We start from the raw sequence: 115343 nt of genomic DNA, 5'->3' as shown, positions 1-115343 counted from the left end.
TTGCTTCGACTACCTGTTCCGGCGTGAGGTCCGGCAGGATCGATGGAAGCCTCTCTGCCAGCATGGATTTGCCAGAGCCGGGTGAGCCGATCATGAGCATGTGGTGTGCACCCGCTGCCGCGATTTCCATGGCGCGGCGCTCATTGGGCTGGCCGATGATGTCACGGAAATCTGGTGTGTGCACTGGCTCCACCGTGTGGTTGACGGTTTCCAGGCCGGGGAGCTCACACTCCCCCGTCACCCACCGCCAGGCTTCAGTGAGACTGCGTGCGATCCGCACCGCTGGGTGGCCAATGAGTGCGGCCTCCCGGGCATTGCTCGCGGGAATGATCACATGCTCGATATCGCTGTGGAGTGCCTCCAAGATGATCTGCAGGATGCCATCCACCCGGCGCAACTCCCCGGACAATGCCAACTCCCCCACGATGAGTGAGCGCTTGAGTTTGCGCTCCGCCCGCGGATCCATGCTGGCAAGCACTGCCAACGCGATAGGCAGATCAAAATGGGAACCGGACTTAGGTAAGTTCGCCGGTGATAAGGACACCATGATCTTTGTCCGTGGCCACGGCAACACTGAGTTTGCTACCGCGGTGCGGATTCGATCACGCGATTCCCCCACCGCTTTATCCCCCAGACCAACGATGTGGATTCCCGGCAAACCCGGCCCCACGTTGGCTTCCACCGTGACAAAATGAGCGGTGACGCCCTCAACCGCAGCGCTATAGGTACTAGCAAGCGCCATCTTCCACCCCCTGGTACAAGCGGTGGAAGAACTCGTGGCCGTCGTACAGCACCTCGACCACGTCGAAACGCACGGGCGTATACGGCTGATCCATCAACCACTCACTAGCGGCGGCGCGGATGCGTTTGAGTTTTCTTTCGGTGACTGCCTCCGCGGCACCGAAGCTACGCCCCCGACGTGTTTTCACCTCAACGAAAACGATCGTGCCGTCCTGCGCACGAGCAATCACATCGATTTCGCCCCGCTTGGTTCTGTACCCAAGCTGGACAATCTCATAACCCATTTCCTCGTACCAGGCAGCCGCACTTGATTCGCCGAGCGTGCCCAGCACCCACTGGTCTTTATCAAAGTCAGCGGTAGATGTACTTCTCCCCATCGTGTTCTCCGATCTTGTGTGTCAACATTCACCGCATAAAAAGGCGGTCTACTTCTTTGGACGACACAAAAGACCAAAAAGATCCCTCGGCGAGAAAATTGGCCAAAAATAAACAAAGCACCCTGTGGATAACGCTTCTTTATCCACAGGGTGCGCACACAACGAGCTATTCCGGGATGACCATCTCCGGTTTATCCAGCTCCTCAATATTGACGTCCTTGTACGTGATCACGCGCACGTAGCGCACAAAACGCACTGCACGGTACATGTCCCACACCCAGGCGTCAGACAAACGCACCTCGTAGTACACATCCTTGCCCTCCGTGTGTGGGATCAATTCCACGCCGTTGGCCAAGTAGAAGCGGCGGTCTGTCTCCACCACATAAGAAAACTGGCTGACCACGTCGCGGTATTCGCGGTACAGAGAGAGCTCAACCTCTGCCTCGTAGTTATCCAATTCCTCAGCGCTCATGGCTTGGTGCTCCTCACATACGTCTGGTGGGCTGCTGCAACGTTGGCATAAGTGTAGCGATGCTCAGGGCTTGCACCGTGGCGGCGCACCGCATCCATATGCGCCTGCGTGCCATAACCTTTGTGCCCTTCCAGGCCGTACTCCGGAAACTCTTCGGCCATCTGTGTGACCAGGCGGTCGCGGCTCACTTTGGCCAGGATGCTCGCTGCCGCGATGCAGCGTGCTGTGTAGTCACCGCCCACGATGGGTAGTTGGGGGATGGTGAGGCCGGGCACCCGGAAGGCGTCCACGAGCACGAAGCCTGGTTCAACAGCCAACTCGGAAATCGCGCGGCGCGCACCGTCGAGGTTCGCGTTCTGGATTCCGCGGCGATCAATCTCCCCCGCGCTGATGTGCACGACGGAGTAGGCGGTGGCGGAAGACACCACTTCGTCGAAAAGCAAATCACGCTTCTTTGGCGTCAACTTCTTGGAGTCCGTGAGCTCCTCAAGCCCCCGTAGCGGGCGTGAGGGCAGAATGCACGCGGCGATGGTGATGGGGCCGAAGCATGCGCCACGGCCCGCCTCATCGATACCCGCAACGGGGCCGAGGCCGGCCTTATCCAACGCCACCTCGTACGTGCGGAGCTGCTTCAGCCTGCGCATTTACTGTGGCAGCAACTCCACATCGCCATTCTTCACGGGCCCGATGCGGGTCAACGGCAAGATGATGAACGAGACTTTGCCGCGGATGTTCTCCTCCGGGATCGTTCCCTGGAACTCATCCCCCATGTGGTAGCGCGAGTCCAGCGAGTTCGTGCGGTTATCGCCCATGACAAAGACATTGCCTTCCGGCACAGTCAGCGGCCCAAAGTACTGGCCACCGCACGCCTCAGAGCCGTCCTCCGTCATCACCGGGTTGTCCGGCGGCTGCAGAGTAAACGTCTGATCCGTGGGCTGGCCGTCCACCATCACGGACGGGTCACCAGCCTGGCATGACACGGTTTGACCGCCAGTAGCAATCACGCGCTTCACCAGATTGTTCTCATCCGGCGCAACGAGGCCCACGTAGGAACCAAGCTGCTGCAATCCCGCCACGAACGGGTTGTCCGAACGGTTGGATTGGTAGGAAGTGTTCCAGGACGGAGTGCCTTCAAACACCACGACATCGCCCGGCTCTGGGTCGGTGAAATAGTAGGACACCTTCTGCACGAAGATGCGGTCACCATTACATCCCTCACACCCGTGAAGCGTGGGCTCCATGGAGGCAGAAGGGATCAGGTACACGCGCCCAACGAATGTCTGCAGCAAGAAGATAAGGCCGAGGGTGAGAAGAACCACCACGGGGATCTCCACATACCACGGCATCGTGCGGTCTTCTTTGTCGCGAACAGGACGCTGGCGGGGAGTATTAGTCACGGTCAAACACTCTAACACCGCGCATACACAACGCCCCCTTCCCCACAGCAAGAATGAGTGGGAAAGGGGGCGTTGAAGCGCTGAAGCTTAGCGGCGCTCCTTGATGCGGGCAGCCTTGCCACGCAGGTCGCGCATGTAGTACAGCTTCGCACGGCGGACACGGCCGCGACGCAGAACCTCAATGCGGTCAATGTTCGGGGAGTGAACCGGGAAGGTACGCTCCACACCGATGCCGAAGGAGATCTTGCGGACGGTGAAGGTCTCACGGATGCCGGAGCCCTGACGACGGACAACGAAGCCCTCGAAGAGCTGGGTACGGGTGACGCTACCCTCGATCACCTTGACGTGAACGCCCAGGGTGTCACCAGGACGGAAGTCCGGGATGTCGTCGCGCAGCTGGCCTGCGTCGACCTTATCGATGATGCCGTTAGACATACGAATTCCTTTTCAGATTTGGACAGAGGAACCTAGCGGCTCTTCCCCTCCTGGGGCGCTCGACTGGTTCATGTCGGCTACAAGACCCGACTATTCTTGCATAGCCCCGGGTCACTTCCCAAATCCGGCACGCTTCAACGCATCCGCCATCGAGCCCTGCGCAGGCTTCGCACTTTTCGCTTGTCGACGTCCCCCGTTCCCCGCCCCATTCTTCTTCCCTGCGGGTTTGTTGGGCTTCCCAGGCTCGTCATCAAGCCGCAGCGACAGCCCGATGCGATTGCGCGCGACATCGACATCCATGACCTTCACCTTGACCACCTGGCCGGAGCGCACCACATCGTGTGGGTCGGAGACGAACTTGTTGCTCATCGCAGACACATGCACGAGGCCATCCTGGTGCACACCCACATCAACGAAGGCACCGAAGGCAGCCACATTGGTCACCGTGCCCTCCAGGATCATGCCGGGTGTGAGGTCCTTGACCTCGTTGACACCTTCCTTGAAGGTGGCGGTGGTGAATTCCGGACGAGGGTCACGGCCGGGCTTATCCAGCTCAGCGATGATGTCCGTCACCGTGGGCACACCAAAGGTCTCATCGGCGAAGTCTGCCGGCGCGAGTTTGGTCAACACTGCGGTGTTGCCGATGAGCTGCGTGGTATCCATCCCTGTCGCAGCAGCAATGCGCTCCACCACGGGGTACGCCTCCGGGTGAACAGCCGATGCGTCCAGCGGATCCGTGCCACCCTGGATGCGCAGGAACCCTGCCGCCTGCTCAAAAGCCTTGGGCCCCAGGCGCGGCACTTTGCCCAGCTGCTTGCGGGTAGTGAAGCTGCCGTTCTCATCGCGGTAGGCCACGATGTTCTTGGCCACCGTGTTAGACAAACCTGCCACTCGTTCCAGCAGTGGTGCGGACGCGGTGTTCACGTCCACACCGACGGAGTTCACCGCATCTTCCACCACCGCATCCAGTGTTTGCGCCAGCGCAACCTGGTTCACGTCATGCTGGTACTGGCCAACACCAATGGACTTCGGATCCACCTTGACCAGCTCTGCCAACGGGTCCTGCAGGCGCCGCGCGATAGACACCGCGGAACGCAGCGAGACATCCATATCCGGGAATTCTTCTGCTGCGATGGCACTCGCGGAATAAATCGACGCACCAGACTCACTCACCATCACCGGCGTTGGGCGCTTACCGCCGGCCTGCGCGATGAGGTCTGCTACCTCACCGGCAAGCTTCTCGGACTCGCGCGATGCCGTACCGTTGCCCACCGCGATGAGCTCCACGCCATGTTCCGCCACCAAGGAGGCAAGCTCCGTGCGCGCCGCATCCCAGCGATTCTGCGGTTGGTGCGGGTACACAATGCTGGTGGCCAAAACCTTGCCGGTGCCATCCACCACGGCACACTTCACACCATTGCGGTACCCCGGATCCAGCGCCAGGGTTGCTCGCTGTCCAGCAGGTGCTGCCAACAGCACATCGCGCAGATTAGTTTTGAAGACCTCGAGTGCCCCCTCGTCCGCTTTTTCTTTCAGGCGCATACGGGCGTCCACGTTCGCGGAGATCTGCAGCTTGGTGCGCCAGCCCCAGCGCACTGCCTTGGCCAACCACTCAGACTCCTGCACGGGCAGGTCGAAGCGCTCGGCGATCATGCCTTCATAAACAGCCTCATCACCCGGATCAAAGCTCAGGGTGAGCACGCCTTCCGCTTCGCCACGGAATAGCGCCAGGATGCGGTGGGACGGTAGCTTGGTCAGGTCCTCAGCGAACTCGAAGTAGTCCGCGAATTTCGCGCCCTCTTGTTCTTTGCCTTCCACAACGGCAGAACGCATCGCTCCCTCGGCATACACACGGTCACGCACGGCGCCCACCAAGTCCGCATCAGTGGCAAAGCGATCCACCAGGATTGCGCGCGCACCATCAAGAACAGCTTTGGTGTCCGGGAAGCCTTCGCAGATGAACTTTTCGGCGGCGGTCTCGGGGTTGGCGCTGGGCTCGTCGATAAGCAATTGCTCCAGCTCCTCAAGCCCAGCTTCACGCGCGATATCTGCCTTGGTCTTGCGGCGCTTCTTGTATGGCAGGTACAAGTCCTCAACGCGGGCCTTCGTGTCGGCGGCGAGGATCTCGCGCTTCAGCTCATCGGTGAGCTTGCCCTGCTCCTCGATGCTGGCCAGCACAGCTTCCTTGCGCTCCGCCAGTTCCAGCAGGTACGTGTTGCGCTCCTCGATGTGGCGCAGCTGCGCATCGTCCAACCCACCCGTGACTTCCTTGCGGTAACGGGCGATGAAGGGCACGGTGTTGCCCTCCGCGAGAAGGGTAAGCGCTGCCTGAACTTGGGTCGCGCGGACGTGAATTTCTTTCGCGATAACCTCTGCGATAGTCATTCGGGGAAGTCTAGTCGGCGGACGTTATAGGGCTACACCTCGCGGGTCGTCCCGTACCAATCCGTGCCCTTCGGCAACGCTGCAACCACGGCTTGCGTGGCGTCAGTGAGGCTCAAAGCAGTGCGGCCACGGACCGTGAGCCGGACTAACGGATCGAGGCTCGGCCGCCCCTCGCGGCGCTCAAACTCTGTCTCCAGCATCGACGGCCCAAAGCACCGATCGGTTCCGCGTTCTTTTGTACTTATCTGCGCATCGCGGTACCCCGCCTTCTTCAACACCCTACGCATGTTCTTTTCCAAACCGGGCTTCCAGCCGAGGACATCCAGCTCTGTCACCACGTCGCGGGCGTCGAGCATGAACCGGTCTTCTTCGGTGAGCTCCGCGGCGTCGATGAGCTCCGGGCGCACTTCACGCGTGCGCTTGAGGGACTGCTCGCGGCGCCACTGCTCCACCTTGGCGTGATCACCCGACGTCAGCACCGGCGGGGCTTCGATTCCTCGCCACACGCGCGGCTTGGTGTAGCTCGGGCCTTCCAACAGTCCGTCGGAAAAGCTGTCATCCTCATGGCTTTCGGTATTACCCAGCACTCCAGGGATCAGGCGCGTGACGGCCTCCACGATGACGAGCACCGCCACTTCCCCACCGATGAGCACGTAGTCACCGATGGACACCTCGCGCACGCGATACCGCTGCGCGGCGTCCTCGAAGACTCGCTGGTCAATTCCCTCGTAGCGGCCGCAGGCAAAAACAATGTGGTTCTCCCGCGACCACACTTGCGCATCAGCTTGTGTGAAAGGTTTGCCGGCCGGCGTGGGCACCAAGAGCAATGGCGCGTCCGGGTCCTCCCCTTCGCGTACATCACTGGGAACGGCGTACGGGCGTGCGGCAACCTCAGCCACATCATCGTGGCGTGCTTTGTCATTGCGGTGTGCAGCCGCGGTGTCCAGGTCAAGACCTTTCCGCCCCGCGTGCACCTCATCGAGCGCTGGACCCCACACGTCCGGCTTCATCACCATGCCCGGGCCACCACCCAGCGGTGAATCATCCACCGCCTTGTGTCCGCCCGTGGCCCAATCCCGCAGATCATGCACACCGACTGCCAGGATGCCCTGCTCAATCGCTTTGCCCAGCAGCGCGTGGCGCATGGGCTCAAGGTAATCCGGGAAGATCGTGATCGCGTCAATCCGCAATGCTGGTGTACCCGTCATAGGTCCAGCAACCCTTCCGGCGGAGTGATTTCCAGGAAGCCTTCCTCCAGATCCACCTCCGGGACAATGTCCATAACGAAGGGAACCAGCACTTCCCTGCCGTGGTAGGCAACCTCCAAGATCTTCCGGTTCGGGGCATTCATCACACCGGTGACCTCCCCGATTTCCTCACCGTCGTGCACGACCTTCAGGCCGATAAGTTCATGGTCGTAGAACTCATCCGAGTCCTCATCGCGCTCCAAGGGTTCCGCAAAGAACTGCATCCCCCGCAGCGAGTCCGCGGCGGTACGGTCCGGGATCTCCTCAAACGTGACCAATAGGCGTTTCTGGTGCGGGCGCACCGAGGCGATGGTCAGGTCTTGTTCCTTCCCCGCCTGCTTGCCGTGGAGTACTTCTCCCACTGCGTATCGGATCTCCGGCTCGTCAGTCAACACCTCCACGGCGACCTCCCCTTTAACGCCATGGGACTTCACTACTTTGCCGATGAGCAACTTCATGGGAGCTAAGGCTACCAGCACCCATCAACACAAAAACTGCCCGCGCACCAAGTGGTACACGGGCAGTCGCTTTAACCGCTTTAACGCTGGAGGGAGTTTAGTTCTCCTCGGACTCCTCAGCCTTCTCTTCTTCAGCCGGAGCCTCTTCAGCCGGAGCTTCCTCAGCCTCTTCAGCTGCAGCCTCAGCCTCTGCAGCAGCCTTTGCCTCAGCCTCGGCCTCAGCAGCTGCCTTAGCCTCTGCCTCTTCCTTAGCCTTCTTGCGCTTCTCGGTGATGGCCTCAGCGGTCGGGCCGTTGGAGGCCTCCTCCAGAGCCTGGTTGAACAGGTCGAGCTTGGACGGCTTCTCCTCAGCAACCTTGAGGGTGCCCTCAGCACCGTCGAGGCCCTTGTACTTCTGCCAGTCGCCGGTCACCTTCAGCAGTGCGAGCACCGGTTCGGTCGGCTGAGCGCCAACGCCGAGCCAGTACTGAGCGCGCTCGGAATCAATCTTGATGAGCGACGGCTCTTCCTTCGGGTGGTAGATACCAATGTTCTCAATGACAGCACCGTCACGACGGGTGCGGGCATCAGCGATAACAACGCGGTACTGAGCATTACGGATCTTGCCCAGACGCTGCAGCTTGATCTTGACAGCCATGGTGTAAAAGTCCTTTACTTCGGTCACTGGGCAGTTCAGACACCCGCCACGTTTTTGGCGGGCCGGTTCAGCCCTTGGTTTTCGTCTGCGTGTGACTAGGGCCGGTCGAAGGGGAACCCAGAGACTCCCATCGGGTCCGGCGCTAACGCAGGGTGTTGCTAGGCAACCTGCAATACCTTACCCGCGCACCACTGCTTACACCAAAAACGGCACGCTCCCAGTGTTTGGTTCCCAGCCGCGCCCTTGACAGGGGTAGGGTCACCAAAAGACCTAGATTTCTATTCACGGTTCAAGAACGGGTTTAATAACCAGGGTTAAGAACACACCCTTATTTTATTTTTTGAGTTTCTCACCCACACAAGCACGATGACAGCACCAGTAGGCACCCCACAGCAATCGGCCGCCCAGCCGGTTCCGTCATCGCCCTACCGTTATGACCTTGATGGTTTGCGTGGTTTTTCCATCATGCTTGTGGTTGTGTTCCACGTCTTCGTGGGCAAGGTATCCGGCGGCGTGGATGTGTTCCTGCTGCTGTCGGGCTACTTCTTCATGGGCACGCAGTTGCGTTATGCCATGCGCCCGAATCCTTCCCTGAATCCGTGGTGGCCTTTCTGGCGTACTGCACGCAGGCTTCTTCCTGCACTAGCCGTGGTACTCGCTGCTATCTATGCCGGCATCCAGTACTTCACGCCGCAGATCATGAGCCATGAGATTGCTCGCCAGTTCAAGGCCTCGGTGCTCTACTACCAAAACTATGAGCTGAGCATCCAGGATGCGGCGTATGCTGCTGCGGGTTCGCAGACCTCCCCCTTGCAGCACCTGTGGTCCATGAGTGTGCAGGGCCAGTTCTACCTCTTTGCCATCACCGCTGGCATTCTGGTGGCCTTTTTGGTCTCCCGCGTCCACGTGGGTGTTCAGCGCGTGCGCCGCTGGATCGTGGTCATCCTCGCGCTGATCACCATCGCTTCTTTCGCCTACGCTTCACGTTTTGGTTTCGTAGGCACGGCCGCGAATTACTACTCTTTCCCCTCCCGTTTGTGGGAGTTGAGCTTTGGCGCGCTGCTCGCCATGTTGCCAGCAAAGGTGGCTGTCCCAGCACGGTTCCAAGCACCTGCCGCCGGCCTGGGCGTCACGATGATCGCCGCCACCGGCTTCATCATCCCCACCTCGCTCGCCTTCCCTGGCCCGGCCGCGCTGATTCCGTTGCTCGGCGCCGCGCTCGTTGTGCTCAGCGGGCCCCAGCACGTCGTGGCAAAGCTGCTGTCGTCTTCCACGATGACCTGGCTAGGCAAGGTCGCATACTCCCTGTATCTGTGGCACTGGCCGTTGCTCATCTTGCTCACCGTGTACCTGGGCAAGGACAAACCGTCCGTCCTGCTGGGCTTCGCCGTCATTGCCGTATCACTCGCGTTGGCGCACCTCACGTACACCTTCGTGGAAGATCCTTTGCGCCAGCACGCCAAGCGCCCGAAGGCCACAGATACGCCAGTGCGTAATGCGCTTGATAGCTTGTCGACGTTCACCGGCCGCGCCCACGCCGTCGGCGGCGCCGCCATCGCTGTTCTGCTCGTGGGCATGCTGGCAATCTTGCCCATATTCAACCGCCAGGTGGCCCAGGCCAGCGGCGAGCTCGACCCAGCGACGTACCCGGGTGCCATGGCCCAGTTCGGCGCGGATGTGCCGCGCGCATTGGCCGCACCTGATCCACACTTCATCGCGGACATGTGGCCACCCACAGTTGACCGTGGCTGCATGATCTTCATGGACCAGCCGGGCGACCTGCTCCCCCACGAAGGCTGTGTCTTCGGTGACCCGGAAGCCGATGTCACCGTGGTTCTGTTCGGCGGCTCCCACGCTGAGCCGTGGGTCATTCCCCTGGACCAGATTGGCCGTGAACGTGGCTTCAAGGTGGTCACATACGTCCGCCAGGAATGCCCGCTGGTGCTGGATGACCTGGACACGGTGTCTGAGGTGTGCGCTGAATGGTCCCGCAATGCTTTCGCTGAGATCATTGCTCTGCAGCCCGACCTGGCTATCTCTAATGCCACCCGCCCTGCCGGCCGCGCTGGCGCTGGCGGTGTAGGCCCTGACATCGTGCCGGGAGCCTACTCCACGGTGTGGGACAAGCTACGCCTCAACGGCATCCCGTTCGTGGGCCTGCGCGACAATCCATGGGTGTTCTCCCGCGAGGGTGATCACATGGACCCGAACGAATGCCTCCTCGCCCATAACACCATGAAGGATTGCTCTACCCTGCGTTCCACTGTGTACGCGCCGAAGAACCCGGCTGAGCAATACCTGTTCCCGGCGAACAAGCAGTGGACGATTGATACGGCTAACTGGTTCTGCGACGACACCTACTGCCCACCGATCATCGGCAATATTTACGTCTACCGCGATCAGAACCACATTTCGAATGCCTACGCGGCTTCCACTGCCCCGGTGATGTGGAATAGCCTCCAGCCCATCTTTGATGCGCTGGAGCTCCCCTACCGCAATGATGAAACCCTCGACGATCTAAGGATCATGGAGGACTAAGGAGGGTGACGAGGGTTGCCCTCGGTCGCTTTCCTTCGCCGGGCGTGTGTAAGAATTTACATCGCAAAAAATCGGCCCGAACAAAGCCCCTGGTAGAAAATTTCTACCATTTGATAGTTACCGGAGCAATGTAAAATTTTACACCGGGAGTGACCGCTCAGGGCTAATCGCTAGAACTTCTTCTTCCCCATGCGCTTCATCGCGCTACCGAAGTCCAGGTTGTTCAAGTCCAGACCTTCCATTCCCGGCGGCATCTGCTGCTGCATCTGCTGCAACTGATCCATGCTTGGCATGCCCGGCATCCCCGGCATTCCCGGCATCTTCGGTGCGCCCTGACGCTTCACGGGCTTACGCTTACCGTTCTTGCCCTTGCGGCCCTTCGGCTTCTTCTTGGTTGCGGAACGGCCCATGCCTGGCATGCCCGGCATACCACCCATGCCGAACTGGTTGGCCATCTTGCCCATCATCTTCTTCGCTTCGAAGAAGCGCTCGACGAGCTTGTTTACCTCAGCGACAGAGACACCAGAACCATTCGCGATGCGCTTGCGGCGCGATGCGTTAAGAATCTTCGGATCCTCACGCTCAGCCGGGGTCATACCGCGGATGATGGCCTGGATGCGGTCGAGCTGCTTCTCGTCCACCATGTCTGCCATCTGGTTCATCTGCTTGCCGCCCGGCATCATCTTCAGCAGATTGCCAATGGGGCCCATGCGGCGAATCATGAGCAGCTGATCAAGGAAGTCCTCGAGGGTCAGCTCACCCGTGCCCAGCTTGCGGGCGGCTTCTTCCGCCTTCTGCTGGTCCATCATGGTTTCGGCCTGCTCAATCAGGGAGAGCAGGTCACCCATGCCGAGGATGCGGCTGGACATGCGGTCCGGGTGGAAGACGTCAAAGTCTTCGAGCTTCTCACCGGTGGAAGCAAACAGAATCGGTTTGCCGGTGACCTCACGGATGGACAGCGCCGCACCACCACGTGCGTCACCGTCAAGCTTGGTCAGAACAACACCGGTGAAGTCCACACCATCAGCGAAGGCCTGAGCGGTGTTCACCGCGTCCTGGCCGATCATCGCATCGATGACGAACAAGACCTCATCCGGATTCACCGCATCACGGATGTTGCGGGCCTGAGTCATCAGCGTCTCATCAATACCCAAACGACCAGCGGTATCGATGATCACCACATCTGCATTGGTACGGCGTGCTTCCTCAATAGAAGCCAGAGCAACCTCAACCGGATCACCGTGGGACGTGCCCATCTCATGATCATTGGAATCCAAGGACGTACCCGGATCCGGCGCGAAAGTCTTCACACCGGCACGCTCACCAACGATCTGGAGCTGCTGCACAGCACCCGGGCGCTGCAGGTCACATGCCACCAGCATCGGGGCATGCCCCTGCTTGGACAGGTGAAGCGCCAACTTACCGGCCAACGTCGTCTTACCAGCACCCTGCAAACCAGCCAGCATGATCACTGTCGGCGGGTTCTTCGCCAGGTTCAGGCGACGCGTTTCGCCGCCGAGGATATTGGTCAGTTCCTCATCGACGATCTTGATTACTTGCTGCGCCGGATTCAGTGCCTCAGACACAGCCGCGCCAAGCGCGCGTTCCTTCACACGCTGGATGAAGGCGCGAACAACGGTGAGCGAGACATCGGCCTCGAGCAGGGCGATGCGGATCTCACGGGCAGTGGCGTTGATGTCCTCTTCCGTGAGTTTGCCCTTGCCCCGCAGCCCGGTGAGTGCTGATTGAAGGCGATCGGACAATGACTCGAACACGTAAAAGCTCCCTTGAAGTCTTTGAGTAAATGTCTCTAGCCCGGTGGCTAAAAAGATTAAGTGGTGGGTTACAGCCTAACTGCAACCCACCACCAAAATCACATACGGTTCAGCTCAGCTGAGTGATTCCGTCGATAGCCGGGGCTAAATAGCCGCGTCGTCTGTCTCTCCGGTACGTACACGCACGACGCGAGTTACTTCTGTGACCCAGATTTTTCCATCGCCTACCTCTCCGGTACGAGCAGCTTCCAGGATTGCATTGACGGCCGCATCTTCCTGAGCATCAGTGACAAGCACCTCAATCTTGACCTTTTGCACAAAATTGGAGCTGTACCGCGCACCGCGGTAGTACTCCACACTGGCCATCTGCCGGCCAGCGCCCTGGGCCTCAGTGACGGTAATACCTTTCACCCCGGCCTCGCTGAGAGCCTGACGGATGTCAGCGAGCGTGAACGGTTGTACAACTGCTGTCACGAGCTTCATGTCTTTCACCTTCCCTCTGCTGTTTCTTCTTACTGATTATCCATTGGCTTTGAACGGTCAGCGTGCTCATGGTGCTGCCGCCCCTCATTCAGCCCTAACTCAGCAGCTGACTTGTTGCCCGCTGGGACTCCACCAGGCCGAAGTCCTGGTCCGCCCAAGTCATAGCCCGTCTCACGGTGAACGGAGTAGTCCACGCCAGCAAATTCCTGCGCGCGAGTCACACGCCAGCCCATCGTATGCTTCACGACGATTGCGATGAGGAACGTCAACGCCCCCGAGAACACCATGGCCACAACAGCAACCACTGTCTGGACAACAAGAAGCTTCCAGCCGTCTGCTCCCCCGCCGGTAAAGACCCCTTCACCTTGTGCGAAGAATGCAAGGCCGATCGTTCCCCAGGTAGCTGCGACGAGGTGAACGCCCACGACATCCAGGGAGTCGTCGTAATTGAAGCGGTACTTCAGGCTCACACCGAAGCAGGAGAACACTCCGCCACCGAGACCAAGCAGAATAGACGTCACTGGGGTAAGCGTCCCGGCAGCCGGCGTGATGGCAACAAGTCCTGCGACAAGCCCGGAGGAAGCACCAAGCGATGTTGCGTAACCATCCCGGAGTTTCTCAACTGCTAACCAGCCCAACATTGCGGCAGCTGTTGCCGCGGCGGTGTTTAGCCACGCCAGACCCGCCAACCCATCAGCCGCAAGAGCCGAACCGCCGTTGAAGCCACACCACCCAAACCACAAAAGTGCGGCGCCAAGCATGACGAAGGGAAGGTTGTGGGGACGCGAATTAGATTGCGGAAATCCTTCACGTTGCCCGATGACCAAGACGAGAACCAATGCAGCCACGCCCGCTGAAATGTGAACGACAGTGCCGCCTGCAAAGTCGATGGGCGCGATGTGGGCTTCACCGTTTTCACTCCCGAACATCCACGCCGCGACCGAGCGAGTTCCTTCGCCGAGCAGACCGCCACCCCACACCATGTGGGCAAGCGGGAAATACACCAGAGTGGCCCACACGCCGGCGAATACCATCCACGCGCCGATCTTCACTCGGCTGGCAATCGCACCCGAAATAATCGCCACTGAGATCACGGCGAATGTCAGCTGAAAAGCAATATCAATGACATTGGCGTAGCCATTGCCTCCGGCGATGTAGGCGCCTCCCCCATTGGTGATCGAATTGCGCAGCCCGAAAAACTCAAACGGATTTGCAAACAATCCACCAACGGATTGCGTCCCGTAGGACATCGACCATCCCCACAGCACGTACACGACCGACACAACCCCCATCGCCGTGAACGACATCATCATCATGTTCAGGACACTTCGGCGTGATGTCATACCCCCGTAGAAAAATGCCAGGCCCGGTGTCATGAGCAACACGAGCGAAGCGGAGACAAGCATCCACCCCGCGTTCCCAGACGCCAATGCAACTTGATCTGCAGTCATAACTATCACCTCGATTCTCATTGTTCCTAATACCTATCGATTGACCGATTTGTACCGAGAAAAAACCTATAGAGCGATAGATACCACGGTCAACGGTATGACTTTTTCTGTAACCGAAATCACAAAAACCCGGCACCACATCACTGTGGTACCGGGTTCGCGAGTATCCGACGAAAAATCCTGCTAGGAGCCCAGCAACGCGTCGACGAAGCCTTCCACCTCAAACGGGGCAAGGTCATCAGCACCCTCACCGAGACCGACGAGCTTCACCGGCACTCCGAGTTCCTCCTGAACCTGGAAGACAATGCCACCCTTCGCGGTGCCATCAAGCTTGGTCAGGACAACACCGGTGATCTCCACAACGTCCTTGAACACACGCGCCTGGGTCAGACCGTTCTGCCCCACCGTGGCATCAAGGACGAGCAGAACCTCATCCACCTGAGACTTCTTCTCCACCACGCGCTTGACCTTGCCCAGCTGATCCATCAGGCCTGTGGAGGTGTGCAAGCGCCCAGCAGTATCGACGATGACCACATCCGCCTGCTGCTCCACTCCTGTCTTCACGGCGTCAAAAGCAACCGCGGCTGAGTCTGCTCCTTCGTTGCCACGAACGGTGGTTGCACCAACGCGTCGACCCCACGTTTCCAACTGATCCGCGGCCGCGGCACGGAACGTGTCCGCTGCACCCAAGACCACGCTGTGCCCCATAGAGACAAGCACGCGGGCGAGCTTGCCCGTCGTAGTGGTCTTACCGGTGCCGTTCACACCGACAACAAGGATGACCGCCGGCTTACCGTCATTCGGCATCGCCTTGATCGAGCGGTCCAGCTCCGGCTTGCCGGCCTCAATGAGAGTCTCACGCAGCATCGCGCGAGCCTCTTCCTCCGAAGACACACCGCGCTCCGCGATCTTCTCACGCAGCGTCTCGGTGATCTTCATCGTCAGCGGCGCGCCGAGGTCCGCCATGATGAGGGTGTCCTCGATCTCCTCCCAAGCATCCTCATCCAGATCACCAGCACTCAGAATGCCCAGCAGTCCCTGGCCAATCGCGTTCTGGGAGCGCGACAAACGCCCACGCAGACGTCCAAGACGACCCGTCGCCGGGGCAATATCGTCCAACGGCTCCGGAGCGGGTGCTGGCTCCTCCTCCGGAACCGGAGTCTGCTCAAGCGCTTCATCCGCCGCATCAACAGTCGTGCGGGCAGCCTCAGCTGCTTCCTCCGCTTCCTCAACCACCGCGGGTTCAGGTTCGGGTTCAGGTTCCACGGCGACTGGTTCTACCGGTTCTTCAACCTCGACCGGTTCAACCACCACGGTTTCTTCCTCCGAAATCTCCTCAGAAATCTCCTCGGGGATCTCCGCAGGGATGTCCTCGGCTACTTCGGGTTCAACTGCAGGTTCAACGACAAGCTCTTCTACCGGCTCTTTTACCGGCTCGGGCACGACGGGTGCCACGGGTTCATCGCTAAACTTCTGCTCTTCGCGCAGGACTGGCTCCTTCTCAGCAACCGGTGCTGCGGCGGGAGCGAAATTAAAGCCACCCTGGGCTTGGTAATTTCCGGATTTCTCCTGCTGGGTGAGTTCTTTCTGTGCAGTCAGATCCTTCTTTTCAAAGGACACTGCCTTTGATTTCTTCCGCTTATTGCCGGCAATGATGATGCCCAGAATGATGAGCAGCACCACCACAACGGCGACAATGATCCACAAAACAGTTGAATTCATCATGCGAACCAGTGTGCCACCGATGGAGTTGTTCGTGTTCTTTCGGCCCCGCAAGCCGGACTAGGCTGCAGTTTATGAACCATATGAACATGGATGTGTTGAAGAACCCGGTGATTGCCACAGCACTGTCAGTGATCACCGCACTGATCATCGCCATCAGCGCCGCAGCTGGATTCGGAGCCTTTGGTTCAAGTGCACCCACCCCACCCACAGGAGAATCGGATGCACTCGTGGTCACGCTCCCCGCGAATGCGCACAAGGCCACGCCGGAGCAGGTGGAAGAGATCCTCAACGGCGAGTGGAAGACCGCATCGCACCCGCTTGGACGCAACATCACCTTCTGGCGCGGTGACGAGGCTCCGGAGAACACCGCCCTTGTCCAGGGCGGGGCGTGCAATGGCTTTGGTGTCGCCCTCGTGGTGGATAAGAGCACCGCGACGTACAGCTACGAGGACCGGCCGGTGACAATGATGGGCTGTGACGCCGAACGCCACCTCTACGATGGCGCGGTGCGCAATGCCCTCATTAAAGGCAACACGATCTTCTACGACGGCACGAACGCGTACCTGGGCAAAGACGGCACGGGCTTGAAACTCAGCCCGGCGCGCTAATCACGCGGCGCGGGGCTCATGCGCTGGGAGATCACGCGAGTGACACCATCGCCGCGCATAGTCACGCCATAGAGCACGTTTGCTACATCCATCGTGGGCTTCTGGTGAGTAATCACGATGAGCTGTGAGTCCTCGCGGAGCTCTTCAAGCAGCGCGATGAGACGGCGCAGGTTCACGTCATCCAGTGCCGCTTCCACCTCATCGAGGACATAGAACGGGGATGGGCGCGCACGGAAGATAGCCACGAGCATGGCCAGTGCGGTGAGGGATTTCTCACCACCAGACAGCAGTGACAAACGCTTGACGCGCTTGCCGGGCGGGCGGGCTTCAATCTCAATACCCGTGGTGAGCATGTCCGACGGATCGGTGAGCACCAAACGTGCCTCACCCCCCGGGAACAGCGTGTTGAAGACTTTGGGGAATTCCTTCTCCACGTCATGCCACGCATCAGTGAACAGCTGCAGAATCTGCGCATCCACATCATCGATCACGCCGGCAAGGTCCTTGCGCGCCTGAATCACATCCGCGAGCTGCGTGGACAGGAAGCTGTAGCGCTCCTCCAGCGCCTTGTACTCCTCCAAAGCAAGCGGGTTCACCTTACCCAAGGAAGCCAGGTCACGCTCGGCCTGCTTGAGCCTCTTTGTCTCCGCGGCCTTGTCAAAGTCTTCGCCGGGTGTGTAATCGGCCAACAGGTCGTCGATAGCAATGCCAAGCTTATCGACGATCCCCGCTTCCGCCTCATCAATCCTCACCTGCGCCTGCTCGCGCGCGATATCCGCTGCATGAGCGGTATCCCCCAGTCGGCTGAGCTGTTGGCGTAGCGCACTGACCGTGTCGCGCACCTGTGACTGGCGCGCAGTGAGCTGTTTGAGATGGTCAGCAAGTTCATCACGTTGCTGCGTGGCACGCTCGAGCGAAACCTGAATTCGCGACGCCAACACCTGCGCGTGCTGAGCCACAGCTTCCGCGAGTTCCGCTTCGGCACGCTTGCGGGCCATCGCGGCGTGGTGGCGCGCTTTCGCTTCGCGCTCATGTTCAGCTTGACGGCGCAATGCCGCACCACGGCCAGCAATCTGCTCAACCGCCTGTTGTGTGGAGCGTGCCAGAAGCGTTGCTTCCATCTCACGTGCGCGGGCACGTGCCAGTGCCTCATTCGCCTCGTCCCGGAAGGAAGAATCCACGTCTTCTTCTGTGTCATCGTGTTCCACACGCGCGAGACGGTCGCGTGTTTCTTCGAGGTTCTTCATCCGGTCGCTGAGGCGAATCTCTGCATCCGTGGCCTGCTTCGCTGCACGCTCGTGTTGTTGCTTCGCGTTCTCTGCCTGCCCCAGGACGCGCTGGTGATCACGCTTCCAGGACTCAGCATGAGCGTCGTGTTCATTCAACGCAGCCTTAGCTGCCGCTGCCGCCACGCGTGCTTCCTCCGCCGTGATCTTGGCGCCTTCGAGGGTGCCGGAAAGCTCCTCAAGCTGGGCCTGTGCTTTTTCCAGATCAGCGGTTGCCTGTTCAATCTGTGCAGCAACCTCCACGCTGGACGCCCCACCAGAACCAGCTGCGATCCACCCTTCGCCAACAATGGTCCCGTCAGCGATGACCGCACGCAGGCGCGGATCATCCGCGACAGCTGCGCGGGCGTGGGTGATGTCGGTGGCCACCACGACGTCGACAAGCACTCGCGTCACTGGACCTGCGATCTCCGGCGCAAGAGTGACGTGGTCCAACAGCCACGTCGTGCCCGCCGGCGGGGTGCCGTCCAGGCGCCACTGCCGGCCCCCTGCTGCCGTATCCACCACCACTGTGCGCGAAGCACCTGACAGATCCGTGGCGGTGGAATCCTTCACCTTTCCGGCGAGGGCTTCTGCGTGCGCACCGAGTGCGGCGACCAACGCCTTTTCTAAGCCAGACTCGGCCTTCACCCAGTCCGCCAACGAGTTAAACCCAGAGCCCAGCACGTCGGCTGCTTCCGCCACGGGCGCAGTCTCAGACAACGTAGCAATGCGCGAGCTCAGCGAATACACCGTTTTCTCGCGTGCCTTTTGCTCATCACGTAGCTGCTCAAGACGCTTCTCCGCCGCATCGGCTTCCGCAGCAGCCCGCACGTGCGCCTGAGTCAGTGGCTCCCGATCAGTGGTGAGCTCATCCATTTTCTGCGCAGTTTCTTCTGCCTGCGCCTCGGCTTCACGGGCTTGTTCGCGGGTTTCCTCAGCGGCCGCGGCTAGACGTTCTACCTCCTGCTTCGCGGCATCCACCGCTGCAGCTTGGCTTTCTTCTTGCGCCAGCAAACGCACAACGCCTTCGCGACGGTCGGCGATCGCACGTACCTGCGCCATGTGCTCAGCTTCCGCTGCCTTGGCTCGCTGCTCTAGTTCCGCGGTTTCAGCAGCTGCTTCTTCGAGTGCCTCCGCGGCGTCCTCGTAGGCTTCCTGCGCAGCCTCATATTCCTCTTCCGCTCGCTCGGCACGCGCTAGAAGCTCATCTGGATCTTGGCCTCTGAATTCAGGTATCGCCATAGCGTTTTTCGCGCGCTCCCCCGCGATGCGCAACGTCGCCGATGTGCGCTCAGCCAAGGAGGACAAACCAAACCACAGACGCTGTGCTTCTTGGGAAGCTTCGCTGACACGCGCTTGGTTCTCCTCCACAGCCAGCTGGTTCTTCTCAGCTTCTTCCAACTCGCGCGTCACCGCAGCGACTTTCTCGGCGTGGAGTTCGGCGGCCCGTGCGGCGTCGATAAGCGATGTGCGCAGTGTGACCACCTGATGGCCTGCCAATTTCAGGCGCGCATCACGCAAATCGGCCTGCACAGTCGCAGCGCGCTTCGCTGCTTCCGCTTGGCGTGCGAGTGGCTTGAGCTGCTTGCCTAGCTCATCCGTGAGGTCAGTGAGGCGATCCAGATTCGCCTGCATGCCGTTGAGCTTGCGCTGCGCTTTCTCCTTGCGGCGGCGGTGCTTGAGCACACCTGCTGCTTCCTCGATGAACGCGCGACGATCTTCCGGGCGGGATTCCAGAATCTCACTGAGCTTGCCCTGGCCGACGATGATGTGCATCTCACGGCCGATACCTGAATCACTGAGCAGCTCCTGAATATCCATGAGGCGCGCTTTGGAGCCATTAATCTCATACTCACTGGCACCATCGCGGAACATGCGGCGCGTGATGGCAACCTCGGAGTAATCAATCGGCAAACGCCCATCCGTGTTGTCGAATGTCAGAGTGACTTCCGCACGGCCAAGCTGCTTTCGCTCCCCCGCTCCGGCGAAGATGACGTCTTCCATCTTCCCGCCACGCAGGTTCTTCGCACCCTGCTCCCCCATCACCCAGGCAAGCGCGTCCACCACATTGGACTTGCCCGAGCCATTCGGCCCGACAACGGCACAAATGCCGGGCTCGAATTTCATCGTCGTCGCAGACGCAAAGGACTTGAATCCTTTCAGCGTCAGCGATGTTAAGTGCATTGGAAAAGTTTAACCCAGAGGATTAGCGCTCAACACTGGGTGCACTTGTTACTCTCAATCGCCGGGTGCCCCCGTGCACCATTGAAAGCCTGATCGTTCCCGTAACATAAGCGAATCTTGTAAAAACAATTCCGGATAAGGATGAGTCCTGACAATGTCTCTTTCTCCAGAACTGGTTATCTACCTTATGGATAACGGCTACCGCCAGGTTGACATCGCACGCGAGTACGGGGTGTCTCGCCAGTACGTCTACCAACTGGCAAAGCGAGCCGGGTACACGTCGCCGATCACTACGGTTCAGGAAAACCTGCCGTGGGATGTTGACCCTGAGTTCGCTAGAAACTCCACGTTCATCGCCTTCCGCCTAGTTGGGCACGAGGCGGTAGCACCTGGAAATTTAACAAAAGAGTCACACGAACGAGCTCACGGGCTTCTAAGAAGGCTTCGCCAGCACAACGTTGTTGTTGACTACAACCCGACGTACCCTCCGGTGATTGGATTGACCAGCTTGCCGGGGTTTGCGTACCTACCCCGTACGGAAGAGGACGAAGACTTCATTATGAAGATCCGGCCTGGCGTAAAGGTCACCCCTTTGGGCAACAAAATTTGGCGCTTACCCTCAGAAAAGTAGACATTTTAACCTCGGAAGGCCGAGCCGCGGAAGTTCCGCTTAGCGCTCAACGAACCCCTGGGCGCCCCGTGCCTCGCTGTACTGCGGGACAACGAGGGTCACGGTGCCAGGGCGCTTCATCGTGGAGGGGTCTTCTTGAAGGAGGGCGAGAAGCTTATCGACGTCGCCTCGCTCCCCTTCCGCCACCACCTCAACACGGCCGTCCTTGAGGTTCTTGGCATAACCAGCCAAACCCAGTTCCAGGGCGCGGCTGCGGGTCCACCAGCGGAACCCCACGCCCTGAACGTGGCCAGTGACAAAGGCTGTCATCCGAATCGTGTTCATACGCATTAGATGCGGGTGAGGCCACCCTCGTCGTTGTTGCCGTCAATGTCCCCATCACGGCGAACTTCCTCGACCGTCACGCGGTCTTCGATCCTGCGGCGCGTCACCGGGTCCGAGCCATCCCAGAACTCAACGTTCTTGACCTCAGGCATCATGTCACGGTGGAAGACTGGGTCCATGTTCTGGCGGCGCTGCTCGTTGAAGTTCTTCAGCAGCTTGAAGGCAATACCACCCAGCGGGATGATCGCAATGATGTTCATGATGGCCAGCAGACCAGCCATCGTGTCGCCCAGTGCCCAGACCAGCGGAACCGAACCGAAGCAACCAAAGACAACGAAGCCAATGACCACGGTGCGGTAGATGTTCAGCGCCGCCTTGCTCTTCGTCAAATACTCGATATTTGCCTGGCCAAGGTAGTAATTGCCCAGCACGGAGGAGAATGCGAGGAAGAACAAGATGAAGGTGATGAAGTGGGCACCCCACGGGCCAACCGAGTCAGCGAGAGCGGACTGAGTGAGAGCAGCACCCTGAATATCATCACGGCCATAGGTCACTGCCGGGCCCAGCAGCACGATGAAGGCAGTGATGGAGCAGACCACGAGGGTGTCAAAGTACACGCCGAGCGTCTGAACAAGACCCTGCTTCACCGGGTGGGACACGGTTGCGGTTGCCGCTGCGTTCGGGGCAGAACCCATACCGGCCTCATTGGAGAACAGACCACGGCGCATACCCTGCATGAAGGCAACACCCACGGCGGCACCTGCCACCTGCTTGAGGCCAAGTGCGTGGCCGACGATAAGGGAAATCATGTTGGGCACTTCGCTGATATTCAGCACCACGACGATGATGCCAACGATGATGTAGGCACCCGCCATGAACGGAACGATGACCTGGGTCCAGCTAGCCACACGCGTGACACCGCCGAAAATGACCAATGCGGTCAAGCTTGCCAGCACCACAGCAGCGATGCCCTTCAGCACATTGGAGTCATTGCCCAAGGAACCACCAACAGCTTCAACGATGGAGTTGGACTGAACGGCGTTGTACACAAAACCGTAGGTGAAGGCGAGGAAGACGGAGAACACAGCCGCCATGTGCTTCCAGCCCAAACCACGGGTCATGTAGTAGGCCGGACCACCGTGGTAGTTCCCGTCCTCATCCTTGGTCTTCCACAGCTGTGCCAGAGTGGACTCCACGAATGCGGTTGCGCCACCCAGGATGGCCAACATCCACATCCAGAACACCGAGCCTGGGCCACCGATGGAGATAGCCAGGGCGACACCGGCAACGTTGCCGGTGCCCACACGGGAGGCAGCGGAAATGGTGAAGGACTTGAAGGCGGATAGACCGCCGTATTCCTCATCCAGGTCACGGCCCTCACGGTCCTTCCCCTTCGGGCTTTCCGCGATAGCGCGGAACATATCCGGCACTGCGCGGACCTGAACAAAGATCGTTCGCAGCCCGAAATATATGCCTGCTGCCAGCAGGAACCAGGGCACGATACGCCAGATGACACCATTCAGGGTGTCATCTACAAAAAGAAAAGCAGCTTCCATGAATGGAAGTTTATAGCTTCTGGCACTCCGGGCAGTAATAAGAAGACCGTTGATTCACCATCGTCCGATGAATCGGCGTGCCACAACGCAGGCACGGTTCATCTTCCCGCCCATACGCGTTGAGTGAGCGAGCGAAATAACCGCTGGCACCATTCACGTTGACGTACAACGAATCAAAGCTCGTACCACCGGCTCTAAGCGCTCGGGCCATGACGGCACGGGATTCTTCCAGCAGCGCAACGGCATCACGTTGGCGCAACGCCTTCCCCTTGCGGGTGGGTTTTACCCCCACAGTCCACATGGCCTCGTCAGCGTAAATAGAACCGATTCCACTCACAACGGACTGGTTGAGCAAGAGCGTTTTCACTGCCACGTTCTTTCGGCGCATCGTGCGAGCCACCTCAACAACATCAAAGGAATCCTCAAAGGGATCCGGAGCAATGTGGGAGATCCCTTCCGGAACGAGCGCCCCGTGATCCACTGTCATGGGCACCCACTGCCAGGAACCAAAGATGCGCTGATCAATGAAGGCGAGCTCGATTTCCTCACCGTCCCGCTCCAACACGGAACGGATGCGCATGTGGCGGCTGTTTGCCATGCCTGGCTTGCCCACGATCATCTGTCCGGACATGCGAAGATGCACCAGCAACGCATGGCCGTCCGAAAGCTCTAACCACATGAACTTCCCCCGCCGTCCAGTTCCCGTGACTGTTAGTCCCGGCAGCACCTCAGCGAGGTCCACGTCATTGCCTCGCGCGGCGCGTGGATGAAGCACCTCGACGGATGTGAATGTGTAGCCCACCACGTGATCCTCTAGGCCACGGCGAACCACTTCGACTTCAGGCAATTCAGGCATGAGGCATCACCCAAGGATTAGTCGATGACAGCCACCGCACCCGGGTGGTCGTGCAGGAAGATCATGGCCTGACGTGCAGCTTGCTGCTCCGCCAGCTTCTTGTTCGGGCCAGTGCCCATGCCCAATTCCGTGTCACCAGAAAAGACGTGAACCGTGAACGTCTGATCATGCTCCGGTCCGACAGAGGTGGCGGTGTACGCAGCGGTGTGCGCCTTGAGTTCAGCCAGGCGCTCCTGCAGCGTGGTCTTCCAGTCGTGGTGACGGCCCGTTGCAGACGCGGTGTTGATCTTGTGCTCAAACAGCTTCAAAATCACATCGCGCGCTGGCTCAAACCCATGCTGCCGGTAAATCGCACCGAAGACTGCCTCCATGGTGTCCGCGAGAATTGAATCCTTCTCACGCCCACCGGTAGTCTCCTCCCCCTTCCCCAGCAGGATGTATGCACCCAAGTCAATGTCGTGGGCCACATCAGCCAGCCCGTAGCGCGACACAATCGATGAGCGCATCTTCGAAATATCAGACTCTGGCCGCGATGGGTGGAGCTCAAAAAGCTTGGTTGCCACCGACAACCCCAAGACCGCATCGCCGAGAAACTCGAGGCGCTCATTATTCGGCAAAAAGCCATGCTCATTAGCGAAGGAGCGGTGGGTCAACGCCAGCTTCAATACATCCGGTTCAATGTCTACACCGAGCTTTGTCAACAGCGGTGCATGGTCCACTGCCGCGAACGCCTGCGCCCATGCCTGGTCGCCCGGGATCTTGTTTTTCTTCGCGCGTGGCACTAGTTCTGCCCGTCTGTGTTGAGGAATTTCTCCAGCCCAGCCCATCGCGGGTCAACCAGGTTGTTCTTCTCACCCGAAACCCCGTGCGGGGCAGGAACATCCGCATCATCAGGGCATGCTGGCTCACACTGTGGGTTGAAGGGCCAGGTCAGTCCCGCCTCATCAACAAAGGCCTGTTCCAGATTCACGTTGCCCTCCTCGATGGTGGGCACATCATCACCCGAGCCGGAATCCACATCTTCTTCCGCATCGCCGGTGATGAAGTCATCTGAACCCGAGTACACCTGAGAAATGGTGATGCTCTCCGTCGGAGTCAGTTCACGCAGGCAGCGCACGCACTGGCCTTGCAATTGTGCGGTCATCGTCGCGTCAACGAGCACGCCGCTGCCCAGCGGAGTCAGCGTCGCTTCAACCGTGACCTCAGCGCCTTCCGGCACTGCGATCATTTCCGGCCCAATACGGGAAGGCGCGGGACCAGTCTTGGTTACCGTTTCCGGGAGGCCATCACCGCGCATGACAGCCGCGACATCGAAAACAAAAGGATTTGTAGCCATAACGGCCCTTAGCCTACCCGCACGAAGGCTTATCGACGGCGCGGGCTCTCATACCGTCGGCCCGACACGCCAGCACCCTGGCGCAGAGCCGAACGGTCCGAGGAGACAGTGCGCAGAACCGACGTCAAAACCTCTTCGAACTCACCCAGCTTGCCGTCCACAAACTCATCACATTCAGTACGCAGACGATTCGACTCGGTGTGAGCGTTCTCCACGATGCGGTGCGCTTCCTCATCCGCACGGCGGGTGACCTCAGCTTCGGAGACGAGGCGCTTCTGCTCCTCCAGACCTTCAGCAACAGAGCGGTCATACGACTCGTTACCGTCAGCAACGAGACGCTCAGCCTCGCGGCGTGCACGCTCCACCATCTGCTCGGATTCCTCACGGGCGCGGGTCACGGTTGCGTGAGCATCCTGCTCAGCATCAGACACCATGCGCGTTGAGCGCTCCTGTGCATCACTCAACATCGACTCGGATTCATTGTGAGCATCGCTGACGAGCCGCTGAGCTTCGTCCTCAGCCTGACCAATGATCTGGTCGGCGCGATCCTCCGCACCGCGAAGGATTTCATCCTGCTTGTCCAGCACATCCTGCGCGTCATCAATCTCAACCGGGAAGGCATTCCGAATATCGTCGAGAAGCGCGAGCACTTCGTTGCGCGGGACCATGCAATTCGACGTCATAGGAACGCCGTACGCCTGTTCGACTGTGTTAACTAGTTCATCAAGAGCTTCAAAAACGCGGTACATAATCCCAAACAGTACCTGCGAAAAGACAACCGCCCTGGCAAGCCAGGGCGGTGTGTCAGAGGATTGCTACAGGATTAGCTATGGGCGTTGTTTAGATGACACCCTGCGCAAGCATTGCGTCCGCAACCTTCTTGAAACCAGCGATGTTCGCGCCGATCACGTAGTCACCCTCGTGGTCGTACTCAGCTGCGGTAGCCGAGGTGTGACGGAAGATGTTCTCCATGATGCGCTTCAGGCGATCATCGGTGTATTCGAAGCTCCAGGAGTCACGCGACGCGTTCTGCTGCATCTCCAGTGCGGAGGTAGCCACACCACCAGCGTTCGCTGCCTTGCCCGGCAGGAAGTGGATGTGGTTCTTGCGGTAGACCTCAATGGCCTCTGCGGTGGACGGCATGTTTGCGCCTTCAGCGACATACTTCACACCGTTCTCCACGAGCTTCTGAGCGTGCTCACCATCAATCTCGTTCTGGGTTGCACACGGCAGAGCTACATCGGCCTTGAGGTCCCAGATGGAACCATCCTCGTGGAAGATTGCGCCGGTTGCTTCTTCGACGTACTCGTTGACGCGGCCGCGACGGACTTCCTTGATCTCCTTGAGCAGCTCCACGTCCACACCGTTCGGGGTTTCAACCCAGCCGGAGGAGTCGGAGAAACCAACGACGGTAGCGCCCAGCTCCTGGGCCTTCTCGATGGCGTAGATAGCCACGTTGCCGGAACCAGAGACGATCACCTTTGCGCCCTCGAGGGAATCCCCGTTGGCGACCATCATCTTGTTGGTGATGTACACGCAACCGTAACCAGTTGCCTCCGTACGCACCAGGGAACCACCCCAGGTCAGGCCCTTGCCAGTGAGAACACCGGACTCGTGCTCATTGGTCAGACGACGGTACTGGCCGAACAGGTAGCCGATCTCGCGGCCACCGACGCCGATGTCACCGGCCGGGACGTCGCGGTACTCACCGATGTGGCGGTGCAGCTCCGTCATGAAGGACTGGCAGAAACGCATGATCTCAGCATCGGACTTGCCCTTCGGGTCAAAGTCGGAGCCACCCTTGCCGCCACCGATGGGCAGACCGGTCAGGGAGTTCTTGAAGATCTGCTCGAAACCGAGGAACTTGATGATGCCCAGGTTGACGCTCGGGTGGAATCGCAGGCCGCCCTTGTAGGGGCCGAGTGCAGAGTTGAACTGGACGCGGAAGCCACGGTTCACCCGGACGTCACCATTGTCCGCAACCCACGGGACGCGGAAGATGATCTGACGCTCCGGCTCGCAGAGACGCTCGATGAGGCCGTAGTCGTTGTAGTGAGGATCCTTCTGCAAAACGATCTGTAGGGAATCCAGAACCTCGGCGACTGCCTGGTGGAATTCTGGCTCTCCCGCGTTACGCTTCAACAGCTTCTGGTAATAACCAGCGATCTGATTGTCGTTCGTTGCCATTGTCGATCCCTTCTTATCTATTAGCCGACAGTTTTGTCACTGTAGTGGCTTAGGGCACGAAATGGGGAGTCGAATTGAGCAAAATTGCTAACGTCGATAGGCAATCGCAAGCATGAAATTCCACCCGGCCCATCACCGGGCTAACTAACAGGAGCAACAACGTGACCGGTCAGCCTTTCCCCGCCGCAAAAACTCCCGAAGAAGAGACCCCCGGCTTACCAGCAGATTTTCACCCCAACGCGGACACAGTCCGGGTTGTCGTTGCCCCCGACGCTTTCAAAGGAACGGCCAGCGCGAGCCAAGCAGCGGAGTGGATTGCGGAAGGAATCCAGTCCATCATTATTGACTGTGACGTTGAACACATACCCATGGCTGACGGCGGTGAAGGGACCGCGGAACTCTTTGAAGGCGACACCATCACGCTCCCCACAACAGATGCTGCTGGGCGTCTGACGGAGGCCAGTTATGTCTTCAATGCCGCTGAGGCAACCGCGTACATCGACATCGCCGCGGCAACGGGTCTACCGGCGGTCAAGGACTCCCCTGTCCCCTTGACTGGTGACACTTACGGCACTGGCGTGCTCATCGCGGATGCTCAGTCCCGCGGTGCCTCCACCATCGTTTTAGGTATGGGCGGATCCGCAACCATGGATGGCGGCACAGGCATCCTCGTCGCACTGGGTGCCACCCCGATCGATGCGAAGGGGCACCCGTTGAAACCTGGTGGCGGCAACCTGGATCAGCTCGCTGATTTTGATACCGCTCACCTGAATATTCCGGCTGGCTCCGTTGATTGGGTGCTGCTGTCTGATACGGAATTCCCTGCCACCGGCCCAGAGGGCGCAGCACGTATCTTCGGCCCGCAGAAGGGCGCTTCCCCCGAAGACGTGGACAAGGTCGATGCGGGGCTTGCTCACCTCTGTGAGGTGACTGGCGTTGATTCCCAGCAGCCGGGTTACGGCGCCGCCGGCGCTGTGCCGGTGGGCATCACGTGGCTTTCTCAGATGCTGCACGGCAACACCGAGCACGTGCATGTTGTCTCCGGTGCACGTACCGTGGCGGCCGCCCACGATCTGCGCGAGAAAACCAACAATGCCCACTTCGTCGTCACTGGCGAGGGCAGCTATGACGAGCAGAGCGTCAACGGCAAGGTCGTCTCCGTGGTTACGGAACTCGCCGCTGAAGCTGGCGCTACCGTGGCCGTGTGCGCTGGCACGTTCAAGATTGACACCCCAGAAGGCGTCATCGCCGTTGATATCGGCGAAGAGTCCGATGACGTCCGGTCCCAGCTCGTCCGCGCTGGCGCCCAGGCAGCCGTGGACTACCTCAACACCTCAACCACCCAGGGGTAAATCGCAGGCAGTTCAAAATCCATCTGGCGCTCCAGGGCCACGGGATCCTGCGGAAGTGTGGCCTTTGGGGTGAGCACGCGTGACAGGCCCATGGCCAGTTGGTTCATGGAACTCGCACCAGTAGCAGTGATGACATAGCGGGCAACCTGAGTGCCCTCAGGATCTTCCCCGCGCTCATCCTCATACACAGTACGGAGTTGCTCTTCGATGCCGGGGGCGAGTTCCGGTGATTCGTCGATAAGCACCTGCCCTTCTTCGAGCTTGCCGTGCTGAACAAGAATCTCCACTGCACGGCTAAACGCATCACCGACAGACGCTGCTGCGGACGCATCGGGCACGAGAACATCGAATTGGATCCTAGGCATGAGCAAAGACTAGCGGATAACCTGAAAACCTATGACGCACCCGACGTTCCCCCTCCCCGCCTCCCGCGAACCGTTGACCACCATGGCTGACGGAACCATCAAGCAAGTCAACCCATTTTCGGGAACACAGGTGTGGACGGTGCCGGGGCGTGGCAATCGGCCGCTAGCAGCACCACACACAGAACCACGCGCACTGACAGAAGAGGACTTCACGGCGCAGTGCAATTTCTGTTCCAACAACATGCTGGCCACCCCGCCGGAGAAATCCCGCATCATCTCCCGCGATGGAAAAACCGAGATTCTGCGCGACCTGCTGCCGCATGAGCTCCACAACACCGAGCCGATGTTTCGCCGGGTGCCTAACTTGTTTGAGATCGTCTCCTACGATTACTGGGCCCAAAATTACGGCTTCAGCATGGATGAATCCCGCGCGAAGCACATGGAACGCTACCTCGCGGATGATGCGGGGCGCCGCCATGTGCTGGGCATTGTGCGCACGCGTCTGAAAGCATCGGGCCACGATGATGTGCTGAGCGAGGCTGAACTGCTTGAGCACGCGCCATCCTATTTCGGTGGCGGGCACGATGTCATCATCGCGCGGCAGCACTACGTCGATGGCGCAACGAACAGCTCGCAACTGGCTTCTTCCGGCAGTTTGAGCCCAGATGAGCACCATGCGTTCATCACATTCACGGTCGACTCTTTGCGCGACTTGTACCAGCGCAACCGTTACGCACCCTACGTATCCGTGTTTCAAAACTGGCTCGCGCCCGCCGGCGCATCCTTTGAGCACCTGCACAAGCAGCTCGTTGCTATCGACGAGCACGGGGTCCAAGCCGAAATGGAAATTGCGAAACTGCGCGTGAACCCCAACATGTACAACGAATGGGGCATCAACTACGCCAGCCGCCACAACCTCATCATCGCGGAGAATGACTACGCGATCATGGCCGCGGGCATTGGTCACCGCTACCCCACCATCAGCATCTACTCCAAGTCTGAGACATCAGAGCCATGGCTGCACACGGACGAAGAAGTACGCGGTATGTCTGACCTCATCCATGCCGCGCACGCTGCCACTGGCCCTGAGGTGGCATGCAACGAGGAATGGCACCACAAGCCGATTGATCTGGATATGCCCATGCCGTGGCGCATCAATATCAAGTGGCGCGTGTCCACCCTGGCTGGCTTTGAAGGGGGCACGAGGGTGTACGTGAACACCCTGTCCCCCTTTGACATCCGTGACCGCACTGTCACTGCGCTTTACCGCCTGCGTGATGCTGGAAAGATCGCGCAGAACCTGCGCATTGCCACCGAATGCTCGCCGGCGCTCAACGTCCTGCGGTACAACCCACTGCTTGGCCGCTAGTGCTGCTAATACACTGGCTACCCGCGAGCATTTTTAGGAGGCACACACGCTCATGACTGTTCAGGCGAACACCATCAAAGAGATTCTGCAGAACTACACGGTGGATCCCGTGTGGCAGCGGGAGCTGTATGAAGAACTCCACGCGCACCCCGAGCTGTCCATGCAGGAAGCCAACACGCACGCCCGCATCCTCATGGAGCTCGAACGCTTCGACTGCCAGGTGATTGCCCCGATCGGCGGCTACGGCATTGTCGCTGTGTTCCACAACGGCCCCCAGACCAACGGCACCGCCGGCCCCACGGTGCTCTTCCGTGCGGATTTTGATGGCCTTCCGGTGACAGAAACCACCGGCGCCCCGTACGCCTCCACGGACACCGCCACGCGGGCGGACGGCACTGTTACTGGACTCATGCACGCCTGCGGCCATGACATGCACGTCACAGCGCTGCTGAGCCTGTGCGACATCATGGACAACAACCGTGAGCACTGGGCAGGCACCTTCGTGGCTCTGTTCCAGCCCGGTGAAGAAATCGGACGTGGCGCCAGCGAGATGATCACGGATGGCCTGACGGACCGTATCCCCCGCCCAGATATCTGCATGGGCCAACACGTCATGCCAGGTCGCGCCGGGCAGGTGCAATCCAAACCGGGACCCCAGTTCGCGGCCTGCGATTCCATCCGTATTCACATCCCCGGCCGCGGCGCCCATGGCTCTATGCCGCATGCAGCCATCGACCCGACTTATACCGCCGCCCACATTGTTCTTCGCCTGCAAGGCATTGTCGGCCGGGAGGTGAATCCGAAGGATTTCGCGGTGATCTCTGTTGGCCAAATCAACGCCGGCACAACAAACAACATCATTCCGAGCCACGCCGAACTGGTGCTTAACTGCCGCTTCTACAACGACGATGTGAAGCACAAGGTGTACGCAGCCATCCAGCGCGTGGTCATCGCCGAATGTGAGGCGTCCGGCATCCAAGAAGAGCCACACTTTGAATACTTCGCCCACGGTGAGCTTCTGGACAATGACGAGGATGCTTTCCACACCGTCCGCTCCACATTCGACGAGGTCTTCGGCGTGGATTCCGTCGATGCGGAGCCGTCGACAGTCTCCGAAGATTTTGCCAATATCCCGCTCGCTTTTGGCGTGCCCTACATTTTCTGGCTCATTGGCTCCACCCCACGAACCGTGTGGGACAAGGCAGTGGCTGAAAACCGCGTGAACCTTGACGTACCGGTCAACCACATGCCCACGTTCCTGCCGGAGTATGAGCCGACCGTCCATGCGGCAACTCATGCCGCTGCTGCGGCGGTGCTGACCTACCTAGCCACCAACTAGTGGGTACAGTGGCGGGCGTTAGAGACACAACCATCTGATGTCTAGAGGTATTTTCCAAACATGAATGTGCCAGCTACCCCACCCGCCTTCACTAGCACTGTTGGTGGCCATGTTCGCTCGGTCTCCGGCTCCGCTCCTGAGACCGCAACCCGCAAGAAGTTCTGGACTGGTCTTTCCCTGGCTGCAATGGAGCAGTTCTCCGATAACTGGGATGCCACCCGTGCGGCCTACTCCGCGACCCGCCAGCAGGCGTACTTCTCCGCCGAGTTCCTCATGGGCCGTGCACTGCTGAACAACCTGACCAACCTGGGGCTTGTCGATGATGCGATCAAGGCTGCCGAGGACAATGGCCAGAATTTCGTCGATGTCCTAGAAGCTGAGCACGATGCCGCGCTTGGTAACGGTGGCTTGGGCCGCCTGGCTGCCTGCTTCCTCGACTCTGCTGTGACGCAGGACTACCCAGTCACCGGCTACGGCCTGCTGTACCGCTATGGACTGTTCCGCCAGGAGATCGAAAACGGCTTCCAGAAGGAGCACCCGGATGCATGGAAGGAGAGCTTCTACCCCTTCATCGTCCGCCGTGGCTCCCAGCAGCGCATCGTGAAATTCGATGACATGCACGTCCGCGCGATCCCCTTTGACATGCCGATCACGGGCTACGGCACGGATAACGTGGGCACGCTGCGCCTGTGGGATGCGTCCCCGATGGCCGAATTCGACTACGACGCATTCAACTCCCAGCGCTTTGCTGACGCGATCTTGGAGCGCGAGGCAGTCCACGACATCACGCGCGTGCTGTACCCGAATGACACAACCTATGAGGGCAAGGTGCTGCGCGTCCGCCAGCAGTACTTCTTCGTCTCCGCGTCGCTGCAGGAGATGATCGATAACTACATCGCGCACCACGGCAATGACCTGCGTGGCTTTGCCAAGTACAACTCCGTGCAGCTCAATGACACCCACCCGGTGTTGGGTATTCCGGAGCTCATGCGCCTGCTTCTCGACGATCATGGGATGACCTGGGAAGACGCCTGGGAGGTCACCACCAAGACCTTCGCGTACACCAACCACACGGTGCTCGAGGAGGCTCTGGAGACCTGGGATGTGTCCAGCTTCCAGCAGCTCTTCCACCGCATTTGGGAGATCGTGGTGGAGATTGACCGCCGTTACCGCGAGGACATGGCCTCCCGCGGTTTGGAGCCGGACACGATCCACCACTACTCGCCGGTGCACGATGGCAAGGTTCACATGGCGTGGATTGCCTGCTACGGCGCATACTCCATCAATGGTGTTGCCGCGATCCACACTGACATTCTCAAGCGCGACACCTTGAACTACTGGTACGAGTTGTACCCGCAGAAGTTCAACAACAAGACCAACGGTGTCACCCCACGCCGCTGGCTGCGCATGTGCAACCCGCGTCTGTCTGAGCTGCTCGATCGCCTCGTCGGCTCTGATGAGTGGGTCACCGATATGGACAAGCTCAAGGAGCTGCGCCACTACGCCGAGGATGACGCGGTGATGAAGGAGCTCAGCGAGATCAAGGCGGCGAATAAGAAGGACTTCGCAGAGTGGGTTCTCGCCCACGAGGACATCGAGATTGATCCGGAGTCTATCTACGACACGCAGATCAAGCGCCTGCACGAGTACAAGCGCCAGCTGCTGAACGCCATGTACATCCTTGACCTGTACTTCCGCATCAAGGATGGGGAAACCAACATCCCGAAGCGCACGTTCATCTTCGGCGCGAAGGCCGCTCCGGGATACGTCCGTGCCAAGGCGATCATCAAACTGATCAACTCCATCGGCGACCTGGTGAACAACGACCCGGAAACCTCCAAGTACATCCGCGTTGTGTTCATTGAGAACTACAACGTCTCGCCTGCTGAGCACATCATTCCTGCCACGGATGTCTCTGAGCAGATTTCCACCGCCGGCAAGGAAGCGTCGGGCACGTCGAACATGAAGTTCATGATGAATGGCGCTCTCACTCTGGGCACGATGGATGGCGCGAATGTGGAGATCGTCGATTCCGTCGGTGAGGACAACGCCTACATCTTCGGCGCCCGCGAAGAAGAACTGCCGGAGCTGAAGAAGTCGTACAACCCGACCGAGATCTACGAGAACAACCCGGCGATCAAGCGCGTGCTCGATGCGCTTATCGACGGCACGTTGGACGACAACCACACCGGCGCATTCTCCGACCTGCGCGATTCCCTGCTTATCGACGGCGGCTGGAACACCCCGGACCCCTACTACGTCTTGGGTGACTTCGAGTCCTACAAGGAGACCCGCGACCGCATGGCGGAGGAGTACTACGCTGACCCGCTGCAGTGGGCACGCATGTGCTGGATCAACATCTGCGAGTCCGGCCGTTTCTCCTCTGACCGCACGATCCGTGATTACGCCAACGAGGTATGGAAGATCGATCCGACCCCGATCAACTAGCGGTAGATCCTGTGTAATGATCCTGCTCGTTGATAATTACGATTCCTACACGTTCAACCTCGCTCACCTCATCGCTGAGGTGAGCGGGGTTGAACCCCTTGTTGTGCCTGCACATGACGGAACTGACCTGCCCGAGAGAATCCGCGCCGGCGAATTCAGCCATGTGGTGATCTCCCCCGGGCCAGGTACTCCTGAACGGGAAGAGGACTTTGGTACCTCCCGGCGCGTCATCGAAGCCGCTGCGGATGCAAACGTCCCACTCCTTGGCGTGTGCTTGGGCCACCAGGGTCTGGCCATGCTCGCCGGTGCGCATGTCACGCGCGCGCCTGAACCACGCCATGGGTTCGTTTCTCGGATTCAGCATTCCGGCGAAGGCATCTTCGCCGGTATCCCGCAGGGCATCGAGGTCGTGCGCTATCACTCGCTCCACGTGGAAGACGTCCCGGGCATCACGGTTCATGCGCGCAGTGAGGACGGCGTGATCCAGGCGCTCAAGGTGGACAATGCACCACACTGGGGCGTGCAGTTCCATCCGGAATCCATACTCAGCCAGTATGGCGTCGACATCATGCGTAACTTCCTGGGCGGGTGGCGCCTGATCCACCGCGAGATCCCCGGCGCGATTGATTGCCAGCGGGTCTTTAACGCGATCAAACAAGACGGCCATGACGCGTTCTTCCTCGATTCCGCCGATTCTCGCGGGACATTCTCCATTCTCGGGGATACAGCCGGTGAGCTTTCGCGCTCGATCCGGTACAACCTCGATGATGTCGGCGATGACATCCTGCAGATCCTCGATGAGGAGCTGGCTACTCCTGTCTTCGACGCACCCGATCTTCCTTTCACCGGTGGTGTCATCGGCTACCTCGGCTACGAATGCGCTGAGCTCACCATGCCCATCACGCTCTCCCACTCGTCGCCGTACCCCGATGCTTATTTCGTCCGGCCTCAGTCCTTCATCGTCTACGATCATGAACGTGAAATCACCCACCTCTGCTGCCTCGCTGGTGGAAACTCTCATGAGCTCTTAAACCGCCTCGAAGGAACGCTCACTCACTCCACCAACATCCATGACGCTCACGCCACCGAACCCACATTCATGGTTCCAGGCTCATGGCGTACTCCGGACTACATTGAGCGCATTGAAACATCACAAGAGCTCCTGCACGCCGGGGAAAGCTACGAGGTGTGTTTGACCGATACCTACTCCACGGAGATCACCGGCGAGATCTACGCGCCGCTCCGCCAGCACAACCCTGCCCCTTACGCCGCTCACCTCATCTTCGATGGCGTGGAGGTTGCAAGCGCATCCCCGGAACGGTTCCTCACCGTTCGCGGCCGCGATGTGGAGGCAAAACCTATTAAAGGCACCGTCGCCGCTGACCAGGATCCAGCTCTGCTGAAGAATGAAAAGACGCGTGCGGAGAACCTCATGATCGTGGATCTTGTGCGTAATGATCTTTCGCGCGTGTGCGAGCCAGGCACAGTACGCGTACCAGGACTCATGCAGATTGAAAGCTTTTCGACGGTCCACCAACTCGTCTCCGTCATCACCGGCCGCCTCAGGCACGGTTCCACCGCCGTCGACGCAGTGCGCGCTACCTTCCCACCAGGTTCCATGACGGGTGCTCCGAAGCTGCGCACGTGCCAGATCATCGACAAGCTGGAAACCGGGCCACGTGGCGTGTACTCCGGTGCTCTTGGCTATCTCGGCTACGACGGCCAAGCGGACCTTTCTGTGGTCATCCGTACCGCGGTGCGCTCCGGTTCCACCGTCACAGTCGGTGCTGGCGGCGCTATCGTTCTCGCCTCTGATCCTGAATCTGAATTGGCGGAACGCAACCTCAAAGCACAGTCCGTTCTGGGGGCCTTCAGTGAGTAACTACGTCTGGCATGACGGTTTTGTCCCCCGCGATGTCACCCACTGCCCGCTCGATGTCGCCGATTCCTGGCGCCATTCATCTGGTCGCACCAATGGCCTGCATCTTCACCTGGAGCGGTTTTCGCGCACGGCGGGTCCGCTCCCCTCCGGCTTCGTGGATGAGATGCTCGGGTTGCTTGAGCAAGGCGAGCTCTTTCCCCGTATTGCAGCGGTCTCTTCACTCTTACTCCTGGACATCCGGCCTGCTCCCCCGGCACGCACAGAAACCCGCCTGACGTACGTCACCGCACCAGATCCGCGTACGCAGCCACTGGTGAAAGGTCCTGATTTTGGTGCGCTGCGCACCTACCGTTCACGCCACCAGGTGCCCGATACCGATGACACGGTGATTACCGCCTCTGATGGCGCGATGTTAGAGACCACGACGGGTGCGCTGGTCATGTGGGACGGGAACACGTTGTGCATCCCCGATGGGGTGTGGCTGCCCAGTGTGACTCTGCATCAAGTCACAGCACGTGCTGAAAGCATGGGGCTCCGAATCACACCTCGCCACATCACCCCGGAATGTGCCGCCGACCACCCTCTGTGGTTCCTCAACTCACTGCACGGCATCAGCCCGGTCAGTGAGATTCACACCAGCTCAGGCGTGATTACGCCCCCGCCCCACCCCAACTACGCGCAGTGGCGGCACTGGTGGTGGGACGGTTTCCTCTAAGAAGCCCCTAGGGGCTTCTTAGACCTTCTTCGGATTGCGCGTATCTTCACCCAGCTGGTGCACGTGAATCATGTTCGTCGTGCCGGCAACTCCCGGTGGGGTGCCAGCGACGATGACCATGGTGTCGCCTTCCTTGTACTTGTCGATGGACAGCAGGGACTTGTCCACAACTTCCATCATCTCGTCGGTGTTGTCCACCTTCTGGCACAAGAACGTCTCCGCACCCCAGGTCAGGGCAAGCTGGGAACGCACTTCCTGGCGTGGCGTAAACACGAGCAGCGGCAGGTGGGAACGCAGACGTGCAAGACGACGTGCCGTCTCACCAGAGTTGGTGAAAGCAACGAGGGCACGCGAGTTGAGGCGTTCCGCAATATCGCGGGCGGAATAAGAAATCACGCCACGCTTCGTGCGCGGAATGTGGTTGAGCGGCGGGACATTGCCCATGGACTCCGCCACACGCACGATCCGGTCCATCGTCCGCACCACGTTGTGCGGGTCCACACCGATAGAGGTTTCACCGGAGAGCATGACCGCATCCGTGCCATCCAGCACCGCGTTAGCCACGTCGGATGCCTCAGCACGCGTTGGGCGCGAGTTCTCAATCATGGAGTCGAGCATCTGCGTTGCCACGATCACCGGCTTCGCGTTCTCACGCGCGATCTGAATGACACGCTTCTGCACCAGCGGCACCTGCTCCAGCGCGATTTCCACGCCCAAGTCACCGCGGGCCACCATCACTGCGTCAAAAGCCAGGATGATGGATTCGAGTGCATCAACAGCTTCCGGCTTCTCCAGCTTTGCAATGACAGGAACGCGCCGGCCTACTTCATCCATGATCTCGTGAACCAAGTCCACGTCAGACGGCGAGCGCACGAAGGACAGTGCGATGAAGTCCACGCCCAGCTTGAGCGCAAAACGCAGGTCCGCCTTGTCCTTCTCCGACAAAGCCGGAACAGAAATATTCATTCCCGGCAGGGAGACACCCTTGTTGTTGGACACCGGGCCGCCTTCGACAACCTTGCACACAACATCGTTGCCCTCAACGGCGGTACACACCAGCGCCACCTTGCCGTCATCGACCAGCAGGCGGTCGCCCGGCTGCGCGTCTTCCGCCAGGTGTTTGTAGGTGGTGGATACGCGGTCATGCGTGCCCACAACATCGTCGACGGTGATGCGAACTTCCTCACCGGTTTCCCAGTAGGTCTTTCCGTCGCCCTCAAAGCGACCGAGACGAATCTTCGGCCCCTGGAGGTCCGCGAGGATACCTACCGCCTTACCGGTCTCATCGGTAGCTTCACGTACCCAGTTGTAGTTCTGCTCGTGGTCCGGGTAATCACCATGAGAGAAATTCAGGCGGGCGACATCCATGCCGTCACGCACAAGGCCGAGGATGGCATCTTTGCTGGCCACGGCCGGTCCGAGAGTACAAACAATCTTGGTGCGTCTGTCCACTGTCATCCACTTCTTCTCATTCGCGCGAGGTATCAGATTCCTCGCCCTACGCTACCGAAACCGCACTGGTTTCGCTCTAAGGCATTTTATGCTTATGCGCGTCCAGTTCTTCCTCCGCATCCCCACTCCGTGGGTCTACTTCTTCCGGAGTCTCCTGTCCTGACTTCATACGCGAGAAGACAATCGCGGCAACGATGAAGAGAACAGTGGAGACAACAAGGTTGACGCGCAGGCCAAAGATGAGGTTAGCCGCGTCGTCTCGCATGAATTCCATGAAGATACGACCCAAGGCATAGGACGCGATATAGAGCACAAAGACGCGGCCGTGACCCAAGCGGAACTTCTTCTCCGCCCAGAGCAGGAAGAAGAAGACCGCGATGTTCCAGATCATCTCGTAGAGGAACGTGGGGTGCACGCTCGCGATGATCTCCCCCGTCGAACGGCCAGTCAATGGTGCGTAAGCCCCTGTTTCATCAACGCGGTAGTAGATGTCCAACGCCCACGGCACATCCGTTGGCCGCCCGTAGAGCTCCTGGTTGAAGTAGTTCCCCAACCTTCCAATCGCCTGGGCCAGGATGATGCCGGGTGCTACTGCGTCCGCGAACGGCAGCAGCGGGATTCTCTTGTATTTGAACAGCGCCCACACGGCGAGTGTGCCTAGCGCGACCGCCCCCATGATGCCCAGGCCACCGGCGGAGAAATTGAAGATCTGCTTCCAGTCCTTGCCCGGCCCGAAGTAGCTGTCATAGTCCGTGATCACGTGGTAGGCGCGCCCACCGATGATGCCGGCGGGGATAGCCACGATGGATGCATCCCACACGGTGTCCGGGTTTCCACCGCGCGCGCGATAACGCCGAATCGTCAGCGCCATGGCCACGATAATGCCGGTGATGATGCACAGCGCATACGCGCGAATAGGAACCGGCCCGATGTACCAGACGCCCTGCGGGGGCGAGGGAATGTTGGCAAGGATCTGCGTAGTCACGCCCAACAGTGTGCCACGCTAGCTACTACGGCGTGAAGGGCAGGCTGGGTGCTGCCCAGCAGCGGCGAGTTTGCGGGTGGCCACAGCAACATCGTCGCTATTCATCACTGCCTCACCAGCGATCACTGCGTCAGCGCCGGTAGAGGCAGCAGCCATGAGGTCGCGTGCATTGCGCACACCACCCAAACTGATGCGCACCACGCTTTCCGGCAGGCCCGGCTCAATCTCACTGAAGGCCTGGCGGTTGACCTCGTTTGTGTCAAAGGTCCACGAGTTCACGCCGATCACCGTGGCGCCCGCGGCAAGAGCACGATCGGCTTCTTCCGGAGTGCGCACCTCAGCCATACCCACCATGCCGAGGGATTCCACGCGGTCCAACAAGCTCTCCAGCCGCGCTTGTTCTAAAAGCCCGACTTGCAGCGGCACCATATCGGCGCCATAGCAGCGGGCTTCGTGGATCTGATAGGGATCAACGATGACATCGCGGCACACCATGGGCAAGCTCGTTGCCCGGCGGGCTTCCTGCATGTCCTGCAAAGAGCCGTCGAAACGCAATCGCTCCGTCTGACACGCGATGAGTGCCGCTCCCCCAGCCTCAATGTCAGCGGCGAGCTCTCCCACTGTTTGTTCTGTATGTGTCACATGAGTCGGGCCGAACACCGGGGATGTGCGCTTGATCTCTACGATCACGCCACAGCCTGGGCCCAACAGTGCCGCGAGTGCATCACGGTTATCGGACAAACTCCGCGAACGTGCCTTGATCTCCTGAAAAGGAACAACCGCCTCACGGGCAGCAACGTCCGCGAGAACACCGGCGACTACGGGATTTTCGCTCGCCGGAATGACAACCTGTTGATTGCCCTTCACCGCGGTCATGTCTTCAGAGAGTATCCGTTCGTGGTGGTGAGAACGAAATCAGGTGTAGCGGTTGTCCTCTGTGGGATCAATATCCGCATCAATCGCATCCCACAGAACACGACCGGATTGTGGCTCCGCCTCCAAGTCTTGCTCGATCTTTTCCTTGCGCTGGGAGGCCTTTTCGTACTTACTCACCGTGGCGGCATCCTGTCCCGGGCGGACAGCCAACAACAGGCCACCTACGACAGCAACAACCGCGCCCACGACAGCAATCAATGGCGCAACAACAGTCGTGTCCACGGACGTGATGTCAGACCACGTAGTGATGGTGGCATCGTTGTTCTCAATGTCGTACATCAACAGTGCCGACACGCGTTCTGAATCCGGTGTACCCAGCAGCAGGGCGAGTGGTGCCACCGTGACAGCACCGGCAGCCACTGCGCCGATGGCACCCACGATGCGGCGACCCCAGCGACGCAGCGCCAGACCAGCAATCGTGGCGGCCAACAAGACCAGCACCACAGCGGTCACTTCCGTCGACCAGTCCGCACCACTAATCGGTGCAGAACCGTCACCAGTGAGGTTGTCAGCATAATGCGCCGTCAACCACGTCATGCGGGAGGCGAGCCACAGCACGAGTGCGCCAACCCCCATCAACAATGCGCCAAACTTGCTCATGGCTGCTCCAACAGAACATCGGCATCAAAACACGTGCGGTCCCCGGTGTGGCACGCACCGCCCGTCTGGCGGACAACCAGCAACACCGTGTCGCCGTCACAGTCCAGTTTCACTTCCAGGACCTCCTGCACGTTGCCACTGGTCAATCCCTTGATCCAGTATTCGGCGCGGGAGCGGGAGTAGTACGTGCCTTGACGCGTGGCCAAGGTGTACGCGAGCGCGCGCTCATCCATCCACGCCATCATGAGCACTTCCCCGCTGTCCGCCTGGACGATCGCGGGAACCAAGCCCGCACCATTAAAGCGGACGCGTTCTTTCACCTGGGGGTCAAGGACTGCTTCTTCAGGTTTCACAGGCGTACCTCACACCCAGCATCCGCCAGGCTTTGCTTGACCTCGGCGATGGATACTTCACCGAAGTGGAAGATGGATGCGGCCAGCACTGCATCAGCGCCTGCTTCAACGGCCGGCGGGAAGTGCTCCGCCTTACCGGCACCGCCGGAAGCGATGATCGGGATGGAAACTGCTTCGCGCACGCGCTCGATGAGCTCAATATCAAAGCCGGCCTTGGTGCCGTCACCATCCATGGAGTTGAGCAGAATTTCACCAACACCGAGTTTCTCACCGGTCTTGGCCCACTCAATCGCATCAATGCCTGCGGAGCGGGTGCCGCCATGGGTGGTCACTTCAAATCCATCCCCGGCGCGGCGCGCATCCACCGACAACACGATGCACTGAGCTCCGAATTCGCGGGAAAGCTCCGAGAGGAGCTCAGGGCGCGCGATCGCGGAGGTGTTCACGGACACCTTGTCAGCACCGGCGCGCAAGAGTTCGCGGACATCATCCGCGCTGCGTACGCCACCGCCCACAGTCAATGGAATGAATACCTGCTCGGCGGTACGGCGCACCACGTCGAGCATCGTGCCCCGGCCTTCCTTGGAGGCGCTCACGTCCAAGAACGTCAGCTCGTCCGCGCCTTGCTCGCCGTAAAGCTTGGCCAGCTCCACTGGGTCACCGGCGTCGCGCAGGTTTTCAAAATTCACTCCCTTGACCACCCGGCCGTTGTCTACGTCCAAGCACGGGATCACTCGAGTGGCTACGGTCATGGGGTCTCCTCTTCGTTATCAAGCAATGCGTTTAATGGTACGCAGAACGGATTCGTGGATGTCTGGGGACCCTGCGATCACGCCGAGCGAACCAAGCTCCCACTCATTGCCTTCAACATCCGTGACCACCGCACCGGCACACCGCGCGAGCAGGACGCCCGCAGCATTGTCCCACGGATGGGGCGAAAAGCTCACCGCTGCTTTGTACACACCCTGGGCAACAAACGCGAGGTCAATGCCCACAGAACCACTGATGCGCGGACGCATGTTGGCGTACTCGAGAGCCTTAATCAAACGCAGGCGACTATCCGGCGGGATCCTGCTTCCCTCATCAGCACCCACCGCACCAACGCCTACCTGATTGGACACATTCGCAATGGACGTCACAGGTGGCAGCAAGTCGCCGTTGTGGAACACGCCCGATCCGCGGTTGGCCGTCAGTCTCATATTCATCAACGGAATATCGGTCACAGCGAGCACCGGCTGTTTATCCACCACCAGGGAGATCAGCACCGCGCAGTTCGGGTTGCCGGACGCATAGTTCGCGGTGCCGTCGATGGGGTCGACCACCCAGCTGGCGTCAGTGCGCAGGACTCCGCCTTCTTCCTCCCCCAAGACCGGAATGCCCGTGGTCAAAGCCAGCTGTTCACGGAGCATCGCCTCGATCTTCAGATCCATCTCCGTGGCAAAATCCCCGTCCTTCTTGTGCAAAGCGGGCAGGCTGCCTAGGCCGTCGACGAACATTTTGCGCGCTTCGTCAGCGGCTTCCTCAGCGAGGCGCAAGTACTCGCGCATTTCGTCCATGGCCATTGGTGCCCTACTTGCCCCCTGCGACCCGCAGTGCCTCTGGCAGGGTGAAGCGGTTTTCGTACAAGGCCTTGCCCACGATCACGCTGTCAATGCCTTCATCGGCGTAACGGGCAATCTCAGCGATGTCATCAAGGGTGGACACACCACCCGATGCCGTCACAAGCGCATCGGTGGCCGCGGAGACTTCACGCAGCAATTCCACGTTCGGGCCGGACAGTGTGCCGTCCTTGCTCACGTCCGTGACCACGAAGCGTGCGCATCCAGCCGCATCGAAGAACTCCAGCACCTCCCACAGGTCACCGCCATCAGAGGTCCAGCCACGGCCCTTCGTGCGCCACTGGCCGTCTTCTTCCCGCACGGCAATATCAATCGCAATCGCTTCACCGTGACGGGAGATCACTTCCTTCGCCCACTCAGGATTCTCCAGCGCAGCGGTGCCAATGTTGACGCGCTTTGCACCGGTACCCAGGGCCCTCTCCAGGCTCTCATCATCACGAATGCCGCCGGTCAGCTCAACGTTAATACTCAGCTCACGGGTGATCTCCGCCATGAGCTCGTGGTTCGATCCACGGCCAAACGCTGCATCAAGGTCGACGAAGTGCAGCCATTCCGCACCGTCTGCCTGCCATTTCAAAGCAGCTTCTAGCGGCTCGCCGTAGGACTTCTCAGTGCCTGCTTCACCTTGGTCGAGGCGTACGGCCTTGCCGTCTACGACATCAACGGCGGGAAGCACAGTGAACAAACCAGAGTTTTCCATATCCGCATTCTATGGTGTGCGTGTTACCTGAGTGAATCGACCCAGTTCTTCAGCAAGTGCAAGCCAGCATCACCCGATTTTTCAGGGTGGAATTGCGTGGCCCACAGCGGCCCATTTTCCACGGCCGCGACGAATCGGGAGTTACCGTGCTGCGCCCAGGAAACCTTCGGCGCTGCGATGAACTCGTCTTCTTCCATCTCCCAGTTCTGCACGCCGTAGGAGTGGACGAAGTAAAAGCGCGTGCCTGCATCCAAGCCAGCAAACATCTGCGATTCGGGTGCGATGTCTACCGTGTTCCACCCCATGTGCGGAAGGACAGGAGCATCAAGCTTTTCGACGACCCCCGGCCACTGCCCACACCCCTCCGTATCAATGCCGTGCTCCACACCGCGGTCAAACATGACCTGCAAGCCCACACAGATTCCCAACACCGGGCGATCGCCGGCCAAACGCTGGCCGATGATGCGGGGGCCAGCAACCTCACGCAGTCCACGCATGCAGGCATCAAAGGCGCCCACACCAGGGACAACTAGCCCGTCTGCTTCCACTGCCACCATGGGGTCACGGGTGACAACAACATCACCACCGACGTGCTCCAATGCACGTTGAGCGGAACGGAGGTTACCTGCGCCGTAATCGAGCAGCGCCACAACTGAACTCATGGTGGTGATGTTAGTTGGGTCTGCGCGCGTAGTCCGCCACTGCCCCAATCAAGCCGAGCAGCAGGATCACCCCACCGACCGCGAAGGACCACGGCGCACCAATGCCCACGATGAGAAGGCCGAAGAGGAAGGAGCCAGCGGCTTGTCCACCATCGAAGGAGATATTCCATACCGCTGCGGCCCTGCTCATCTGTGATGGCGGGCAACGGTGGTACAGGCTGAGCAGGGATTCGTTTTGCACCAGCCCGAACCCAATGCCGTACACAAACGCCGCCGCCACGATCCATGCTGGCGCACTATCGGCATACAGGCACCATGCGAACCCAGCCATGCCGACAGCGCCGAAGACATGCGCCGGAATCATCAGCGCTCCGGGCGCACCTCTCCGGTCAGCGATGGCACCGGAAGCAAGACGCGCAAACATCACAGCAAGGTTGACCACCGCCAGCACGATGCCACCGAGCGCGGCAGTTTCTGCAACCCCGGACGCCCTGATGGCAGCCGGCAAGAAATTAGAAATCAGGCTGTATGCACCCGACATGAGCACCAGTGCCAGTGCCGGCAGCACCAGTACCATCCAGCCAGCCACAGCACCGCGCACCTGTGGTTCCGCGGGCGCGCCCTTGAGCGCCGGAATCCACAAGCACGCCAGCCCGCCGACCGCAGCAACAATCAAGGCCAAGATCCATACCGGGAAGTACCCAAAGTGCTCCGCTACTGCCAAACCAACGGGCAGCGTGAGCATCTGCGCGAGTCCACCGGACGCACCGAAAATACCGGTGGCTTTGCCCAATAACCTCCGCGGCACGAGCTCCGGAATGATGGCTGCCTCGGAGACCGTCATGGCGCCAAAGCCCATACCGCGGATGATGGAGACAACAAAGACCATCGCCGGCGACATGCTCACGGACAACAGCAGCGCTGGCACACCCAGCAGGACCGCTGACACCGCAATAGCGGAACGGTAGGTGAAACGGCGAAGCAATCTCGGCATGAACAGCTGAGTAATCACGGTGGCAACCATGAACACACCGGTGGATGCGCCGGCCAATGCCGGCGATCCAGATGAATCCAGCACTGCCACCGGAATGACCGGCAGCAGCATCGCCCAGGAGCCGAAAGAAGCCGCAACAGCGATAAGTGCCGGGATATAACCCGGCACTGACCACACTGATTTCACATTCGCACCAGTCATCTAGGGCATCGCCCCGAGGAGCACAATCAGTGCGCCAGCCAGCGCAAGCGCTGCAAGAATGCCCATGACAACGGTGGGACCTTTCTTGTCCTGTTGGTAGAAAGACCACGTGCCGCCCACCAGGAGACCAGCTGTGATGAACAGCATCCAAACGGAAATGCTGCCAACAACACCCATTAGAGCGCACCCTTCGTGGATGGCACACCGGTCACGCGGGGATCCCGCTCATAAGCAGCGCGCAGCGCACGTGCCACAGCCTTGTATTCCGCTTCCGTGATGTGGTGCGGATCGCGGCCGTACTCCACATTGACGTGGAGCGTAATGCGCGCGTTGTACGCCAGCGTTTCAAAGAAGTGACGGTTAATCACCGTGGCGTAGTGCCCACCGATGATCTGCCATTCCATGCTTTCTGGCTCGCCGTTCATGACAAAGTACGGGCGGTTCGAAATATCCACGATGGCGTTGACTAGGGTTTCATCCATCGGCAGAGCCATGGAGCCGAAGCGGCGGATGCCCTTCTTGTCCCCCACCGCGTCAATAAGCGCCCAGCCCAGCGTGATCGCGGTGTCCTCAACGGTGTGGTGCGCATCAATCTCAATGTCACCCTTTGCCTTCACCGTGAGGTCAAAGCTGCCGTGCGTGCCAAATGCGGTGAGCATGTGGTCAAAGAACGGCAGGCCCGTATCCACATCCACCTTGCCAGTGCCATCAAGGTTGATCTCGACGGAAATGTCCGACTCGCTCGTCGTGCGCTGTGCTTTACCAATCCGATCAGCCATTGTTCTTAATCTCCTTCGCCGCATTCAAAAATGCGTCGTTCTCTTCATCCAACCCAATTGTCACACGCAGATAGCCCGGCACACCCACGTCGCGGATAAGCACACCCCGATCGAGGAATTTCTGCCATGCAGCCGCCGCATCATCAAAGTGCCCAAAGAAGAGGAAGTTCGATTCACTCGGCACAACCTCATAGCCGTACTCAAGTAGTGCTGCCTGGACTCGTTCGCGCTCACGCGCAAGCTTATCGACGTTTGCCAGCGTCTCCTCCGCATGCCTCAACGCCACGCGCGCGGCCGCCTGCGAAATCACCGACAGGTGGTACGGCAAACGCACTAGCATCACGGCTTCGATGAAAGCCGGATCTGCTACGAAGTACCCAAGACGACCACCAGCGAAGTCAAAGGCCTTGGACATCGTGCGGGACACAACCAGCTTGGTTGGGTACTTCTCCAGCAGGGTCACTGCCGACGGGCTCGGCGAGAACTCCGCATACGCCTCATCCACGATGACGATGCCGGGAGCAACTTCAATAATGCGCTCAATGTCTTCCAGCGACGTGACATCGCCCGTCGGGTTATTCGGCGTGGTGATAAACACAACATCCGGCTGCTTCTCATTGATGGCTTCCAACGCACGGTCCATATCAATACGGAAGTCCGCTCCGCGCTCCACACCGATGAACTCAGTCTGCGTGCCCGCGCTCAAAATCGGGTGCATGGAATAGGACGGTACGAAGCCCATCGCGGACCTCCCCGGCCCACCAAAGGCCTGCAGCAGCTGCTGCAACACCTCGTTGGAACCGTTCGCGGCCCAGAGGTTATCCACCGTCACGTGCACACCGGTTTGGCGGCTCACGTACGCTGCAAGATCTGCGCGCAGCTCCACCGAATCACGTTCCGGGTAGCGGTTGAGGCTACCGGCGACGCGGGCAACTTCCGCCACCACATCGTCGATAAGCTTCTGCGACGGCGGGTACGGGTTCTCATTCGTGTTCAACGCATACGGCACCTGCAACTGTGGCGCACCGTACGCCGACTTGCCGCGCAGTTCTTCGCGCAGTGGCAGATCAGACAACTCCGCCATTAGTTCTCCTCCGTCCGTGCCTTGATGGCCTCACCGTGGGCTGGCAGCTGCTCATCCGCTGACAACGCAACGATGTGGTGGCCGACTTCCTTCAACGCCGCCTCGTCATACTCAATCAGGTTCACCGGGCGCAGGAAGGTGTGCGTGGTCAGACCAGGAGTAAACCGCGCCGTGCCCGAGGTTGGCAGCACGTGGTTTGATCCCGCGATGTAATCCCCCAACGGCACCGGGGAATACGGGCCAACAAAGATCGCACCGGCATGCTTAATCCGACGAGCCACCTCCGCCGCATTCCGCGTGTGGATCTCCAGGTGCTCCGCTGCGTACGCATCCGCAACCGCGATTCCGGCTTCCACATCGTCCACGAGAACAATGCCCGACTGTGCACCACCAAGAGCGGTGCCAGCACGCTCCGCATTCAGTGTCTCTCCTGCACGCTGATCAATCTCCGCATCCACGGCACGGGCGAACTCCTCCGAGTCCGTGATGAGTACCGATGCTGCATTCTCATCGTGCTCCGCCTGCGAAATCAGATCGAGCGCCACAAAAACTGGGTCTGCAGAATCATCAGCGAGCACCGCGATTTCGGACGGACCCGCCTCCGCATCAATGCCCACGACACCATTGACCACGCGTTTTGCGGCAGCCACGAAGATATTGCCAGGACCGGTGATCTTGTCCACGGGCTCCAGCTGCGCATCATCATCGCCGTAGGCCATCAACGCGACAGCTTGTGCGCCGCCTACCGCCCAGACTTCATCCACACCGAGCATCGCGCATGCGGCCAGAATCGTCGGGTGCGGCCAGCCGCCGTGCTCTGCCTGCGGGGGCGAGCACACCACGAGCGATTCCACACCGGCTTCCTGTGCCGGAATCACGTTCATCAGCACTGAGGACGGGTACACCGCCTTGCCACCCGGCACGTACAGCCCCACGCGGGAAATGGGCAGGAAGACCTCTGTCACCGTAGCGCCGGGCGCCAACTCGGTTGTCTGCCCCTCTGGCTTCTGATCTGCGTGCACCGCACGGATACGGCGGATCGCCTCTTCCAAGGCTGCCTTCACCTCAGAATCAAGCTGGTCAACTGCCGCTTCAACGACATCAGTGGGCACACGCACAGCATCTGGGCGCACTCCATCAAACTTCTCCCCATAGTCAAGGGCAGCGCGTGCCCCCGACTCCTTCACCGCATCAATAATCGGCGACACGATATGAATAACGGATGCGACATCCGTACCGCCGCGCGGCAATACTCGCCGCAACGCAGAAGTGGTTGGTGTTTGGCCCCTGAGGTCGGTCACTTTGAGCATGCCAACCATCCTATTAGATCGGGTTTCGCTCCAGTCTGGCGACCATACCTATCCAATAACTCAGGGCCGCGCACCACGGTGCCACTACCCAGCCAACTCCCGGCTGCAGGAGCGGAACCCCCTGCGCTGCTGTTGCGGTTCCGAGGACCAAGAAGGTCCATGCTCCAAACACACTCACCGCAATGACAAAGAGCATCCGCCAAGCAGTTTTCACACCCGGTAAGAGTCCAACGATCACGCCAAGTATGCCGGTCAAAACAACAAACCCTGCAAAGGAAGCGAACTCCACATTGTCAGGGCTTGCTACAAGGTCAACCGCCGGATGCTCGCCTCCATCAACGAGCACATAGGAGGGGCGAAACAGCCCCCACACTGCGCCTGTTACAGCTCCAAGCGCGCCCGAGACGAAGACGGTGCCGGCGGCCCAGCGGACTAGTTGCAGACCTTCCACTGGCCGTTTTCACGTGCGAAGCGCTGAACACCGGACTCGGTCTGGCCGTTCGTGTTCACCGTGACGGTTGCGGAAGCGGTGTCACCATTCACGCGCACATCAGACAGGTTGGCCTGTGTGGACGGCACCGGCGGGATCGGCTGACCGGCAAGACGTGCGGCCTCAACAGCCTGACGCATCTCATTCTCGGTCTGCTCCAGGCTGGTGCCCTGTGCGGCCAGCTCCTGGTGGGTCTTATCCACCACTGCCTTACAGGAGTTATCCATGATCACGCGCGACCAGGACACAATGTCCTTCGGGTTGTAGATGCGGTTCATGGTTTCCGTCATCGCGTTGATATCTTCCTGGCTGGCGGGCTGGCCACCATCCACCGGCTTGACCTCAGCGGTAGGAAGGGTGCCGTTTTCGAAGGGGTTCACCACACCGGTCGGATTAGCGTTCTGATCCTCCGGCTTCTTCTCCTCTTCGGACTTCTTCTCCTCTTCCGCCTTCTTGTCCTCGTCTGGCTTCTGCTCCTCGGTGACCATGTTGGTCACGGTGGCCATCTCAGATACAACGTTCGAAGCATCATCCCCGGAGCCGCATGCGGCCAGTGCCAAAGGTGCTACGAGGCAAGCAGCTGCGACGGTCTTCTTCGAAGTGATGGTCAACGTCATGAAAAGTTTCTCCTCACAACTCGCGTCGAAAATGCGAGATTGTTGCTTTGTATTGCTTTCAGTGCAAAGTGAATCTTAGCAACCCTTTGTGCAGGGAGTTCAATTCTGGGCCGATGAACTTCCCGTGAGAAAGCTGTGAATACCTGGCCATGTTTCGCGTGTAAGGTCAGCTGGTATGGAGCTGTCGCGAGATGTCATTGCCGAAGCGGCGGTGAGGATCTTGGACGAATATGGCCTCGCCGACGTGTCCATGCGTCGGGTCGCTGGGCAACTTGGGGTCGCACCCGGCGCGTTGTATTGGCACGTAGAAAACAAGCAAGCACTGGTCAGCGCTATGGCTGAACTCATCCTTTCGTCTGTACGGAAGCACTCCGATCCCCGTGAGATGTGCGCGCAGATTCGCGCGGCACTCCTCTCCCACCGTGATGGTGCTGATGTGGTCATGGCCGCTGTTTCCCAGCCGCATTCCCCGCTCTTCACTTCACTCGTCAAGGATCTGCGAGCAACACTCCCCCAATCCGATCCCCGCGCCGATGCCGCGGCCGAAGCACTCTTGTTCCTCACTTTGGGTGCGGCCAATATTTATCAGTCTGGCGCTCAGCTGCAGGACGTGACAAAGACTCCTGGCACTCCACGCGGGGAGTCAGTCGACACGGCAGTGGATCTACTCCTCCTGGGTCTTGGGCACAATCCGGATTCGGTTAACATCGACTCTCATGACAACCCCTCATGAGCACAGCCAGGTATGGCCTGGATCGGCGTACCCCCTGGGATCCACCTATGACGGTGCGGGAACCAACTTTGCCATCTTTTCCAACGTGGCGGACAAGGTTGAGCTCTGTTTGATCGACCGGGATAACAACGAAGAAAGAATCCCACTGGAGGAAGTAGACAACCACGTTTGGCACGCCTACCTCCCCGGTGTTTTGCCAGGACAGCGCTATGGCTACCGAGTACACGGGCCATGGGATCCGCAAAACGGTAAGCGGTGCGATCCGTCCAAACTTCTCGTTGACCCTTATGCCCGCGCCTTTGATGGTGAATTTGATGGGCACCCGTCCCTGTTTTCCTATGACATCACTGCGGAGACCCCGGGCACAGGCAGGAATGAAGAGGATTCGCTCGGCCACACCATGCTCTCCGTGGTGATTAACCCCTTCTTCGATTGGGGCGATGATCGTGCACCGCGGATCCCGGATAATGACACGGTTATTTATGAAACCCACGTGAAGGGCATGACACAGCTTCACCCCGACGTACCGGAAAATCTCCGTGGCACCTACGCCGGTTTGGCGCACCCGAGTGTCATTTCCTACTTGCAGGATCTCGGTATCACGTCGGTGGAACTCATGCCGGTGCACCAGTTCCTTCAGGATGACCGGCTGCGTGATCTGGGCCTGCGCAACTATTGGGGCTACAACACCTTCGGTTTCTTCGCACCACACCAGGACTATGCAGCGGGCGACCACCCGGGCGACGCCGTAGCTGAATTCAAGGGCATGGTGCGTGCCTACCACGAGGCAGGCATGGAGATCATCCTTGACGTGGTGTACAACCACACCGCCGAAGGCAACCACCTGGGCCCCACCATCGCCTTCCGCGGCATTGACAATGAGGCTTACTACCGCCTGGTGGACGACAACAAGTTCCACTACATGGACTACACCGGCACCGGCAATTCCCTGAACGTCCGTGATCCGCACTCCTTGCAGCTCATCATGGATTCGCTGCGCTACTGGGTCACGGAGATGCACGTGGATGGCTTCCGTTTTGATCTGGCATCCACTCTCGCCCGTGAGTTTTCTGATGTGGACCGCCTGGCCACATTCTTCGACCTCGTCCAGCAGGACCCTGTTGTCTCCCAGGTGAAGCTCATCGCTGAACCGTGGGATGTCGGCGAAGGTGGTTACCAGGTGGGTAACTTCCCGCCGTTGTGGAGTGAGTGGAACGGTAAGTACCGCGACACAGTGCGTGATTTCTGGCGTGGTGAGCCATCAACGCTCGGTGAGTTCGCGTCCCGTCTCACCGGTTCGTCAGACCTGTACAACCACAATGGTCGTCGCCCCACAGCGTCCATCAACTTCATCACTGCTCATGATGGCTTCACACTCAATGACCTGGTGAGCTACAACGAGAAGCACAATGAGGAAAACCAGGAAGACAGCCGGGATGGTGAGAACCATAACCGTTCCTGGAACTGTGGTGTTGAGGGGCCAACGGATGATCCGGAGATCCTGGAGCTGCGTGCCCGCCAACGCCGCAATTTCTTGACCACGTTGCTGCTTTCCCAAGGCACCCCCATGATCTCGCACGGCGATGAGCTGGCCCGCACCCAGGGCGGGAACAACAACGTGTACTGCCAGGACAATGAGATCGCCTGGATGAATTGGGAGCACCTCGATGCCGCGGAGAATCTCCATGATTTCACCCGCCGCCTCATCGCTATCCGCAAAAATCACCCAGTGTTCCGTCGTCGCCGATTCCTCGCTGGCGGCCCGCTCGGCGCTGATGTGCAGGACCGCGACATCGCGTGGCTCGTGCCATCGGGTGAGCTGATGACACAGGGCGATTGGGATTTCGCTTTCGGCAAGGCCTTGCAGGTGTATCTCAACGGCAACCAGATCGTCGAGCCGGATCAGCGTGGGCAGCGTGTCACGGATGATTCCTTCTTGCTCATGTTCAACGCTTTCCACGAAGACATTGAGTTCACGTTGCCGCCGAAGAATCTTGGCGCAAAGTGGGAAGTGCTCATCGACACCACGGAGCCTTTGGGTTACCCGGCTGAGACCGAGGAGATTGAGGCTTTGGGCACGAAGAATGTGCCGGCCCGATCCACGATCGTTCTGCGACAGATTGAACCGCCTTTCTTCGAGGAGGATGCATCATGATTACCGCTCACGGCGCTCGTCTCTCGGTCAACCACACGGCAGTAGAGATTCATCCCGCGCCGCTTGAAGCAGCACTGCTCGGGTCATCCCAGCCGATAATCATTCCTCTCGCGGATATTGACGGCGTGGATTTTCACTCGGGTGACCAGTGGGATGAATCCACCGTCACGCTCAGCGACACGACTGTCCGCTTCGCTCCCGGTGACACGGAGGGCCCAGAACAATTGCAAGCGGCCATCAGCGCCGCTCAGCGTGGTGAAACCATTAACCTCGACGCGGTTCCTGGCTTCAGCTTCGTGGCACTCGATGTGGAAACCGCGAACCAAAACTGGGGCTCGATCTGCCAAATCGGTGTTGTCACTGTCACCGACGGAGTCATCACTGACCAGCAAGGATGGTTGTGCCGCCCGCCAGAGCAGCTTTCGTTTTTCGACGATGCCAACGTGGCCATCCACGGCATCACGGCGGAGGATGTGGCGCAGGAGCCGTCGATAAGCGAGATCCTCCCCCGCGTCTTCAAGTACATCGGCGATCGCACTGTCGTTGCGCACAACGCGTATTTTGATGCTTCTGCCTTGCGCTACGCAGCACACGCGGCTGGTGTTGAGATGCCCAATCTGACCTTCGCATGTTCTTTGGCGCATGCTCGTGCGGTCGATCTTGATGTAGAAAACCACCGTCTGCCCACTCTGGCGTCCTTCTTTGGTGTCGCACTGGACAATCACCACGATGCTGCGGCTGATGCTGCGGCAGCCGCGGGCATCATGATCGGGCTGGCGCGCCGCGCGAAGTACACCGGGCCGATCAATGAATACGTTGCTGAATCCGGCTTCCACCTTGGCTCCATCAATGCTGACCATGTCACCCCGGTACTGAAGGAATTTCGCGGGAGGCAGAAGAAGGAAAAGAAACCTGCCCCCTGGCAGGCCGTGGCAACCCCGGACACCATTCCGGAACCGAATACGAACGCTGACCCAAACTCGCCCTTGTATGGCCACAACGTCACCCTGACTGGTGAGTTTGATCCCTATGACAAGGGTGAGCTGTGGAACGGCATTGCTGCCCAGGGCGGCCAGGTGGGTAAGAACGTGACCAAGAAGACCACTATTTTGGTCGCTGGCGCGTGGGCAACCATGACCTCGAAGGAAAAACGTGCCCGCGAGCTCATGGAAAAGGGACAAGAAATAGAGATCTGGCCTGCGGAAAAGCTTTTTTCTGCACTTAATTTGGAATCTGAGGGAACCAAATAGGGGGTAGCAGCAGTCTAAGTAGATATGACTACTAAAACTGCTACTGAAATCCCCACTGGTATCCCCACTGAGACTGTCCCTGAGATTGCCTCTGACATCGCGACCATCAAGCGTGCTCACAGCCTGCTTACTCCGGCGACGGATCTCACCGCGCACCTCGTGCCACGCACTCCTGCGTTGATCAGCAAAGAGTGGGACGGGCAGGTGACCATTAACCTGTCGCGCGACCACGCGGCTGTGCTCCTGGATTCTTCGGGGAATTCCCTCGACCACGTGGAGCTGGGCCGCCGTGGACTGACCATGCGCCAGGCCTGGGATTCCGCGGCGTTGAGATTGCTCGGTGCGCAACGTGACCCGTACACGGTGCATTTTGATGTGCGTAATTCTAGCTTCAGCCTCGGCCCGAAATCTCCGCGGGGTTTTGAAGTGAAAGGCGACCCCGCCGCGTCATGGCTTGCACACCCGAAAACTTTTCAGATGTTGCACCGCCACTTCACGCACGTCTTGAAACCGGAACATGCCATCACGTACCTCACCCGTGACCACCGTGAACTCTTTGTGTTGGACTGCACCCCGGAACAAGCGGCAACAACATTCCCTTACGCCACTGTATTCACATACTCCCTCGGCTTCCCAATAAAACGCACTATCGTGTGAAGTCATGGACCGGCCTCTTACTTCCACGTATCGTCTTCAACTCCGCGGACCCCACGCTGACCCAGCGGGCCGCGGATTCGGTTTTGCCGAAGCTGCTGCCGTGGTGCCGTATCTGGCTGACTTAGGTGTCTCGCACCTCTACCTCTCCCCCATCTTCACCTCGTACCCGGATTCAAACCACAACTATGACGTGACGGATCCGACAACGATCAACGAGGAACTCGGTGGCATGACCGGACTGAAGGAGCTGGCTGATGCCGCCCATGCAGCGGGGTTGGGTCTCATCGTGGACATTGTGCCGAACCACGTGGGAGTGGAAACACCGGAACTCAATGCCTGGTGGTGGGATGTCCTGAAACACGGCACGTCTTCCGAATTCGAGCCCTACTTCGACATCGACTGGCATGAGGACAATGGCGCGGATGGCAAGCTTGCTCTCCCCGTCCTTGGCAGTCCCGGCGATGAGGACACATTCACGCTCACCCTGGTGGACGATGAACCTGTTCTCACCTACTACGACAAGCACTTTCCGCTCACCCCCGGCTCGTACGACAGCATCGACGATGATCCACGGGAGGTTTACGAGCGGCAGCACTACCGTCTTCTTTACTGGCGCGACAGCGTGATCTCTTACCGCCGGTTCTTCTCCGTCAACGGGCTCGCGGGCATCCGCCAAGAAAACCCCGTCGTGTTCGAGCACACGCATCGTACGCTCAGAATGCTTATCGACGATGGCGTGATCGACGGCGTCCGCGTCGACCACCCAGACGGACTGGCGGATCCCTTCGCCTACCTCAACCAGCTGCGCGAACTCATTGGCCCGGACCGCTACCTCATTGCGGAGAAGATCCTCGGAGTGACAGAACCACTCGATCCGCGCCTCGCCGTCGATGGCACCACCGGCTACGACGCACTGCGTGAACTCGATGGTGTCTTCATCGCCCGTGAAGCCGAAGATGCCTTGAGCATGTTGTCCCTGGAACAGTCCGGTTCCACCTGGGATGAGGCCGCAATCGAGGCTGCCGAACATCAACTCAAACGTGATGTCGCGCAGTACGAGCTCGCCGCTGAGATCCGTCGCCTCACCCGAGCGATTTCCACTGAGGACGTGGAAGACCTCGAGACCACCGTCATTGACCTCATCGCGGCGATGCCGGTGTACCGCGCGGACTACATCTCCCTGTCGCGGCAAACCTCCACCATCATCGCGGACATGGCCCGCCGCTTCCCTTCCCGGGGCGATGCTCTCAACCGCATCTCCGCTGCCTTCCTCACCAATGGTGAGGCCAAGACTCGCTTCGCCCAAGTCTGTGGCGCTGTCATGGCCAAAGGCGTAGAAGACACGTTGTTCTACCGTGCATGCCGCCTCGTTGCTTTGCAGGAAGTTGGTGGCGCACCGGGCCGTTTCGGTGTTTCTGCAGCAGAATTCCACCTCCTTCAGCAGGAGCGTGCGATGCTGTGGCCGCGTGCCATGACAACGTTGACAACTCACGACACCAAGCGCAGTGAGGACACTCGCGCTCGAATTATCGAACTCACCGAACGCCCCAAGGCCTTCGCTGAACTCGTTCGCCACGTTGGCGCACTCGTCCCCGCCCCGGATCAAGCGACCGCGCATTTCCTCCTCCAGAACATTCTGGGCGTGTGGCCCGCAGATGGCGTAACCGAGGATGTCCGACAGCGCCTCCACGCGTACACCGAGAAAGCCGTGCGTGAGGCTGGTGTGCACACCACCTGGTTCGACAACAACACGGCGTTCGAAACCGCGATCTCCAACTGGGTCGACGCGGTGATTGATGGGCCTGCCGCGAGCATGATCCAAGAATTCGTTGAAGAGATTCACCGGGGCGCTATCCAGATTTCCCTCGGCCGGAAGCTACTCCAGCTGATCGGCCCCGGCATTCCGGACACGTACCAGGGGCAGGAATTCCTTGATTTCTCCCTCGTTGACCCCGATAATCGCCGCTTTGTTGATTACGTCCACCGCAGCCAGACCCTCCAGCAGTACATCGAAGAGGGAATCACCGATTCTTCTGACCGGCTCAAGCAGGCAGTCGTCTACGAGGGTTTGCAGATCCGTCGGGAACGGCCCGAGGTGTTCAGTGCCAACAACTATCGCGCAGTGTTTGCTGAAGGTGAAGCAGCCCACCACCTGCTTGGTCTCCGACGTGGAAACGATGTCATCGCCCTCGCCACCCGTTCCCCTCTCGGCCTCGAGGACCGCGGCGGGTGGGGCGACACAACCGTCACACTGCCTGAAGGAACGTGGACGAACCGCCTCAATAAAAAGACCGTCACCGGAACAGTGCCGGTAAGCGACTTATTGGGAGACTTCCCAACAGCGCTCTTGGTTGCGGGCTAGCGGTCCCGCCCCAACAGCCTGTCGATCTCACGCCGCTCCTTCTTCGTCGGGCGCCCAGCACCCCGATCGCGCTTGGGCATGGAGTAGAAGTACTCCTTCGGCGGTGGCGGCGGTGAATGGTCCACGTAGCAGGTCCGCGCAACGGGGGCACCTACGCGTTTGCGGACGGTTTCTACGACCTCATAGTCCAAGTCGCGGTAATCCTTCCACGCCTTGATGCGGTCCCCCGGCACGACTTTGGCAGACGGTTTCACCGCATTGCCATTGAGTTTCACGTGCCCGGCGCGGACTGCGTTGGCCGCATCAGACCTGGTTTTGTACATGCGTACCGCCCAGATCCATACGTCGATCCGGACTGGTTCCACTAGTACTCGTCCCGGTGGTTGATGATCTGCTGGACCTTGACGTAGTTGTACACACCGCCGACAACAGCAACGACGAGGCCGAGGCTGAACCAGACCCAGAATGAAGAGAAAGCCAGGCCGAGTGCAGCACCACCAATAACACCGCCGGCAACACTAACTACAGCGTTGCGTGAGTATTTCCGTACGGCCTGCTTGCGGGCTTCAATCGGGTTATGAGGACGAGGCTGCAAAGTCATGGCGCTTAGTTTAGCGTTCCACCCACATCTCGCCGGCCTCTGACGCCTCCGCTTCACCTTGTGTCAACGCTGCCAACAATTCGTTGAGGGCTTCTAACCCACCCGGCTCAATACCCAGGGTGTACGTCGCTGCTGCGCCATAGTGGACATCCACCACATCAATGCCGTTAGTACGCAGGTCTGCTTCGATCCGGCCCGCTTCCGCATGTGGGAAATCCACTTCCGCGAGTTGCCGCAACCGCTTTTCCACCCGCGTGACCTGCTCCAGTGTTTCTGACACCGCGCCGGAGTAGGCATGCACCAGCCCACCAGCCCCCAGTTTGATGCCTCCGAAGTACCGGATCACCACCGCCACAATGTCCTGCATCCCGGAGCCACGCAGCACATCCAACATGGGTTTGCCAGCAGTGCCGGAGGGCTCACCATCATCACTGGAACGCTCAATGGGGTTCTGCCCGCTCAGAATGAACGCGGAGCAGTGGTGTCGCGCATCCGGGTAGGTGGCCTTTGCCTCCGCAATGACCGCCCGTGCTTCCTCTTCGGATTCCGCGCGAGTGATCCAGGTGATGAAGCGCGAGCGCTTGATCGTGATCTCATGCGTGATCAGATCGCGTGCGGGCAACTCAAAAGAAACAAACATCGTGTCCGCATTTTACTTAGTGTGGAGTCCATGAGTTCCACTGAGCAGTTCAAAGTCTGGGCTCCACGTGCACATGACGTCCAGCTCATCGTCGACGGCGCCCACTATCCGATGCGGCGCGCCAAGAAGAGAGGTTGGTGGGTCTCCGACATCCCCATGAAACCCGGCCAGCGTTACGGCTACCTCCTTCACGACGGAAACGACTGGGTAGGCCCGTTCCCCGATCCGCGCACGCGCCGCCAACCGGACGGTATCCATGGCTTGTCAGAAGTCTTCAGCACGGACTTCCCTTGGACGGATCATGGACACACAACCAAAAAGCTCCAAGGCCAGGTCATCTACGAGCTCCACGTGGGTACGTTTACGCCGGAGGGGACGTTTGCAGGGGTCGTCGATAAGCTTGATTACCTCGTTGACCTGGGCGTGACCGCAATCGAGCTCATGCCAGTGCAACCGTTCGGCGGTGAGCGCAACTGGGGCTACGACGGCGTTGATTGGTTCGCTGTCCACGAAGGTTACGGTGGGCCGGAGGAACTGAAGAAGCTTATCGACGCGGCCCATGCCCACAACATCGACGTCTTCCTTGACGTTGTGTACAACCACTTCGGCCCGGACGGTAACTACAACGGTCTTTTCGGCCCGTACACCACCATGGGTTCCACTGGCTGGGGCGATGTGGTGAATCTGTCTGGCGCGAATTCAGATGAGGTCCGCGCGTATGTTCTCGATGCTGTGCGCCAGTGGCTCGAAGAATTCCACGTCGATGGTCTGCGCCTCGACGCCGTACATTCCTATGACGACCGCGCCGCGTACTCCATCATGGAGGACATCAACCGGATCGCGGATGAAACCGGCGCCATCATCATCGCCGAGTCCGACCTCAACGATCCACGCATCATTAGTGCTTATAAGCACGGTGGGTACGGCCTCGACGCGCAGTGGCTTGACGACGTCCACCATGCCCTCCACACCGTCATCACCGGCGAAAATGATGCTTATTACGAGGACTACGGCACCCTTGACATTCTTGCTGACACCTTGCGCCACGGCTACCGCTTCCGTCGCACCTACTCCACTTTCCGTGAACGCACCCACGGGAAAGAACTGGACCTGTCCCGCATCGCACCGTGGCAGCTGATCACCTACACCACCACGCACGACCAAGTGGGTAACCGTGCTCGAGGTGACCGCCCTTCCCAAAACCTGACGCCGGCACAACATGCGCTCAAAGCCGCGGTGATCTTCTTCTCCCCCTTCACACCCATGATCTTCATGGGTGAGGAGACCTACGCGCAGACCCCGTTCCCCTTCTTCGTCTCCCACACTGATGAACATCTCCTGCGCCTGACCAGTGAGGGTCGCGCCCACGAATTCGCGCGCTACGGCTGGGACTTGGGCACGGTTCCCGACCCGGCCGACACCGCCACCTTTGAGTCCGCGAAACTCGATTGGGATTGTGGGAACGATTCCGTAGAAATTCACTCCGCCTACAAGAAGCTGTTGTCACTCCGGAAAGACTTCAACCTTGCCCGCGATGACCTCCGCGAACTGCAGGTCGAGCACGGTAAAAACTGGCTCACCATGGGCTACGACGATGTCGTGCTCGCCGCGACCTTCTCCGACGAGCCCGCCACCGTGCCGGTGGGCGGCAAGCTCATCTACTCATTCACCCAGCCGAAAGTCACAGAAACCTCGACCGTGCTGGATCCTTGGGGCTTTGCAGTGATCAGCCGATAACGATGTAGTCATACTCCGGCGTCCCCGGCATGAGGCGCTCGCAATCAAACGATGCCTCTTCCATGCGCTGCAGCAGCGGCTCCAGGTCGGTTGCTCGTGCCAATTCCAAGCCAACGAGTGCGGCACCGGTTTCACGGTTGTTCTTCTTCAAGTACTCGAAGAGCGCAATATCATCATCCGGCCCCAGCACGTCAGTGAGGAAGCGGCGCAGCTGTCCTGGTTCCTGCGCGAAGTTGACTAGGAAGTAGTGCTTCAATCCACGGTGAACAAGAGAGCGCTCCATGATCTCCGCGTAACGCAGCACGTCATTATTACCGCCGGAAATCACACACACCACGGTGCTGCCCGGTGCGAGGTTCACCTCAGCCAGGCCTGCCACCGACAATGCACCCGCGGGCTCCGCGATGATGCCTTCGTTCTGGTACAGGTCCAGCATGTTCGTGCACACTGCACCTTCATCCACATCAGCGAGGTGAATCCGGCCCTGGTTCTGCTCAACGATCTCGTAGTTGATATCACCAACGCGCTTCACAGCAGCACCATCAACGAAGGGGTCGACGTCCTTCAGCGTGACCGGCTCCCCTGCCTTCATCGCTGCTGCCATCGATGCCGCACCAGCTGGCTCAAGGCCAACAATGGCAGTACGCGGCGACATGTCCGCCAGGTAGGAGGTAATACCAGCGATGAGTCCACCGCCACCGACCGGCACCAAGATGTTGTCCAGCGACTTGCCCAGCGCCGACAACTGCGAAACAACTTCGGCTGCCACGGTGCCTTGACCGATCACAGTGTTGCGCGCGTTGAAGGGCTCCACCATCGTGGCACCGCGTGCGAGCGCATCCTCATGTGCCGCCTCGGCTGCTTCATCGAAGTTGTTACCCGTCAGCACGAGCTCAACCGAATCACCACCGTGCACCAGAATGCGGTCACGTTTCTGCTTCGGGGTGCGCTTGGGCACGAAGATCTTGCCGTCAATGCCCATCGACCGGCACGCGTAAGCCACGCCCTGTGCGTGGTTACCGGCGGATGCGGCGACAACGCCGGCGGCCTTCTCGTCCGCGGAAAGCTTGGAGATGTTGTAGTACGCACCGCGGATCTTGTACGACCGCACGTCCTGGAGGTCTTCACGCTTCAGGTACACCTCCACGCCATACTGCTGCGACAACCGCGGGCAGTACTGCAGCGGAGTCGGCGCAATAATGCGGGAGATGTCCGCTTGTGCTGCTTGGATATCGGCTGCGTGGACGGGTGCAAAAGTCATAAGCACACATCTTAGCGCCCTTATAACTCTTGGCTTTACCCCGGCAAGGACGTACACTTTTCGCCGGTACAAATCTCAAGAAGGAGCCCCCGTGAAGAAGACCCTCATCGCCGCCGCGCTCGCAGCCGCCACTGCGTTCTCCGTCACTCCTGCTGCATTGGCAGAAACTACTAATGAAGTGCAGGAGAACCCGAACGACAAGGACACTCCTGAAACTCCTGAGACTCCTGAAAAGGACAAGGACAAAGACAAAGAGAAGGACAAGGACGAGGACGACAAGGACAAGAACGACTTGACGCTCGATCCCACCAAGGACATGTGGGATAAGAACAACGCATCGAGCAACCCGGCTCCTGAGGGACCTTTTAATGCGGAGAAGTCCTCCACCCTGAACCGCGTGTCTGCGTACTACCAGAGCAACCACTTCAAGATGATCTCCCTGATCGTTGGATCAGTGGCCACCATCATTGGTGCTCTGGCTAACTTCGCAGCGGTGATTATCGGCTCTAACCCGGAGCTGAAGGCACGCTTCGCCGCTATGTTCCCGGCTTAACCCAGAACCCCGGCGCCCATCGCGGCCTTCAGATCACCCATGAGGCTGCCGGACCTTTCTACTCTTAGGTGATCCCCCAGAATCATCAGCTGGGAGTGATCCCCATTCACCAGGTTCAGGTAAACATCCGAATCACCCGGATTGTTTGCCAGGACCTGTTTTAGTTTGCGGATGTTGTCCACCGTGCACTGCTCCGTGCGCAGCGTCAGACGCAGAGGCAGGCCGGCACCATTGCCCGGCCCAAGCTCCGGTACCTTCACGTCATCACCGAACAAGCTCATGCGCTCATCGCGGATAGACACGTGTGCCTTGACCAGGATGATGTTGTCCTCAACGATCTGCGGAGCAACTAGGGCGTACACCTTGTTGAACAGCAGAACTTCAACCTGGGCACCGTGGTGGTCTTCCAGCGTGACAATCGCCCACGGCGAGCCGTCCTTCTTTGAGAACCTCCGGTCCACAGCCGAAATGATGCCACCGATGGTTACTTCCTCACCATGGCGCATGCCACCTTCCAGAATCCTTGGCAGTGGCGTATCCGTCTGTGCGTCCAGTGCCTCCTCGAAACCATCCAGCGGGTGGCCGGAGACATAGAGCCCGAGCATTTCACGCTCGAGTGCGAGCTTGTGCTTCTTTTCCCACTCGTCCTCGGGCACCTCGATGGAGAATGCAGCGGCTGCTTCCTCACTGCCAAGCGACGCGAAGAGATCAAACTGACCCTTATCCGCAGCCTTCTTCGTGGTCAGCACCGAATCCACCGCATCATCGGACACGAGCATGAGACCCTTGCGCGGATGCCCCAACGAGTCAAAAGCGCCCGCCTTGATCAGTGATTCCGTAATGCGCTTGTTGCACGGCAGCAGATCGATCTTGTCCAGGTAATCAGAGAAGGACGTGAAATCTCCCTTCGTCCGCCGCGTCTCACGGATCGACTCCACAACTTCCACACCCACGTTTCGGACGGCGGCCAACCCATAACGGATGTCCTTGTCCACAGCGAGGAAGTTCTCCTCCGACTCATTAATGTCTGGCGGGAGAACAGAGATACCCAGGTGGCGGCAATCCGCAAGGTAGATCGCAGACTTGTCCTTCTTGTCGCCTACCGACGTCAACAGGGCCGCCATGTACTCCGCCGCATAATTCGCCTTCAGGTAGGCAGTCCAGTAGGACACCAACGCATAACCTGCAGCGTGCGACTTGTTGAACGCGTAGGACGCGAACGGTTCAATCGTGCCCCACAACGCGTCCACTGCATCCTTGGAATAGCCGTTGCTGAACATGCCCTGGGAGAACTTCTCATACTCCTTGGCCAGCACTTCCGGCTTCTTCTTACCCATTGCCTTACGGAAGCCGTCTGCTTCACCAGCGGTGTAGTTAGCCACCTTCTGGGAGATGTTCATGATCTGCTCTTGGTAAACGATCAGACCATACGTCTCATCCAGAATCTCTCGCAGTGGTTCTTCCAGCTCTGGGTGAATCGGAGTAATCGGCTTGCGGCCGTTCTTACGGTCCGCGTAATCCCAGTGCGCATTCACACCCATCGGGCCGGGACGGTACAGCGCCAAAGACGCGACGATATCGTTGAAGCCCGTCGGCTTCATGCGCTTCAGCAGCTCCTGCATACCGCCGGAGTCCAGCTGGAACACGCCCAAGGTGTCACCGCGTGAGAGCAGTTCATAAACCCCCTCATCATCGGTCTCCAGCGTGTCCAAATCAATGGTTTCGCCACGGTTCTTCTTGATGTTCTCAATCGCATCCCCGAGCACCGTCAGGTTACGCAGACCCAGGAAGTCCATCTTCAGCAGGCCGATTGCCTCACACGCCGGGTAGTCCCAGCCCGTGATCAACGCACCATCAGCAGGGCGCTTCCACATCGGGATGTGGTCCATGAGCGGCACGGACGCCATAATCACCGCACACGCGTGAACACCCGCCTGACGGACTACGCCCTCAAGGCCACGCGCCGTTTCATAGATCTTGGCCACATCCGGGTCCGTCTCAATCATGGACCGCACCTCGGTGGCCTCCGAGTAGCGCTCATGCTCTGGATCCATGATGCCGGACAGCGGAATGTCCTTCGCCATGATCGCCGGCGGAAGCGCAGCATTAATCCGGTCGGCCATCTGGAAGCCCGGCTGGCCGAAGTTCACCTTTGCGGCGTCCTTAATCGCCTGCTTCGTCTTCACCGTGCCGAACGTGATCACCTGGGCGATCTTGTCCTCGCCCCAGTTTTCCGCCGCATAGGTGATCATTTCGCCGCGGCGACGATCATCGAAGTCAATATCAATATCCGGTGCGGACGGGCGCTCCGGGTTCAAGAATCGCTCGAAGAGCAGACCGTGCTCAATCGGATCAATATTCGTAATCGTCAGTGCGTACGCCACCAGCGAACCAGCCGCCGAGCCACGGCCCGGACCAACGCGAATACCAATGGAACGCGCATGCTTGATCAGCTCAGCGACGATGAGGAAGTAGGACGGGTAGCCCTTCATGTCAATGACGTCGATCTCGTAATCGGCGCGCTTGTAGTACTCCTCCGGAACAGTCCCACCTTCGAAGCGGTCCTGCAGACCACGGTGGACTTCCTTGCGCAGCCACGTCGTCGGGGTCTCCCCCTCCGGTACCGTTGCCAGCGGCATGCGGTCATGTGGGTGCTCTTCCCACAGCTCGCCGTAATCACCGACGCGTTCCGCGATCCACAGCGTGTTATCGCAACCATCAGGGACCATGTCGTCCCAGATCTCACGCATCTGCTGCGCCGACTTGATGTAGTAGCCAGTGCCATCGAACTTGAAACGGTCTGGGTCCAGCAGCGTCTTACCGGTCTGCACACACAGCATCGCCTCATGCGCTGGCGCCTGGGATTCCAGAACGTAGTGGCAGTCATTAGTCACTAGCGGCGGCAAATCCAGTGCCTGGCCAATGCGCAGAAGGTCATCGCGCACACGGCGCTCAATGTGCAGGCCATGGTCCATCAGCTCAAGGAAGTAATTGTCCTTGCCGTAGATGTCCTGCCACATCGCGGCTGCTTCAAGCGCCTCGTCATACTGCCCCAAACGCAGACGCGTCTGCACATCACCCGACGGACACCCCGTCGTCGCAATAATGCCTTCTGCATGCTCCGCGATAAGCTCCGCATCCATGCGCGGCCACTTACCCAGCTGTCCCTCGTAAGAGGCAAGCGAACTCAAGCGGAAAAGATTACGTAGACCATCTGCATTCTCCGCCAGCATCGTCTGGTGCAGGTACGCACCGGAAGCAGACACGTCATCGCTCTTCTGGTCAGGGGTGCCCCACAGAACGCGCTTCTTGTTGAAGCGGGATTCCGGGGCCATGTATGCCTCAATACCGATGATCGGTTTGATGCCCGCCTCCGTCATACGGCGGTAAAAAGCATTCGAACCGAACATGTTGCCGTGGTCCGTCATACCCACGGCAGGCATCCCCTGGCGGTCTACTTCCTCCGCCAGCAAATCCACCTTTGCCATACCGTCGAGCATGGAAAACTCGGTGTGGTTGTGCAGGTGGACAAAGGAAGAATTCTTGGCCATAGCTGCCTAGTGTAGCCCGCTTGTCTACTCGTACCTCAGCGCGTCGATAGGCTGCATCTTTGCCGCCTTATTTGCTGGATAAGCACCGAAGAACACGCCGATCGCCATGGAGAACAACAGCGAGAACAACACTGCGCCCATGGGTGGGAAGGCAACCGGACCGTAGGACTCACCATCGATCATTCCGATGAAGCCACTCGCGAAGATACCCAGCGCGCCACCGAGCACCACACCGATGACACCGCCCAGCAGGCCAACCATCACTGCCTCAACGATGAACTGCGTGCGGATATCCCGCTGCGTTGCGCCAAGTGCTTTACGCACACCGATTTCACGCGTTCGCTCGGTCACCGTAATCAGCATGATGTTCATTACGCCAATGCCGCCGACGAGCAGTGAGATGCCAGCGATGGCAGCGAGCACCGTACTGATAATTCCAAAGATGCTGGTGAAGGCCGCCAGTGACGCCTGCATATCAATGACTTCAACTTGAGCCTCATCGTTGTGCTCGTACCAGCGGTCAAGATAGGACTGCAGCTCCTCACGGAACGCCGCCGGATCCTCATCACCGCGGGTCATCACAACAAAGTTGAAAACATTGTCAATCTTTTCGCCGACCCGGTCAGCCACGCTGACAGGGATGTACATCTGCCCGTACGCGGTCTGCTGACCAAAATCGTCGGCGCTCTGTTGCTCGCCTTCGGCGACACCGATAATGGTGAACACACTCGTAGAATCAGTGCTCACATCAATGCGTTCGCCGATGGCGGAGGCAGCGTCGCCGCCAAAGAATGCGTCGACAAGCTCCTGCGAAACAACCGTGACTGGGCGCTGCGTGGCAATATCCTGCTCCGTGATACCGCGCCCGTAGGAGATCTCGACGTTGCGGACCTTCATGGAATCTGCCAACATCGGCATCACATCAACGCTGGCGGTCTTGTCACCGTAGGCCGTCTCCGCGTAGAGAGTCTCCTGAATATCCACGCCCTCGACGCGATCCCCGAAGTGATCCTTAATCTCCTGGAGCTGCTCCAGCGACACCATGTCCTGTTCATCCGTGACAGGCATGTTGAAACTGCCGGAGAAATCGTCTTCTTCCTGGTCGGATTCATCCGACTTCTCCGTGACCAGGACAATGTGCTGCGACGCACCGATGCCTTCCAGCCCTCTGAGCACCTGATTCTGCAGGCCACGACCCAACGTCATGATGATGATCACGGCCATGATGCCGATGATGATGCCCAGCAGCGTCAGCACCGAGCGCATCTTGTTCGTGCGCAGACTCCCCGCGGCGAGGTTGATTGATTCGCGCATTTCCATTTAGCGCCCACCTCCCGCGTGAACATCAACGACCCGGCCGTCCTTCATCTCCACGATCCGCTGGGTCTCCTGCGCGAGCTCCGCGTTGTGCGTAATAAACACGATCGCCTTGCCGTACTCCTCATTGAGCTGGTGAAAAAGGTCCATCACCATGCGGCCGGTGCTCGAGTCCAGCGCACCCGTCGGCTCATCCGCCAGCAACAAATCCGGATCATTCGCAAGACTGCGCGCGATTGCCACACGCTGCTTCTGACCACCAGAAAGCTCATTCGGCGCATGCTTCAGCCGGTCCCCCATGCCGACCATTTCCAAAAGCTCGGTCGCACGTTCTTCGCGCTCTTGCTTACCGACGCCCGCGTACATCATCGGCATCGCCACATTCTGCAACGCATTAATGCGCCCAACCAGATTGAAGTTCTGGAAAATGAAGCCGATGTTCTGGGAGCGGTACGACGCCAACTCATTGTCGTTTTTGATGAAGACATCTTCACCGTTGAATGCGTAGCCACCATGGGTCGGCTTATCCAGCATCCCGATCATGTTCATCAACGTCGACTTACCGCAGCCGGATGGACCAACGATGGACACGAACTCACCGTGCTTCGTATCAAAATCGATGCCGTGCAACACCGTCAGCTCGGTGTCTTTGCCCTCGTTATAGGTTTTGACGATTCCGCGCATGTACACCAGCTGGTCAGGATCAATCCTTACCTGCTCTGGCTGCGCACCGGGGACAGAACTAGTCACTGCTTAGTCCTTCTTGTCCTGTTTATCCTGCTTATCCTGACCGAAGTTCTCATCCACGACCTGGACAGACTGCCCAATCTTGTCCTTGTAGTCATCCGGCCAGGCAACAACGATGTCGCCTTCCTTCAGGTCGCCACCGGTCACGGCGATGTCCGTGTCATTCTTCACACCGGTTTTCACGTTGCGTTCCTCGACCGTTGCCGAGGAATCATCGCCCGGAACAAAGACCAGCACCTTATTGTCTTCAAAGACCGCGTCGCGCGGGATGCTCAGTCCATCACGGGATTCATCAGTGATGATCTCAGCTCGTGCCGAACCACCAAGACGCAGATCATTCATGTCGCCGACAACTTCAATCTCCACCGGGAACAAAATGCCGGAGTCCTTCGACTGGCTCTGCCCCTGCCCCTGCTGGAGTGCACGCGCCGGCGAATCGCCACCCTCTGCCATCGGGGCAATCTTGCGCACGCGACCTTCGAACTTCTTGTCCCCGGTCACTGGCGTAGTGAACTCAACGCGGTTGCCTTCCTTAACCTTGGCAACATCACTTTCCCGCACGTTTGCCTTGACCAACAGGCGGGAAGCATCCGCAATCGTCAGCAAAGCACCGCCCGCTGGTGATCCTTCTTGAGCCTCGATCTTGGTCACCACACCATCCATCGGAGCGAAAATCTCACGCTCTTCCATCTGGTATTCAAGCGCGCTCGTGTCTGCACCGCCCATCTCCGGCTGCGCTGCCAACTGCTCCTCAATCGCCTGCTGTGCCTCGCTCTGCCCCTGCGCGCGGCCCTGCTCGTGCGCCTCAACCAACGCTTGCTCAATCTCCTCCTGGCTCGGTCCCTGGTTAGGTGCCGGGGCAGGAGCTGGTAACGGGGCGTTCTGCGGGAAGATGGAGCTGATGCTGTCGTGGATAGCCTTACCGGCATCCTGCACGACCCGCTGGACCTGACCAGCAGCAGCCGTCATCGCAATCGGCTCACCGGAGGCATTGAGCTGACGCTCAATGGAGGAGGTGTCCATGGTCACCAGCAGCTGTCCCTGCTTCACACGGTCACCAACCTGAACGTGGACGGTCTGCACCGGAACCGTCAGGGTACTCGAGATACCAGCCGTACGAATCGGCTCAACCGTGCCATCCACGACGATGCTGTTCACCACATCCTCACGTGCGGCCACTGCGTAATCGCCTGCGGCGACCCCCTCCTTAGCGGCTCCCTCGCCCCCACCACAGGCGGTGACGAAAAACAGAGATGCTGCCATGGCTAGGGACACCCCAGCGCGACGTGCCCAGATGGTGCGTTGAGATGACAAGATTATTCTCCACTTCAGGGATGCGAACAGAATTACTGAAGAGACTTTACACGCTGCCAAGCTTAAGATGGAAGGCTCATTCTGCGCTCCATGCTGAGGTCTTGGACCGTGGGCCGGTCATCCATGGGGTCTTGGGGTGGTTCAAAGTCCAGATCCGGAACCGGTGGCGGTGGCGTTGGGTGGAAGGGGAAGGACATGCCGTACTTCGTCTCCACTTCTTCCAGTGCACTCACACACTCGTCATAACTCCCACCTGATTCGTACTTATCCATGATCGTGTGGGCCAAGGCGAAAAATCGTGTGGCATTCCGTCGCAGCGTCAGAAGACCACGCAATGTTGTCTTCCATCGAGGGTTTTCTGCCAAGACTTGCTCCTGAATGAACCCTTCTGGCTCAGACTTCATGTAGGTCCCGTCCGGGAGTAACCAAACCACCTCCCCTGTCACCGGATCTGGCAGGTAGTACGCGCGTTTATCGGTTTTTATGTTGTGGTGGTGCTGACACAGGCAGTACAGATTGTCTACCTTCGTCAGGCCACCCTCACCATAAGAAATGCGGTGTTCCATCTGGCAGTTTTCCGCCGGAACGTGGCAACCTGGCCAGACGCATTTGCCATCACGCCACCGAACCTTCGCTTTAATGTCTTCCGGAACCTCATATCCGGCCACTGCACGGTCGAGTTTTTCACTGTCCAAGTCCACGACAGTCCCATTCGCATCCGCCATGTGGTGGAACATCGCGGTTCCTGGTGCCATGGTCCAACCAAAGCGGGGGATATAGACCGGAGCGGTGCAATCAATCGAGCCATCAGCGTTCTTGGGCGCATACCCGTAAATCACCGCTTTAGCCGCGGGAGTTATCTCCCCCGTCAGCAGTTTCACGGTTGCATCCGCCAAGCTGATCTTGTGTTCACGCGCTGTTTCTTCCACGAATGCGCGAACAGAGGCCATCGTTGCGGAGTCTCCGACGACGTTCATACGCGCATTGCCAACATCTTCGTTCTCCGCACTAAATGAGACACTGCAATGCCCGGGCGGTACGTCCTCTTCCTTCTGCTCGCGTTCTTTCTTTTTCTTCGAGCAGTAATCAATATTCGGATCGAACGAGGCCAGGAGCTTTTTCATCCTGCTTTTAATCGTCCATGGCGTGGGCAACTGCTGGTTCACCGATGTTGGACTGAAGAGACCCGCCAGAAGCTCATCAAAAGCAGCCAGCATCTCATCCGTGATGTCATTACCCAACCGCGCCAACTGATTATCAATGGCTATCAAGCGGGACAGGTCCAGCCGCTGAGTCTCCCTCTGAAGATCCCGCAGCATCGGCAGTTCCTGAAGCCGCATGTAGGCGCACATGGCATTCTCCACCGCTTTCTTGCCCATCCCCGTGACTGCACTCAACTTGGCTATCTCCACATGAATGTCATCACTTGAACCAGCAAAGTCCTGCCCATCTTCGGCGTACAGTCCGAAGAGCCCGAACTGACACTGCCGCAACAGCAATGCATATTCCGCGTTTTCATTGTCCGGACACTCAGTGGCAAAGAATGCCTCTTCCTGCTCCGGCCGGGTGTCCTCCCCGTCTCCTATGATCTGTTCCAATCGCTTTCGCTTATCAGAAGCTGACACGATCTCACCCCCTTCTCCTTATTGTTTCCTAGACACAACAATACAGGAACACTTGTTCGACACGCAAGGTCTGGAAAAAACTTTTTAAAAGTTTTTACACCTACACGTTCGAAGGGGCACGAACACCAAAAGTGCCCCACACAGCATCGGGTGGGAGGACGTCGATGGTGGTGATGCGGGGGTCGCTAATAAGCATGCGCAAGACGTCCCCACCGTCCCACACGACCACTGCGATGAGAGGCTCAGAACCGAAAACCTGGGTCCGGTCCGGCATCTCCCCCACGGAGATCGGTGGCTTATCAGCAACGATGATCTGATTCACGCGGCGCACACCCTGCAGCAAGTCAGCAGCCTGGTCCGGATCGAGGGGCGAAGAGAAAGTGATCAGCGCAAAGGCAGGTTCATCGGCTTCCGCAAGCGATGCTTGGGCGCGCTGCGCATATTCCGTGGTGGACTCACCACTGTCCGGGCCGAGTTGATCCCCCATGGGGTGCGGTTCTATGCCCGTGTTCAGGCCCAGCACGTAGACGCCGGCAAGACAGGCCAAGCAGATGAGAGCAGCAATGATGCGATTCATCCGCGGAGCACATCCACCGCATGCTGAAGGTCAGCCGGGTACGGCGACTCAACCTCCATCCACGTGCCCTTCCCCGGGTGAAGGAAGCCCAGCTTGGTGGCATGCAGCCACTGGCGGTTCAAACCAAGTCGTGCACTCAGGTTCGGGTCAGAGCCATACATCGGATCACCCACGCATGGATGTCCCACCGAAGACATGTGCACGCGAATCTGGTGGGTGCGGCCAGTTTCTAGCTGAATCTCCAGCAGGCTCGCCTCGCGGAAGGCCTCCAGCACCTCATAGTGCGTCACCGAATGGCGGCCATCAGACGTCACGGCAAATTTCCAGCCGGAAGAAGGGTGCCGGCCAATCGGCGCATCAATGGTGCCCACGATCGGATCCGGTAGTCCCTGTACAACCGCGTGATACGTCTTGTCCACCGTGCGCTCTTTGAACGCCCGCTTGAGCGCGGAATACCCCGGAATGGAATTCGCCACAACCATCACGCCTGAGGTACCCACATCCAGGCGCTGCACAATGCCCTTGCGCTCAGGTGGGCCCGCATCAGGCAGCTGAAAACCCATCGCGTACAGCCCGCCCACAACAGTCGGACCTTCCCACCCCAAGGTCGGATGCGCCGCAACGCCAACAGGCTTATCGACGACAATCACATCCGCGTCGTCATACAGAATCGTCAGCCCCTCCACCAACTCTTCCTTCGGCATCGGCGGCTTCTTCGGCTCCGGCAGCGTGACTTCCAGGGTTTGGCCGGTGGTAAGGCGGGTGGATTTGGTGGCGAGGGTGCCGTCGATAAGCACTTCGAGCTCAGCGGCGACCGTGCGGGAAACGCCGAACGCTTTGGCCACAGCGGCGTCTACGCGCATGCCATCAAGGCCCTCAGGCACGACTAGGGACCTGTATTTGCTCATTTCTCCCCCGTGAAAAACAGCGCGATGATGAACACCACAACCCCAACGTTGATCGCCATATCCGCAAAATTGAACACGGCGAACGAACCGACGGAGATGTAGTCCACCACGTGACCGAACCAGAAACCCGGCTCGCGGAAGAGGCGGTCGATCAAATTCCCCAAAGCACCACCTGCGATGAGGGAAAGGCCCACGATCTCCCACCGGGTTTTCAGACGTGGCGCCGCAATCAACGCGCCCACCACGAACGCGAGCTGAATAGTAGTGAACAGCCAGGTGGAATCACTGCCGAGGGAGAACGCGGCACCCGGATTGAACACGAGTAGAAGCCGGAACCAATCCCCAATGAGATAGAAAGGTTCCCCTGGCGTCAGTGAAGACACCATGATCTGTTTGAGAATCTGATCGATGATTCCCACGGCGATCATGATGAGGGCCAGATACGTGCGCTTATGAGTAAGGGAGGTCATTGGCCCCTAACCTTAGTCGGCGGTAGGTTCAAGGAGTGAGTTTGCGTAGAATCACCGCCACTCTTCTCGTGGCCAGTGCCCTGTCCCTCGCCGGTTGTTCCAGTCCGGATCCTATTGAGGAGATCCCGGCTTTTGCCGTGGATTCACCAGATGTGAATCTCATTTCCAATGGTGAAGGCGATAAACAGCAGCTAGTTTATGCATTCTCCCCACAAGAATCAGAGATTGCGGTGAATTACGCCGCCAACCACGCTGCCGTGGCAACGGACAAGGTGAATGCGGAAGCACCAACGGGTGAGGGCTTGGAGGAGACGACACTCCCCTTGTCCGTCTCTGTGGTGGACGGAAACGTCGCTGAATTCAACACCGATGGTTTCCGCATGCGGTGGCACATGGACGTGCAAGGGCAGGTTGAGGAGATCAAGCTGCTCCCGCCAGACGGCAGTTCGGACGAGACACGCGCCACCACCGAGCGTGCTCTGCTGCAGATCATGTCCACCAACCCGGTATTCCCCGTGGAGCCGGTAGGTGTCGGCGCGCAATGGTCGGTGAAAACGCGCACCCTCGGTGATACAAATATGCTCCGCACGACCACATACACTCTGACCTCCCGCGATGGGGATACTGTCACGCTGGATGTGCAGGTCCAGGAGGAACCCGCGAAGAAGACCCTCGAGTTGGATGACGGCAATAAATTAACCGCCGAAGACTGGTCGACCACTTCTTCAGGCACCATCACCGTGGATCTGACCAAGCTTCTTCCTACCGCCGGGGAAAACACCGCCACAACACGAACGGTTTACGCTGGACCTAACCCTGATTTCAAAGTGGTGCAGGACATGACCACGGCGACGACCTACAAGAAGTGATCAACATGAGGCATACCCACATTGGTGTAGACGGACTTTCCTTCAGTTACCCGGATGGACACCGCGTCCTCACCGACGTCTCCTTCGCGGTCCCCTCTGGATCAGTGACCGGTTTGATCGGTGAGAATGGCGCCGGCAAGTCCACTCTGTTGTCACTCATCAGCGGTGATCTGAAGCCAACCGCCGGCACGATCATTACCCCAGAGTTGACCGGATTCATCGCGCAAGAAACGTCGCTGCCATTCAGTGAGCCAGCACAATCGCTTATCGACGAATCCGTCCACGAACTCCGCGGCGTCGAACGCGCCATCACCGAACTGTCCGAGCTCATGGCTGAAGATCCTGAGAAGTACTCGGATCAATTCGATGCTGCTCTAGCTCGCGCAGAGAACTCCGGCGTGTGGGAACTCGATGCCCGCATCGCTGCCGTTCTGGCCGGCCTTGGTCTTGCCAATGTTGAATTGAGCACTCCCCTAGGCGAGATGTCCGGTGGTCAGCGCCGCCGCTTCGCACTAGCAGCACTGTTGCTGCGACCGGTTGACGCAATGGTGTTGGACGAGCCGACGAACCACCTCGATGATGAAGCCGTGGACTTCCTTATTGAGGAATTGCGCGCTTTCAAGGGACCTGTGTTGGCTGCATCCCACGACCGCTTCTTCTTGGATAGCGCCTGCGATGGGCTGGTTGACCTCGACCCCGGTTTGGGTGCGGAGGGCGGATTCGGTGAAGAAACCCGCCAGGGTGCGCGTTTCTCCGGTTCTTTCTCTGATTACCTGGTTGCTCGTGAATCCCGGCGAAACCGCTGGGCCACGGACTATGCGGCACAAGAACACGAACGTGCCCGGCTGGAGAAGGCCGCTGCTATCACCGACGAGGACGTGTTCCACTCCTTCGAGAGCAAGACCGAAACTCGCAAGGCAGCCAAGTTCTATGCCGATCGCGCGGCCAAGACCATCGGTGGGCGCCGAAAGTCCGCGGAGAACCGCCTCGAAGCACTCGAACGCCGTGAGATTCCTGCACCTCCGAAACGGCTGCGCTTCCAGGGCCTGCCATCCCACACCGCTACTTCTCTCGGCGTGCCCGCGGTAGTGACGAAGGATCTCGCGGTTGAAGATCGGTTAGCACCGCTGACCATCAAGGTGCAGCCCGGCCAGCAACTCCTCGTGGAAGGTCCGAATGGCGCTGGCAAATCCACACTCCTGAAAATCCTGGACGGTGAGCTCACCGACTATTCCGGCGAACTCCACATGCCGGAAGAGATGACGGTGGCACGCCTCGAGCAGGATGACACTTGGACGGATCTCTCAGTGACGGCGCTGGACATGCTCCCGGAAATCGTCGAGATGGGCCTCATGACACAGGAGCAAGCAGAACAACCGCTGCAGGACCTCTCCCTCGGTCAGCGTCGCCGCGTGTCCTTGGGGTTGATCTTGTCCTCACCGCCGGATTTGTTGCTTCTCGACGAACCCACGAACCACCTCTCCCTCGCCCTTGCCGAAGAGCTTGAGGAAGCATTGTTGGACTTCGAAGGCACCGTCATCATCACGTCCCACGACCGGTGGGTGCGCCGCCAATGGCGCAGGCGCATCGCTGAAAAAGATCAACGCGCCACGATCCTCACTCTGTCCACGCTGTGGACGGAGGAGGTGTGGCGCGAAGAAAGCTAGAGAGCCGGTGCCTGTTCCGGTGCCGGTGCCTCTTCTGGTGCCGGCGCTTGTTCAGGGGCTTCTGCCTCACACATAGCAGGGACCTGCTCAGGGGCAACAGTGTTGCGGATCAGGGTGCACGCCCAGGACTGGGAGAGCTTCCAGGTGCCGTCCTCGAAGACGAAGGACACGTTCTCCGCAGTAGTCGGGCCCTGGTCCGGCTGGGTGAAGTTCACAGCGGCGAGCACCTCAGTCGGGGTGTAGCCCGGCAGGATCGGCTCGACGACCTGGAAGTCAGCGCCGGATTCATTCTTCGCCTGCGTCATCACATCGAAGATTTCAACAGCGTTCTCACCGCCCTGGACGGTGCGGGTGCGCTCCTCCATGGGCAGCTCCGGGTTGGTGGCGCGGGCCAAGATCTCATTGAGTTCAGCAGCGGTGGGCATCTCCGCAGCCGGAGCTTGCTCAGCGCCGCTGCTTACTGCGGTGCCGGAGGTTTCATTGCTCGCAGAATCGTCACTCGAGCACGCCGCGAGGGTCACTGCGGCACCGAAAGCGGACACGATGGCTACAAATTTGCGTGTTTTCACCGTTTTTACGTTACCGGCTTGTCCCCTCAGGTCCAATCGGCGCGCCTGTGGCAATCTGGGAATATGGTGCATGTTTCAGTAATTTCCACTGGTGGCACGATTGCCTGTACACGCGATGCTGATGGCGGGTTAACACCGACGCTTTCCGCAGCGGAGCTCGTCGAGCGCGCTGGACTTCATGGTGTTACGGCACGCGACATCACTGCGCTCGATTCTTCAGCGATGACATTCGCTGATATCGACGCAGTGGTCACGGCCGTGCATGAGGAACTGGAAGACCATTCGGGGGTGGTGGTCACACATGGAACAGATTCCCTGGTGGACACCGCTTTCGCACTCGATCTCTTCTTTGAAGACCCAGTAGTTGTTACCGGTGCTATGCGGCCCGCAGACCACGAGGAACCGGACGGGTTTGAAAACCTCCGCACTGCGGTGCGGTCTTTGAGGTCTCGCACCCACGTGGTCTTTTGTGGGGAGGTGCTGCCCGCACGCGGTCTAATTAAGGGGCATACAGAGGCATTGAATCCTTTTGTCTCTACCGGCGATGTCCCGGAAAATCCGGTCCATCTGCCGCCTGTTTCATTGGCAGGAATGAACGTTCCCATCATCACCTGTTACCCAGGGGCACCGGCGAGCATCCTCGATGGGTGTGAGGATGCGGATGGTCTTGTGGTGGAAGGACTCGGTGCCGGCAATGTCTCCGCGGAGGTAGGCGAAGCATTGGCGGAACTGTCCATGCCTATTGTGTTGACCACCTCTGTCCCCTTCGGCAAGGTGAACTTTTCTTACGGTGGCCCCGGAGGAGGAAACACCCTGGGGAAGCACGGGGTGATTCCCTCCGGTTGGTTACGCGCCGGTCAAGCCCGCATCGCCTTGGCTGCGGCGCTGCGGGCTGGGGTTGATCCGGCGGAGATTATCGGCGCTTAAGCAGGAGTGCGCCGGCACCGATCACAGCGATCAGACCGAGGACACCAGCGATCCACCAGGTCTTGGTGTCCGCACCCTTGTTCTCCTCCATCATGTCCGTTTCCGGCTGCTGGATGATCTTGTCAATCCACTCGTACTGAGCAGCCACTGGAGCAACAGCCACCTTCGGGTTGCTCAGCAGCTCCTCCTCAGACGGGTTGTCCGGATCACTGAACAGGCCAGCGGACATCACAGCGGAGACGCGGCCATCCTGGAAGATCGGTCCGCCGGAGTCACCCGGCTGGATGCGTGCTCCGCCCGCGAGGTCAACGACGGCGGCACTCGGGGCGTCGAAAAGCGCTGGTGCTTCATCACTCGTCTTGGAGGTGCCCTTTGCAGTAGGCAGCTGGGTGGAGCCGCCGGAACCATCGGAAGACCAACCGTAGAGGGTCACGTCACCGTCAGCGAGAGTTTCCTTGGAGACTTCCGCGTAGTAGTCCAGCTGCATGTCCTGGACGGTGTGGACCAGGCCGATGTCACCGATCGGCGCCTTCTCCCAGCGGTCAACCTCGTAGACACGCTGGTCCTCGCCCTGCAGGGTACGGACGCTGCCGCCCGGCTTCTCGAACATCTCCATGCAGTGGCGCGCGGTGAGCACCCAGTGAGGAGCGATGGCCGTGCCGGTGCAGGTACCGTCTTCCGGCTCATCGTCCTGCATACGCAGGGAGACAACCGTGTTAGCTTCCGCCGTGTTGCCAGCCATGTCCTTGCTCTCCATTGCGAGAGCGAGAGTCGGGTTGAGCAGGCTAACCGTTGCTACGAGCGCTGCTGTGCGTACGAGTTTCATAATTCTCCTTAGCGGTTTTAGTAATGTTCGCGACCCCGGCTTCAAGCGGGCCACGTGTGAAGAAGTGCTTCCACACCACGGCGATGACTGCCGCCGCGATCACTGTCACAACGAAGGACAGATACTCAGAGGTGAGAATGTGGAGGCAGTACAAGGTGAGCGTCATCGAACCCATCGGTTGAAGCACCGGGGACGCCGGGATGACGGAGTACAGCAAGCGGCACAGAGCCACCACTGCTGCTGACATCCCGATTGAGCCAAGAACATCAATGATTCCACCCGTGTGGCCATTGGCATCGAGCCATACCGGCAACACAACATGCAGACGCAGGTAGATATCCGCGATTGCTAACGCCCCACCAACAAGCACAGCAATGTTGAGGTGTTTGATCCGGTTGAACAGCATGCCGGCCACCATGAGGGCAACCCACATGGCGAGTGGGTAGGGTGCGCCGAAGATTCCTCCCAGCTGGCTCGTCGTTGCGCTGAGAGCAATAACGATAATGCCCACAGCGCTGAGACGAGGAGTGCTCCAGGAAGGAACGAAGGCGAGGAGCATCATTGACAGGCCCAGCGGTAGCAGGACCACTTCGATGGATCCCGCGAAGGGAACCAGCACGAAGTGAAGAATGATGAGGATCAGGCCACGCACCAAAAAGGTGACCGGGTGCGGGCGCATCAAGCTCATGGAGATTCCGGCGAGGAATGCAAAGAGCGCCGCCGGGAACCCATAGAGCAGCTGCCCAACGATGCCTAAGGTGTTCGCACCAGTCACTGTCAGGTGCGCCGCCACCATGGCAATCAGGGCGACTGCGCGTGCCACATCAATTCCAACTATCCGCATGAACCGCACGTTACGGAGGGCGATGTTGCGAGAGCGTTAAGATCATTTTTCATGTCCCCTCATGTACTCATCGTTGAAGACGAGGTCTATCTCGCCGACGCATTGCACACCGCCCTGACCAGGGAAGGAATGCGGGCGGAAGTGCTTTACGACGGCACCGCGGCCGTGGAAAAACTCGCAAGTTCCGGCGGCGGCATCGACGTCGTTGTGCTGGACCGTGACCTGCCTGGCGTGCATGGTGATGAGATCTGTGCGCGCATTGTTTCGGATTATCCGCACATCCGGGTGCTCATGTTGACCGCATCTGGCACCCTCGACGACCGCTTGAGTGGGTTCAATTTGGGCGCCGATGATTATCTGCCCAAGCCGTTTGAACTGCCGGAACTCATCGCGCGGGTAGTCGCATTGGGAAGGCGTAATTCCCCCAAACGTGATTCTGTCTTGGTGTCCGGTGATGTCCGGATGGATACCGTGCGGCGACGCGTCATGCGGGGCGATAAGGAGATTGCTCTCAGCCCAAAGGAATTCGCGGTGCTGGAAGTACTCATGGAAGCCGGTGGCGCGGTGCTCTCCGCGGAGGAATTGTTGGAGCAAGCCTGGGATGAGAACGCGGATCCATTTACTAATTCACCGCGCGTGACCATCTCTTACCTTCGGAAGAAGCTTGGCGAGCCACAGGTGATTTTCACTCGACCTGGTGAGGGGTACTACGTCTCATGAGTCTGCGTTCCCGCATCACCGCGATGTTCGTGGCCACGACAGCTTCGGTGGGCCTGGCGCTCATCGCGCTGGTGTATGGCTACCTGAAATTAACGCCAGTCCCCTTCCGCGCTGAATTCCCCGATTCCGCCGTCATCGATGGCGCGGTGCCGGTGAGCAGCGATATTCTGCGCGTTATGTTGACAGCTTCCCTGGTCAGTCTGCTGGTGCTGACGGTTTTGGCCGGTGTCATCGGATGGTTCGTGGCCGGATGGGTGATCACGCCGCTGTCATCGATCGCCTCGACTGCCCGCAAGGTCACCGCCGGCGATATGAAGGAACGCACGGGGTATACCGGCGCGGCTGATGAGCTCGGGGACGTATCAAAGGCGTTGGACACCATGCTGGATACTCTGGCTGATTCCATCACCGCACAGAAGCGTTTCTCCGCGAATGCTTCCCATGAGTTGAAAACCCCGATCTCCACCATCCAAACCATCGCTGATGTGGCGCTGGCAGGTGACAACGACGGTGAACTGCGAGAGGCACTGAACCGCATCCGTGAAGTGAATGCTGGCAATGCGAAAACAGTGACTGCGCTGCTGGATCTTGCCCGCGCAGAAATGCCAGCTGTTGATGCTGTTGATTTCGGTGCCATCTGCCGTGACTGCGGGATTGATGCGGAATCAGTCATTGTGACTGGTGATCCAGTCTTGCTGCAGCACGCGGTGTCGAACCTGGTGCGCAATGCGCACACTCACGGGGAGTATGTCTCGGGCGCGTTGACTCTCCATGATGGGCTGGCCACGGTGACGGTGGAAAGTGCTGGTCCGGGACTGAGTGAGGAGGAAGTGGCTACGTTTGTGGAGCCTTTCACCGGATCAGGTCATGGTTTGGGGCTCACACTGACGGACAGCATCGCCGCATCACACGGCGGGAAGCTTGAGCTTCTACCGCGAGTGGGTGGTGGTTTGATCGCCCGTTTCAGCGTTCCAACCAGTCATCCCATGCCAACGAATCAATCGGGTCGCCCGGCTTAAGATCCGGGTCCTCCGCACGCAGGTTCACCACCCTGCCGGGGCCTGTCGCACGGGTTTCAAACCGCACGGTGACAAAGCCGTGACCCGTCCCCTGAATCCAGCCGTGGCCGAAGTCCGGGTGGGTGACGTCCTGGGTGGCGCGCCAACCTGATTCGGTGTGTGTCGGCTCAGGCATGGGTGTAACTAAGTCAGCCAAGTCAGACACGCCGGTTTCTTCCGGGATCACCTGATGGGGCGTGATCTCTTGATCCAATTCTGGGAACAGGGTGTCTTGCATGATGGATTCCAGGCCAGAAAAACTGACTCCCACCAGCCGGATCGGGCCAACTTCATCTGGGTAACGCGCAATTTTGAAGGCCGCTGCGGTGAGTGTGTCTTCATCATCAGTCGCATACGGCAGAGTCATCGACCGGGATTCAATGCGGAAGTCCGCCATTTTGAGTTTGACGGTGATGGTGCGGGCACCGCGGCCGTCGATAAGCAATCGACGATGCGACTCACTCGCCGCGCGTCTGATGGCGGCCTCGACTTCCGCGACGGTGGTCAGATCGGTCGGGTACGTGTGCTCCGCGGAGATCTGTTTTGCTTCCGCACGCGGAGCGACGGGCCGCTCATCGGTGCCACGAGCAAGCTGCCAGAGTTGCTTGGCCACGGCACCCCCAAGCGCAATATCCACCTCTTTTTCTGTGAGTTGAGCGAAGTCCCCGATGGTTTCAACCCCGGCATTAGTGAGTTTCGCGCCCGTAACGGGACCAACACCCCACAACTCATTGACGGGAAGAGGGTGGAGAATGTCTTTCTGGCGGCTGCGTGGAATGATGAAGACACCATCCGGTTTAGCCAGGCCTGAGGCAATCTTTGCGTACTGTTTACCGGTTCCCGCCCCGATTGAGCTCGGCAGGCCTGTTTCCTCCCTGATCGCCTCGCGGAGCTGATTTGACCACTGCTCAACATCTTCCGGGGAAGCACCCTGGAGGTGAGCGGGTTCCATGAATGCCTCGTCGATGGAGAGCTGCTCCACCACATCTACGTGGCGGGCAATGATCTCAAACACCCGGCGCGACGCCGTGGAATACACAGCGCGGCGAGGGGCGACGAGGACGGCTTTGGAACCGACTAATTTGACCGCACGATACGTGGGCATGGCGGAACGCGCGCCGTACTTGCGTGCCTCATAGGAAGCACCAGCGACCACTCCCCTGCCCGTCACGCCGGCGACGAGCACGGGGCGGCCCTTCAGTGTCGGCCGAGTGAGCTGCTCACAGGACGCGTAGAACGCGTCCATGTCAATGTGCAGCACCCAGCGAGACATACCTCTAGTTCTTCTGCACGCTCGCAGTCACACCGGTGACAACATCATGACCTGAGATCGGCTCGGTGACCACGTCGAAGGACGTCGCCAGCGTTTCCGCAGCAATGTGGTCCGCGTGGGTGCGTGCCCACTCTTCCTTGTCCGCCGGAACGGACAGGACCACGGCAATGCGGTCAGAGACCTCAAGGCCTTCCTGCTTGCGGGCATCCTGCAGGCCACGGATCACGTCTGCTGCCCAGCCTTCGGATTCCAGTTCCTCGGTGACGTTGGTGTCCAGGACGACCAGGCCGACTTGTTCGCCAGCATCCACGCGTGCGGTGCTGTCAGGGTTCTCTGCCACGAGGCGCTCGGTGTAGAGCTCCGGCGTCAGAACAATGTCACCATCGACGATGACGTTCTCACCCTCGCGTACGTAGTTGCCTGCCTTCACGTTCTTGATGGCGCGCTGAACGTCCTTGCCCAAGGTCGGGCCAGCGACCTTCGCATTCACCACAACCTCGAAGGAGCCAGCGGCGTCCACGTCAGTGGTGAGCTCAACATTCTTCACATTGACCTCATCACGGATGACGTCCTGGAAGTTCTGCAGGGAATCAGCGTTCGGCAGTGCCACGGTCAGGCTCGGCAGCGGCAGACGGTTGCGCAGCTTGTTGGACTTACGCACGGACGATGCAGCGGAGCACACCGCGCGGGTGGCATCCATGGACGCAACCAGGGCATCATCCGACGGGATATTCTGTGCCTCCGGGTAGTCCTCCAGGTGCACGCTTCGGCCACCAGTCAGACCACGCCACATCACCTCAGAGATGTACGGCAGCAGCGGAGCCGTCGCACGGCTCAGGATCTCCAGCACCGTGTAGAGGGTGTTGAATGCCTCTGGGTGCTCGTCCTGGCCAGCCCAGAAACGGTCACGGGAACGGCGGACGTACCAGTTCGTCAGGGTGTCTGCGAACAGACGGACCTCTTCGCAGGCACCAGAGATATCCGTGGCATCCAGCGCCTTCTTGGTGTTATCCACCATGTCGTGCAGCTTTGCCAGGATGTAGCGGTCAAGCACATTGGTGGACTCGGTGGAGAACTCCGCCTCCCTATCCGCATACAGCTGGAGGAAGGAATAAGCGTTCCACAGCGGCAGGATCGCCTGGCGGACACCGTCGCGGATGCCCTGCTCCGTCACGATGAGGTTGCCACCGCGCAGGATCGGGCTGGACATGAGGAACCAACGCATCGCGTCAGAACCATCACGGTCAAAGACCTCGTTGACATTCGGGTAATTGCCCTTGGACTTGGACATCTTCTGGCCGTCCGAACCCAGCACGATGCCGTGCGCGACCACCTGCTTGTAGGCCACGCGATCAAACAGCGCGGTAGACAGGACGTGCTGCACGTAGAACCAACCACGGCTCTGGCCGGAGTACTCCACGATGAAGTCCGCCGGCTGGCGCACGTCGTGCTCCTCGACGTTCTCAAACGGGTAGTGGTACTGCGCAAACGGCATGGAACCGGACTCGAACCAGCAGTCCAGAACGTCCGGAACACGGCGCATCATGGACTGGCCTGTCGGATCATCCGGGTTTGGACGAACCAGCTCATCGATGTACGGGCGGTGCAGGGATTCCGGACGAACACCGAAGTCCTTCTCCAGCTCATCGAGGGAGCCGTACACATCCACACGCGGGTACTCCGGGTTGTCGGAGACCCACGCCGGAACCGGGGAACCCCAGTAACGGGTGCGGGAGATGTTCCAGTCGCGTGCGCCCTCAAGCCACTTGCCAAACTGGCCATCGCGCACGTGGCTAGGGATCCAGTCGATGGTCTGGTTGAGCTCCACCATGCGGTCGCGGATATCCACGACCTTCACAAACCACGCCGGCAGAGCCATGTAGATCAGCGGCTCACCGGAACGCCAAGAGTGCGGGTAGGAGTGAACAATAACCTTGTCCTGCAGGACACGATCCGCTGCCTTCAGGTCACGGATGATGTCGCGGTTGGCGTCGAACACCAGCTTGCCCTGGTACTCAGGAACGAGGCTGGTGAACTTACCGTCAGCGTCAACGGGGATGACCAGGCCGATACCGTACTTCTCGCACGTGATCATATCGTCCTCACCGAAGGCCGGAGCCTGGTGGACGATACCGGTACCGTCCTCAGTGGAGACGTAATCTGCCACGAGCACCATGAAGGCGTTCGGCTGATCCGCAAAATAATCGAAGACCGGCTTGTAGGTCAGGCCCTCCAGCTCGCTGCCCTGGAAGGTAGCAAGCACCTCATTCTCGCCCAGTTCCTTCGCGTAGGAGCCGATGAGTGCCGTGGCGATGAGGAAGGTGCGACCGGTGAAATCACCCTCGGTGACGCGGATCAGGGAGTACTCGATCTCCGGGCCAACAGCGAGAGCAAGGTTGGACGGCAGGGTCCACGGCGTCGTCGTCCAAGCAAGTGCCTCAGCGGTGTGAAGCTCAGGGTTGTTCTCCCACGTCTTCAGTGCAGGGAAACCCTCACGCGCGCCGGTAAGCGGAAGCGTCACCGTCACCGTGGGATCCTGGCGCTCCTTGTACGAGTCATCCAGGCGGGTCTCCTGGTTCGACAGCGGAGTGTGCTCAGCCCAGGAGTACGGCAGGACACGGAAGCCCTGGTAGATCAAGCCCTTGTCGTAGAGGGTCTTGAACGCCCACATGACGGACTCCATGTACTCGATGTCCATGGTCTTGTAGCCGTTTTCAAAGTCGACCCAACGCGCCTGGCGGGTAACGTAGTCTTCCCACTCACCGGCATAGTGCATGACGGACTGGCCACAGTACTCATTGAACTTAGCCAGACCCATGTCCTGGATCTGTGCCTTGTCGGTGATACCCAGCTGCTTCTCTGCCTCCAGCTCAGCCGGCAGGCCGTGGCAGTCCCAGCCGAACACGCGCGGAACGTGGTAGCCGGTCATGGTGCGGAAACGCGGAACGATGTCCTTCACGTAACCCGTCAGCAGGTGGCCGTAGTGCGGCAGGCCGTTAGCAAACGGCGGACCATCGTTGAATACGTACTCTTCGGCACCTTCACGGTTCTTCAGGCTGGCCTGGAAAGTATCGTCCTTCTTCCAGTAATCAAGAACGACCTGTTCCATCTCAGGGAACTTCTGCGACCCCCCGGTCATGTCCACCTTCGGGTACACGCGAGATGTGTTTTCCATGGATCCTCCACTTAAAGCCGCGGGGACGCGATCACTCGCGCGGTACCACCCCGCTTGGGAACTAGGAAGTCCCCCACTTCATTAGTGGATTTTCCGGTTCTAATGAGCTTGCGCCGTTCTTCCGGAACGCTCCCCGGTGATAGCCGGATCACTGCGTGTGCGTTGGACAGTAGACAGTGTAGCGCACAAAAAAAGTACCCGCCCATCTCGGGCGGGTACTTACTTCAGTCTGTACTACTTCTGCTCACCAGACGGTGCGGAAGAACCACGGGTCTCCAGCTCCTCCAGCTGGGACTCCAGCAGGGTCTTGAGACGGGTGCGGTACTCACGCTCGAAGGTGCGCAGCTCGGCGATACGAGCCTCCAGTGCGGACTGCTGCTGCTTCACCGTGGTCATGATCTCGGTGTGCTTACGCTCAGCATCGCTACGCAGCTGTGCTGCCTGCTCCTCAGCCTTACGGATGGAAGCCTCGGCACGAGAGTTCGCCTCGTTCGTGGTCTCCTCTGCCTTACGCTGTGCCTCGGCGACCAGCTGGTTAGCCTTCTGCTCAGCGTTCTTGGTGGTGGCAGTAGCGTTCTTCTCTGCCTCTGCAACCTGGGAGTTAGCGCTCGTCTGTGCCTCCTCGACCAGGCGACGAGCCTCCTCCTGAGCCTCATTGGTCAGACGATCAGCGGTCTCCTGTGCCAGACCCAGGATGCGAGCAGCCTGGACGTTGGGCTCACCGGTGGAAGCCTGCGGTGCAGCAGCCTTCGGCTGTGCCTTAGCCGCCTGCTGAGCCTTCTTGGCCTCGTTCTCTGCGCGCTCAATACGAGCTTCGTACTCCTTGCGGAGCTTCTCCTCCACCTCACGGCGGATAGCAGCCTCATCTACCTTCGGAGCCTTGTCAGCCTTCTCAACCTTCGGGGCTGCTGCACCACCTTCCTCAAGGCGGGCACGGAGTTCATCGTTTTCATCCTGCAGCTGAGCAAGAGTGTCCTCAACGAGGTCCAGGAACTGATCAACCTCGTCCTCGTTGTAACCACGCTTGCCAATCGGCGGCTTGCTGAAAGCGACATTGTGCACGTCTGCTGGTGTCAGCGGCATGTGAGTTCCCTTCGGATAGATGTGCTCGAAGCACGTCTTTTCATTGGTAGATGGACGATAACTAGGTAAAGCCTAGCCCACGAAATGTTCACCCTCAACGTGTACCCGAGGGTGAGCTATGAACCAAGCCTAGATTCCAAAGCTGATCCGCACCACGGCACTCAGCACCATCAGCGCGATGAACAGCACAATCACGCTCACGTCCAGGGCTACCCCACCCAACGGAAGCGGTGGAATAAAGCGACGCAGAAACTTGATCGGTGGGTCCGTGGTAACAAAGAAGAATTCCGCAATAACCATGAACCAACGTGGCGGATCAAAATGTTTGGAGAAGGACTGGATCATCTCGATGATGAGCCGGACGATCACCATGAGGGTGTATAGCCCGATGAGGGCATAAAGAATGGCGCCGATCATGGTTAACGCAGGTGCGCCGCGCGCTCCAGCTCACCCACGGTGGTGCGGGCGTTCTCCGGAACGATGGCGAACACCAGGTGCTCATCCCCCGTGCGGGACAGCTTGTGCATCTTGCCACGAGCAGCGAAGCAAAGACCTGCAGCGAAGTCGATCAGACGCATAGCGGTCGGCTTATCCACAACGGACAGGTCCATGACAACTGCATCACCGTCACGGAATGGCTCACCAATGTCCTTTGCGTCGTTGTAGTTACGCGGACGAACGCTGATGATGGCCGCGGAGTAGTCGCGCGGAGTGCGGCTGTAGGAGGTATCAGCTTCCTCGTATGCCGGGTCATCGTAGTAGGGGTCGACCGACGGATTGTACGGGCCGAGGCCGAAGAATTCCTTCAGGCTGTTGGAGAAAGACATGAGGTTAAGTCTCCTGTTCGCGGGCAGTTTATGGTTGAGTTTTAGACTACGGGGCGGGCCCCAAGCAGCTTGGTTCCGACACGCACGATGTCAGACCCACAAGCAATCGCATCCACAAAATCTGCGGACATGCCGGCGGACAAAGTCATCGTTCGGCCAAGCTCTTTTTCGTACTGCATCGCAATGCTTTTCGACGCTTCGAAGACCGGCACCGGATCCTCACCAATGGGAGGAACGACCATGAAGCCGTCGATAAGCAAATTCTCTAGTTCGGCGACTTCCTCAATGAGTGCGGGCAGATCTTCCCGCGCGACGCCGCCGCGATTCACATCATCATCAAAAGAAAGCTGAATGAGGCACGGCAACGGTTCGGTGCGCTCCGCATTGTCCATGCCGCGATTGAGGGCCCGGGCAAGCTTGATCGAGTCGAGTGAATGAACCGAACTAGCCCAGCGCGTCACAGAATTAGCCTTCTTGGTTTGAATCTGGCCGATCATGGCGATGTCAACGAGATCTCCCAGTTCAGCCTTCTTCTGCTTCGCCTCTTGTTCGCGGTTCTCCCCCACCGTGGTGATGCCGAGCTGTGCGAGCAGCGCGATATCTTCCGCGGGGTGAAATTTGGTCACCGGCAAGATGGTGACACTGCCTGGCTCGCGACCAGCCTTCTGTTCCGCGTCACGCACTTCGCGCGTGACGGTGTCAAGGTTGTTCTTCAGTTCCTCTAAACGATCCATTATTTGCCCCCTGTTAACCAGATAACGCCTGCCTGGCGCCCAGTTTCTTTCTCGCGCCGGTAGGAGAAGAATGTTTCGTCGGTGATGGTGTCGGCTGGATGCGCATCAATCTGCGTCACACCGAGGGACATGAGTTGCCGCACGAGCCCCGCGCGCACGTCAACTCCGGGCGTACCTTTCTTGGTGCGGGTTTTCGAGCCAGGCAGATGCTTTTCCACATCGTCCGCCATCTCACGGGGCACCTCGTAAGATTCGCCCGCTGCGGCCGGGCCCAACAGAGCATGGATGGAGCCCGGGCGAGCACCCAGTTTCAGCATCTCCTCAACGGTATTCTTCACGATGCCATTGCGCGCACCAATGCGGCCAGCGTGCACCGCGGCGACCACTTTCGCATGAGGATCAGCCAAGAGCACCGGCACACAATCCGCAACGAGAACACACAAAGCAAGGTTCTCAGCGGTGGTCACAATGGCATCGGTCGCTGCAACGGGAGCATCCTGTTGCTTATCGACGACGGTCACCGTGTTCGTGTGCAACTGCTCCATCCACACGAACTGTTCTGGCTTGAGCCCGAGCACATCAGCAAGGCGCTGCCGGTTGGCCAAAACGGTGAATGGGTCGTCCCCGACGTGAGAAGCAAGATTCCCCGCCGCGCGGCCGGTGAAGACCATGCGGACGGGGCAATCTGTTGTGTCGATTGCTGGCATTAGCGCAGGAAATCCGGGACGTCGAGGTCGTCCACATCGCGGCGGGACGGACGGTACGACTCAGGGTCACGGGAGTCACGGGACTCATGTTCCGAGTTAGTGAACAGGCCGCCACGGGTGTCGTCGAAGCGGTGACGCGGAGCGTACTCAGTCCGCGGCGCTTCCTCCTTTTCCTCGGCCTCCTGTGGCTGCTCTTCCTGCTTCGGCTCAGAATCGAAGAGGGAGCTGCCCGTGGACTGTGCCGGTGCCTCTTCCTCCTGACGTGCATTTGCCTTCTCATCGAAACCGGTAGCGATGATGGTCACGCGGACCTCGTCGCCCAGGTTGTCGTCGATGATGGTGCCGAAGATGATGTTTGCGTCATCGTCGGCCTTCTCCTCGACGATGGACGCCGCGTTGTTGACCTCCATGAGGCCAAGGTCAGAACCGCCGGCAACGGAGATGAGAACACCCTTGGCGCCCTCCATCGTTGTCTCCAGCAGCGGGGAGTTAATAGCCTGCTCGGTAGCGGCCATCACTCGGTTGTCGCCACGTGCAGAGCCAACACCCATGAGAGCAGAACCAGCGTCAGCCATGACGGAGCGAACGTCCGCAAAGTCGACGTTGATCATGCCCGGGATGGTGATGAGGTTGGTAATACCCTGAACACCGTTGTAGAGCACCTCATCTGCGGCGCGGAATGCTTCCATCATGGACAGCTCCGCATCCCCAAGCTGCAGCAGACGGTCATTCGGGATGACGATGACGGTGTCGCAGACTTCCTTGAGGTTCTCAATACCCTCGAGAGCCTGACGGGTGCGGCGCTTGCCCTCGAAGGAGAACGGACGGGTCACAACACCGATGGTGAGCGCGCCCATCTTCTTCGCGATACCAGCGACGACCGGCGCGGCACCAGTACCCGTGCCGCCACCCTCACCAGCGGTGACGAACACCATGTCAGACCCCTTGAGGGACTCCTCAATCTCCTGCTTGTGATCCTCAGCAGAGGTGCGGCCAACCTCCGGGTTAGCGCCAGCACCAAGGCCACGGGTTGCTTCGCGGCCGATATCGAGCTTCGTATCAGCATCGGTGAACAGCAGGGCCTGCGAATCGGTGTTGATAGCTACAAACTCAACACCCTTCAGGCCTTCCTCGATCATGCGGTTAACAGCGTTGACGCCACCGCCACCGACACCGACAACGCGGATCATGGCGAGGTAGTTGCTAGGAGAGGTCATGGAAGGGGCTCGCCTTTCAGGGTTCTTCTGTGGAAAATCGGACAACGCTTCCCATCATGACGAACCAAAGACAGATTTCGGCGAATTTTTACGGCGTGTCGGTACCCTCAACCTTTACTTTAGGGTTTGTGACCTGGGCTTTTAGCGAACAGTAACGAGCTGAGGGTTCGTAATGTTGAACTCTGCACCCTCGCGCTGCAGCACAGTGTCAAGCGCCAGGGACTTATTCCGGTTGTCCTCGGATGCGCCCCACGCCACCGTGCGTCCCTCTTTCACGTGCAGCACGTAATCATGCTTGCCACGCGCTTCAATCGATTCGACGCTTTCCCGCGCGTGCTCACTAAACGTGCCGGCGATATCAACGGCACCTTTACGCACGGTCTCATCCGTGGCAGCGGATCCCGTGAGTTCAACCGCGTTTTCAGGAGGCGTATCGACGGCGAATTCCCTGCCCTCAGCATCGAGCAGGTGCGCTCCATCCTCCTGGTTAAAAAACGCCACGGCGTCATTCTCCGTGACCGACAGCTTGATCGTAGATGGCCAGCTTCTCGATGCTGTTGCGGTTTTCACCCAAGGAATCGAAGCGACACCGGAGGCCGCGTTACGCATATTCACCCGGGCAAGTGGCGTGCCTTCTTGGACACCCGAAGCATTCACCACGTCTTCTGAGCTGACGTGCGCGTTGCCTTCCACCTCAATGTGCTTCACGGACATGAGTGGGGTGAAAGCCACGACTGACCACAGCACCGCGAGTGTCACCACAACCGCGGCGCTGATTGCCACTACCCGTTTCACTTCTCTGCCTCCGCGAGGGCAGCCAACAGCGGATCCGCAAGCATGGTCACGCTGCCAGCCCCCATGGTGATCACCACATCACCCGGACGCGTGATTTCCGCAACGGACAGAGGTGCGTGAGAGAAGTCCGGATCATAGATGGCCTCAATGCTCATCTTGTCCGTGATGATGCGTGAGTCCACTCCCTCAACAGGAGCTTCACGGGCACCGAAGATCTCAAGCACCACGGCTGCGTCCGCAATAGACAATGCATCCGCAAATTCCTGCGCAAAGTTGATTGTCCGCGAGTACAGGTGCGGCTGGAAGCACACCACCACGCGATCATGCGCAGCCTTGGCGGCGGACAGCACCGCAGCAACTTCTGTGGGGTGGTGCGCATAATCGTCGTACACGCGCGTGCCACTTGGCAGCTCACCGCGGAATTCAAAACGCCGGCGCACGCCAGTGAAGCCGGACAACCCGTCGGCCAATTTCGCCGGATCGGCACCGGCAAGATGTCCGGCTAGCAGTGCAGCCGCAGAGTTGAGCGCCATGTGGCGGCCGGGGATGACCAGCGAGTATTCATATTCCGTACCGCCCAGGTCCACCGTGACAAACGTCGTGGTGCCTTCCAGACGCTCACTGGTGATACGAGCTTGGTTAGGAATGCGTGGGTGCGTCACCGTGCCATAGCCAACAACATTGACACCGCGGTCCAATGCGCGTTCACCGCAGCGCGCCGTCGCCTCATCATCGAGGCACACAACGAGCGTGCCGGTTTCCGTGACGCGATCCGCGAAGTCATCAAAAACCTGGAAATAGGACGCCTGATCACCGAAATAGTCCAGGTGATCCGGCTCAATATTGGTGATCACAGCGATGTCCGGCTTGTAGCGCAGAAGCGACGCATCGGACTCATCAGCTTCCGCCACAAAGACGTTGCCGCTGCCGTGATGCGCGTTCGTCCCTGCACGGTTGAGTTGGCCACCGATGGCAAAGGAGGGGTCCTCCCCCGCTGCCTGCAGGGCAACAACAGCCATGGAGGTGGTGGACGTCTTGCCGTGCGTGCCGGCAAACAGCATCTGGGTGTAACCCTCCATCAGCTCACCCAGCAGATCTGAGCGGCGAATAACGGGGATGCCAAGCCTGTCTGCTGCGACGAGTTCCGGATTGTCCTTCGGGATGGCAGCGAAACTGGTCACCACAACCGTCGGCGGATCACCGGCGAGGGTCAGATTCGCCTCATCGTGCCCCACGGCAATCTGTGCGCCTTGGGTGCGCAGTGCGCGAACGGGACGAGAATCCTTCACATCGGAGCCCGTCACCACACTGCCGCGGTCAAGGAGAATACGGGCGACACCGGACATGCCGGCACCACCAATACCAATCAAGTGGACGCGTGAAAGATCAACTGTGGTGCTCACTATGAGTCCTTTCCCATGATCCGGCGGGCAATCATCTGCGCCGCATTACCTGCTTGGGTGCCAGAAAGCGCACGCTTCATGTCTTCGCTCTTGCCACCAAGAATCTCCGTCACGGCGGTGACGAGGGCGTCGGGGGTGAGCGCGGCGTCGTCGATACGCATTGCGGCGCCCGCTTCAACCAGATGGGCGGAATTGAGCCCCTGCTCACCATTGCCATGAGGAAGCGGGATGTAGATCGCGGGCACGCCGGCAGCGGAGTTCTCCGCAACCGTCATCGCACCGGAACGGCAAATCACCACATCAGTGACCGCATACGCAGCTTCCATGTCATCGATGTACGGCACAGCGGTGTAGCCCTCGTGCGGCTCCGGCGCATCATTCTTACGGCCATATGCATGAAGCACCTGGTAGCCCGCGGCGGTCAGCCGACCCACGGCACCGTGCAGTGCCTCGTTGATGCTGCGCGCACCTTGGGAACCACCAGTCACTAGGACCGTTGGTTTATCCGGATCGAGGTTCCACATCTTGTAGCCACGCTGTGCTTTCGCCCCATCCTCGTCCTTGCCCACGCCAGGACGGACAGGGACCCCGACGATCTCACCCGGCATACCGGAATTGGGCACCGCGTTAAAACCAACGCCACCGAGTTTGACGCCCAGCTTGTTGGCCATGCCAGCTAGAGCATTGGTCTCCAACACATAAAATGGAATGCCGAGAGTCTTCGCCGCGAGGTAAGCGGAAGCAGAAACGTAGCCGCCAGTGCCAAAGACTGCATCAGCTTCACGACGTTTCAGTGCTTTACGCGTCTGGTTCACAGACTTCACAAGTTTTGCAGGCACACCAAAAAGTTTGAGGGGTTGCTTACGCGGGATTGGAACCGGATCCACCAGGTCAAGCTCAAACCCACGGGCCGGGACGATGGAGGTTTCCAATCCCTTCTCCGTCCCTAGTGCTGACACCGAAGCACCGAATTCATCACGGAGTACTTCCGCAACAGCAAGTGCAGGCTCGATGTGCCCGGCTGTTCCACCACCAGCAACAACGACGTTGAAAGACACGGTTCTCCTCTATGTAGCTAGCTTGCGCGCCGAGTGTCAGTGTATTGCGCGCGGCGGCGGGCCGTCACCGGGGTTGGTGCCGGTGCTTCACGCACACGTCGCGGTGCCTGGCGCACCGGGGTGCGCGGAGCCTTGGGCTCAGCGAGGAAGAACATCCGGTCAAAGAGCGGGCGACCGTAGTTCTGCATCGCGGAGACTGCATCCGGCTCATGGCGTGCAACGGAAGCCACCAAGCCCATCGCACCGAGAGTGATAACGGCTGACGTACCACCAGCAGAGATCATCGGAAGCTGAATACCGGTGACCGGCAAAAGGCCAATGACGTAGCCGATATTGATGAACGCCTGCGAGACGATACCGGTGGTGATCGCTGCCGCCAGCAGAGCCTGGAACTGATTCTGGGCCCGACGAGCAGTACGCAGACCAAAGAACAGCAGCAGAGCAAACAGGATGATCACCACAGCGCCACCCCACAGGCCGAGTTCCTCACCAATCACCGCGAAGATGAAGTCATTCTTCGCCTCCGGCAGGTAGAACCACTTCGCGCGGGACTGGCCCAAGCCAACGCCAAACAAGGAACCATCCGCCAGCGACAGGAAGCCTTGGTAGGACTGGAAGGCCACACCGCGGGTGTCCTCGAAGTGACCAAAGAGTGCGTCAAAATAAACGAGAAGACGGTGGGAACGGTAACCGCCAGCCGCCATCACCGCGACGAGCAACACCGCAGCAAATCCGGCAACAATGCCGATGAACTTCCACGTCACACCAGCGAACAGCAAGATGAAGGCGACGACGATGCTGAAGGACACCATCATGCCCAAGTCCCCCTGCGCACCAATGAGTCCCATGCACAGCACCGACACGATGATGAACGGCATGAACCCGTTGGTCAGCTGGAACATCTTTCGCGGATCTTTATTGGCCAGGATGGACGCGCCCCACACACAGATGGCCACGCGGGCGATTTCTGATGGCTGCAGCTGGAAACCAGCAATGTAAATCCACGACTGGGAACCCACTTCATCACGGCCGGTACCAATGCCTGGGATGAGCACGAGGACTAGCAGGAGGATGGACAGCCCCATAAACAACGCGGCGATATTCCGGACTCTCTCCGGCGGAATCTGCAGCGCCACCCAGAAGGCGAACAAGCCCATGGCCACCACAATCGCCTGCTTGAGCGGCTGAGCCCAGACGGACTCATCACTCAGCACGGACCAGGTCATCGATGAGCTCGTCACCATGACAACGCCAAGACCGGCGAGGACAAGGACGATGGTGCGCACCATTGTGTAATCAATGAGCGGCCGCGAGTCCATCCACGCGTTCAGGCGTGACAGAGCGCGGGCCATGCCCGAGGAATACTGGTTACGTGTAGCGCGTGTGGCTGATGTGGCTGTCGTGGTCATCGTTGCCTACTTTGCCCTATTCGTTCACTTTTTCCTTTGTGGCGCGCGCAGCATCCGCAAAGAGATTTCCACGTTGAGCCATTCCGGTGTACATATCCAGGCTTGCGGCAGCCGGAGCCAAGATCACCGAGTCCCCCGGCTGCGCGTGAGCAGCAGCAAAATCCACTACCTGGTTCATTGCTTCAACCGGGTCGGTGGAGTCAGTCAGGAAGGTGGGTACTTCCGGCGCATATGCATCGACTGCTTGCTTGATCACCGGGCCGTCAATGCCCAACAGCGCGACCGCACGGAACTTCGCCCCGTGGGCTTTGATGAGGTCGGTGACATCCGCGCCCTTCAACTGGCCGCCAGCAACCCACACGATCTTCGAGGTCGTGCCTTTTAGCGCCGAATCAGCGGCGTGCGGGTTTGTCGCCTTCGAATTATCGATCCAATCAATGCCGTTATCACTGTGCACGACGGCGCCACGGTGGCCCGCCACGGTGTAGGCGTGCAGGGCGCGATCGATCTGCTCCGGGGTGACACCACGCGTCACCGCAATGGCTGTGGCAGCGAGCGCATCCAAAACACCGGCACGTCCAGGGGGTTCAATCCCCTCCAGGGAAGTAATCCTCACGGGGGTGTCGCCGATGTGGGAGACAATGTGGCCGTCGATAATGCCCACCTGTCCTGGCTTCGGCTCATTGACAGTGAAGCCGAGGGCATGCGCGGATGCGTACTCACGCACGTGCTCATCGTCGATACCTGCGACAGCCGTCGAAGCTTTGAAAACCTTCGCCTTCGCCTGCGCATAGGCATCAAAGGAGCCATGCCAATCAATGTGGTCATCGGCCAGGTTCAGCAGTACTGCCGCATCGGGTGTGAGGTCTTCAGACCAGTGGAGCTGGAAGCTGGATAGCTCGGCGACGAGGACGTCTGCACGCTCCTCATTAATGAGGGCATCGCCCACCGCAACACCGATGTTGCCGCACGCGACCGCGTTCTTACCCGTGTAATGGGCAGCTTCCTGCATGATTGCAGCCAGCATTCCGGTGGTGGTGGTTTTACCGTTCGTGCCGGTAACCACCAACCAATCGCGCGGCGGGCCAAACACGCCTTGTTTGTCTAGCCGGTAGCACAACTCAACGTCACCAATGACCTCACAGCCCGCGTCTTTGGCTGCAACAAGCAGCGGGGAATCCGGACGCCAGCCAGGCGACGTGACTACGGTGTCGTAGTCCGCGAAGGAAATCTCAGTGGAGCGAAGCGTGTCTGTCTTCGCGGGATCATCATCAACAATGTCGAACGGCAGGCCTGCTTTAGTGAGCAGGTTCGCGGTGCCCCGGCCAGAGACACCTGCGCCGGCGATCAGGTAGCGCGTCATGCCAAACTCACTCCCGTAGCCGTGAGCCAATCGCCATAGAAGATAGCCAGGCCAAGAGCAACAGCAATGCCACAGATGAGCCAGAAGCGAATCACCACTGTGGTTTCCGCCCAGCCACCGTTTTCAAAGTGGTGGTGGAAGGGCGCCATGCGGAACACGCGCTTACCGGTGGTCTTAAAGGAAGCAACCTGGATGACCACGGATGCGGCTTCCATGACGAAGAGGGCGCCGACGATGACCATGAGCACCTCAGTGCGGCTGGTGATGGACACGCCAGCGACCAAACCACCGAGAGCCAAGGAGCCTGTGTCGCCCATGAAGATCTTGGCTGGTGCCGCATTCCACCACAGGAAGCCCACGCACGCACCCAGACCGGCAGCACACAGCACAGCCAGGTCAAGCGGATCGCGGACGTCATAGCAGCCAGGGCCCGGGGTAATCGAGCACGAGTTTCGGAACTGCCAGAAGGTCATGATCATGTAGCCGAACATCACCAAAGCAGTGGAACCCGCAGCCAGGCCATCCAGACCATCGGTGAGGTTCACGGCGTTGGACCAAGCGGCGATGAGGAAGTAGATGAAGATGAGGAACAAGATGGTGCCCACCACTGCTCCACCAACGGCGATATCAAAGGTCTCGATATCGCGAATGAAGCTCAGGTGCGTGGAGCCCGGGGTAAGCCCCTGCTCATCCGGGAACTGCAGCAGCAAGAAACCAAAGATCAAGGCAACAGCAAGCTGACCAACCAGCTTTGCCGTCTTGTTCAAGCCCAGGTTGCGGTTGAAGAAGAGCTTGATGCCATCGTCCGCGAATCCCAGCAGACCGAGGGCCACCGTGAGCCCCAGAACCAACAAGCCTGATGCACTGAAACCGCCATGTCCTGAGGCCATGCCCCAAAAACCAACGGCAAGGTAGGCCACCACGATGCCCAGCAGGATGGCAATGCCGCCCATCGTCGGGGTGCCGCGTTTGCGGATGTGGGATTGCGGGCCATCCTCACGGATCTCCTGGCCCTTGCCGGCTGATGTGAAGTACCGGATCAGCAGCGGTGTAGTGAAGATGGCTACCAGGAAGCTAATCAGCCCCGACATGATGATCTGGGTCATGGTGATTACCTCTTGCTACCTTTCCGTTTCCAACAGCTTTTCAGCTACGCGCCATAATCCGGCGGCATTACTCGCTTTCACAAGCACGACATCGCGGTCAGTCCGCTCGTGCCAGTTGTCTTCACCGGGCGGAGCCGTGCTCAGAATACCGCTGACGGTGGCCGCAGCATCGTCGACACCAGTTGCCTGCGCCACCGCGATGCCGTGGCGTAAAGCTGCTGCCATCAATGCCTGAATCTCTTTGTTGTCCCCCACCGCAACAAGGTGGGTGATGCCGTAACGGCCGAGATCATCAGCCAAGGCAGTGTGCGCTTCGACAGAATCCTCGCCGAGTTCGCCCATCTCGCCCAGCACGGCGATGGAGCGCACGCCGGGGCGTGCGGCCGCAGTGAATGCGAGGGCAGCGATGCCAGCGCGCATGGAATCGGGGTTGGCGTTGTACGCATCATTGATCACGGTCACGCCGTCTGCACGAGTGCACACGTCCATACGATTGACGGACACGCTGTGCGCATTGCTCAGGGCCTGCGCAACCGTTGCTGCATCCAGACCAGCTTCAATCCCAACGGCGGCCGCGGCGAGTGCATTAGACACCTGGTGTGCACCGAAGACCTTCAAGGAAACCTCGTGTGCGCCACCCGGTGAGTGCATGGTGAAGGTTGCACGGGCGACGTCGTCAAGCACGATGCCCGTTGCGTAATAGTCAGCCTTTCCCTGCGTGGAGAAGGTCACGACCTTGCCCTGCGTGCGCGAGGCCATGCCAGCGACGAGCTCATCATCCGCATTAAGAATTGCAGTGCCGCGTGCCGGGAGCGCTTCAACAATCTCCCCCTTGGCTTTCGCAATGTTGTTCCGTGAACCGAATTCACCCAGGTGAGCGCTACCAACATTGAGAACAACACTCATCACCGGCGGCGCGATGTGCGTGAGCTTCTCAATGTGCCCGATACCGCGGGCGGACATCTCCGCGACGAGGAACTTGGTGTCCTCCGTGCAGCGCAGCACCGTGTACGGCAAACCGATCTCGTTGTTGAAAGACCCGGGTGGCGCAACTGTTTCACCACCACACGCCAGCACGTTCGCGATGAGGTCCTTCGTGGAAGTCTTACCAGCAGAACCCGTCACGCCCGTGATCATGAGGCCATGCTTATCCGTAAGTTCTTGCGCCACATACTGCGCCAACTTCGACATCCCAGCCACCACTGCACGAGCAGTTCCATCCGGATCGCTGGCTGCAAGGTCCGAATTATCGTTTTCATCCTGCTCAACAGGCGGAAGAATCACAGCGGGGACGCCGATATCGCGAGCGACCAGTGCGCCCACCGCGCCACGCTGCATCGCTGCATCCGCAAAGTCATGACCATCCACGTTCGCGCCGGGCAGTGCCACAAACAGACCACCCTCGGTGATCTTGCGGGAATCAAACTCAACGTAGCCGGTGACGGTGGCCTGCGGATCAGCGGACGGGCTGAGCGTTCCGCCGGTCACGTCCGCGATCTGACGCAGTGTCATTGGAATCATGGTCGATCCTCCTTGAAACCCAAGTTGGCTAGGACCGCACGGACTTCCTCACGGTCATCGAAGTGATGGACTACATCGCCGATGATCTGCCCCACCTCATGGCCTTTGCCCACGACGATGACAGCATCACCCGGTTGCGCCCAGGCCACAAGCTCCTTGATGGCCTCTGAACGTGAACCGATCTCACGGACCTCTGGGCCTTCAACCTTTTCCGCGCCAGCGCGTACAGCCTCACGGATAGTCGCGGGATCCTCACTGCGTGGGTTGTCATCGGTGATGATCACCAGGTCCGCGCGCTTGGCGGCTTCTTCGCCCATGGGTGCGCGCTTGGATTGATCACGGTCACCGCCAGCGCCCACGACAACACCGATGCGGCCGTTGACCTGCTCACGCAACGTCGTTAATGCTGCAGCAATCGCAGCCGGCTTATGCGCGTAATCGACGACGGCGATGAATTCCTGGCCGGAGTTGATGCGCTCCATCCGGCCCGGCACCGCAGCATCTTCAATGCCGGACAAGAAACGCTCCACGTCTACGCCAACGGAGTTAGCTAACGCAGTCGCCAGCGCAGCATTCGCAACATTGAATGCGCCCGGAAGAGGTAGACGGAACTGGTGGGCAGTCCCGTTGAGCACCAGCTCCACGTCCTGCGCGCCGGAATCGGTGGTGCTGAGAAGGCGTGCGGAGCAATCCACATTGTCCTGGCTCTTCGTTCCCACCCTGATCACGTTGTGGGCACGAGCAGCCATCTTCTCACCCCATTCGTCATCGACGCAGATGACGGAAGCTTTCAGGGAGTCGTCGAAAAGCAATGCCTTTGCCCCGAAGTACTCCTCCATCGTGGGGTGAAAATCGAGGTGATCCTGCGAGAGGTTGGTGAACCCTGCGGCTGTGAACTGCGTGCCGCCAACGCGCCCGAGCACGAGTGCGTGGGAGGAGACCTCCATGACAACGTGGGTGACACCACGCGCGACCATCTCAGCAAAAAGCTCCTGAAGCTTCGGCGCTTCCGGCGTAGTCAAAGATGTCGGGACATCCTCACCCATGATGCGAGTGCCCGTCGTGCCAATCAGCCCGACCTTCTTCCCCGCGGCTCTAAGACCCGCTTCGAGCATGTACGTCGTAGTTGTCTTGCCAGACGTTCCCGTCACCCCCAGCACGGTGAGTTTGCTCGACGGGTGTCCGTAAATCGCGGAAGCGACGTCACCCAAAATGTCACGCACATGCTTCACGACGACCACGGGGCGGGCCTCCCCTGCCCGCTTCAGGTGTGCCCACCCGTCCTCATCAGTGAGGACAGCTGAAGCGGCAGAATCATAGGCAAAAGCCGCTCCATGCGTGCGTGTCCCCGGCAAAGCCGCGAACATCGCACCGGATGTCACCGCACGCGAATCAAGACTGATGGCGTTGATGTCTACCGCTGCAGCATTTTCAGCATTCTCAACACGTCCACCGGCGATCTCGGCGATGGCATTGATTGTCATGTGATTGCTCATCTTCTCTCCCCTACTGGGCCTGAAGGACCATGGGCTCGCCCGGGTCCGGGCTAGGCGGAATATTCTCGCGTGCAATAAGCCAGTTAGCTATCTCGGTGAACACCGGTGCAGACGACTGACCCCCAGCGCCGCCCTCCAGTGGGCCGCGCTCTGGATCATCGATCATCACAGCCACAACAAAACGTGGGTCATCCGCCGGTGCAATACCAGCGAACGTAATCCAGTAATCCGAATTCGAGTACGCACCAGTATCCGGGTTCACCTGCTGCGCCGTACCCGTCTTGCCGGAAAGCTGATAGCCAGGGATCTTGTTGCCCTGCGCGGTGCCGCTGTTGAAACCTGCTGGATCTTCCTGGAACGGTGCACGGAACATGTTCACCACGGTGCGGGCGGTTTCCTCGCTGGCCACACGGGTGCGTCGCGGTTCCTCGGCCGGGATCTCCTCACCGGTTGGGGAAGTGACGTGTTTGATGATGCGGGGTTCAATCCGCTCACCACCATTGGCCAAGGACTGGTAAACACTTGCCAACTGCAGGGTTGTCAGGGACATACCTTGACCGATGGGTAAGTTAGCAAAAGTGCCGCCCGACCACTGCTCACGGGTAGGCACCAAACCAGCAGATTCATTCGGTAGCTCCACGCCCGTCGCCTGGCCGATGCCGAAGCGCTTCAGGTAGTCATCAAAACGCTCCTCCCCCACGCGCTGGGCCAGCATGAGCGTTCCCACGTTGGAGGACTTACCAAAGATGCCGGTGGTGGTGTACGGAAGTACGCCGTGCTCCCACGCATCAGCGACAGTCACGCCAGACATTTCAATCTGCCCTGGCACCTGGTGCACTTCATCCGGGGTGGTCAGCCCCTCCTCAATCGCGGCCGTCGCCGTGATGATCTTGGCTACCGAGCCCGGCTCAAACGGGTGAGAGATCGACGGATTATCAAAGCTGCGACCATTTTTAAGCTGCTTTTCAAGGTTCCCATTCGGATCAATCGTGTCCGTATTGGCCATGGCTAGAACTTCACCCGTCGCTGCGTCAAGGACAACTGCCTCAGCACCCTTCGCGCGGGAATTCTCCTTCGCCTGTTCCAACAGCTGCTGCACATAGGCCTGCAGATCAAGATCGATGGTGAGCTCAATCTTCGCGCCGTTGACAGCCGGCACCACATCACGCAGCGTGCCCGGAATGACCTGACCGTTGGCCGATACATCCTCGGTGGAACGGCCATTAATACCAGTCAAGATGGAGTCACTCGACGCCTCCATACCGAACTGGCCTTGCCCATCCATGGACACACGGCCAATGATGTTCTCCGCCACCGCACCGTTCGGGTACTCGCGGATGTCCTGGTGATCAGCCGCAACACCGTGGAATTTCTTGGCCACCTCGGCGGCAACATCCGGGTCGACGTTACGCACCAAAACCTCATAATCAGTGTCAGCATGGAGCTTTTCCAAGATGTCCTTGGAGTTCACCTTCTGGGTTTTGACCTTGGCATCAGCATTGTTAGCGCTGTTGTTATCGCTCTTGTTATCGCTGTCCTTTTTGTCCTCACTGTTCTCTTCCCCTTGGCCAATCATGCGGGGAATCTCATTAGCCATTTGGCGGAGCATGTCCTCAACGCGGGCGCCTTCCTGAGCTTCAGCCTCCGCGCGAGTAGCACCCTCCTCGTACATCTCATTGCGCGCAATCTCGCCCAGCTCACGCCGCAAAACCACCGGCGAGACAGTCAAAGAACGCGCCTGCATCGTGTACGCAAGGAAGTTGCCTTGCCTATCGACGATCTCCCCACGCCGCGCAGGATCCACAAACGTCCGCGTGCGCTGATCAGACGCAACAGTTTGAAGCTGCGGCCCCCACTTCAGCTGCACCCATGCGAGACGACCAACAAGAACTAAAGCAACCACCAGAAAAATCACGGTCAACAGCTGCATGCGTTGAGCCGTGATGGCTTTCTGTGGCACACCACGTTGTTGGCGCCGCTGCGGATCCATGCGAGTCACGGCGCAGGTCACCTACCTCTCAGTATTTAGGCTTAATCGCCCCTCATTTTGCCCGGCTCGCGCGCACCGGAAGCTCACCGCCACACTGCCACGATGAACTAATCCGATTACTACATGCCAGGCAGCGACTGAAGCACCACTGGTGCCGGAAGCGGAGAGAGGTTATCGACAACGTCATCCGTTGCACGGCGGTCACTGGTCGCCCGGTCAACGCGGACTGTGTCACTGTTCACGTCCACCACGCGCAGAGTCTTCGCCGGATCCGCAGGACCAGCCTCAACTGCCTCGCCACGATCATTCACCGTGATGATGCCCGCCTGGCCAGGAACGACCATCCCAGCCTTATCAGCTCGTGCGGCAAGCTCAGCCGCAGCGCGGGAATCCTCGACATTTCGGTTCAGCGTCTCAATCTCATTATTCAGCGCGCGCTCCTCACTCTGCAGCTGCTGAATAGTGAACGTCTGCTGCGTCGACAACGCCGACAACAGCATTGCGCCAAAAATGCCCAGCACCAAGAGCGGCAAGGACAGCACCGAGACGCGGGAAAACTTCCGCTTCGTCTCCGTCGTGGAGATGCGGCGCCCACGCACCGACACGACCTGCTTCGAGCCCAAACGGCTCGGTCGCGGCACATGCGGCGCGAATCGAGGCTTCGGCGGGGTAAGTGTGGTGCGGCCACGGTCGCGTTCGAGCAGCGCAGTGGATCCGTAGCCTGCGGTGAGGTCTCGGCTTGCTCCCATTGTCGTTGTTTCCTTCACGTTGCTGGTCGTTGGTTAGTTGCTGATCTTTTCGATGGCTCGCACTCGGACTGGTGCCGCGCGCCTGTTTAGCTCTATTTCTTCTTCCGAAGCCTTCTCCGCGCCATGAGTGACGGCCCGGAACTTGGCTTCCATCCCCGGTAGCTCCGTGGGGAGCCCCGGTGGGGTTTTTGAGGTGGTGAGCTCCGTGAACGCCTTCTTCACAAGCTTGTCCTCGTGGGACTGGTAGCTCATGAACACTGCTCGCCCGCCTACCCCAAGCGCGTCAGCCACCATGGGGAGAACATTCTCAAGTGCTTCGAGTTCTCGGTTCACCTCAACCCGCAGCGCCTGGAAGGTCCGCTTCGCGGGGTGACCTCCCGTGCGCCGCGTCGCCGCAGGAATCACGCTGTACAGCAATTCCACCAAGCGACCTGAATGCGTAAACGGCTCTTTCTCCCGTTCCGCCAGCACCGCGGATGCGATCTTGCCGGCGAAACGCTCGTCCCCATACGTCTTCAACACTCGCGCGAGATCCCCATGCGAGTACGTATTCAAGACATCAGCCGCAGTGATTCCTTTGCTTGAATCCATGCGCATATCCAGAGGGGCATCCACCTTGTAAGCGAAGCCGCGTTCTGCCTGATCCAGCTGCATCGAGGACACACCTAAATCGAAGAAAGCACCAGCGAGACCATGGTCACGAGCAGTATCAACGATCTGGCTTTCTTCAGTTGCCAATGCCTCCGCCAGACAATCAAAGCGCCCCTGCACCGGCAAGAACCGATCTGCAAAGGGCGCGAGACGCTCAGTTGCATTACGCAATGCTTCACCGTCGCGGTCAATACCGATGACACAAGCAGAAGGGAAGCTCTCCAAGAAGTATTCCGTGTGACCCCCGGCCCCTAACGTGCCATCAACAATGACGGCGTTATCGCCGAAAGCCTCCACCGCGGGACGCAGAAGTTCACCCATGCGATCGCGCATCACAGGGACGTGTCCGTGGCTCGCATCATGTGCCGTGCTGGTTGCCACCGGGTCCACCCCCTTCAATCGCGGCTTTATTGTTCACTTACGTGCATCCGCGGGGAACGTATAGAGCCCTACCCGGGGCGGTCATTCTGATATCGGGGAAGTACACCAGAACGACTCGCGCCCCGAGCAGAGGTCATACACGCTCTCCGCTCGCCCACCTTCTACAGCAGGCCCGAGAGAATGTCGTCCTCATCAGCCGCCGAGAAAGCGGCCTCCGTATTTTCTTGGTACTTGGCCCAGGACTCTGCATCCCAGATCTCCAAGAAATCCACTGAACCGATAACCACGCACTCCTTGGTCAGTTGCGCGTAATCCCGGTGCGCTGGCGAAAGCGTGATGCGACCAGATCCGTCGAGCGTCTGCTCATCCGCACTTGCTGCCAAGTTACGAATGAAAGCGCGTGCCTTCGGGTTCGTGCGTGAAACCGCAGCCGCCTTCCGTGCGCGTGCCGCAAATTCCTCGCGGGGATAGACCGCCAAAGAGTGATCCTGCCCCTTGGTCACCATCAAGCCGTCCGCCAAACCCTCACGGAATTTAGCGGGCAACGTCAGGCGCCCCTTGTCATCCAGCTTCGGGGTGTAGGTGCCTAGAAACATCCGGCGCCCCACCTTTCCTGCTCGACGACTCCGGCTGTGAACTTTTGTCCGCGAAAGGTCAGAAGTATCCCACTAACCTCTCACTGCGCCCCACTTTAACCCACTATCCCCCACAAACGCCACTTTAAAACGAAACTTTCTTTCCGTGTGTCACATTTTATCAGGTCAGGGCCCTATAAGTCCGGTGGCGGATACGCCCGCAGATTCCGATAACTGCAGTTAACTCGGACAACACTAGCCGCTTTTCACCCCTCGAGCAGACACACAGAACGGAGCAATTCTCAACGAAAACCCCTGAAAAGTTTGGACGTGGGGGAAAGTGGGGCAACCGGGTGGGAGAAAGTGGGGGCATAAAGTGGGTCTGCCGCCAGCGCGTCGTAAAGGGACAAAAGGGGAACTGAGGGCTAGCTTGGCTGCTTTCCTCCACTGGACTGTGTAAAGATTTACCGCGCGAAAAACTGGCTCAGATGAATCCCCAGGTAGAAAATTTCTACTATCTGATAGTTACCGGAGCAATGTAAAATTCTACACCGAAGTACGCTAGGGGCGAGCGCTCTGGGACCGAATAGGACCAGGGAGGCAGCCAGCCGTGTCACTTGCGGGCGCGTTGCCAGTGGGGCGAATACGTAACGGGACTGAAGTAAGGCCTGGAACCTTACTTAAGCCCGTTTTATACATCTTGACCAGTAGATATGCTGAAAATCAGACACACTTTCTGCTACTTAACCCCTACTTAACCCGCATAAAAAATTCCCCCTCGGTAACCGAGAGGGAATGAAGCTAGAAGCTAATTACTGGCCCTCAAACCTGCGACGGAAATTCTCTTCCATCTTGGACCCCATGCGACCGCGCTGCGACGGATGCTGTATGCGATCAACCTGGCGTGGACTGGGGTCTGCTGGGGTGCGAAGCGCCCACACGCCACCAGCAAACATGACAATGAAGCCAATGACACTCAAGCTCACAAACCACAGGCTTTGCGTCGCCAGAGCAACGCCACCCACAAGCAAGCACAGCCCGAGCACGATGAGCGCCAGCGAGCGAATGGTCAAACGCCCGGTCTCAGGACCATCCTGGAAGCGGGACGCCGAAGAAACAGATGCCCCGAACTTCGGGTCATCCGCAAGAAGCGACTCCTCAATCTCGCGGAGCAGCTGCTGTTCTTGGTCAGAAAGGGCCACGATTCCTCCAGCCGTGCACTTGATGTCCACTTTGAGGATATAACGACTCAGTGGGCGGGTTTGTTCCCCACGATAACAGCCCACGGGAAAAATGGCCCCTACGCGGCAGCCAAACCGTGGATTTCTCCTGCAACTTCCGCGTAGAAATCCGCCGCATCAGCGACCAGCGCTGTTGCCCTGGCAGGACTCGGGCGAAGCTCGATGCCGGAGGCAACCCGACCACGCAATGCCGAGTAGCCACTAAAGGTATCCGCCCACGCCTCTCCCCTAGCTCCAGTAATGCGCAATTTGTCCCAGGCACTCGATGGCAACCGTTTGCGCTTCGCTACAGCCGCGGACCCAGCAATAACAGCACCTGCAGTACGAAGGGCTGCGCGATAAGCGCTCTCGACAGCAAGGTCATATTCACCCCGCGCAATGCGGGCCTGTGCATCCGCGAGAAGCTCACGCGCTGAATCCAGGAATAAGTCATGCTGACTCGCACGCGGGACGGTGCCGTAAGCGCTACCGGTGGTGGCGGAAATAATGCTGTTCATGATGGTCTCCTCACTCTCATCGTTTTTGTGCCCCTCACATTAGAAAGCCCGTGCGACACGAGCACTCAACGACTCGAACACGCGTTCTAAATTGGGTATTTTCGCACGCTCCTCGGACCACCGTGGTTCGATAGTGGAGTGCCATTGACATTCCGCCACCTGACGGCGCCAGAGTTCATCGACCTGGCGCCGGCGCTCGTGGACCTCTACATCGCAGCGATGAAGTATCCGGTAACCATCCGTGATCAGCGCATCGCGGTGTGGCGACGCGATGCCGCTTCCTCTGGCTTTGCCGCGATCGCAGCGTATGACGGTGATCAGCTGGCGGGAATCGCATACGGCTTCAAGGGAACGCGCGATAAGTGGTGGGACCTCCAACTACGCCGAGGACTCTTTCGGCAGCAAGCCATGACGCCGGCAATGATCACGGTGATCCGCAACTACTTCGAAGTAGCAGAGGTCCACGTGGCCCCCGGGCTCCAGTGCAAAGGCACGGGCCGACAGCTGATGCATCGGTTGCTCGCCTGCACGAATGAGCCCTACGCACTTCTTTCCACTCCGGAGGTGCCAGGAGAAAAGAACGCGGCTTTCGGGCTGTACCGCTCGCTTGGTTTCTTGGATGTGCTCCGTAATTTCACCTACGAAGGTGATAGCCGTCCATTTGCCATACTTGGCCGGAAACTGCCTCTCACGTAGCTCCCGCACCTCACTGTAAAGTGAGCGGTATTGTTTACCGCCCGCAACTGGTTAAAGGAGCCGTGTTTCCGTGGGACAATCCCCCTTCAGTTCCGCCCCCATCCTCGATGAGATCCCGGCGGCAGTAGAACGGCAGCTGGAAGATTTCCTGAACGAGGTCTCCCCGCCTGTTGCTGGCATCGGCGGACCAGTAGCAGATGCCGTTGCTCTGCTCCAAGGCTTTGTGCTTGGTGGCGGAAAGCGTATTCGCCCTACGTTCGGTTGGGTGGGATATACCGCGGCTGGTGGGCTGGATGCAGGTGCGGAGGATCCGTCGGCAGTTCTGCGGGCAGTCAGTGCCTTGGAGTTCATTCAGGCGTGTGCGTTGATCCACGACGACATCATTGATGCCTCTGATACCCGGCGCGGCAACCCCACCGTTCACCGCTCAGCAGCAGCAAACCACCGTGAGCGAGGCTGGCACGGTGATGCCGATGTCTTTGGACAGAACGTGGCCATCCTCATTGGTGACCTTGCGTTGGTGTGGGCCGATGACATGTGGCACGGTTCCGGTTTGAGCACTGCTGCCCGTGATCGCGCACATGAACCGTGGCGTGGGATGCGCAGTGAAGTGATTGGTGGCCAGATTCTGGACATCTCCCTTGAAGCCTCCGGCTCGGAGAGCGAAGACCTGGCTAATGCGGTGAATGTGTACAAGACCGCTGCCTACACCATTGAACGTCCGCTTCACCTGGGTGCGGCAGTGGCGGGTGCGGATGAGAAGACCATCGCAGCGTTGCGTGGTTATGGCCGTGACATCGGTGTGGCATTCCAGTTGCGCGATGACCTGCTCGGTGTCTTCGGTGATCCGGAGATCACCGGTAAACCCGCCGGGGACGACCTGCGCGAAGGCAAGCGCACCGTTCTGTATTCCCTCGCATTGAAGTGGGCCGATGAACATGATCCAGCCGCAGCAGCAAAGCTGCGCGCCGGCATCGGTGTGGTGCAGGAGCCAGAGGATATTGCTGAGCTCGCGGGGATTGTGGAGGAAACGGGAGCGGTGGAGGCCGTCGAAAAGCGAATTGCTGATCTGACGGAATCTGGCCTTGCTTCTCTTGAGCACGCGAACCTCGACCACCATGCGGCGGAAGCCATGAAGACCATGGCTGAAAAATCTACTGCGCGACGTTTGTAAAGGATTGTTCGTTGGCAGCACGCTCTTGGATCATCCCGCTTGGTGTCGTGGGCTCAACGCTCATGATGCTGGGCTCTTTTGGCGCCGGCGCGACGCGCAATCGTGGCGGGGCACTCGACGCACTCGGCTGGTCATTTCTGAATTACGGCCACGCACGTGGACTCATGGACGTGGCATTGACCACGGGTTTAGTCCTGCTTGTCGCCGCATGGGTGTTGTTGGGCAGTGAGCGCCGTGAAAAGGTTGTTCGCACCGCGTTGTGGGCATGGACGGCGCCTTTGATCCTTGCGGCGCCGCTGATGTCGCGCGACGTGTACTCCTACTTGATGCAGGGTGCAATGGTCCGCGACGGGTTCGACCCGTATTCGGAAGGCGCTGCGGTCAACCCAGGGCCTTATCTGTTGGAGGTTTCCCACGACTGGCGCAACACCACCACCCCGTACGGGCCGTTGCACCTGTGGATCGGCGATGGGGTGACCACGCTCGTCGGCGACAACGTGGCGGCCGGTCTCATCGTGTACAAGCTCATTTCCCTCGTCGGCTTTGTGGCGATCGCGCTTGCGATTCCACGCATCGCGGAGCATCTCGGTGGGAATCCGGCGCTCGCGCTCTGGTTGGGTGTGGCGAACCCGGTGATGATCATCCACATGGTCGGCGGTATGCACAACGAATCCGTGATGGTCGGCCTCGTCTCCGTGGGGTTGCTGGCCTGCTTGCGTGGGCGTTTTGCTGCTGGCATTGTCACGATCGGTATCGCTGTATCTCTCAAGGCCACCGCCGCTATTGCCCTGCCGTTCGTCGTGTGGATGATGCTGCGGCGATACGCACCTGACGGCACCGCGCTGCAGAAGCGCATTGGTGTCTTCCTTGTTTCAGGCATCGCAGTAGTTGGCCTATCCGTCGCCGCCGTCGCAGCGGTGACGTGGGGTTCTGGCACATCCTGGGGCTGGCTCGCACAGATCTCCGGCAATTCGAAGGTGGTCAACCCACTGTCAGGCGCCACGCTCATGGCGGATGCGGTCGCACCGTTCTTCTTGCTTATCGACGAAACCTTCCGCTACAACACCATCCTCACCGGTGCCCGCACCATGGGCTCATTACTCATGCTCGCCGGGTTGGTGGCAGCGTGGGCTATCTTCCGTCAATCTGACCGGCGCGCGATCATGGGCATCACCTTGGCCTACCAGGTAGCGTTCTTGTTCAACGCAGTCACCCTGCCGTGGTACTTTGCCTCCTCCATCTCCCTGGTGGGCACCTTTAGTCCACGACCATGGGTGATCAAGCTGACGGTGGCGGCGTCCGTTGTGGTTGCACTGGCCTTCATGGGCAGCGGTAACCACCGCTTCTATGACGGCTGGTGGATGCTCCTCACCGTCGTCGCAGCATGGCTAGCTGCTAAAAGGCCATTGCCTGAGCACGCCGAATAACTTCGCGCGCGCCGTGCCCGTGAAGCGCATCAATCGGGCGCCCCGGCAAGCTGTCATCCGGGGTGAACAGGTAACCCAAAATCTCATCCTGGGTAAAACCGCCGTCCAGCAAGACGGTGATGGCACCGGAGATGAATTTGGAGAGACCCCCGTCGACGTCGAGAAGCGCGGCAGGAACAACCTTCTTCCCTTCCTTCTTCCAGGAGAGGAGCTTGCCCGCGTTAACGTAGTCGTGCACTTTGGTGACGGGAACGTTGAGCTGCTCCGCAACGTCTGGGAAGGCCAGCAACGTCTCGCCGGCAAGCAGGGCATCAAGGTCGTAATTCTCTGTATTCACGGTGACCACTCTACGTCAGCTACCACTTCAATCCAGCTGTGCACCATACTTAAACACCATGAGTGAACTTCAGCCCGGCGATGTGTTGGAAGGCCGGTACGTCATCGACCGCCCCATCGCGCGCGGAGGAATGTCCACCGTGTACCGCTGTTTGGATACACGCCTTGACCGTGAAGTCGCAGCTAAGGTCATGGATCCCCGTTATCTCGATGATGAGGTTTTCCTGGACCGTTTCTCCCGCGAAGCCCGTGCCATGGCGCAACTGTCCCACCCGAATCTCGTGGGTGTCTATGACTTTTCCGCTGATGGGGAGGATGTATTCCTCATCATGGAGCTCATCACCGGCGGTACCTTGCGTGAACTCCTCGCTGAGCGCGGACCAATGCCGCCACACGCTGCCGCTGAGGTGATGCGCGGCATGCTCACGGGCCTTGCTGTTGCCCATGATCGTGGGCTTGTGCACCGAGACATCAAGCCTGACAACATCCTCATCGGCGGTGACCACACCGTAAAACTCGCTGATTTCGGCCTCGTTCGCGCCGCCAGCGAATCCAGCCGATCCACCGATCAGATCGTGGGCACCGTTGCCTATATCGCGCCGGAACAGGTCGACGGTTCGCCGTTGAGCCTGGCAACGGACGTGTACTCAGCCGGCATCGTGCTCTTTGAGCTACTCACCGGCACCGTGCCTTTCCACGGCGACACCCCACTTGGTCACGCCATGGCACGGCTCCAGCATGATGTCCCGCCGCCAAGCAGTCGCATTTCGGGAGTGCCCATGCTTTTCGACGAATTGACGGCCTCCGCCACCGCCCGCAACCCACGCGATCGTTTCACCGGCGCCCACGAATTCCTCGACGCACTCGACGATGTGTCCGCGAGCTTGCGCCTCCCCCACTTCGTAGTGCCGCTGCCCACCCAATCAGCCGCGCACCGCGTCGCTGCGATTCCCACCAGCATCACGCACGTGCCGGAGGTGGTTCCGGAAGAGGTTGAAGAGCTTGAAGAGGTTGAGCCGTATGCTGAACCGCACCGACCTGAGCCAGAGACTAATCGCTCCACCCCACGACTGGTGGTTGCTTTGCTTCTCATGACAGCAGCCACCGCGGCTGTCGCCGTCGGTGGCTGGTGGTACGGTTCCGGATTCTACGGGGTGATCCCCGAACTCATCCGGCCAGCGTTTTAGTTGCGGAGCATCTCCGCAACCAGGAAGGCAAGCTCCAGAGCCTGCTCGGTGTTCAGGCGCGGGTCGCACGCGGACTCGTAGCGGCCCGGCAGATCAATATCCGTGATGTCCTGAGCACCACCCAGGCACTCCGTGACATGCTCACCGGTGAGCTCAATGTGGATACCGCCCGGGTGAGTACCCAGGTGACGGTGCACCTCGAAGAAGCCCTGGACCTCATCGATGATCTTGTCGAAGTGGCGGGTCTTGTAACCATTCGATGCCGTGAAAGTGTTGCCGTGCATCGGGTCAGACTGCCAAATAACCTTGTGGCCCTCGCGCTCCACTGCCTGAACGATGCCCGGCAGAACCTCACGCACCTTGTCATGGCCCATGCGCGCCACAAAGGTCAGGCGACCCGGCTGGCGGTTCGGGTCCAGCTTCTCCGCGTAACGGACAGCTTCCTCCGGCGTCACCGTCGGACCGAGCTTCAGGCCAATCGGGTTATCAATGAGAGCCGCGAAGTTCACGTGGAAGTCATCCAGACCACGCGTGCGCTCACCGATCCAGAGCTGGTGCGCCGACAGATCGTAGAGCTTCGTATCGCCGTTCTCATCCTTAGCCAAGCGCAGCATCGCACGCTCGTAGTCCACGAGCAGAGCCTCGTGGGAAGCGTAAATCTCAGAGGTACGCAGTTCACGGTCGTTCACGCCGCAGGCGTCCATGAAGTGCAGCGAGCGCGTGATCTCGCGCGACAGTGCCTCATAACGTGCGCCAGCGGCGGAATTAGCCACGAACTCGCGGTTCCATGCCTCCACGCGGTATAAATCAGCAGTACCGGACGTGGTCAGTGCGCGAACCAGGTTCATCGCAGCAGACGCATTCGCGTAAGCACGAACCATGCGCGCTGGATCGTGCTTACGTGCCTCTGGCGTCGGATCAACACCATTAACAATGTCACCGCGGTAATTCGGCAAACCGTTCTCATCCAGATCAGACGAACGCGGCTTGGCGTACTGGCCTGCGATACGAGCCAGCTTCACCACTGGGGTGGAAGCGCCGTAAGTCAGCACAACCGCCATCTGCAGCAAGGTCTTAATGTTGGCGCGAATATGAGGCTCAGTGTTGGACTCGAACGTCTCCGCACAGTCACCGCCCTGCAGCAAGAAAGCCTTACCCTCAGCTACCTCTGCAAGCTGGTGCTTCAGCTTGTGAATCTCCGGTGCCACAACAACCGGCGGCACGGATTCGAGGATCTTACGGACGTAAAGGGCTGCATTCTCATCCCACGTGGGCTGCTGCTTCGCGGGAAGGTTCACAACCTCTTGGAACGATTCAAAAATATCGCCCGGCAAGGGTGGAAGATCAGGGAGTACTTCTTTGGGGATGTCTACTGTCCAGCTCATTCTATAAGTTCTAGCACGTCGTAGACGGTATGCCTATCTATTTGATACAAACCCACGCCGATCGAGCGGAAGTGCCCGCTGGCAGGCGCGGAACTTATGAAGGTTATGGCGCGCATCCACGAGCGCATCATGGTTGTCTTTCGGTGTTCGCGGCAGCGACGGCCGGCCCGCCATATCCCAGTACTGCTTCAGCTCCCGGGTATAACGCGGCAGGTCCTTGGGCAGCTTCGTCATATCGCCCCACAGCTGTGCAAACACCACGTGATCGTAAGCGCCCACCCATGCCCACAGCTCCGGCCGCTGGCCGTCGGTAGTGAGGAATTCGTAGACCTCATCCCGGATCTGCCGCTGTGGTTTCCACACCGGATTATCCAGGTTGGGCAGCTTAGCCAGCACGTTCTCCCGCACCCAGCGGTTTGCGCGCGAACCATCAAAGTCAGTAGACACGGCATAGTACTCGCGCCCATCCTCAGCAACGATGCCGATGGATACGAGGGTGATCGTGTCACCGTCTTCGATGAATTCAGTGTCGTAAAAGTACCGCACAAAACGCCTAACTAGAACTGGTCCCCGGTTGGCTCGGTGCCCTTCGGGTAACCCTTGCCAGCTTCGAGTGACTTCTTCACATCAGCGGCATACGCATCCACGTAGGGGTAACCCGACATCTCCACGAGCTGCTGCATGAAAAAGTCCGTGAACGGACGCCACACTGCCGGATCATCCGGCTCAAAGCCGTTATCGCGCGCCCACTGGTGCGGGTCAACCGGCTTGCCGATCTTCACGCGCACCTTGGCCGGCCGCGGAATCCACGAGCCAATCGGATTGGCATCACGGGTACCAATCATGGCAACCGGAATGCACGGCACACCCGATTCCATAGCTACGCGCGCCATGCCGGTCTTGCCTTTGTAAATTCGGCCGTCGGGCGAACGAGTGCCCTCCGGGTAGATGCAGAACAGATCACCGTTGTCGAAGACCTCCTGTGTCACCTTCAACAGTGCAGAACCTGCGTCCTTGGACTCGCGGTCAATGGGGACCTGCCCCACTGCCGTCATAAAAAACTTCTGAACTGCACCGGACAGGCCCGGGGAGGTGAAGTACTCCTTCTTCGCTGGGTGAACCAGCTGGCGCGGGCACACCAGTGGGAAGTAGAAGGAATCCATCACTGCCTGGTGGTTAGACACCATGAGCGCCGGCGTACCTTCCGGCGGGATATTCTCCAGCCCGTAAGTCTCCGGCCGGTTCCACACACGCAGCCACGGCCCAATCAGGATGTACTTAAAGAACTTGTACCACTTGTTGTTCATGTTTCCTCTACATCAGGTGTCGGGCCAAATCAGCAACGCCGATCATACCCGCCTGGGAACCCAATTCCGCTGTTTCCAGGCGTGGCAATGGACGGAAACCAGCGCCCACCACTGATCGGGACATGATCTCCTCTGCGGTACCCAGGAATAAGTCCGCATCACGGCTCACTCCCCCGCCAAGAACGATGAGCTCTGGGTCCAACACATCACACACCATTGACAGGCCCTGGCCCAACCAGTGTGCGAAGTGGTCCATCGTCGCTAAGCCCAATGCGTCGCCCGCACGGGCAGCGGCGACAACATCATTGCCTGTGGCGCGTTTGTCCACTGCTTTTCGGTAGAGCTTGCAAGATTCAAAACCACCCTTGGTAGCAATCTCTACCGCGGTGTCCACCAGTGCGGTGCCAGATGCGTAGCGCTCCAAACAGCCTTGCTTGCCACACGAGCAGGCACGACCACCAGGCACCACGGTCACATGACCAAATTCAGGCGCAGTGCCGTACGCCCCGCGATAGATCTCGCCGTTCTGCATAAGCGTCGCACCAATTCCTGTGCCCACCGCGAACAGAACCCAAGTATCGGCCTTTTGAGCAGCACCGAACCGGTACTCACCCCACGCAGCGGAATTCGCGTCATGCTCCAAGCGCACGGGGAGTTTCAGTTCTTCTTGCAGAATCTTCCGCACCGGCGCGTTGTCCTGCCACGGCAAGTGCGGAGCAAAACGAACAACCTCACAGTAAGGGTCGAGGAATCCAGCAACAGCAAGCCCCACGGAACCAATCGAATCTGCGTGGCCACGGTCGCGCAGAGTATTCACCATGCCCACGATCGCGCCTTGCAGCTCTTCCGCAGTATGCGGGGTGCTTGTGGACTCCACATCAAGGACGTGGCCGCGCTCATCGACGACACCAGCACGGGTATTGGTACCCCCGATATCGAACCCGATGGTCAGCTTTGCCTTAGACATAGCGCTTCATTCTAGACCCGCCCATCAAACAGCACGCCGTCGAGTCTGTCCCCCAAGGCCTCCCAGGAAAAAACATCGGAAACATGTTCGCGTCCCTTACGCCCCATTGCTTTTCGACGCTCCTTGTCCCCCAACAATTCCACCACCGCTTCCGCAACATCCTGGGTGCTCGCCCCATCGACGACAAGGCCGGTGTCCGGAGTAACCGTTTCCGGTGCACCGCCGGACAACCCCGCGAGGACAGGCACACCACACGCTTGGGCTTCAAGGTAGACAATGCCTAGGCCTTCCACATCCAACCCACCGCCGCGAGTACGCGCCGGCATAGCCATGATGTCTGCCGCTGCGACGAGATCCCGCATATCTGTCCTGGACAGGCGACCATGCAAGGTCACAGCATCACCGTAGGGCCGAGCAAGCTGGTCAAGGGTTTTCCGATACGGGCCCTCCCCGATCACAGCGAGCCGTGCATCGGGGAACGCTTCCTGTACCGTCTTCCAACCACGAATGAGCTTGTCCTGCCCCTTACGCGCCACAAGCCTGGACGCCACAACAACCAGCGGTTCATCCCCATAACCAAATTTTGAACGCGTCTGCAGTTTTTCCTCTGAAGACGCCGGCCGGAAGAATTCCGTATCCACTCCCGAAGGCAACGCAACATACAAGGGACGCGTACCAAAGGCAGAAGAGAAACGACGTCGCGTGTATTCCGACACATATGTCAACGTGTCCGTGGTGTTGCCAATGCGGCGCAGCATCTGACGCGCACCAGGCAACATCGACCACCCAACTTCATGCCCATGGGTGGTGGAAACGATCGTCTGCGCACCTGCCTCACGCGCCTGCTGTGCAAGGAGCGCCAAAGGCGCAGCCGCACCAAACCACACTGTGTCGATCTGGTACTCACGGATGATCTGCTTCATCTCCCGAGCTGTTGCCGGGGTGGGCAGCATCACCCGATGGGGCCAGCGGTGGATGGGGTAGGTCTGGGAGGCGTCGAAAAGCTTTGCTGCTTCCTCATCTTGTGTTGACGCGAACACGATGATCGAATCACTGCCGCGACGCGCAACAACCTCTGAAACGAACTGCTCTAAATACGACTGAATCCCGCCAACCGTCGGCGGGAAATCATTCGTAACCAGCAGAACCCGACTAGTAGCGGACTGCACCCTGCACCGGCATCGAATTCAGAGGAACAACCTGAACCGGAATGCCATAGTCCGAAGCATGAACCACCTGGCCATTACCGATGTACATGCCCACGTGCGTCACGCCCGGGTAGTAGCCGATGATGTCGCCCGGCTGAAGCTCCGACATGGACACACGTGTACCGCCAGCCAGCTGAGCCTGCGATGTACGCGGAATGGACTTTCCGTTCTGAGCGTAGGACCACACCATCAGACCAGAGCAATCAAACTGGTTCGGACCGGTAGCGCCCCAACCATACGGCGAGCCCAGCTTGGACAAAGCCGAAGCAACAACCCCGGTGCCATACGCAGACGGCGGAACGTTGAGAGCAACCGGACCGTTCTTCTCTTCCCAGCGCAGGCGCTGCTCAGGAGTGAAGCCATCAACCTTGGCCTCAATCTCCTTCACCTTCTCATCGAGCTCTTTACGCTCACGATCCAGCTTGTCACGCTTGCCCTCCAGCTGGCTTTGACGGAAATTAGCCACGGCGACGGCAATATCAGCATCCGTTGCGCGCGAAGCAGCTTCCTCGTTCAGGCGCTGGGACTCTGCCAGGGTCCGCTGCGCGGAACGAGCCAAAGAACCGAGATAAGAAGACCGGTCAATCGCCTCCTGTGGGTTCGCCGACTTCAGAGCGTTCACGTGCGCATCGTTGGACAGGTTGCGGTACTGCGTCCGCGCACTCTCGTCGACCTCACCCTGCGCGCCGGAACGAGCGTTCTTCGCTTCCTCCGCGGCACGGCGCGCTTCCTCTGCAGACTCGCGCAGAGCCGCGACCTCGCCCTCCCCCTTGGCGATCTCGTCTTCGATTTCCTTAACTTCCTCCGACTTAGCCGTCGCTTCCTCGGAGATAGCACTGAGCTCCTCAATGATGTGATCCACCTCATCAGCCTGAGCCGGAACAGAAACAGTGGACGCTGAGAAGCCAGCAAGAAGTCCCGCCACGACTACTGGACGGAAACGGAAGGAAGCACGATGCATGCCCACTAGAAGCGACCTCTTTCTCGGACAGAAATAACTAGTTTGAAACAACTAGCTTGAAGCTCAAAACCTCTATTAAAGGTATAGCGCTCGCCCCCACCGGTCAAACGCCGAATAACGCTAAAACAGCTGGTTGTTACAGGTGTGAAAATTGAGAAAGCCCGGCCGAAGCCGGGCTCACGA

107 protein-coding genes (1 of these 107 only partly in view) are annotated in these 115343 nt (G+C 59.2%); 25 read left to right on the top strand and 82 right to left on the bottom strand.

What is annotated here, in order from left to right:
• From L8U60_RS02330 to rpsP, 10 genes are all read right to left on the bottom strand, one after another.
• A protein-coding gene (locus tag L8U60_RS02330; RefSeq protein WP_269964782.1) for a YifB family Mg chelatase-like AAA ATPase crosses the window boundary here: on the bottom strand, positions 1–742 show its 5' portion. 779 nt of this gene lie to the left of the window's left edge; the window shows 742 of its 1521 coding nt (coding positions 1–742); it begins with the start codon at positions 740–742; its stop codon lies off the left edge, out of view.
• Positions 729–1118 carry a YraN family protein gene (locus L8U60_RS02325; RefSeq protein WP_269964781.1) on the bottom strand — a complete coding sequence of 130 codons (390 nt, stop codon included), beginning with the start codon at positions 1116–1118 and terminating at the stop codon, positions 729–731. Before L8U60_RS02325 ends, L8U60_RS02330 begins: the two co-directional genes overlap by 14 nt.
• Positions 1119–1284: 166 nt before the next feature.
• The gene (locus tag L8U60_RS02320) at positions 1285–1590 is read right to left on the bottom strand and encodes a DUF2469 domain-containing protein (RefSeq protein WP_269964780.1); all 306 of its coding nucleotides are present in this window, start codon (positions 1588–1590) and stop codon (positions 1285–1287) included.
• Complete coding sequence (locus L8U60_RS02315; protein WP_269964779.1) at positions 1587–2234, bottom strand: ribonuclease HII; 648 nt, start codon at positions 2232–2234, stop codon at positions 1587–1589. The genes L8U60_RS02320 and L8U60_RS02315 overlap by 4 nt, the downstream gene beginning before the upstream one ends.
• Positions 2235–2936: a signal peptidase I gene (lepB, locus tag L8U60_RS02310; protein WP_269964839.1), complete on the bottom strand. Its 702-nt coding sequence runs from the start codon at positions 2934–2936 to the stop codon at positions 2235–2237.
• A 138-nt stretch (positions 2937–3074) separates the two neighbouring features.
• On the bottom strand, positions 3075–3422 hold the full coding sequence (rplS, locus tag L8U60_RS02305; RefSeq protein WP_034661593.1) for a 50S ribosomal protein L19: 348 nt from the start codon (positions 3420–3422) through the stop codon (positions 3075–3077).
• Between the two features lie 111 nt (positions 3423–3533).
• The gene (locus L8U60_RS02300) at positions 3534–5807 is read right to left on the bottom strand and encodes a Tex family protein (protein WP_269964778.1); all 2274 of its coding nucleotides are present in this window, start codon (positions 5805–5807) and stop codon (positions 3534–3536) included.
• 32 nt (positions 5808–5839) lie between these two features.
• Positions 5840–7015, bottom strand: a complete 1176-nt coding sequence (gene trmD / locus L8U60_RS02295; RefSeq protein WP_420840140.1) for a tRNA (guanosine(37)-N1)-methyltransferase TrmD — start codon at positions 7013–7015, stop codon at positions 5840–5842.
• Positions 7012–7512, bottom strand: coding sequence for a ribosome maturation factor RimM (gene rimM / locus L8U60_RS02290; protein ID WP_269964777.1), 501 nt, complete (start codon positions 7510–7512; stop codon positions 7012–7014). The genes trmD and rimM overlap by 4 nt, the downstream gene beginning before the upstream one ends.
• Before the next feature lie 97 nt (positions 7513–7609).
• Entirely contained in the window at positions 7610–8149 is a 540-nt protein-coding gene (gene rpsP, locus L8U60_RS02285; RefSeq protein WP_269964776.1) for a 30S ribosomal protein S16, read from the bottom strand.
• A gap of 366 nt (positions 8150–8515) precedes the next feature.
• Here rpsP and L8U60_RS02280 point away from each other — a divergent pair, with 366 nt between their 5' ends.
• Positions 8516–10687, top strand: a complete 2172-nt coding sequence (locus L8U60_RS02280) for an acyltransferase family protein (protein WP_269964775.1) — start codon at positions 8516–8518, stop codon at positions 10685–10687.
• Between the two features lie 170 nt (positions 10688–10857).
• Here the strand turns inward: L8U60_RS02280 and ffh are convergent, their stop codons facing one another.
• The 4 genes from ffh to ftsY form a co-directional block, all read right to left on the bottom strand.
• The gene (gene ffh, locus L8U60_RS02275) at positions 10858–12462 is read right to left on the bottom strand and encodes a signal recognition particle protein (RefSeq protein WP_269964774.1); all 1605 of its coding nucleotides are present in this window, start codon (positions 12460–12462) and stop codon (positions 10858–10860) included.
• A gap of 144 nt (positions 12463–12606) precedes the next feature.
• Positions 12607–12945 carry a P-II family nitrogen regulator gene (locus L8U60_RS02270; protein WP_269964773.1) on the bottom strand — a complete coding sequence of 113 codons (339 nt, stop codon included), beginning with the start codon at positions 12943–12945 and terminating at the stop codon, positions 12607–12609.
• Positions 12946–12974: 29 nt separating this feature from the next.
• Positions 12975–14396 carry an ammonium transporter gene (locus L8U60_RS02265; protein WP_269964772.1) on the bottom strand — a complete coding sequence of 474 codons (1422 nt, stop codon included), beginning with the start codon at positions 14394–14396 and terminating at the stop codon, positions 12975–12977.
• A 183-nt stretch (positions 14397–14579) separates the two neighbouring features.
• Positions 14580–16118, bottom strand: coding sequence for a signal recognition particle-docking protein FtsY (gene ftsY, locus L8U60_RS02260; protein WP_269964837.1), 1539 nt, complete (start codon positions 16116–16118; stop codon positions 14580–14582).
• Between the two features lie 74 nt (positions 16119–16192).
• Between ftsY and L8U60_RS02255 the strand changes: the two genes are divergently transcribed.
• Positions 16193–16729 carry a hypothetical protein gene (locus tag L8U60_RS02255; protein ID WP_269964771.1) on the top strand — a complete coding sequence of 179 codons (537 nt, stop codon included), beginning with the start codon at positions 16193–16195 and terminating at the stop codon, positions 16727–16729.
• Here the strand turns inward: L8U60_RS02255 and smc are convergent.
• Positions 16726–20181 (bottom strand): chromosome segregation protein SMC, encoded by a 3456-nt coding sequence (smc, locus tag L8U60_RS02250; protein ID WP_269964770.1) that lies wholly within the window; start codon positions 20179–20181, stop codon positions 16726–16728. The genes L8U60_RS02255 and smc overlap by 4 nt on opposite strands.
• A 154-nt stretch (positions 20182–20335) precedes the next feature.
• Here smc and L8U60_RS02245 point away from each other — a divergent pair, with 154 nt between their 5' ends.
• Positions 20336–20812 (top strand): helix-turn-helix domain-containing protein, encoded by a 477-nt coding sequence (locus L8U60_RS02245; RefSeq protein ID WP_269964769.1) that lies wholly within the window; start codon positions 20336–20338, stop codon positions 20810–20812.
• Between the two features lie 39 nt (positions 20813–20851).
• On the opposite strand, the gene L8U60_RS02240 is transcribed toward L8U60_RS02245, so the two are convergent.
• The 7 genes from L8U60_RS02240 to gdhA form a co-directional block, all read right to left on the bottom strand.
• Positions 20852–21136: an acylphosphatase gene (locus L8U60_RS02240; RefSeq protein WP_269964836.1), complete on the bottom strand. Its 285-nt coding sequence runs from the start codon at positions 21134–21136 to the stop codon at positions 20852–20854.
• A 5-nt stretch (positions 21137–21141) separates the two neighbouring features.
• Positions 21142–22692, bottom strand: coding sequence for an alanine/glycine:cation symporter family protein (locus L8U60_RS02235; protein ID WP_269964768.1), 1551 nt, complete (start codon positions 22690–22692; stop codon positions 21142–21144).
• Between the two features lie 10 nt (positions 22693–22702).
• Positions 22703–23548 (bottom strand): bifunctional DNA-formamidopyrimidine glycosylase/DNA-(apurinic or apyrimidinic site) lyase, encoded by an 846-nt coding sequence (gene mutM, locus L8U60_RS02230; protein ID WP_269964767.1) that lies wholly within the window; start codon positions 23546–23548, stop codon positions 22703–22705.
• Between the two features lie 17 nt (positions 23549–23565).
• On the bottom strand, positions 23566–24375 hold the full coding sequence (gene rnc / locus L8U60_RS02225; protein WP_420840139.1) for a ribonuclease III: 810 nt from the start codon (positions 24373–24375) through the stop codon (positions 23566–23568).
• A complete protein-coding gene (locus tag L8U60_RS02220) occupies positions 24330–24884 on the bottom strand; it encodes a YceD family protein (protein ID WP_269964765.1) in 555 nt (184 codons plus the stop codon). The genes rnc and L8U60_RS02220 overlap by 46 nt, the downstream gene beginning before the upstream one ends.
• Before the next feature lie 29 nt (positions 24885–24913).
• The gene (locus L8U60_RS02215) at positions 24914–25633 is read right to left on the bottom strand and encodes a DivIVA domain-containing protein (protein WP_269964764.1); all 720 of its coding nucleotides are present in this window, start codon (positions 25631–25633) and stop codon (positions 24914–24916) included.
• Between the two features lie 91 nt (positions 25634–25724).
• Positions 25725–27071, bottom strand: coding sequence for an NADP-specific glutamate dehydrogenase (gene gdhA / locus L8U60_RS02210; protein WP_269964763.1), 1347 nt, complete (start codon positions 27069–27071; stop codon positions 25725–25727).
• A 161-nt stretch (positions 27072–27232) separates the two neighbouring features.
• On the opposite strand from gdhA, the gene L8U60_RS02205 reads away from it, so the two are divergent.
• Positions 27233–28423 (top strand): glycerate kinase, encoded by a 1191-nt coding sequence (locus tag L8U60_RS02205; protein ID WP_269964762.1) that lies wholly within the window; start codon positions 27233–27235, stop codon positions 28421–28423.
• On the opposite strand, the gene L8U60_RS02200 is transcribed toward L8U60_RS02205, so the two are convergent.
• A complete protein-coding gene (locus L8U60_RS02200) occupies positions 28393–28788 on the bottom strand; it encodes a hypothetical protein (RefSeq protein WP_269964761.1) in 396 nt (131 codons plus the stop codon). The genes L8U60_RS02205 and L8U60_RS02200 overlap by 31 nt on opposite strands.
• A gap of 31 nt (positions 28789–28819) precedes the next feature.
• Between L8U60_RS02200 and L8U60_RS02195 the strand changes: the two genes are divergently transcribed.
• From L8U60_RS02195 to L8U60_RS02175, 5 genes are read left to right on the top strand one after another with little or no spacing between them, the layout of a single operon-like run.
• Positions 28820–30157 carry a DUF4921 family protein gene (locus L8U60_RS02195; protein WP_269964760.1) on the top strand — a complete coding sequence of 446 codons (1338 nt, stop codon included), beginning with the start codon at positions 28820–28822 and terminating at the stop codon, positions 30155–30157.
• 52 nt (positions 30158–30209) lie between these two features.
• Positions 30210–31496: an amidohydrolase gene (locus tag L8U60_RS02190; RefSeq protein ID WP_269964759.1), complete on the top strand. Its 1287-nt coding sequence runs from the start codon at positions 30210–30212 to the stop codon at positions 31494–31496.
• 60 nt (positions 31497–31556) lie between these two features.
• Complete coding sequence (locus L8U60_RS02185; RefSeq protein ID WP_269964758.1) at positions 31557–33944, top strand: glycogen/starch/alpha-glucan phosphorylase; 2388 nt, start codon at positions 31557–31559, stop codon at positions 33942–33944.
• Positions 33945–33960: 16 nt separating this feature from the next.
• The gene (locus L8U60_RS02180; protein ID WP_269964757.1) at positions 33961–35826 is read left to right on the top strand and encodes a chorismate-binding protein; all 1866 of its coding nucleotides are present in this window, start codon (positions 33961–33963) and stop codon (positions 35824–35826) included.
• Entirely contained in the window at positions 35819–36541 is a 723-nt protein-coding gene (locus L8U60_RS02175) for an aminotransferase class IV (RefSeq protein WP_269964756.1), read from the top strand. Before L8U60_RS02180 ends, L8U60_RS02175 begins: the two co-directional genes overlap by 8 nt.
• Positions 36542–36559: 18 nt before the next feature.
• On the opposite strand, the gene pyk is transcribed toward L8U60_RS02175, so the two are convergent.
• From pyk to L8U60_RS02100, 15 genes are all read right to left on the bottom strand, one after another.
• Positions 36560–37999, bottom strand: a complete 1440-nt coding sequence (gene pyk / locus L8U60_RS02170) for a pyruvate kinase (protein WP_269964755.1) — start codon at positions 37997–37999, stop codon at positions 36560–36562.
• 70 nt (positions 38000–38069) lie between these two features.
• Complete coding sequence (gene lgt / locus L8U60_RS02165; protein ID WP_269964754.1) at positions 38070–38978, bottom strand: prolipoprotein diacylglyceryl transferase; 909 nt, start codon at positions 38976–38978, stop codon at positions 38070–38072.
• Between the two features lie 18 nt (positions 38979–38996).
• Complete coding sequence (locus L8U60_RS02160; RefSeq protein ID WP_269964753.1) at positions 38997–39854, bottom strand: indole-3-glycerol phosphate synthase TrpC; 858 nt, start codon at positions 39852–39854, stop codon at positions 38997–38999.
• Between the two features lie 39 nt (positions 39855–39893).
• Positions 39894–40514, bottom strand: coding sequence for a TIGR02234 family membrane protein (locus L8U60_RS02155; protein WP_269964752.1), 621 nt, complete (start codon positions 40512–40514; stop codon positions 39894–39896).
• Positions 40511–40867 carry a phosphoribosyl-AMP cyclohydrolase gene (hisI, locus tag L8U60_RS02150; protein WP_269964751.1) on the bottom strand — a complete coding sequence of 119 codons (357 nt, stop codon included), beginning with the start codon at positions 40865–40867 and terminating at the stop codon, positions 40511–40513. The genes L8U60_RS02155 and hisI overlap by 4 nt, the downstream gene beginning before the upstream one ends.
• Positions 40864–41619, bottom strand: coding sequence for an imidazole glycerol phosphate synthase subunit HisF (gene hisF, locus L8U60_RS02145; protein WP_269964750.1), 756 nt, complete (start codon positions 41617–41619; stop codon positions 40864–40866). Before hisF ends, hisI begins: the two co-directional genes overlap by 4 nt.
• 18 nt (positions 41620–41637) lie before the next feature.
• The gene (locus L8U60_RS02140; protein ID WP_338026465.1) at positions 41638–42429 is read right to left on the bottom strand and encodes an inositol monophosphatase family protein; all 792 of its coding nucleotides are present in this window, start codon (positions 42427–42429) and stop codon (positions 41638–41640) included.
• A gap of 7 nt (positions 42430–42436) precedes the next feature.
• Positions 42437–43186, bottom strand: coding sequence for a bifunctional 1-(5-phosphoribosyl)-5-((5-phosphoribosylamino)methylideneamino)imidazole-4-carboxamide isomerase/phosphoribosylanthranilate isomerase PriA (gene priA / locus L8U60_RS02135; protein WP_269964749.1), 750 nt, complete (start codon positions 43184–43186; stop codon positions 42437–42439).
• Between the two features lie 23 nt (positions 43187–43209).
• The gene (hisH, locus tag L8U60_RS02130; protein WP_269964748.1) at positions 43210–43848 is read right to left on the bottom strand and encodes an imidazole glycerol phosphate synthase subunit HisH; all 639 of its coding nucleotides are present in this window, start codon (positions 43846–43848) and stop codon (positions 43210–43212) included.
• Positions 43849–43858: 10 nt separating this feature from the next.
• On the bottom strand, positions 43859–45043 hold the full coding sequence (locus L8U60_RS02125; protein ID WP_269964747.1) for an MFS transporter: 1185 nt from the start codon (positions 45041–45043) through the stop codon (positions 43859–43861).
• Positions 45044–45220: a hypothetical protein gene (locus L8U60_RS02120; protein WP_269964746.1), complete on the bottom strand. Its 177-nt coding sequence runs from the start codon at positions 45218–45220 to the stop codon at positions 45044–45046. It abuts the gene before it with no gap.
• On the bottom strand, positions 45220–45822 hold the full coding sequence (hisB, locus tag L8U60_RS02115; RefSeq protein ID WP_269964745.1) for an imidazoleglycerol-phosphate dehydratase HisB: 603 nt from the start codon (positions 45820–45822) through the stop codon (positions 45220–45222). The genes L8U60_RS02120 and hisB overlap by 1 nt, the downstream gene beginning before the upstream one ends.
• Positions 45815–46906, bottom strand: a complete 1092-nt coding sequence (locus L8U60_RS02110) for a histidinol-phosphate transaminase (RefSeq protein WP_269964744.1) — start codon at positions 46904–46906, stop codon at positions 45815–45817. The genes hisB and L8U60_RS02110 overlap by 8 nt, the downstream gene beginning before the upstream one ends.
• On the bottom strand, positions 46906–48216 hold the full coding sequence (gene hisD / locus L8U60_RS02105) for a histidinol dehydrogenase (protein WP_269964743.1): 1311 nt from the start codon (positions 48214–48216) through the stop codon (positions 46906–46908). The genes L8U60_RS02110 and hisD overlap by 1 nt, the downstream gene beginning before the upstream one ends.
• Before the next feature lie 432 nt (positions 48217–48648).
• On the bottom strand, positions 48649–49323 hold the full coding sequence (locus L8U60_RS02100; protein ID WP_269964742.1) for a nuclear transport factor 2 family protein: 675 nt from the start codon (positions 49321–49323) through the stop codon (positions 48649–48651).
• Positions 49324–49498: 175 nt separating this feature from the next.
• On the opposite strand from L8U60_RS02100, the gene L8U60_RS02095 reads away from it, so the two are divergent.
• The 5 genes from L8U60_RS02095 to treY are packed head-to-tail and all read left to right on the top strand — an operon-like array spanning position 49499 to position 56480.
• The gene (locus L8U60_RS02095; RefSeq protein ID WP_269964741.1) at positions 49499–50056 is read left to right on the top strand and encodes a TetR family transcriptional regulator; all 558 of its coding nucleotides are present in this window, start codon (positions 49499–49501) and stop codon (positions 50054–50056) included.
• Positions 50040–52211, top strand: a complete 2172-nt coding sequence (gene glgX / locus L8U60_RS02090; protein WP_269964740.1) for a glycogen debranching protein GlgX — start codon at positions 50040–50042, stop codon at positions 52209–52211. Before L8U60_RS02095 ends, glgX begins: the two co-directional genes overlap by 17 nt.
• On the top strand, positions 52208–53461 hold the full coding sequence (locus L8U60_RS02085; protein WP_269964739.1) for an exonuclease domain-containing protein: 1254 nt from the start codon (positions 52208–52210) through the stop codon (positions 53459–53461). Before glgX ends, L8U60_RS02085 begins: the two co-directional genes overlap by 4 nt.
• Positions 53462–53485: 24 nt before the next feature.
• Complete coding sequence (locus tag L8U60_RS02080; protein WP_269964738.1) at positions 53486–54118, top strand: hypothetical protein; 633 nt, start codon at positions 53486–53488, stop codon at positions 54116–54118.
• Between the two features lie 4 nt (positions 54119–54122).
• Complete coding sequence (gene treY, locus L8U60_RS02075) at positions 54123–56480, top strand: malto-oligosyltrehalose synthase (RefSeq protein WP_269964737.1); 2358 nt, start codon at positions 54123–54125, stop codon at positions 56478–56480.
• Here treY and L8U60_RS02070 read toward each other — a convergent pair.
• From L8U60_RS02070 to L8U60_RS02060, 3 genes are read right to left on the bottom strand one after another with little or no spacing between them, the layout of a single operon-like run.
• Entirely contained in the window at positions 56477–56845 is a 369-nt protein-coding gene (locus tag L8U60_RS02070) for an RNA-binding S4 domain-containing protein (protein WP_269964736.1), read from the bottom strand. The two genes, treY and L8U60_RS02070, sit on opposite strands and share 4 nt — an antisense overlap.
• On the bottom strand, positions 56845–57081 hold the full coding sequence (locus L8U60_RS02065; protein WP_269964735.1) for a hypothetical protein: 237 nt from the start codon (positions 57079–57081) through the stop codon (positions 56845–56847). Before L8U60_RS02065 ends, L8U60_RS02070 begins: the two co-directional genes overlap by 1 nt.
• Before the next feature lie 10 nt (positions 57082–57091).
• Positions 57092–57721 (bottom strand): YigZ family protein, encoded by a 630-nt coding sequence (locus L8U60_RS02060; RefSeq protein ID WP_269964734.1) that lies wholly within the window; start codon positions 57719–57721, stop codon positions 57092–57094.
• Between the two features lie 30 nt (positions 57722–57751).
• On the opposite strand from L8U60_RS02060, the gene treZ reads away from it, so the two are divergent.
• Positions 57752–59458, top strand: coding sequence for a malto-oligosyltrehalose trehalohydrolase (treZ, locus tag L8U60_RS02055; protein ID WP_269964733.1), 1707 nt, complete (start codon positions 57752–57754; stop codon positions 59456–59458).
• Here treZ and ilvA read toward each other — a convergent pair.
• Positions 59448–60719: a threonine ammonia-lyase IlvA gene (gene ilvA / locus L8U60_RS02050; protein WP_269964732.1), complete on the bottom strand. Its 1272-nt coding sequence runs from the start codon at positions 60717–60719 to the stop codon at positions 59448–59450. The genes treZ and ilvA overlap by 11 nt on opposite strands.
• A gap of 91 nt (positions 60720–60810) precedes the next feature.
• On the opposite strand from ilvA, the gene L8U60_RS02045 reads away from it, so the two are divergent.
• Positions 60811–61272 carry a hypothetical protein gene (locus L8U60_RS02045; protein ID WP_269964731.1) on the top strand — a complete coding sequence of 154 codons (462 nt, stop codon included), beginning with the start codon at positions 60811–60813 and terminating at the stop codon, positions 61270–61272.
• On the opposite strand, the gene dnaE is transcribed toward L8U60_RS02045, so the two are convergent.
• The 8 genes from dnaE to lspA form a co-directional block, all read right to left on the bottom strand.
• A complete protein-coding gene (dnaE, locus tag L8U60_RS02040) occupies positions 61269–64823 on the bottom strand; it encodes a DNA polymerase III subunit alpha (protein ID WP_269964730.1) in 3555 nt (1184 codons plus the stop codon). The genes L8U60_RS02045 and dnaE overlap by 4 nt on opposite strands.
• 24 nt (positions 64824–64847) lie before the next feature.
• On the bottom strand, positions 64848–66143 hold the full coding sequence (locus L8U60_RS02035; protein WP_269964729.1) for an ABC transporter permease: 1296 nt from the start codon (positions 66141–66143) through the stop codon (positions 64848–64850).
• Positions 66144–66824, bottom strand: a complete 681-nt coding sequence (locus L8U60_RS02030; protein WP_269964834.1) for an ABC transporter ATP-binding protein — start codon at positions 66822–66824, stop codon at positions 66144–66146.
• Between the two features lie 69 nt (positions 66825–66893).
• Positions 66894–68150, bottom strand: coding sequence for an efflux RND transporter periplasmic adaptor subunit (locus L8U60_RS02025; RefSeq protein ID WP_269964728.1), 1257 nt, complete (start codon positions 68148–68150; stop codon positions 66894–66896).
• 113 nt (positions 68151–68263) lie between these two features.
• The gene (locus L8U60_RS02020; RefSeq protein WP_269964727.1) at positions 68264–69826 is read right to left on the bottom strand and encodes an HNH endonuclease signature motif containing protein; all 1563 of its coding nucleotides are present in this window, start codon (positions 69824–69826) and stop codon (positions 68264–68266) included.
• A 100-nt stretch (positions 69827–69926) separates the two neighbouring features.
• Positions 69927–70403 carry a hypothetical protein gene (locus L8U60_RS02015; protein WP_269964726.1) on the bottom strand — a complete coding sequence of 159 codons (477 nt, stop codon included), beginning with the start codon at positions 70401–70403 and terminating at the stop codon, positions 69927–69929.
• Positions 70400–71311: an RluA family pseudouridine synthase gene (locus tag L8U60_RS02010; protein WP_269964725.1), complete on the bottom strand. Its 912-nt coding sequence runs from the start codon at positions 71309–71311 to the stop codon at positions 70400–70402. The genes L8U60_RS02015 and L8U60_RS02010 overlap by 4 nt, the downstream gene beginning before the upstream one ends.
• Complete coding sequence (lspA, locus tag L8U60_RS02005; protein WP_269964724.1) at positions 71308–71781, bottom strand: signal peptidase II; 474 nt, start codon at positions 71779–71781, stop codon at positions 71308–71310. Before lspA ends, L8U60_RS02010 begins: the two co-directional genes overlap by 4 nt.
• A 35-nt stretch (positions 71782–71816) precedes the next feature.
• Between lspA and L8U60_RS02000 the strand changes: the two genes are divergently transcribed.
• Together L8U60_RS02000 and L8U60_RS01995 are read left to right on the top strand one after the other, a co-directional pair.
• On the top strand, positions 71817–72650 hold the full coding sequence (locus tag L8U60_RS02000) for a DUF6263 family protein (protein ID WP_269964723.1): 834 nt from the start codon (positions 71817–71819) through the stop codon (positions 72648–72650).
• A gap of 5 nt (positions 72651–72655) precedes the next feature.
• Complete coding sequence (locus L8U60_RS01995; protein ID WP_269964722.1) at positions 72656–74317, top strand: ABC-F family ATP-binding cassette domain-containing protein; 1662 nt, start codon at positions 72656–72658, stop codon at positions 74315–74317.
• Here the strand turns inward: L8U60_RS01995 and L8U60_RS01990 are convergent.
• Positions 74314–74886 carry a WKL family lipoprotein gene (locus tag L8U60_RS01990; protein ID WP_269964721.1) on the bottom strand — a complete coding sequence of 191 codons (573 nt, stop codon included), beginning with the start codon at positions 74884–74886 and terminating at the stop codon, positions 74314–74316. The two genes, L8U60_RS01995 and L8U60_RS01990, sit on opposite strands and share 4 nt — an antisense overlap.
• Positions 74887–74949: 63 nt before the next feature.
• Between L8U60_RS01990 and L8U60_RS01985 the strand changes: the two genes are divergently transcribed.
• Entirely contained in the window at positions 74950–75813 is an 864-nt protein-coding gene (locus L8U60_RS01985; protein WP_269964720.1) for an asparaginase domain-containing protein, read from the top strand.
• On the opposite strand, the gene L8U60_RS01980 is transcribed toward L8U60_RS01985, so the two are convergent.
• Complete coding sequence (locus tag L8U60_RS01980; protein WP_269964719.1) at positions 75800–76639, bottom strand: trypsin-like serine protease; 840 nt, start codon at positions 76637–76639, stop codon at positions 75800–75802. The genes L8U60_RS01985 and L8U60_RS01980 overlap by 14 nt on opposite strands.
• The gene (locus L8U60_RS01975) at positions 76599–77483 is read right to left on the bottom strand and encodes a DUF418 domain-containing protein (RefSeq protein ID WP_269964718.1); all 885 of its coding nucleotides are present in this window, start codon (positions 77481–77483) and stop codon (positions 76599–76601) included. The genes L8U60_RS01980 and L8U60_RS01975 overlap by 41 nt, the downstream gene beginning before the upstream one ends.
• 51 nt (positions 77484–77534) lie before the next feature.
• On the opposite strand from L8U60_RS01975, the gene L8U60_RS01970 reads away from it, so the two are divergent.
• Both L8U60_RS01970 and L8U60_RS01965 read left to right on the top strand, forming a co-directional pair.
• On the top strand, positions 77535–78203 hold the full coding sequence (locus L8U60_RS01970; RefSeq protein ID WP_269964717.1) for a response regulator transcription factor: 669 nt from the start codon (positions 77535–77537) through the stop codon (positions 78201–78203).
• Positions 78200–79222: a sensor histidine kinase gene (locus tag L8U60_RS01965; RefSeq protein ID WP_269964716.1), complete on the top strand. Its 1023-nt coding sequence runs from the start codon at positions 78200–78202 to the stop codon at positions 79220–79222. Before L8U60_RS01970 ends, L8U60_RS01965 begins: the two co-directional genes overlap by 4 nt.
• Here the strand turns inward: L8U60_RS01965 and L8U60_RS01960 are convergent.
• The 22 genes from L8U60_RS01960 to L8U60_RS01855 form a co-directional block, all read right to left on the bottom strand.
• Positions 79167–80534 carry a DNA polymerase IV gene (locus L8U60_RS01960; RefSeq protein WP_269964715.1) on the bottom strand — a complete coding sequence of 456 codons (1368 nt, stop codon included), beginning with the start codon at positions 80532–80534 and terminating at the stop codon, positions 79167–79169. The genes L8U60_RS01965 and L8U60_RS01960 overlap by 56 nt on opposite strands.
• Positions 80535–80538: 4 nt before the next feature.
• Positions 80539–83709: an isoleucine--tRNA ligase gene (ileS, locus tag L8U60_RS01955; protein WP_269964714.1), complete on the bottom strand. Its 3171-nt coding sequence runs from the start codon at positions 83707–83709 to the stop codon at positions 80539–80541.
• A gap of 234 nt (positions 83710–83943) precedes the next feature.
• The gene (gene wag31, locus L8U60_RS01950) at positions 83944–84792 is read right to left on the bottom strand and encodes a DivIVA-like cell division protein Wag31 (protein WP_269964713.1); all 849 of its coding nucleotides are present in this window, start codon (positions 84790–84792) and stop codon (positions 83944–83946) included.
• Positions 84793–84921: 129 nt separating this feature from the next.
• Positions 84922–85209 (bottom strand): YggT family protein, encoded by a 288-nt coding sequence (locus tag L8U60_RS01945; RefSeq protein ID WP_269964712.1) that lies wholly within the window; start codon positions 85207–85209, stop codon positions 84922–84924.
• A 2-nt stretch (positions 85210–85211) separates the two neighbouring features.
• Complete coding sequence (locus tag L8U60_RS01940; RefSeq protein WP_269964711.1) at positions 85212–85619, bottom strand: cell division protein SepF; 408 nt, start codon at positions 85617–85619, stop codon at positions 85212–85214.
• A 41-nt stretch (positions 85620–85660) separates the two neighbouring features.
• Positions 85661–86353 carry a YggS family pyridoxal phosphate-dependent enzyme gene (locus L8U60_RS01935; RefSeq protein WP_269964710.1) on the bottom strand — a complete coding sequence of 231 codons (693 nt, stop codon included), beginning with the start codon at positions 86351–86353 and terminating at the stop codon, positions 85661–85663.
• Positions 86353–87060 carry a peptidoglycan editing factor PgeF gene (gene pgeF, locus L8U60_RS01930; RefSeq protein WP_269964709.1) on the bottom strand — a complete coding sequence of 236 codons (708 nt, stop codon included), beginning with the start codon at positions 87058–87060 and terminating at the stop codon, positions 86353–86355. Before pgeF ends, L8U60_RS01935 begins: the two co-directional genes overlap by 1 nt.
• Positions 87060–88277: a cell division protein FtsZ gene (gene ftsZ / locus L8U60_RS01925; protein ID WP_269964708.1), complete on the bottom strand. Its 1218-nt coding sequence runs from the start codon at positions 88275–88277 to the stop codon at positions 87060–87062. Before ftsZ ends, pgeF begins: the two co-directional genes overlap by 1 nt.
• Before the next feature lie 141 nt (positions 88278–88418).
• The gene (locus L8U60_RS01920; protein ID WP_269964707.1) at positions 88419–89060 is read right to left on the bottom strand and encodes a cell division protein FtsQ/DivIB; all 642 of its coding nucleotides are present in this window, start codon (positions 89058–89060) and stop codon (positions 88419–88421) included.
• Positions 89061–89068: 8 nt separating this feature from the next.
• Positions 89069–90478, bottom strand: coding sequence for a UDP-N-acetylmuramate--L-alanine ligase (murC, locus tag L8U60_RS01915; protein ID WP_269964833.1), 1410 nt, complete (start codon positions 90476–90478; stop codon positions 89069–89071).
• Positions 90475–91533 (bottom strand): UDP-N-acetylglucosamine--N-acetylmuramyl-(pentapeptide) pyrophosphoryl-undecaprenol N-acetylglucosamine transferase, encoded by a 1059-nt coding sequence (locus tag L8U60_RS01910; protein ID WP_269964706.1) that lies wholly within the window; start codon positions 91531–91533, stop codon positions 90475–90477. The genes murC and L8U60_RS01910 overlap by 4 nt, the downstream gene beginning before the upstream one ends.
• Before the next feature lie 17 nt (positions 91534–91550).
• Positions 91551–92942: an FtsW/RodA/SpoVE family cell cycle protein gene (locus L8U60_RS01905; protein WP_269964705.1), complete on the bottom strand. Its 1392-nt coding sequence runs from the start codon at positions 92940–92942 to the stop codon at positions 91551–91553.
• A 16-nt stretch (positions 92943–92958) separates the two neighbouring features.
• A complete protein-coding gene (gene murD / locus L8U60_RS01900; RefSeq protein WP_269964704.1) occupies positions 92959–94305 on the bottom strand; it encodes a UDP-N-acetylmuramoyl-L-alanine--D-glutamate ligase in 1347 nt (448 codons plus the stop codon).
• A complete protein-coding gene (mraY, locus tag L8U60_RS01895) occupies positions 94302–95411 on the bottom strand; it encodes a phospho-N-acetylmuramoyl-pentapeptide-transferase (protein ID WP_269964703.1) in 1110 nt (369 codons plus the stop codon). The genes murD and mraY overlap by 4 nt, the downstream gene beginning before the upstream one ends.
• Before the next feature lie 15 nt (positions 95412–95426).
• Positions 95427–96932 carry a UDP-N-acetylmuramoyl-tripeptide--D-alanyl-D-alanine ligase gene (locus L8U60_RS01890; RefSeq protein WP_269964702.1) on the bottom strand — a complete coding sequence of 502 codons (1506 nt, stop codon included), beginning with the start codon at positions 96930–96932 and terminating at the stop codon, positions 95427–95429.
• Positions 96929–98428, bottom strand: coding sequence for a UDP-N-acetylmuramoyl-L-alanyl-D-glutamate--2,6-diaminopimelate ligase (locus L8U60_RS01885; protein ID WP_269964701.1), 1500 nt, complete (start codon positions 98426–98428; stop codon positions 96929–96931). Before L8U60_RS01885 ends, L8U60_RS01890 begins: the two co-directional genes overlap by 4 nt.
• A 10-nt stretch (positions 98429–98438) precedes the next feature.
• Positions 98439–100418 (bottom strand): peptidoglycan D,D-transpeptidase FtsI family protein, encoded by a 1980-nt coding sequence (locus L8U60_RS01880; protein ID WP_269964832.1) that lies wholly within the window; start codon positions 100416–100418, stop codon positions 98439–98441.
• Positions 100419–100537: 119 nt separating this feature from the next.
• Positions 100538–101167, bottom strand: a complete 630-nt coding sequence (gene ftsL, locus L8U60_RS01875) for a cell division protein FtsL (RefSeq protein ID WP_269964700.1) — start codon at positions 101165–101167, stop codon at positions 100538–100540.
• Positions 101168–101200: 33 nt separating this feature from the next.
• Positions 101201–102199 carry a 16S rRNA (cytosine(1402)-N(4))-methyltransferase RsmH gene (gene rsmH / locus L8U60_RS01870; protein ID WP_269964699.1) on the bottom strand — a complete coding sequence of 333 codons (999 nt, stop codon included), beginning with the start codon at positions 102197–102199 and terminating at the stop codon, positions 101201–101203.
• A 161-nt stretch (positions 102200–102360) separates the two neighbouring features.
• A complete protein-coding gene (mraZ, locus tag L8U60_RS01865) occupies positions 102361–102795 on the bottom strand; it encodes a division/cell wall cluster transcriptional repressor MraZ (RefSeq protein ID WP_269964698.1) in 435 nt (144 codons plus the stop codon).
• A 791-nt stretch (positions 102796–103586) separates the two neighbouring features.
• Positions 103587–103976, bottom strand: coding sequence for a DUF3040 domain-containing protein (locus tag L8U60_RS01860; protein WP_269964697.1), 390 nt, complete (start codon positions 103974–103976; stop codon positions 103587–103589).
• A gap of 98 nt (positions 103977–104074) precedes the next feature.
• The gene (locus L8U60_RS01855) at positions 104075–104512 is read right to left on the bottom strand and encodes an SAV_6107 family HEPN domain-containing protein (RefSeq protein ID WP_269964696.1); all 438 of its coding nucleotides are present in this window, start codon (positions 104510–104512) and stop codon (positions 104075–104077) included.
• Positions 104513–104650: 138 nt separating this feature from the next.
• Between L8U60_RS01855 and L8U60_RS01850 the strand changes: the two genes are divergently transcribed.
• The 3 genes from L8U60_RS01850 (at position 104651) to L8U60_RS01840 (ending at position 107809) form a co-directional block, all read left to right on the top strand.
• On the top strand, positions 104651–105208 hold the full coding sequence (locus L8U60_RS01850; RefSeq protein WP_269964695.1) for a GNAT family N-acetyltransferase: 558 nt from the start codon (positions 104651–104653) through the stop codon (positions 105206–105208).
• Between the two features lie 70 nt (positions 105209–105278).
• Positions 105279–106382, top strand: a complete 1104-nt coding sequence (locus L8U60_RS01845) for a polyprenyl synthetase family protein (protein WP_269964694.1) — start codon at positions 105279–105281, stop codon at positions 106380–106382.
• Between the two features lie 11 nt (positions 106383–106393).
• Positions 106394–107809, top strand: coding sequence for an alpha-(1->6)-mannopyranosyltransferase A (locus tag L8U60_RS01840; RefSeq protein WP_269964693.1), 1416 nt, complete (start codon positions 106394–106396; stop codon positions 107807–107809).
• Here the strand turns inward: L8U60_RS01840 and L8U60_RS01835 are convergent.
• Positions 107778–108146, bottom strand: a complete 369-nt coding sequence (locus L8U60_RS01835; protein WP_420840136.1) for an Rv2175c family DNA-binding protein — start codon at positions 108144–108146, stop codon at positions 107778–107780. The genes L8U60_RS01840 and L8U60_RS01835 overlap by 32 nt on opposite strands.
• A gap of 58 nt (positions 108147–108204) precedes the next feature.
• Here L8U60_RS01835 and L8U60_RS01830 point away from each other — a divergent pair, with 58 nt between their 5' ends.
• A complete protein-coding gene (locus L8U60_RS01830; RefSeq protein ID WP_269964691.1) occupies positions 108205–109332 on the top strand; it encodes a protein kinase domain-containing protein in 1128 nt (375 codons plus the stop codon).
• On the opposite strand, the gene L8U60_RS01825 is transcribed toward L8U60_RS01830, so the two are convergent.
• Genes L8U60_RS01825 through L8U60_RS01800 form a run of 6 tightly spaced genes read right to left on the bottom strand, consistent with a single transcriptional unit; the run spans position 109329 to position 115160 of the window.
• Complete coding sequence (locus L8U60_RS01825; RefSeq protein WP_269964690.1) at positions 109329–110717, bottom strand: class II 3-deoxy-7-phosphoheptulonate synthase; 1389 nt, start codon at positions 110715–110717, stop codon at positions 109329–109331. The two genes, L8U60_RS01830 and L8U60_RS01825, sit on opposite strands and share 4 nt — an antisense overlap.
• Before the next feature lie 33 nt (positions 110718–110750).
• A complete protein-coding gene (locus L8U60_RS01820) occupies positions 110751–111263 on the bottom strand; it encodes a polyadenylate-specific 3'-exoribonuclease AS (protein WP_269964689.1) in 513 nt (170 codons plus the stop codon).
• Between the two features lie 11 nt (positions 111264–111274).
• The gene (locus L8U60_RS01815) at positions 111275–112024 is read right to left on the bottom strand and encodes a lysophospholipid acyltransferase family protein (protein WP_269964688.1); all 750 of its coding nucleotides are present in this window, start codon (positions 112022–112024) and stop codon (positions 111275–111277) included.
• Positions 112025–112031: 7 nt separating this feature from the next.
• Positions 112032–112991, bottom strand: coding sequence for an ROK family protein (locus L8U60_RS01810; RefSeq protein ID WP_269964687.1), 960 nt, complete (start codon positions 112989–112991; stop codon positions 112032–112034).
• A gap of 11 nt (positions 112992–113002) precedes the next feature.
• The gene (locus tag L8U60_RS01805; RefSeq protein WP_269964686.1) at positions 113003–114160 is read right to left on the bottom strand and encodes a glycosyltransferase family 4 protein; all 1158 of its coding nucleotides are present in this window, start codon (positions 114158–114160) and stop codon (positions 113003–113005) included.
• Positions 114144–115160: a C40 family peptidase gene (locus L8U60_RS01800; RefSeq protein ID WP_269964831.1), complete on the bottom strand. Its 1017-nt coding sequence runs from the start codon at positions 115158–115160 to the stop codon at positions 114144–114146. Before L8U60_RS01800 ends, L8U60_RS01805 begins: the two co-directional genes overlap by 17 nt.
• Positions 115161–115343: the final 183 nt, after the last annotated feature.

It is taken from the genome of Corynebacterium meitnerae, from assembly GCF_027570075.1.
Taxonomy (GTDB): Bacteria; Actinomycetota; Actinomycetes; order Mycobacteriales; family Mycobacteriaceae; genus Corynebacterium; species Corynebacterium meitnerae.
The sequence above is the reverse complement of the archived record's forward strand: the minus strand, read 5'-3'. Positions and strand labels throughout refer to the sequence as shown.

What these genes read in the sequence shown, in the direction of transcription:
- L8U60_RS02325 (WP_269964781.1), bottom strand. Translation starts at nt 1,118, where the DNA reads ATGGGGAGAAGTACATCTACCGCTGACTTTGATAAAGACCAGTGGGTG.
- L8U60_RS02320 (WP_269964780.1), bottom strand. Translation starts at nt 1,590, where the DNA reads ATGAGCGCTGAGGAATTGGATAACTACGAGGCAGAGGTTGAGCTCTCT.
- L8U60_RS02315 (WP_269964779.1), bottom strand. Translation starts at nt 2,234, where the DNA reads ATGCGCAGGCTGAAGCAGCTCCGCACGTACGAGGTGGCGTTGGATAAG.
- lepB (WP_269964839.1), bottom strand. Translation starts at nt 2,936, where the DNA reads ATGCCGTGGTATGTGGAGATCCCCGTGGTGGTTCTTCTCACCCTCGGC.
- rplS (WP_034661593.1), bottom strand. Translation starts at nt 3,422, where the DNA reads ATGTCTAACGGCATCATCGATAAGGTCGACGCAGGCCAGCTGCGCGAC.
- L8U60_RS02300 (WP_269964778.1), bottom strand. Translation starts at nt 5,807, where the DNA reads ATGACTATCGCAGAGGTTATCGCGAAAGAAATTCACGTCCGCGCGACC.
- trmD (WP_420840140.1), bottom strand. Translation starts at nt 7,015, where the DNA reads ATGACGGGTACACCAGCATTGCGGATTGACGCGATCACGATCTTCCCG.
- rimM (WP_269964777.1), bottom strand. Translation starts at nt 7,512, where the DNA reads ATGAAGTTGCTCATCGGCAAAGTAGTGAAGTCCCATGGCGTTAAAGGG.
- rpsP (WP_269964776.1), bottom strand. Translation starts at nt 8,149, where the DNA reads ATGGCTGTCAAGATCAAGCTGCAGCGTCTGGGCAAGATCCGTAATGCT.
- L8U60_RS02280 (WP_269964775.1), top strand. Translation starts at nt 8,516, where the DNA reads ATGACAGCACCAGTAGGCACCCCACAGCAATCGGCCGCCCAGCCGGTT.
- L8U60_RS02270 (WP_269964773.1), bottom strand. Translation starts at nt 12,945, where the DNA reads ATGAAGCTCGTGACAGCAGTTGTACAACCGTTCACGCTCGCTGACATC.
- L8U60_RS02265 (WP_269964772.1), bottom strand. Translation starts at nt 14,396, where the DNA reads ATGACTGCAGATCAAGTTGCATTGGCGTCTGGGAACGCGGGGTGGATG.
- ftsY (WP_269964837.1), bottom strand. Translation starts at nt 16,118, where the DNA reads ATGAATTCAACTGTTTTGTGGATCATTGTCGCCGTTGTGGTGGTGCTG.
- L8U60_RS02255 (WP_269964771.1), top strand. Translation starts at nt 16,193, where the DNA reads ATGAACCATATGAACATGGATGTGTTGAAGAACCCGGTGATTGCCACA.
- smc (WP_269964770.1), bottom strand. Translation starts at nt 20,181, where the DNA reads ATGCACTTAACATCGCTGACGCTGAAAGGATTCAAGTCCTTTGCGTCT.
- L8U60_RS02245 (WP_269964769.1), top strand. Translation starts at nt 20,336, where the DNA reads ATGTCTCTTTCTCCAGAACTGGTTATCTACCTTATGGATAACGGCTAC.
- L8U60_RS02240 (WP_269964836.1), bottom strand. Translation starts at nt 21,136, where the DNA reads ATGAACACGATTCGGATGACAGCCTTTGTCACTGGCCACGTTCAGGGC.
- L8U60_RS02235 (WP_269964768.1), bottom strand. Translation starts at nt 22,692, where the DNA reads ATGGAAGCTGCTTTTCTTTTTGTAGATGACACCCTGAATGGTGTCATC.
- mutM (WP_269964767.1), bottom strand. Translation starts at nt 23,548, where the DNA reads ATGCCTGAATTGCCTGAAGTCGAAGTGGTTCGCCGTGGCCTAGAGGAT.
- rnc (WP_420840139.1), bottom strand. Translation starts at nt 24,375, where the DNA reads ATGGGCTGGGCTGGAGAAATTCCTCAACACAGACGGGCAGAACTAGTG.
- L8U60_RS02220 (WP_269964765.1), bottom strand. Translation starts at nt 24,884, where the DNA reads ATGGCTACAAATCCTTTTGTTTTCGATGTCGCGGCTGTCATGCGCGGT.
- L8U60_RS02215 (WP_269964764.1), bottom strand. Translation starts at nt 25,633, where the DNA reads ATGTACCGCGTTTTTGAAGCTCTTGATGAACTAGTTAACACAGTCGAA.
- gdhA (WP_269964763.1), bottom strand. Translation starts at nt 27,071, where the DNA reads ATGGCAACGAACGACAATCAGATCGCTGGTTATTACCAGAAGCTGTTG.
- L8U60_RS02200 (WP_269964761.1), bottom strand. Translation starts at nt 28,788, where the DNA reads ATGCCTAGGATCCAATTCGATGTTCTCGTGCCCGATGCGTCCGCAGCA.
- L8U60_RS02195 (WP_269964760.1), top strand. Translation starts at nt 28,820, where the DNA reads ATGACGCACCCGACGTTCCCCCTCCCCGCCTCCCGCGAACCGTTGACC.
- L8U60_RS02190 (WP_269964759.1), top strand. Translation starts at nt 30,210, where the DNA reads ATGACTGTTCAGGCGAACACCATCAAAGAGATTCTGCAGAACTACACG.
- L8U60_RS02185 (WP_269964758.1), top strand. Translation starts at nt 31,557, where the DNA reads ATGAATGTGCCAGCTACCCCACCCGCCTTCACTAGCACTGTTGGTGGC.
- L8U60_RS02180 (WP_269964757.1), top strand. Translation starts at nt 33,961, where the DNA reads ATGATCCTGCTCGTTGATAATTACGATTCCTACACGTTCAACCTCGCT.
- pyk (WP_269964755.1), bottom strand. Translation starts at nt 37,999, where the DNA reads ATGACAGTGGACAGACGCACCAAGATTGTTTGTACTCTCGGACCGGCC.
- L8U60_RS02160 (WP_269964753.1), bottom strand. Translation starts at nt 39,854, where the DNA reads ATGACCGCGGTGAAGGGCAATCAACAGGTTGTCATTCCGGCGAGCGAA.
- L8U60_RS02155 (WP_269964752.1), bottom strand. Translation starts at nt 40,514, where the DNA reads ATGAGCAAGTTTGGCGCATTGTTGATGGGGGTTGGCGCACTCGTGCTG.
- hisF (WP_269964750.1), bottom strand. Translation starts at nt 41,619, where the DNA reads ATGACCGTAGCCACTCGAGTGATCCCGTGCTTGGACGTAGACAACGGC.
- L8U60_RS02140 (WP_338026465.1), bottom strand. Translation starts at nt 42,429, where the DNA reads ATGGCCATGGACGAAATGCGCGAGTACTTGCGCCTCGCTGAGGAAGCC.
- priA (WP_269964749.1), bottom strand. Translation starts at nt 43,186, where the DNA reads ATGGAAAACTCTGGTTTGTTCACTGTGCTTCCCGCCGTTGATGTCGTA.
- hisH (WP_269964748.1), bottom strand. Translation starts at nt 43,848, where the DNA reads ATGAGTTCAGTTGTGGCGCTGCTCGATTACGGCGCAGGTAACCTCCGT.
- L8U60_RS02125 (WP_269964747.1), bottom strand. Translation starts at nt 45,043, where the DNA reads ATGACTGGTGCGAATGTGAAATCAGTGTGGTCAGTGCCGGGTTATATC.
- L8U60_RS02120 (WP_269964746.1), bottom strand. Translation starts at nt 45,220, where the DNA reads ATGGGTGTTGTTGGCAGCATTTCCGTTTGGATGCTGTTCATCACAGCT.
- hisB (WP_269964745.1), bottom strand. Translation starts at nt 45,822, where the DNA reads ATGGCTGATCGGATTGGTAAAGCACAGCGCACGACGAGCGAGTCGGAC.
- L8U60_RS02110 (WP_269964744.1), bottom strand. Translation starts at nt 46,906, where the DNA reads ATGGCGGAGTTGTCTGATCTGCCACTGCGCGAAGAACTGCGCGGCAAG.
- hisD (WP_269964743.1), bottom strand. Translation starts at nt 48,216, where the DNA reads ATGCTCAAAGTGACCGACCTCAGGGGCCAAACACCAACCACTTCTGCG.
- L8U60_RS02100 (WP_269964742.1), bottom strand. Translation starts at nt 49,323, where the DNA reads ATGACGTTGACCATCACTTCGAAGAAGACCGTCGCAGCTGCTTGCCTC.
- L8U60_RS02095 (WP_269964741.1), top strand. Translation starts at nt 49,499, where the DNA reads ATGGAGCTGTCGCGAGATGTCATTGCCGAAGCGGCGGTGAGGATCTTG.
- glgX (WP_269964740.1), top strand. Translation starts at nt 50,040, where the DNA reads ATGACAACCCCTCATGAGCACAGCCAGGTATGGCCTGGATCGGCGTAC.
- L8U60_RS02085 (WP_269964739.1), top strand. Translation starts at nt 52,208, where the DNA reads ATGATTACCGCTCACGGCGCTCGTCTCTCGGTCAACCACACGGCAGTA.
- L8U60_RS02080 (WP_269964738.1), top strand. Translation starts at nt 53,486, where the DNA reads ATGACTACTAAAACTGCTACTGAAATCCCCACTGGTATCCCCACTGAG.
- treY (WP_269964737.1), top strand. Translation starts at nt 54,123, where the DNA reads ATGGACCGGCCTCTTACTTCCACGTATCGTCTTCAACTCCGCGGACCC.
- L8U60_RS02065 (WP_269964735.1), bottom strand. Translation starts at nt 57,081, where the DNA reads ATGACTTTGCAGCCTCGTCCTCATAACCCGATTGAAGCCCGCAAGCAG.
- L8U60_RS02060 (WP_269964734.1), bottom strand. Translation starts at nt 57,721, where the DNA reads ATGTTTGTTTCTTTTGAGTTGCCCGCACGCGATCTGATCACGCATGAG.
- treZ (WP_269964733.1), top strand. Translation starts at nt 57,752, where the DNA reads ATGAGTTCCACTGAGCAGTTCAAAGTCTGGGCTCCACGTGCACATGAC.
- ilvA (WP_269964732.1), bottom strand. Translation starts at nt 60,719, where the DNA reads ATGACTTTTGCACCCGTCCACGCAGCCGATATCCAAGCAGCACAAGCG.
- dnaE (WP_269964730.1), bottom strand. Translation starts at nt 64,823, where the DNA reads ATGGCCAAGAATTCTTCCTTTGTCCACCTGCACAACCACACCGAGTTT.
- L8U60_RS02035 (WP_269964729.1), bottom strand. Translation starts at nt 66,143, where the DNA reads ATGGAAATGCGCGAATCAATCAACCTCGCCGCGGGGAGTCTGCGCACG.
- L8U60_RS02030 (WP_269964834.1), bottom strand. Translation starts at nt 66,824, where the DNA reads ATGCGCGGAATCGTCAAAACCTATAACGAGGGCAAAGACACCGAGCTG.
- L8U60_RS02025 (WP_269964728.1), bottom strand. Translation starts at nt 68,150, where the DNA reads ATGGCAGCATCTCTGTTTTTCGTCACCGCCTGTGGTGGGGGCGAGGGA.
- L8U60_RS02015 (WP_269964726.1), bottom strand. Translation starts at nt 70,403, where the DNA reads ATGAATCGCATCATTGCTGCTCTCATCTGCTTGGCCTGTCTTGCCGGC.
- L8U60_RS02010 (WP_269964725.1), bottom strand. Translation starts at nt 71,311, where the DNA reads ATGAGCAAATACAGGTCCCTAGTCGTGCCTGAGGGCCTTGATGGCATG.
- lspA (WP_269964724.1), bottom strand. Translation starts at nt 71,781, where the DNA reads ATGACCTCCCTTACTCATAAGCGCACGTATCTGGCCCTCATCATGATC.
- L8U60_RS01995 (WP_269964722.1), top strand. Translation starts at nt 72,656, where the DNA reads ATGAGGCATACCCACATTGGTGTAGACGGACTTTCCTTCAGTTACCCG.
- L8U60_RS01985 (WP_269964720.1), top strand. Translation starts at nt 74,950, where the DNA reads ATGGTGCATGTTTCAGTAATTTCCACTGGTGGCACGATTGCCTGTACA.
- L8U60_RS01980 (WP_269964719.1), bottom strand. Translation starts at nt 76,639, where the DNA reads ATGAAACTCGTACGCACAGCAGCGCTCGTAGCAACGGTTAGCCTGCTC.
- L8U60_RS01975 (WP_269964718.1), bottom strand. Translation starts at nt 77,483, where the DNA reads ATGCGGATAGTTGGAATTGATGTGGCACGCGCAGTCGCCCTGATTGCC.
- L8U60_RS01970 (WP_269964717.1), top strand. Translation starts at nt 77,535, where the DNA reads ATGTCCCCTCATGTACTCATCGTTGAAGACGAGGTCTATCTCGCCGAC.
- L8U60_RS01965 (WP_269964716.1), top strand. Translation starts at nt 78,200, where the DNA reads ATGAGTCTGCGTTCCCGCATCACCGCGATGTTCGTGGCCACGACAGCT.
- L8U60_RS01960 (WP_269964715.1), bottom strand. Translation starts at nt 80,534, where the DNA reads ATGTCTCGCTGGGTGCTGCACATTGACATGGACGCGTTCTACGCGTCC.
- ileS (WP_269964714.1), bottom strand. Translation starts at nt 83,709, where the DNA reads ATGGAAAACACATCTCGCGTGTACCCGAAGGTGGACATGACCGGGGGG.
- wag31 (WP_269964713.1), bottom strand. Translation starts at nt 84,792, where the DNA reads ATGCCGCTGACACCAGCAGACGTGCACAATGTCGCTTTCAGCAAGCCG.
- L8U60_RS01945 (WP_269964712.1), bottom strand. Translation starts at nt 85,209, where the DNA reads ATGATCGGCGCCATTCTTTATGCCCTCATCGGGCTATACACCCTCATG.
- L8U60_RS01940 (WP_269964711.1), bottom strand. Translation starts at nt 85,619, where the DNA reads ATGTCTTTCTCCAACAGCCTGAAGGAATTCTTCGGCCTCGGCCCGTAC.
- L8U60_RS01935 (WP_269964710.1), bottom strand. Translation starts at nt 86,353, where the DNA reads ATGGATCGTTTAGAGGAACTGAAGAACAACCTTGACACCGTCACGCGC.
- pgeF (WP_269964709.1), bottom strand. Translation starts at nt 87,060, where the DNA reads ATGCCAGCAATCGACACAACAGATTGCCCCGTCCGCATGGTCTTCACC.
- ftsZ (WP_269964708.1), bottom strand. Translation starts at nt 88,277, where the DNA reads ATGACCTCTCCTAGCAACTACCTCGCCATGATCCGCGTTGTCGGTGTC.
- L8U60_RS01905 (WP_269964705.1), bottom strand. Translation starts at nt 92,942, where the DNA reads ATGACCACGACAGCCACATCAGCCACACGCGCTACACGTAACCAGTAT.
- murD (WP_269964704.1), bottom strand. Translation starts at nt 94,305, where the DNA reads ATGACGCGCTACCTGATCGCCGGCGCAGGTGTCTCTGGCCGGGGCACC.
- mraY (WP_269964703.1), bottom strand. Translation starts at nt 95,411, where the DNA reads ATGACCCAGATCATCATGTCGGGGCTGATTAGCTTCCTGGTAGCCATC.
- L8U60_RS01890 (WP_269964702.1), bottom strand. Translation starts at nt 96,932, where the DNA reads ATGATTCCAATGACACTGCGTCAGATCGCGGACGTGACCGGCGGAACG.
- L8U60_RS01885 (WP_269964701.1), bottom strand. Translation starts at nt 98,428, where the DNA reads ATGAGCAATCACATGACAATCAATGCCATCGCCGAGATCGCCGGTGGA.
- L8U60_RS01880 (WP_269964832.1), bottom strand. Translation starts at nt 100,418, where the DNA reads ATGGATCCGCAGCGGCGCCAACAACGTGGTGTGCCACAGAAAGCCATC.
- ftsL (WP_269964700.1), bottom strand. Translation starts at nt 101,167, where the DNA reads ATGGGAGCAAGCCGAGACCTCACCGCAGGCTACGGATCCACTGCGCTG.
- mraZ (WP_269964698.1), bottom strand. Translation starts at nt 102,795, where the DNA reads ATGTTTCTAGGCACCTACACCCCGAAGCTGGATGACAAGGGGCGCCTG.
- L8U60_RS01855 (WP_269964696.1), bottom strand. Translation starts at nt 104,512, where the DNA reads ATGAACAGCATTATTTCCGCCACCACCGGTAGCGCTTACGGCACCGTC.
- L8U60_RS01830 (WP_269964691.1), top strand. Translation starts at nt 108,205, where the DNA reads ATGAGTGAACTTCAGCCCGGCGATGTGTTGGAAGGCCGGTACGTCATC.
- L8U60_RS01825 (WP_269964690.1), bottom strand. Translation starts at nt 110,717, where the DNA reads ATGAGCTGGACAGTAGACATCCCCAAAGAAGTACTCCCTGATCTTCCA.
- L8U60_RS01815 (WP_269964688.1), bottom strand. Translation starts at nt 112,024, where the DNA reads ATGAACAACAAGTGGTACAAGTTCTTTAAGTACATCCTGATTGGGCCG.
- L8U60_RS01810 (WP_269964687.1), bottom strand. Translation starts at nt 112,991, where the DNA reads ATGTCTAAGGCAAAGCTGACCATCGGGTTCGATATCGGGGGTACCAAT.
- L8U60_RS01800 (WP_269964831.1), bottom strand. Translation starts at nt 115,160, where the DNA reads ATGCATCGTGCTTCCTTCCGTTTCCGTCCAGTAGTCGTGGCGGGACTT.